At 71.2% G+C, this 112,210-nt stretch carries 108 protein-coding genes, 2 pseudogenes and 1 riboswitch (2 of these 111 only partly in view); of the genes and pseudogenes, 47 read left to right on the forward strand and 63 right to left on the reverse strand.

Annotated elements, in window-relative coordinates; all coding sequences use genetic code 11:
- The 3 genes in view from ALI22I_RS31170 to ALI22I_RS31180 are tightly spaced (each overlapping or abutting the next) and all read left to right on the forward strand, a layout consistent with a single transcriptional unit that may run on beyond the window.
- On the forward strand, positions 1-3,364 hold the end of the coding sequence (locus ALI22I_RS31170; RefSeq protein ID WP_077009084.1) for a non-ribosomal peptide synthetase. It extends 15,320 nt beyond the left edge of the window; the window shows 3,364 of its 18,684 coding nt (coding positions 15,321-18,684); the start codon falls outside the window, past its left edge; it ends in the stop codon at positions 3,362-3,364.
- Complete coding sequence (locus ALI22I_RS31175; RefSeq protein WP_077009085.1) at positions 3,361-4,590, forward strand: MFS transporter; 1,230 nt, start codon at positions 3,361-3,363, stop codon at positions 4,588-4,590. Before ALI22I_RS31170 ends, ALI22I_RS31175 begins: the two co-directional genes overlap by 4 nt.
- Positions 4,587-4,778, forward strand: coding sequence for an MbtH family protein (locus ALI22I_RS31180; protein WP_033442426.1), 192 nt, complete (start codon positions 4,587-4,589; stop codon positions 4,776-4,778). The genes ALI22I_RS31175 and ALI22I_RS31180 overlap by 4 nt, the downstream gene beginning before the upstream one ends.
- Before the next feature lie 50 nt (positions 4,779-4,828).
- Here the strand turns inward: ALI22I_RS31180 and chrA are convergent, their stop codons facing one another.
- A complete protein-coding gene (chrA, locus tag ALI22I_RS31185) occupies positions 4,829-5,944 on the reverse strand; it encodes a chromate efflux transporter (RefSeq protein WP_238598671.1) in 1,116 nt (371 codons plus the stop codon).
- Between the two features lie 219 nt (positions 5,945-6,163).
- Between chrA and ALI22I_RS49765 the strand changes: the two genes are divergently transcribed.
- Positions 6,164-6,364: a hypothetical protein gene (locus tag ALI22I_RS49765; RefSeq protein ID WP_143532522.1), complete on the forward strand. Its 201-nt coding sequence runs from the start codon at positions 6,164-6,166 to the stop codon at positions 6,362-6,364.
- On the opposite strand, the gene ALI22I_RS31190 is transcribed toward ALI22I_RS49765, so the two are convergent.
- Entirely contained in the window at positions 6,336-6,827 is a 492-nt protein-coding gene (locus ALI22I_RS31190) for a metallophosphoesterase family protein (protein ID WP_077009087.1), read from the reverse strand. The genes ALI22I_RS49765 and ALI22I_RS31190 overlap by 29 nt on opposite strands.
- A gap of 9 nt (positions 6,828-6,836) precedes the next feature.
- Positions 6,837-7,079, reverse strand: coding sequence for an acyl carrier protein (locus tag ALI22I_RS31195; protein ID WP_077009088.1), 243 nt, complete (start codon positions 7,077-7,079; stop codon positions 6,837-6,839).
- A gap of 182 nt (positions 7,080-7,261) precedes the next feature.
- Between ALI22I_RS31195 and ALI22I_RS31200 the strand changes: the two genes are divergently transcribed.
- Entirely contained in the window at positions 7,262-8,431 is a 1,170-nt protein-coding gene (locus ALI22I_RS31200) for a glycosyltransferase (RefSeq protein WP_077009089.1), read from the forward strand.
- 158 nt (positions 8,432-8,589) lie between these two features.
- Here ALI22I_RS31200 and ALI22I_RS31205 read toward each other — a convergent pair whose 3' ends face one another.
- The 3 genes from ALI22I_RS31205 to ALI22I_RS31215 all read right to left on the reverse strand — a co-directional run bounded on the left by ALI22I_RS31205 (position 8,590) and on the right by ALI22I_RS31215 (position 10,193).
- Positions 8,590-9,009 carry a DUF6292 family protein gene (locus ALI22I_RS31205; RefSeq protein ID WP_077009090.1) on the reverse strand — a complete coding sequence of 140 codons (420 nt, stop codon included), beginning with the start codon at positions 9,007-9,009 and terminating at the stop codon, positions 8,590-8,592.
- A 67-nt stretch (positions 9,010-9,076) separates the two neighbouring features.
- On the reverse strand, positions 9,077-9,535 hold the full coding sequence (locus tag ALI22I_RS31210) for a DUF4383 domain-containing protein (protein ID WP_077009091.1): 459 nt from the start codon (positions 9,533-9,535) through the stop codon (positions 9,077-9,079).
- A 160-nt stretch (positions 9,536-9,695) separates the two neighbouring features.
- Positions 9,696-10,193 carry a MarR family winged helix-turn-helix transcriptional regulator gene (locus tag ALI22I_RS31215; protein WP_077009092.1) on the reverse strand — a complete coding sequence of 166 codons (498 nt, stop codon included), beginning with the start codon at positions 10,191-10,193 and terminating at the stop codon, positions 9,696-9,698.
- A gap of 31 nt (positions 10,194-10,224) precedes the next feature.
- Between ALI22I_RS31215 and ALI22I_RS31220 the strand changes: the two genes are divergently transcribed.
- Positions 10,225-11,238 carry a DMT family transporter gene (locus ALI22I_RS31220; protein ID WP_083752152.1) on the forward strand — a complete coding sequence of 338 codons (1,014 nt, stop codon included), beginning with the start codon at positions 10,225-10,227 and terminating at the stop codon, positions 11,236-11,238.
- 17 nt (positions 11,239-11,255) lie between these two features.
- Here ALI22I_RS31220 and ALI22I_RS31225 read toward each other — a convergent pair whose 3' ends face one another.
- Positions 11,256-11,936, reverse strand: coding sequence for a cation transporter (locus ALI22I_RS31225; RefSeq protein ID WP_077009341.1), 681 nt, complete (start codon positions 11,934-11,936; stop codon positions 11,256-11,258).
- 29 nt (positions 11,937-11,965) lie between these two features.
- Entirely contained in the window at positions 11,966-12,325 is a 360-nt protein-coding gene (gene cmtR, locus ALI22I_RS31230) for a Cd(II)/Pb(II)-sensing metalloregulatory transcriptional regulator CmtR (protein WP_077009093.1), read from the reverse strand.
- A 111-nt stretch (positions 12,326-12,436) separates the two neighbouring features.
- Between cmtR and ALI22I_RS31235 the strand changes: the two genes are divergently transcribed.
- Positions 12,437-13,261 carry a dioxygenase family protein gene (locus tag ALI22I_RS31235; protein ID WP_077009094.1) on the forward strand — a complete coding sequence of 275 codons (825 nt, stop codon included), beginning with the start codon at positions 12,437-12,439 and terminating at the stop codon, positions 13,259-13,261.
- Positions 13,262-13,265: 4 nt separating this feature from the next.
- Here the strand turns inward: ALI22I_RS31235 and ALI22I_RS31240 are convergent, their stop codons facing one another.
- The 3 genes from ALI22I_RS31240 to ALI22I_RS31250 form a co-directional block, all read right to left on the reverse strand.
- A complete protein-coding gene (locus tag ALI22I_RS31240; protein WP_077009095.1) occupies positions 13,266-14,264 on the reverse strand; it encodes a YdcF family protein in 999 nt (332 codons plus the stop codon).
- A gap of 68 nt (positions 14,265-14,332) precedes the next feature.
- On the reverse strand, positions 14,333-15,550 hold the full coding sequence (locus ALI22I_RS31245; RefSeq protein WP_077009096.1) for a DUF4032 domain-containing protein: 1,218 nt from the start codon (positions 15,548-15,550) through the stop codon (positions 14,333-14,335).
- Positions 15,551-15,621: 71 nt separating this feature from the next.
- Positions 15,622-16,323, reverse strand: a complete 702-nt coding sequence (locus ALI22I_RS31250; RefSeq protein WP_077009097.1) for a Clp protease N-terminal domain-containing protein — start codon at positions 16,321-16,323, stop codon at positions 15,622-15,624.
- A gap of 159 nt (positions 16,324-16,482) precedes the next feature.
- Here ALI22I_RS31250 and ALI22I_RS31255 point away from each other — a divergent pair, with 159 nt between their 5' ends.
- Positions 16,483-16,989 (forward strand): SigE family RNA polymerase sigma factor, encoded by a 507-nt coding sequence (locus ALI22I_RS31255; protein WP_077009098.1) that lies wholly within the window; start codon positions 16,483-16,485, stop codon positions 16,987-16,989.
- Positions 16,986-18,038 (forward strand): LCP family protein, encoded by a 1,053-nt coding sequence (locus ALI22I_RS31260; protein WP_077009099.1) that lies wholly within the window; start codon positions 16,986-16,988, stop codon positions 18,036-18,038. The genes ALI22I_RS31255 and ALI22I_RS31260 overlap by 4 nt, the downstream gene beginning before the upstream one ends.
- A gap of 74 nt (positions 18,039-18,112) precedes the next feature.
- Here ALI22I_RS31260 and ALI22I_RS31265 read toward each other — a convergent pair whose 3' ends face one another.
- A complete protein-coding gene (locus ALI22I_RS31265; RefSeq protein ID WP_077009100.1) occupies positions 18,113-19,363 on the reverse strand; it encodes a cation:proton antiporter in 1,251 nt (416 codons plus the stop codon).
- A gap of 326 nt (positions 19,364-19,689) precedes the next feature.
- Between ALI22I_RS31265 and ALI22I_RS31270 the strand changes: the two genes are divergently transcribed.
- From ALI22I_RS31270 to ALI22I_RS31280, 3 genes are all read left to right on the forward strand, one after another.
- Positions 19,690-20,226: a hypothetical protein gene (locus tag ALI22I_RS31270; RefSeq protein WP_077009101.1), complete on the forward strand. Its 537-nt coding sequence runs from the start codon at positions 19,690-19,692 to the stop codon at positions 20,224-20,226.
- 222 nt (positions 20,227-20,448) lie between these two features.
- Entirely contained in the window at positions 20,449-22,137 is a 1,689-nt protein-coding gene (locus tag ALI22I_RS31275; RefSeq protein ID WP_077009102.1) for a DEAD/DEAH box helicase, read from the forward strand.
- A gap of 84 nt (positions 22,138-22,221) precedes the next feature.
- Entirely contained in the window at positions 22,222-22,527 is a 306-nt protein-coding gene (locus tag ALI22I_RS31280; RefSeq protein WP_179118427.1) for a hypothetical protein, read from the forward strand.
- Here the strand turns inward: ALI22I_RS31280 and ALI22I_RS31285 are convergent.
- Positions 22,502-22,966 (reverse strand): MarR family winged helix-turn-helix transcriptional regulator, encoded by a 465-nt coding sequence (locus ALI22I_RS31285; RefSeq protein WP_202971107.1) that lies wholly within the window; start codon positions 22,964-22,966, stop codon positions 22,502-22,504. The genes ALI22I_RS31280 and ALI22I_RS31285 overlap by 26 nt on opposite strands.
- Positions 22,967-23,025: 59 nt before the next feature.
- Between ALI22I_RS31285 and ALI22I_RS31290 the strand changes: the two genes are divergently transcribed.
- Together ALI22I_RS31290 and ALI22I_RS31295 are read left to right on the forward strand one after the other, a co-directional pair.
- The gene (locus tag ALI22I_RS31290) at positions 23,026-23,931 is read left to right on the forward strand and encodes an LLM class flavin-dependent oxidoreductase (protein WP_077009104.1); all 906 of its coding nucleotides are present in this window, start codon (positions 23,026-23,028) and stop codon (positions 23,929-23,931) included.
- 261 nt (positions 23,932-24,192) lie between these two features.
- Complete coding sequence (locus tag ALI22I_RS31295) at positions 24,193-25,626, forward strand: pyridoxal phosphate-dependent decarboxylase family protein (RefSeq protein ID WP_077009105.1); 1,434 nt, start codon at positions 24,193-24,195, stop codon at positions 25,624-25,626.
- Between the two features lie 4 nt (positions 25,627-25,630).
- Here the strand turns inward: ALI22I_RS31295 and ALI22I_RS31300 are convergent, their stop codons facing one another.
- Positions 25,631-26,269 (reverse strand): hypothetical protein, encoded by a 639-nt coding sequence (locus tag ALI22I_RS31300; RefSeq protein WP_077009106.1) that lies wholly within the window; start codon positions 26,267-26,269, stop codon positions 25,631-25,633.
- A gap of 119 nt (positions 26,270-26,388) precedes the next feature.
- Between ALI22I_RS31300 and ALI22I_RS31305 the strand changes: the two genes are divergently transcribed.
- Together ALI22I_RS31305 and ALI22I_RS31310 are read left to right on the forward strand one after the other, a co-directional pair.
- A complete protein-coding gene (locus ALI22I_RS31305) occupies positions 26,389-27,327 on the forward strand; it encodes a P1 family peptidase (protein ID WP_179118428.1) in 939 nt (312 codons plus the stop codon).
- 11 nt (positions 27,328-27,338) lie between these two features.
- Positions 27,339-27,905, forward strand: a complete 567-nt coding sequence (locus ALI22I_RS31310) for a DUF4865 family protein (RefSeq protein WP_238598673.1) — start codon at positions 27,339-27,341, stop codon at positions 27,903-27,905.
- On the opposite strand, the gene ALI22I_RS31315 is transcribed toward ALI22I_RS31310, so the two are convergent.
- From ALI22I_RS31315 to ALI22I_RS31330, 4 genes are all read right to left on the reverse strand, one after another.
- Positions 27,883-31,218 (reverse strand): tetratricopeptide repeat protein, encoded by a 3,336-nt coding sequence (locus ALI22I_RS31315; RefSeq protein ID WP_077009108.1) that lies wholly within the window; start codon positions 31,216-31,218, stop codon positions 27,883-27,885. The genes ALI22I_RS31310 and ALI22I_RS31315 overlap by 23 nt on opposite strands.
- A 107-nt stretch (positions 31,219-31,325) precedes the next feature.
- Positions 31,326-32,573 carry a GGDEF domain-containing protein gene (locus ALI22I_RS31320; protein ID WP_238598674.1) on the reverse strand — a complete coding sequence of 416 codons (1,248 nt, stop codon included), beginning with the start codon at positions 32,571-32,573 and terminating at the stop codon, positions 31,326-31,328.
- 444 nt (positions 32,574-33,017) lie between these two features.
- Positions 33,018-34,172 (reverse strand): MFS transporter, encoded by a 1,155-nt coding sequence (locus ALI22I_RS31325; RefSeq protein ID WP_179118429.1) that lies wholly within the window; start codon positions 34,170-34,172, stop codon positions 33,018-33,020.
- A 212-nt stretch (positions 34,173-34,384) separates the two neighbouring features.
- Positions 34,385-35,581 carry an MFS transporter gene (locus tag ALI22I_RS31330; protein ID WP_077009109.1) on the reverse strand — a complete coding sequence of 399 codons (1,197 nt, stop codon included), beginning with the start codon at positions 35,579-35,581 and terminating at the stop codon, positions 34,385-34,387.
- A gap of 53 nt (positions 35,582-35,634) precedes the next feature.
- Between ALI22I_RS31330 and ALI22I_RS31335 the strand changes: the two genes are divergently transcribed.
- Positions 35,635-36,630 (forward strand): RNA polymerase subunit sigma-70, encoded by a 996-nt coding sequence (locus ALI22I_RS31335; RefSeq protein ID WP_083752155.1) that lies wholly within the window; start codon positions 35,635-35,637, stop codon positions 36,628-36,630.
- Positions 36,631-36,848: 218 nt separating this feature from the next.
- Here ALI22I_RS31335 and ALI22I_RS31340 read toward each other — a convergent pair whose 3' ends face one another.
- Both ALI22I_RS31340 and ALI22I_RS31345 read right to left on the reverse strand, forming a co-directional pair.
- Positions 36,849-37,475: a DJ-1/PfpI family protein gene (locus tag ALI22I_RS31340; protein ID WP_077009346.1), complete on the reverse strand. Its 627-nt coding sequence runs from the start codon at positions 37,473-37,475 to the stop codon at positions 36,849-36,851.
- A gap of 15 nt (positions 37,476-37,490) precedes the next feature.
- The gene (locus ALI22I_RS31345; protein ID WP_077009111.1) at positions 37,491-38,447 is read right to left on the reverse strand and encodes a GlxA family transcriptional regulator; all 957 of its coding nucleotides are present in this window, start codon (positions 38,445-38,447) and stop codon (positions 37,491-37,493) included.
- A gap of 77 nt (positions 38,448-38,524) precedes the next feature.
- Here ALI22I_RS31345 and ALI22I_RS31350 point away from each other — a divergent pair, with 77 nt between their 5' ends.
- Positions 38,525-39,277 carry an aminotransferase class IV gene (locus tag ALI22I_RS31350; protein ID WP_077009112.1) on the forward strand — a complete coding sequence of 251 codons (753 nt, stop codon included), beginning with the start codon at positions 38,525-38,527 and terminating at the stop codon, positions 39,275-39,277.
- 56 nt (positions 39,278-39,333) lie between these two features.
- Positions 39,334-40,221, forward strand: coding sequence for a hypothetical protein (locus ALI22I_RS31355; RefSeq protein ID WP_143532523.1), 888 nt, complete (start codon positions 39,334-39,336; stop codon positions 40,219-40,221).
- Positions 40,222-40,261: 40 nt separating this feature from the next.
- Here ALI22I_RS31355 and ALI22I_RS31360 read toward each other — a convergent pair whose 3' ends face one another.
- Positions 40,262-40,711 (reverse strand): Lrp/AsnC family transcriptional regulator, encoded by a 450-nt coding sequence (locus tag ALI22I_RS31360; protein ID WP_179118430.1) that lies wholly within the window; start codon positions 40,709-40,711, stop codon positions 40,262-40,264.
- Entirely contained in the window at positions 40,708-41,835 is a 1,128-nt protein-coding gene (locus ALI22I_RS31365) for a M24 family metallopeptidase (RefSeq protein ID WP_077009114.1), read from the reverse strand. The genes ALI22I_RS31360 and ALI22I_RS31365 overlap by 4 nt, the downstream gene beginning before the upstream one ends.
- Before the next feature lie 113 nt (positions 41,836-41,948).
- Between ALI22I_RS31365 and ALI22I_RS31370 the strand changes: the two genes are divergently transcribed.
- Positions 41,949-42,890, forward strand: a complete 942-nt coding sequence (locus ALI22I_RS31370) for a 5'-3' exonuclease (RefSeq protein WP_077009348.1) — start codon at positions 41,949-41,951, stop codon at positions 42,888-42,890.
- Positions 42,891-43,371: 481 nt separating this feature from the next.
- Here ALI22I_RS31370 and ALI22I_RS31375 read toward each other — a convergent pair whose 3' ends face one another.
- The 3 genes from ALI22I_RS31375 to ALI22I_RS31385 all read right to left on the reverse strand — a co-directional run bounded on the left by ALI22I_RS31375 (position 43,372) and on the right by ALI22I_RS31385 (position 48,316).
- Positions 43,372-44,580 carry a GNAT family N-acetyltransferase gene (locus ALI22I_RS31375; RefSeq protein ID WP_077009115.1) on the reverse strand — a complete coding sequence of 403 codons (1,209 nt, stop codon included), beginning with the start codon at positions 44,578-44,580 and terminating at the stop codon, positions 43,372-43,374.
- Between the two features lie 144 nt (positions 44,581-44,724).
- Complete coding sequence (locus ALI22I_RS31380) at positions 44,725-45,420, reverse strand: DUF4333 domain-containing protein (RefSeq protein ID WP_077009116.1); 696 nt, start codon at positions 45,418-45,420, stop codon at positions 44,725-44,727.
- 130 nt (positions 45,421-45,550) lie between these two features.
- Complete coding sequence (locus tag ALI22I_RS31385) at positions 45,551-48,316, reverse strand: DEAD/DEAH box helicase (protein WP_077009117.1); 2,766 nt, start codon at positions 48,314-48,316, stop codon at positions 45,551-45,553.
- Between the two features lie 127 nt (positions 48,317-48,443).
- On the opposite strand from ALI22I_RS31385, the gene ALI22I_RS31390 reads away from it, so the two are divergent.
- On the forward strand, positions 48,444-48,929 hold the full coding sequence (locus tag ALI22I_RS31390) for a hypothetical protein (RefSeq protein ID WP_077009118.1): 486 nt from the start codon (positions 48,444-48,446) through the stop codon (positions 48,927-48,929).
- Here the strand turns inward: ALI22I_RS31390 and ALI22I_RS31395 are convergent.
- The 10 genes from ALI22I_RS31395 to pafA form a co-directional block, all read right to left on the reverse strand.
- The gene (locus ALI22I_RS31395; RefSeq protein WP_077009119.1) at positions 48,913-49,866 is read right to left on the reverse strand and encodes a diacylglycerol/lipid kinase family protein; all 954 of its coding nucleotides are present in this window, start codon (positions 49,864-49,866) and stop codon (positions 48,913-48,915) included. The two genes, ALI22I_RS31390 and ALI22I_RS31395, sit on opposite strands and share 17 nt — an antisense overlap.
- Positions 49,867-49,897: 31 nt before the next feature.
- Entirely contained in the window at positions 49,898-50,830 is a 933-nt protein-coding gene (tatC, locus tag ALI22I_RS31400; protein WP_083752156.1) for a twin-arginine translocase subunit TatC, read from the reverse strand.
- A 125-nt stretch (positions 50,831-50,955) separates the two neighbouring features.
- Positions 50,956-51,279, reverse strand: coding sequence for a Sec-independent protein translocase subunit TatA (gene tatA, locus ALI22I_RS31405; RefSeq protein ID WP_077009120.1), 324 nt, complete (start codon positions 51,277-51,279; stop codon positions 50,956-50,958).
- Positions 51,272-51,538 carry a bacteriophage holin gene (locus tag ALI22I_RS31410; protein ID WP_077009121.1) on the reverse strand — a complete coding sequence of 89 codons (267 nt, stop codon included), beginning with the start codon at positions 51,536-51,538 and terminating at the stop codon, positions 51,272-51,274. The genes tatA and ALI22I_RS31410 overlap by 8 nt, the downstream gene beginning before the upstream one ends.
- Positions 51,539-51,556: 18 nt before the next feature.
- Positions 51,557-52,528: a helix-turn-helix transcriptional regulator gene (locus tag ALI22I_RS31415; RefSeq protein WP_077009122.1), complete on the reverse strand. Its 972-nt coding sequence runs from the start codon at positions 52,526-52,528 to the stop codon at positions 51,557-51,559.
- Positions 52,525-53,511 carry a helix-turn-helix transcriptional regulator gene (locus ALI22I_RS31420; RefSeq protein WP_077009123.1) on the reverse strand — a complete coding sequence of 329 codons (987 nt, stop codon included), beginning with the start codon at positions 53,509-53,511 and terminating at the stop codon, positions 52,525-52,527. Before ALI22I_RS31420 ends, ALI22I_RS31415 begins: the two co-directional genes overlap by 4 nt.
- A 175-nt stretch (positions 53,512-53,686) precedes the next feature.
- Positions 53,687-54,532, reverse strand: a complete 846-nt coding sequence (locus tag ALI22I_RS31425; RefSeq protein ID WP_077009124.1) for an alpha/beta fold hydrolase — start codon at positions 54,530-54,532, stop codon at positions 53,687-53,689.
- 38 nt (positions 54,533-54,570) lie between these two features.
- Complete coding sequence (locus ALI22I_RS31430) at positions 54,571-55,458, reverse strand: SRPBCC domain-containing protein (protein WP_077009125.1); 888 nt, start codon at positions 55,456-55,458, stop codon at positions 54,571-54,573.
- Entirely contained in the window at positions 55,451-56,011 is a 561-nt protein-coding gene (locus ALI22I_RS31435) for an ArsR/SmtB family transcription factor (protein WP_077009126.1), read from the reverse strand. The genes ALI22I_RS31430 and ALI22I_RS31435 overlap by 8 nt, the downstream gene beginning before the upstream one ends.
- 108 nt (positions 56,012-56,119) lie before the next feature.
- Complete coding sequence (gene pafA / locus ALI22I_RS31440) at positions 56,120-57,478, reverse strand: Pup--protein ligase (RefSeq protein WP_077009127.1); 1,359 nt, start codon at positions 57,476-57,478, stop codon at positions 56,120-56,122.
- A gap of 116 nt (positions 57,479-57,594) precedes the next feature.
- Here pafA and ALI22I_RS31445 point away from each other — a divergent pair, with 116 nt between their 5' ends.
- On the forward strand, positions 57,595-58,992 hold the full coding sequence (locus tag ALI22I_RS31445; RefSeq protein WP_077009349.1) for a bifunctional phosphatase PAP2/diacylglycerol kinase family protein: 1,398 nt from the start codon (positions 57,595-57,597) through the stop codon (positions 58,990-58,992).
- 86 nt (positions 58,993-59,078) lie between these two features.
- Here ALI22I_RS31445 and ALI22I_RS31450 read toward each other — a convergent pair whose 3' ends face one another.
- The gene (locus ALI22I_RS31450) at positions 59,079-60,143 is read right to left on the reverse strand and encodes a ScyD/ScyE family protein (protein ID WP_077009128.1); all 1,065 of its coding nucleotides are present in this window, start codon (positions 60,141-60,143) and stop codon (positions 59,079-59,081) included.
- Positions 60,144-60,341: 198 nt separating this feature from the next.
- Positions 60,342-63,170 (reverse strand): FxSxx-COOH system tetratricopeptide repeat protein, encoded by a 2,829-nt coding sequence (gene fxsT, locus ALI22I_RS31455; RefSeq protein ID WP_077009129.1) that lies wholly within the window; start codon positions 63,168-63,170, stop codon positions 60,342-60,344.
- Between the two features lie 119 nt (positions 63,171-63,289).
- Here fxsT and ALI22I_RS31460 point away from each other — a divergent pair, with 119 nt between their 5' ends.
- From ALI22I_RS31460 to ALI22I_RS31480, 5 genes are all read left to right on the forward strand, one after another.
- Positions 63,290-64,051: an IclR family transcriptional regulator gene (locus tag ALI22I_RS31460; RefSeq protein ID WP_077009130.1), complete on the forward strand. Its 762-nt coding sequence runs from the start codon at positions 63,290-63,292 to the stop codon at positions 64,049-64,051.
- A gap of 66 nt (positions 64,052-64,117) precedes the next feature.
- On the forward strand, positions 64,118-64,864 hold the full coding sequence (locus ALI22I_RS31465) for an MIP/aquaporin family protein (RefSeq protein WP_338013519.1): 747 nt from the start codon (positions 64,118-64,120) through the stop codon (positions 64,862-64,864).
- Positions 64,865-64,883: 19 nt separating this feature from the next.
- Positions 64,884-66,374 carry a glycerol kinase GlpK gene (gene glpK / locus ALI22I_RS31470; RefSeq protein WP_202971108.1) on the forward strand — a complete coding sequence of 497 codons (1,491 nt, stop codon included), beginning with the start codon at positions 64,884-64,886 and terminating at the stop codon, positions 66,372-66,374.
- A 6-nt stretch (positions 66,375-66,380) separates the two neighbouring features.
- Positions 66,381-67,922, forward strand: a complete 1,542-nt coding sequence (locus ALI22I_RS31475; protein ID WP_077009133.1) for a glycerol-3-phosphate dehydrogenase/oxidase — start codon at positions 66,381-66,383, stop codon at positions 67,920-67,922.
- Positions 67,923-68,018: 96 nt separating this feature from the next.
- Complete coding sequence (locus ALI22I_RS31480; RefSeq protein WP_077009134.1) at positions 68,019-68,297, forward strand: acyl-CoA thioesterase; 279 nt, start codon at positions 68,019-68,021, stop codon at positions 68,295-68,297.
- 217 nt (positions 68,298-68,514) lie between these two features.
- On the opposite strand, the gene prcA is transcribed toward ALI22I_RS31480, so the two are convergent.
- From prcA to ALI22I_RS31505, 5 genes are all read right to left on the reverse strand, one after another.
- Positions 68,515-69,327 carry a proteasome subunit alpha gene (prcA, locus tag ALI22I_RS31485; RefSeq protein ID WP_077009135.1) on the reverse strand — a complete coding sequence of 271 codons (813 nt, stop codon included), beginning with the start codon at positions 69,325-69,327 and terminating at the stop codon, positions 68,515-68,517.
- A gap of 55 nt (positions 69,328-69,382) precedes the next feature.
- A complete protein-coding gene (prcB, locus tag ALI22I_RS31490) occupies positions 69,383-70,231 on the reverse strand; it encodes a proteasome subunit beta (protein WP_077009136.1) in 849 nt (282 codons plus the stop codon).
- A gap of 34 nt (positions 70,232-70,265) precedes the next feature.
- Complete coding sequence (locus ALI22I_RS31495; RefSeq protein WP_077009137.1) at positions 70,266-70,460, reverse strand: ubiquitin-like protein Pup; 195 nt, start codon at positions 70,458-70,460, stop codon at positions 70,266-70,268.
- An 84-nt stretch (positions 70,461-70,544) separates the two neighbouring features.
- Positions 70,545-72,038: a depupylase/deamidase Dop gene (gene dop / locus ALI22I_RS31500; protein ID WP_077009138.1), complete on the reverse strand. Its 1,494-nt coding sequence runs from the start codon at positions 72,036-72,038 to the stop codon at positions 70,545-70,547.
- A gap of 52 nt (positions 72,039-72,090) precedes the next feature.
- The gene (locus ALI22I_RS31505; protein ID WP_077009139.1) at positions 72,091-74,562 is read right to left on the reverse strand and encodes an FtsX-like permease family protein; all 2,472 of its coding nucleotides are present in this window, start codon (positions 74,560-74,562) and stop codon (positions 72,091-72,093) included.
- A gap of 104 nt (positions 74,563-74,666) precedes the next feature.
- Between ALI22I_RS31505 and ALI22I_RS31510 the strand changes: the two genes are divergently transcribed.
- Positions 74,667-75,161 (forward strand): NUDIX hydrolase, encoded by a 495-nt coding sequence (locus tag ALI22I_RS31510; RefSeq protein ID WP_077009140.1) that lies wholly within the window; start codon positions 74,667-74,669, stop codon positions 75,159-75,161.
- Entirely contained in the window at positions 75,152-75,448 is a 297-nt protein-coding gene (locus ALI22I_RS31515; RefSeq protein ID WP_077009141.1) for a DUF6191 domain-containing protein, read from the forward strand. The genes ALI22I_RS31510 and ALI22I_RS31515 overlap by 10 nt, the downstream gene beginning before the upstream one ends.
- Here the strand turns inward: ALI22I_RS31515 and ALI22I_RS31520 are convergent.
- The 4 genes from ALI22I_RS31520 to ALI22I_RS31535 form a co-directional block, all read right to left on the reverse strand.
- The gene (locus ALI22I_RS31520; protein ID WP_077009350.1) at positions 75,420-76,340 is read right to left on the reverse strand and encodes an aldo/keto reductase; all 921 of its coding nucleotides are present in this window, start codon (positions 76,338-76,340) and stop codon (positions 75,420-75,422) included. The two genes, ALI22I_RS31515 and ALI22I_RS31520, sit on opposite strands and share 29 nt — an antisense overlap.
- A gap of 93 nt (positions 76,341-76,433) precedes the next feature.
- A complete protein-coding gene (locus tag ALI22I_RS31525) occupies positions 76,434-77,498 on the reverse strand; it encodes a glycoside hydrolase family 5 protein (protein WP_083752158.1) in 1,065 nt (354 codons plus the stop codon).
- A gap of 106 nt (positions 77,499-77,604) precedes the next feature.
- Complete coding sequence (locus tag ALI22I_RS31530) at positions 77,605-78,372, reverse strand: ABC transporter permease (protein ID WP_077009142.1); 768 nt, start codon at positions 78,370-78,372, stop codon at positions 77,605-77,607.
- Entirely contained in the window at positions 78,369-79,277 is a 909-nt protein-coding gene (locus ALI22I_RS31535) for an ABC transporter ATP-binding protein (RefSeq protein ID WP_077009143.1), read from the reverse strand. Before ALI22I_RS31535 ends, ALI22I_RS31530 begins: the two co-directional genes overlap by 4 nt.
- 112 nt (positions 79,278-79,389) lie before the next feature.
- On the opposite strand from ALI22I_RS31535, the gene ALI22I_RS31540 reads away from it, so the two are divergent.
- Positions 79,390-80,499 (forward strand): sensor histidine kinase, encoded by a 1,110-nt coding sequence (locus ALI22I_RS31540; protein ID WP_077009352.1) that lies wholly within the window; start codon positions 79,390-79,392, stop codon positions 80,497-80,499.
- The gene (locus tag ALI22I_RS31545; protein WP_077009144.1) at positions 80,496-81,140 is read left to right on the forward strand and encodes a response regulator; all 645 of its coding nucleotides are present in this window, start codon (positions 80,496-80,498) and stop codon (positions 81,138-81,140) included. The genes ALI22I_RS31540 and ALI22I_RS31545 overlap by 4 nt, the downstream gene beginning before the upstream one ends.
- 78 nt (positions 81,141-81,218) lie before the next feature.
- On the opposite strand, the gene arc is transcribed toward ALI22I_RS31545, so the two are convergent.
- Positions 81,219-83,018 carry a proteasome ATPase gene (gene arc / locus ALI22I_RS31550; protein ID WP_077009145.1) on the reverse strand — a complete coding sequence of 600 codons (1,800 nt, stop codon included), beginning with the start codon at positions 83,016-83,018 and terminating at the stop codon, positions 81,219-81,221.
- A 239-nt stretch (positions 83,019-83,257) separates the two neighbouring features.
- Between arc and ALI22I_RS49775 the strand changes: the two genes are divergently transcribed.
- Positions 83,258-84,091 carry an Rv0361 family membrane protein gene (locus ALI22I_RS49775; protein WP_143532526.1) on the forward strand — a complete coding sequence of 278 codons (834 nt, stop codon included), beginning with the start codon at positions 83,258-83,260 and terminating at the stop codon, positions 84,089-84,091.
- Between the two features lie 69 nt (positions 84,092-84,160).
- On the opposite strand, the gene ALI22I_RS31565 is transcribed toward ALI22I_RS49775, so the two are convergent.
- Both ALI22I_RS31565 and ALI22I_RS31570 read right to left on the reverse strand, forming a co-directional pair.
- Positions 84,161-84,988: a tRNA (adenine-N1)-methyltransferase gene (locus ALI22I_RS31565; RefSeq protein ID WP_077009148.1), complete on the reverse strand. Its 828-nt coding sequence runs from the start codon at positions 84,986-84,988 to the stop codon at positions 84,161-84,163.
- 77 nt (positions 84,989-85,065) lie between these two features.
- A complete protein-coding gene (locus ALI22I_RS31570; RefSeq protein WP_077009149.1) occupies positions 85,066-85,626 on the reverse strand; it encodes a hypothetical protein in 561 nt (186 codons plus the stop codon).
- A 110-nt stretch (positions 85,627-85,736) separates the two neighbouring features.
- On the opposite strand from ALI22I_RS31570, the gene ALI22I_RS31575 reads away from it, so the two are divergent.
- Together ALI22I_RS31575 and ALI22I_RS31580 are read left to right on the forward strand one after the other, a co-directional pair.
- Complete coding sequence (locus ALI22I_RS31575; protein ID WP_179118431.1) at positions 85,737-86,867, forward strand: sensor histidine kinase; 1,131 nt, start codon at positions 85,737-85,739, stop codon at positions 86,865-86,867.
- Entirely contained in the window at positions 86,864-87,514 is a 651-nt protein-coding gene (locus ALI22I_RS31580; RefSeq protein ID WP_077009151.1) for a response regulator, read from the forward strand. The genes ALI22I_RS31575 and ALI22I_RS31580 overlap by 4 nt, the downstream gene beginning before the upstream one ends.
- Here ALI22I_RS31580 and ALI22I_RS31585 read toward each other — a convergent pair.
- Together ALI22I_RS31585 and ALI22I_RS31590 are read right to left on the reverse strand one after the other, a co-directional pair.
- On the reverse strand, positions 87,489-88,589 hold the full coding sequence (locus ALI22I_RS31585) for a site-2 protease family protein (protein WP_179118440.1): 1,101 nt from the start codon (positions 88,587-88,589) through the stop codon (positions 87,489-87,491). The two genes, ALI22I_RS31580 and ALI22I_RS31585, sit on opposite strands and share 26 nt — an antisense overlap.
- A gap of 243 nt (positions 88,590-88,832) precedes the next feature.
- A complete protein-coding gene (locus ALI22I_RS31590) occupies positions 88,833-89,549 on the reverse strand; it encodes a TetR/AcrR family transcriptional regulator (protein WP_077009153.1) in 717 nt (238 codons plus the stop codon).
- An 88-nt stretch (positions 89,550-89,637) separates the two neighbouring features.
- Between ALI22I_RS31590 and ALI22I_RS31595 the strand changes: the two genes are divergently transcribed.
- Genes ALI22I_RS31595 through ALI22I_RS31610 form a run of 4 tightly spaced genes read left to right on the forward strand, consistent with a single transcriptional unit; the run spans position 89,638 to position 93,179 of the window.
- Entirely contained in the window at positions 89,638-90,816 is a 1,179-nt protein-coding gene (locus ALI22I_RS31595; protein WP_077009353.1) for an FAD-dependent monooxygenase, read from the forward strand.
- 37 nt (positions 90,817-90,853) lie between these two features.
- Positions 90,854-91,720: a RecB family exonuclease gene (locus ALI22I_RS31600; protein WP_077009154.1), complete on the forward strand. Its 867-nt coding sequence runs from the start codon at positions 90,854-90,856 to the stop codon at positions 91,718-91,720.
- Between the two features lie 14 nt (positions 91,721-91,734).
- Positions 91,735-92,508, forward strand: coding sequence for a thioesterase family protein (locus ALI22I_RS31605; protein ID WP_077009354.1), 774 nt, complete (start codon positions 91,735-91,737; stop codon positions 92,506-92,508).
- A gap of 38 nt (positions 92,509-92,546) precedes the next feature.
- Positions 92,547-93,179: a phosphoribosyltransferase gene (locus ALI22I_RS31610; protein ID WP_238598676.1), complete on the forward strand. Its 633-nt coding sequence runs from the start codon at positions 92,547-92,549 to the stop codon at positions 93,177-93,179.
- A 6-nt stretch (positions 93,180-93,185) separates the two neighbouring features.
- Here ALI22I_RS31610 and ALI22I_RS31615 read toward each other — a convergent pair whose 3' ends face one another.
- From ALI22I_RS31615 to ALI22I_RS31625, 3 genes are all read right to left on the reverse strand, one after another.
- Positions 93,186-93,473 carry an antibiotic biosynthesis monooxygenase family protein gene (locus tag ALI22I_RS31615; protein ID WP_077009155.1) on the reverse strand — a complete coding sequence of 96 codons (288 nt, stop codon included), beginning with the start codon at positions 93,471-93,473 and terminating at the stop codon, positions 93,186-93,188.
- Positions 93,470-93,733, reverse strand: a complete 264-nt coding sequence (locus tag ALI22I_RS31620; protein ID WP_033434999.1) for a phosphoribosyl-ATP diphosphatase — start codon at positions 93,731-93,733, stop codon at positions 93,470-93,472. The genes ALI22I_RS31615 and ALI22I_RS31620 overlap by 4 nt, the downstream gene beginning before the upstream one ends.
- A gap of 125 nt (positions 93,734-93,858) precedes the next feature.
- The gene (locus tag ALI22I_RS31625; protein ID WP_077009156.1) at positions 93,859-94,296 is read right to left on the reverse strand and encodes a GNAT family N-acetyltransferase; all 438 of its coding nucleotides are present in this window, start codon (positions 94,294-94,296) and stop codon (positions 93,859-93,861) included.
- A gap of 83 nt (positions 94,297-94,379) precedes the next feature.
- On the opposite strand from ALI22I_RS31625, the gene ALI22I_RS31630 reads away from it, so the two are divergent.
- Positions 94,380-95,555: a GNAT family N-acetyltransferase gene (locus ALI22I_RS31630; RefSeq protein ID WP_077009157.1), complete on the forward strand. Its 1,176-nt coding sequence runs from the start codon at positions 94,380-94,382 to the stop codon at positions 95,553-95,555.
- Positions 95,556-95,866: 311 nt separating this feature from the next.
- Here ALI22I_RS31630 and ALI22I_RS31635 read toward each other — a convergent pair whose 3' ends face one another.
- A complete protein-coding gene (locus tag ALI22I_RS31635; RefSeq protein ID WP_077009158.1) occupies positions 95,867-96,574 on the reverse strand; it encodes a LysE family translocator in 708 nt (235 codons plus the stop codon).
- Positions 96,575-96,592: 18 nt separating this feature from the next.
- On the opposite strand from ALI22I_RS31635, the gene ALI22I_RS31640 reads away from it, so the two are divergent.
- The 3 genes from ALI22I_RS31640 (at position 96,593) to ALI22I_RS31650 (ending at position 98,482) form a co-directional block, all read left to right on the forward strand.
- Positions 96,593-97,249 (forward strand): (2Fe-2S)-binding protein, encoded by a 657-nt coding sequence (locus ALI22I_RS31640; protein WP_077009159.1) that lies wholly within the window; start codon positions 96,593-96,595, stop codon positions 97,247-97,249.
- 61 nt (positions 97,250-97,310) lie between these two features.
- Positions 97,311-97,486, forward strand: a riboswitch (cobalamin riboswitch).
- Positions 97,487-97,517: 31 nt separating this feature from the next.
- On the forward strand, positions 97,518-97,721 hold the full coding sequence (locus ALI22I_RS31645) for a CbtB-domain containing protein (protein WP_077009356.1): 204 nt from the start codon (positions 97,518-97,520) through the stop codon (positions 97,719-97,721).
- Positions 97,722-97,732: 11 nt separating this feature from the next.
- On the forward strand, positions 97,733-98,482 hold the full coding sequence (locus tag ALI22I_RS31650; protein ID WP_238598677.1) for a CbtA family protein: 750 nt from the start codon (positions 97,733-97,735) through the stop codon (positions 98,480-98,482).
- Here the strand turns inward: ALI22I_RS31650 and ALI22I_RS31655 are convergent.
- Both ALI22I_RS31655 and ALI22I_RS31660 read right to left on the reverse strand, forming a co-directional pair.
- The gene (locus ALI22I_RS31655) at positions 98,471-99,133 is read right to left on the reverse strand and encodes an HAD family hydrolase (RefSeq protein WP_077009161.1); all 663 of its coding nucleotides are present in this window, start codon (positions 99,131-99,133) and stop codon (positions 98,471-98,473) included. The genes ALI22I_RS31650 and ALI22I_RS31655 overlap by 12 nt on opposite strands.
- A gap of 19 nt (positions 99,134-99,152) precedes the next feature.
- A pseudogene (locus ALI22I_RS31660) lies at positions 99,153-101,545 on the reverse strand (dihydropteroate synthase).
- A gap of 119 nt (positions 101,546-101,664) precedes the next feature.
- Between ALI22I_RS31660 and ALI22I_RS31665 the strand changes: the two are divergent.
- Positions 101,665-102,561, forward strand: a complete 897-nt coding sequence (locus ALI22I_RS31665) for a PAC2 family protein (RefSeq protein WP_077009162.1) — start codon at positions 101,665-101,667, stop codon at positions 102,559-102,561.
- 99 nt (positions 102,562-102,660) lie between these two features.
- Positions 102,661-103,824: an MFS transporter gene (locus ALI22I_RS31670; protein WP_077009163.1), complete on the forward strand. Its 1,164-nt coding sequence runs from the start codon at positions 102,661-102,663 to the stop codon at positions 103,822-103,824.
- Between the two features lie 33 nt (positions 103,825-103,857).
- Here ALI22I_RS31670 and ALI22I_RS31675 read toward each other — a convergent pair whose 3' ends face one another.
- Positions 103,858-104,448, reverse strand: coding sequence for a TetR/AcrR family transcriptional regulator (locus ALI22I_RS31675; RefSeq protein WP_077009164.1), 591 nt, complete (start codon positions 104,446-104,448; stop codon positions 103,858-103,860).
- Between the two features lie 59 nt (positions 104,449-104,507).
- Here ALI22I_RS31675 and ALI22I_RS31680 point away from each other — a divergent pair, with 59 nt between their 5' ends.
- On the forward strand, positions 104,508-105,665 hold the full coding sequence (locus ALI22I_RS31680) for an MFS transporter (RefSeq protein ID WP_077009165.1): 1,158 nt from the start codon (positions 104,508-104,510) through the stop codon (positions 105,663-105,665).
- A 22-nt stretch (positions 105,666-105,687) separates the two neighbouring features.
- Here ALI22I_RS31680 and ALI22I_RS55720 read toward each other — a convergent pair whose 3' ends face one another.
- The 4 genes and pseudogenes from ALI22I_RS55720 to ALI22I_RS31700 all read right to left on the reverse strand — a co-directional run bounded on the left by ALI22I_RS55720 (position 105,688) and on the right by ALI22I_RS31700 (position 109,220).
- On the reverse strand, positions 105,688-106,302 hold the full coding sequence (locus ALI22I_RS55720) for an MFS transporter (RefSeq protein WP_083752161.1): 615 nt from the start codon (positions 106,300-106,302) through the stop codon (positions 105,688-105,690).
- Positions 106,245-106,706: pseudogene (locus ALI22I_RS31690) on the reverse strand (MFS transporter); the annotation flags it as partial. The pseudogene ALI22I_RS31690 and the gene ALI22I_RS55720, both read right to left, overlap by 58 nt.
- 7 nt (positions 106,707-106,713) lie before the next feature.
- Positions 106,714-108,306: an ABC transporter permease gene (locus ALI22I_RS31695; protein WP_077009168.1), complete on the reverse strand. Its 1,593-nt coding sequence runs from the start codon at positions 108,304-108,306 to the stop codon at positions 106,714-106,716.
- A complete protein-coding gene (locus ALI22I_RS31700; RefSeq protein ID WP_077009169.1) occupies positions 108,303-109,220 on the reverse strand; it encodes an ABC transporter ATP-binding protein in 918 nt (305 codons plus the stop codon). Before ALI22I_RS31700 ends, ALI22I_RS31695 begins: the two co-directional genes overlap by 4 nt.
- Positions 109,221-109,314: 94 nt before the next feature.
- Between ALI22I_RS31700 and ALI22I_RS31705 the strand changes: the two genes are divergently transcribed.
- Positions 109,315-109,842, forward strand: a complete 528-nt coding sequence (locus ALI22I_RS31705) for a GbsR/MarR family transcriptional regulator (RefSeq protein WP_077009170.1) — start codon at positions 109,315-109,317, stop codon at positions 109,840-109,842.
- Between the two features lie 185 nt (positions 109,843-110,027).
- Positions 110,028-111,833 carry a S8 family serine peptidase gene (locus tag ALI22I_RS31710; protein WP_077009171.1) on the forward strand — a complete coding sequence of 602 codons (1,806 nt, stop codon included), beginning with the start codon at positions 110,028-110,030 and terminating at the stop codon, positions 111,831-111,833.
- Positions 111,834-111,927: 94 nt separating this feature from the next.
- On the opposite strand, the gene mshC is transcribed toward ALI22I_RS31710, so the two are convergent.
- On the reverse strand, positions 111,928-112,210 hold the 3' end of the coding sequence (gene mshC / locus ALI22I_RS31715; protein ID WP_077009172.1) for a cysteine--1-D-myo-inosityl 2-amino-2-deoxy-alpha-D-glucopyranoside ligase. It continues 956 nt past the right edge of the window; only the last 283 of its 1,239 coding nucleotides appear in the window; its start codon lies beyond the right edge, outside the window — the gene reads right to left on this strand; the stop codon is at positions 111,928-111,930.

The following is a 112,210-nucleotide window of genomic DNA, read 5'->3' on the forward strand; positions in this document are numbered from 1 at the left end:
GTTCCCGGAGTTCCTGGCCCGGACGCGGGAGACCGTGCTGGACGCGTTCGCACACCAGGACGTGCCGTTCGAACGGGTGGTGGACGCGGTGCAGCCGGACCGCGACACCAGTCGCACACCGCTGTTCCAGGCGGTGGTGGCGTTGCAGAACGCGCCGCAGGCGCCCGGTTTCCCGGGGCTGGAGGCGGCGGACGTCGCGCAGCCGGTGGTGAGCACCGGGTTCGACGTGACGGTGGAGTTCACCGAGGAGGACGACGGCGGGCTGCACGGATCGGTCGAGTACAACACCGACCTGTTCGACGCGGGCACGGTCACGCGGCTGGTCGAGCACCTCGGCGTGCTGCTGTCCGGGATCGCGGCTGACGCCGACCGTCCACTGTGGGCGTTGCCGGTGTTGCCCGACGGTGAGCGGGAGTTGTTGGCGGCGTGGGGTTCGACCGGTCCGGCCGTCGATGGTCCGGGGTTTGTGGAGCTGGTCGAGGCGCAGGTGGCGCGGACGCCGGACGCGTTGGCGCTGACCGGTGCGGCCGATGTGACCTACGCCGAGCTGAACGCGCGGGCGAACCGGTTGGCGCACCACCTGATCGGGTTGGGCGCCGGGCCGGAGTCGTTGGTGGCGTTGAAGTTCCCGCGCTCGGTGGACCTGGTGGTGGCTGAGTTGGCGGTGTTGAAGACCGGCGCGGCGTTCCTGCCGGTCGATCCGGAGTACCCGGCCGAGCGGATCTCGTTCATGCTCGCCGACGCCCGGCCTTTGGTGGTGCTGGACGGGCCGGTCGACGTCTCCGGTCAGCCTTCCGTGAATCCGGGGGTGGTGGTGCGGGCCGAACACCCCGCGTATGTGATCTACACGTCCGGGTCGACCGGACGGCCGAAGGGTGTGGTGGTGTCGCACGCGGGTCTGGCGACGTTCTCGGCGGCGGAGATCGCGCACTTCGAGGTGTCGCCGGGTGATCGGGTGCTGGAGTTCTCCTCCCCCAGCTTCGACGCGTCGGTGCTGGAGCTGTGCATGGCGCTGCCGGCGGGCGCGGCGCTGGTCGTGCCGCCGCCCGGACCGCTGCTCGGCGACCAGTTGGCCGAGGTGATCGATGCGTTCGGGGTGACGCACGCGTTGATCCCGCCGATCGCGCTGGCGACGGTGCCGGAGGTGGCGCTGCCGACGTTCCGCACGCTGGTCGTGGGTGGTGACGCGTGTTCGGCGGACCTGGTGCGGCGGTGGGCTCCCGGGCGGCGGATGATCAACGCGTACGGGCCGACCGAGTCCACTGTGGTCACCTCGTGGAGCGGGCCGCTGGAACCCGGTGGGGTGCCGCCGATCGGACGGCCGATCCCGGGCACGCGGGTGCACGTGGTGGACGGCGAGTTGCAGCCCGTTCCGATCGGGGTGGCCGGTGAGCTGTACGTGTCCGGTGTCGGGTTGGCGCGCGGGTACCTGGACCGGCCGGGGCTGACCGCGTCACGGTTCGTGGCCGACCCGTTCGGGCCGCCGGGGTCCCGGATGTACCGCACGGGTGACGTGGTGCGGTGGAACGCCCACGGGGTGCTGGAGTTCGTCGGGCGGGCCGACGAGCAGGTGAAGATCCGGGGGTTCCGGATCGAGCTGGGTGAGGTCGAGACGGCTCTGCTGCGGCACCCGGACGTGCGTGAGGCGGTCGTGGTGGCCCGGGCCGACGCGCGTGGGCACAAGCGGCTCGTGGCGTACGTGGTGGGCGAGGTGGCCAAGGTCCGGGAGTTCCTGGGCGAGTCGCTGCCGGACTACCTGGTGCCGTCGGTGCTCGTGCCGGTGGACGCGTTGCCGATCAGCCCGAACGGGAAGGTGGACCGGTCGCGGCTGCCGGCGCCGGACTTCTCGGCGGTGGTCGACGCCCGGTATGTCGCGCCTGCCGGGCCGGTGGAGGAGGCGTTGGCGGCGGTGTGGGCCGACGTGTTGGGTGTGCCGCGTGTCGGGGCGGAGGACAACTTCTTCTCGCTCGGTGGCGACTCGATCCTGAGCATGCAGGTGGTGGCGCGGGCACGGCAGGCCGGGTACCGGTTCGCGACGCGGGATCTGTTCGTGCACCAGACCATCGCGTCGTTGGCGCCGCACGTGTCGGTGGAGGTGGTGTCGTCGGCCGACCGGGCGCCGGTGGTGGGTGACGTGCCGTTGACGCCGATCCAGCACTGGTTCCTGACGTCCGGGCGGCGCAACCCGCACCACTTCAACCAGTCGCACCTGGTGGAGCTGGATCCGGCGGTGGACGTCACGGCGCTGCGGCGGGCGTTGGGGGTGCTGGTGGAGCACCACGACGCGTTGCGGCTGCGGTTCACGTCGGTCGACGGGGTGTGGCGGCAGCACAACGACGACGTCGGTGAGGTGGACGTGCTGACCGTCGTGGACGGCGTGTCGGAGTCGTCGGAGTCGTCGGAGTTGGAGGCGGTCGCGGACGAGGTGCACGCGTCGTTCGACCTCGCGTCCGGGCCGCTGTTCCGGGCGGTGTTGTTCCGGGCCCCGCAGCCGCTGTTGTTGCTGGTGGCGCACCACTTGGTGGTGGACGGGGTGTCGTGGCGGATTCTGCTGGACGACCTGGAGACCGCGTACCGGGGTGACGACCTGGGCGCCAAGACGACCTCGTACCGGGAGTGGTCGCGGCGGTTGGAGGCCCACGTGCTCGGCGGTGGGTTGGACGACGAGGTCGAGCACTGGACCACGTCGTTCCCACCTGCGCCGACGCCTCGCGGTACTGCGGAAGCCGTGACGGTGGAGTTGTCGGCGGAGGACACGGAGGCGTTGTTGCGCGGCGCGCCCGTCGCCTACCGGACACGGATCAACGACGTGCTGCTGGCCGCGCTGGCGTGGTCGTTGTCCCGGTGGACCGGGTCGTCACGGGTCGCGGTGGATTTGGAGGGTCACGGGCGGGAGGACGTGCTGGACGTGGACCTCTCGCGGACCGTCGGCTGGTTCACCACGGTGTTCCCGGTGGCGTTGGACGTGCCGGAGGGGAGTTGGCGCGATCGGGTGAAGGCGGTGCGGCGGCAGTTGCGGGCCGTGCCGGGCAACGGTTTCGGCTACGGCGCCCTGCGCCGGCACGGTCTCGTGCCCGACGCCGGGCGGCCGGCCGTGTCGTTCAACTACCTGGGCCAGTTCGACGCCGGCTCAGCCGAGTCGACCGGCCTGTACCGCGCGGTGCTGCCGTCGATCGGCCACGAACACGACCCGTCGGACGTCGGCGACCACGTGCTCGACGTCGTCGGCGAGGCCGGCCGAACCCTCGGCTTCACCTGGTACTACTACCCGTCGGTGCACTCGGGCGCGGAGATCGAAGCGGTAGCCGCCGACTTCGCCACCGCCCTGCGCGCCATCGCCGCGGATTGCCGAGGTGCGCTGTGACGACATCCCTGGCGCGCAATCGGAACTACACGTTGCTGTGGAGCGGTCAGGCGTTGGCCGAGGTGGGGTTCAGTGCCTCGATGATCGCGTTTCCGCTGCTCGTGCTGGCGGTGACGGGGTCGCCGGCGGCGTCCGGGCTGGTGTTGGCGGCTGACGCCACCGCACAGCTGTTGGCCGGGTTGCCGGCCGGTGCGTTGGTCGATCGGTGGGATCGGCGGAGGATCATGCTGTGCTGCGAGGCGGCTCAGGCGTTCGCGCTGGGTGGTCTGGTGGTGGCGGTGTGGGCGGACGCGGTGTCGGTGGTGCACCTGGTCGGGGTGGCCGTTGTGCTCGGGGTGTGCCGGGCGTTGTTCGAGCCGGCGGAGGACGCCTGTCTGCCGCGGCTGGTGCCGGACTCGCAGTTGGCCACGGCGGTGGCGATGAACGCGGCCCGGTCGTCGTTGGGGCAGATGTCGGGGACTGCGTTGGGTGGCGTGTTGTTCGCCGTGACGCGGTGGTTGCCGTTCCTGGTGGACATGGTGACGCACGTGCTGGCGTTCGTGACGCTGCTGTTCCTGCGGGTGCCGCCGGTCGAGCGGGTGGCGTCCCGGCCGCACATCCTGCGTTCGATCGGGGAAGGGCTGCGGTGGGTGTGGGGGCGGCCGGAGATCCGGGTCACCGCGGTGTGCGCGGTGGTGCTGAACCTGTTCTTCACCGCGTTCTACCTGGTCGTCATCGTGCTGGTGCAGGGGCGGGGGGCGTCGTCCGCCGAGATCGGCGTGATGGCGGCGATGCTCGGGGTGGGCGGTGTGCTCGGTGCGCTGGTCGCGCCGTGGCTGCACCGCAAGCTCGGGCCGCACCTGTCCATCGCGTCGGTGTTCTGGGTGCTGAGCCTGTTGACGCCGCTGGCGCTGGTCGTGCAGTCGGCTTATCTGCTGGGCGGGTTGTTCGCGTTGATGACGTTCCTCGCGCCGACCGCCAACACCACCATCGGCACCTACCAGCTGCTGCTCACCCCGGACTCGCTGCGGGGACGTCTGAGCGGCGTGATGGGGGTGGTCGTGGGGCTGGCCGGGGCGTTGGGCCCCCTGGCCGGCGGTGTGCTGACCGAACTCCTGTCCGCCCGCACCGCAGTCGTGGTGTGCGCGGTAGGGATTGCCCTGATCACGGTATTCGTCACCGTCAGCCCGACGCTGCGCGGGTATGCGGCGGTTCCGGTCGAAGTCGAAGAGGAGGAGAAGGCATGAGGGACGACATCGCCTACCAGGTGCTGGTGAACGACGAGGGCCAGTACTCGCTGTGGCCGGCGCACCACGACGTGCCCGCCGGGTGGCGGTTCGAGGGCACCAAGGGCACGAAGGACGAGTGCTCGGCGCACGTCGACGAGGTGTGGACGGATATGCGGCCGGCCTCGTTGCGTGCCGCGATGGACTGAGGCCGGTCGGCGGCCCACGGGCGTGGCGAAGCCCGTGGGCCGTTCCGGCGTCAGAACAGGCCGATCAGTGCCCCGATGACACCGCACGCCACCAGTGCGGTCACCACGCCCCGGCGCAGGACCAGCAGCCACAGCGCGGCGACGCCGAGCAGGACGAACTGCCACGGCTCGTGCAGCGACCAGGCCAGCGGCACGGTGGAGCCGGCGATCGCGCCGATGGCCGCCGCGCCCGCGCCGGTGAGGAACGCCTGCGCCTTGTCGTTGTCCCGCAGTCGTTCCAGCCTCGGGCCGCCCGCGATGACGAACACGAACGAGGGCGCGAACGCGACGAACGCGGCCAGCAGCCCGCCACCCAGCCCGGCGGCGGCGTAGCCGACCACCGCGACGGTCTGCACCACCGGTCCCGGCGTGATCTGGCCGAGCGCGACCGCGTTGAGGAACTGGGCGTCGGACATCCACCCGTACGTGTGCACGGCGTCCTGCCGCATCAGCGGGATGATGACGAACCCGCCGCCGTAGGACAGCGCGCCGACCTTGGCCGCCACCCACGCCAGCGCGCCGAGGCCTCCCCCGGCGGCGGGCAGCGCGAGCACGACGGGCCACGCCGCACGGCGGCCGGACGGCGTCCGCACCGCGATCTCCACCAGACCGGCCGCGATGAGCACGAACACCAGCCACGGCCCCGTCACCGCCGCCGCGACCCCACCGACCACCAGGTACAGCACCCAGCGCACCCGAGCCGCCCACTCCGTGCCGATGCGCTTGCGGCTGCCGGGAACCAACCCCCACGCCGCGTGCACCGCCACCGCCGGCACAGCCGCCCCCGCTCCGGCCGCCGCCCCGGTCACCCACGCCGGGGCGTTGTCGGCCAGGAACAGCACCGCCAGCGCAAGGATCAGCAACAGCCCGGGCACGATGAAGCACACGCCGCCGACCAGGGCACCAGCCGTGCCGCGCAGCCGCCACGCGCACAGGATCGCGAGCTGCGTCGAGGCCGGCCCCGGCAGCAGGTTCGTCACCGCGATGCCGTCCTCGAACTCCCGGTCGGTCAACCAGCCACGGCGGGTGACGCACAGGTCCCGCAACAGCGCGATGTGCGCGGGCGGCCCACCGAACCCGATGCAGCCGATCCGCCCCCACTCCCGGGCGATGGTCCCCAACCCCACCCGGTTCACGGTGCACTCGCGATCGCCACGAGCCGGTCACCGGGGCCTAGTTCTTCGTAGTCGATTTTCATCGAGGCAACCGTCGCCGAGGTGCTCCCCCCTGGTCAAGCTGACCAACTGTCGTCCGCACCTCCAACCCGCAGGAGGCACCCGGGACGGCCTGAGCCGGTGGTCGCCGAGCGCTGGAGCGGTACATGCGCGACCCGGTCCACCTGAGGGGTGACGACACGATCCTCCCCCCGCCTGAGCAGGTTCGCCGCCGTGCGGTTCTCCGACGACGGCGACCCGGACGTCTCCGCGAAGGTCCTCGCGCTGCACTTGGCCAAGGTCGCGAAGTACCCGGAGTGGGGTCGGCAGCTCGACTCGCTCCCCCGCCTGACCCCTCGCACGCCTACGTCACCGGCACGATCCGGGCCGTGACCAGGTCGCCGTCCTCGATGTCGAGCAGGCCGACGGTGCCGCGGGGCTGGCGGCGGCGGTCGGTGGGCGAGCCGGGGTTGAACACGCGCACGCCGTCGCCGGTGACGTCCATCGGGATGTGGGAGTGGCCGAACACCACCAGATCGGCCTCGGGGAAACGGCGGCGCATCCGCGCGGTGCGGCCGGTGGCCTGGCCGCTGTCGTGGATCATCGCCACGCGCAGGCCCGCGAGGTCCAGTTCGACGGTCTCCGGCGCGCCCCACTCGGCCACGTCCGGGCCGTCGTTGTTACCGCACACCGCGGTCACCGGCGCGTACTGCGCCAGTTCGTCGAGCACCGGCGCCACGCAGACGTCACCGGCGTGCAGGATGACGTCCGCGTGGCGCAGGTGCTTCGCCACTTCCGGGGGACACGACTTCCACCGCCGAGGCGCGTGGGTGTCGGCCAGCACGACTACCCGCACTGCTCGGGCTCAGGTCACGGCCGGGCCGGCGTCGCCGCTGGTGGCCAGCTCCTTGAGGAACTCGTGGCACTGCTTGGCGCGCGCGGAGTCCTCCTTCATCACCTGGCGGAAGAAGTCGGCGATCTCGGTGCGGCCGGCGTTCTCGGCGTCGCGGACGTACTGCCCGTAGTCGTGGCCCGCCTTGAGCGCGTGGTACTGCACGGAGATGAGGTCGTAGCTGACGTCGTCGAACCCGGTCTCGCCGGTGGCCATGGTCCCTCCTCGGTGTCGAGTGTGGTCGTCCAGTGCCATACCCGGCAGTCGCCCGATCAACCACCGGGCGCTCGAAGTGGCAGGGGGCCGGGATTGCTTGTACGGTGCGAAATTGGGTTGAGACGACAGCCTGGTCAGGCGTGACGCGGCGACATCATCCGCATCCGTGGCTGGAGGAACCCATGAAGATCGCGGCCGTTTCGGCGCACGCGAGCCCATTGCCCGTCCTCAGCGAGGCCGAGGAGGGCGGCCAGGACGTACACGTGGCCGACTTGGCGGCGGCTTTGGTCGCATCCGGACACGACGTCGTCGTGCACACCCGGCGCGACTCCGTGCGGATTCCCGACGTGGTGCGCACCCGGCACGGTTACGACGTGGTCCACGTGCCGGCCGGGCCACCGACTCCGGTTCGCCCGAACGAGCTCCTACCTCACCTGGACGAGTTCACCCGGTTCCTGCGCGGGCAGTGGCGGGCCGAACCACCGGACGTGGTGCACGCGCACTACTGGACGTCCGGGGTGGCGTCGGTGTTGGCCGCCAACGGTCTCGACGTGCCGGTGGTGCAGACCTTCCACTCGTTGGGTGTGGTGGAGCAGGCCGGCGGCGAGGACGTGCCGGAGACGCGGTTGTCCACCGAGCGGCTGATCGGGCGTGAGGCGAGCCGGGTGGTGGCCGGCTGCACGGACGAGAAGGCGCAGCTGGTGCGGCTGGGCGTGCCGCGGACGCGGATCGCCGTCGTGCCCGCGGGCGTGGACGTCCAGCGGTTCAAGCCGGACGGCCCGCGACTCAACCGCCCGCTGCCGCACCGGCTGGTCACGCCCGCGGCCGGCGCCGAGGACGTGATCACCGCGTTGCGATCGGTGTGGGACACCGAGCTGGTGGTCGTCGGCGACCGGCCCGGCGACGTGCGCAGGTTGCGCGAGCACGCCCGCGCCCAGGAGGTCGGCGACCGAGTGCGCCTGGTCGGCCGGGTGCCAAGGGTGGCGATGCCCGCGCTGTTGAGGTCCGCCGACGTGGTCGTGTGCGCCGCTCCGGACGAGTCGGGCGTCGTGCCGCTGGAGGCCATGGCGTGCGGCGTGCCGGTGGTCGCGGCGACTGTCGGCGCATCGACCGACACGGTCGTGGACGGCGTCACCGGCCTGCTCGTCCCGCCCAACGACCCTCGGACACTCGCCCGCGTACTGCGCCCGCTGTTGGCCGACGACGCCCGCCGCGACGCGTACGGCATCGCCGGCACCGATCGGGTGGAAGCGCGCTACAGCACGGTCCGCATCGCCGCCGAAACGATCCGGGTCTACCGGCAGGCAACCGGTCAACCGGAGACCATGGAGGCGTCAGCCCAAGACGCGTAGCCACCGCGAGCGGCCACGACGAACCGTCACCGAGACGGGCAGGCACCGCGAGCGGTCACGACGGATCGCCACCGAAACGGTTCGAGGCCAACCGGCAGACGGGCCGGTATCCCAGCCCGTCCAGGCGTCGACGCAGGGCGGGTGGCCGCCGGGCGCGGTCACGGCGGGTAGGTGCTGAGGCGGTCCACGAAGTCGTCGGCGGCGCCGTACGCGCGCAGCCGGATCGGGCGGGGGTCGCCGGGGTGCGCGTCGTGCAGCAATGCGGCTAGGAACGCGGCCACGGCCGCGGGCGTGGACAGGACGTCGCCACCCAGGTAGCTGATGACGATCGGCGGTTCGCCCGAGCGGGTTTCCACGGCGGCGGCCCAGCCGTACTCCTCGTCCCACTGCAACGCGAGGTCGCGGTCGGGGAAGGAGGGCAGGTTGCCGTCCACGGCGAGGTAGGCGGTCGCGGGCGGGCCGGGGTCGGCGTACGTGCACTCGCCCGCCAAGCCCAACTCCACCGCGACCGCCTTGACGTACCGCTGGAGGCCGCGGGTGGGCGCGTCGTCGAAGTCGAGGTCCGGGTCCGGATCCACCGCCTCCACCCCCCGTTGTCGCCGACGGCGGCGGCCGGACGCAGGTCCCGTCGCCGCCGTCGTCCCGTCATCGGGTTCGTGGCACGTCGCCGGGTCGGATCGAGCGGCCCAGCGCGAAGCCGAGCGCGAGCATGCCGAGGCCGAGCACCAGGTGCAGCCAGTTGTCGGCGGTGTTGACCGGCACGAAGTTCGCCCCGCTCTCATGGTCGATGACGAGGCCGTACAACCACAACACCAGGTAGACCACGCCGCCGCCGATGAGGAAGAAGTACGCGCCCCGCGCCGTCCTGGCCAGAGCCAGACCGACCACACCGAACGCCAGGTGCACGATGTTGTGCAGCATGGAAACGGCGAACACGCCCAAGAGCATCGCCCGGGACTCGTGGCCCGCGAATTCCAGCATGTCGTAGTCCGTGGTCAGCCCGGGGATGAACCCGGCTATACCGACCACCAGGAACACCGCGCCCACGGCCGTGGCGGCCAGTTGGACCGGTGTGCGCGTCGTTGCTGTACCCGGTCTGGACATGTCGACTCCCGTCGCTTCACGGAACTCACTTCGGTTGTCGTCCCGACTACCCGGCGTCCGTGACGGCAAACGACGAAATGCGAAGTTCGTCCGCGTGTGAGTGGTTCGTGCCGATTTTTCGGTTCGGCGACCCGACCAGGGGTTACGCGTCCCGGCAGCGTCAGTGCGGCGGCTCGAACCGGGCCAGCCACGTGGTGAGGATGCGCTCCAGCCGTTGGGCGTCGTCGGCGTCGAGCGCGTCGAGCAGTTGGCGCTCGTTGGCCATGTGCTCGGTGAACGCCTGGTCGATGACGCGTTTGCCCGCGTCGGTCAGCGCGACCACGCGCCGCCTGCCGTCGTCCTGGCCGGGTCGGCGGGTCACCAGGCCGTCGCGCTCCAACCGGTCGATGCGCTTGCTGATCGCACCCGTGGTGACCATCGTGTGCTGCGCCAACTCGCCCGGCGCACGCTCGTACGGCTCCCCCGCGCGGCGCAGTGCGGCCAGCACGTCGAACTCGCCCTCCCCCAGGCCGTGCCGCCGGTAGACGACGGCCAACTGCTCGGTCAGCACGGCCGCGAGGCGGTGCAGCCTGCCGATGACGCCCTGGGGCGTGACGTCGAGGTCCGGCCGTTCCCTGGCCCACTCGGCCTGGATCCGGGCCACGCGGTCGAGGTCCATGGCACAGAGTGTAGCTTCCACGGAAGCTACAATGTCTTCCGTGGAAAATATCCGGTGGGTGCTGGTCACCGCGATCGCGCCGATCGCCTGGGGTTCGACCTACTACGTCACCCACCACTTCCTGCCCGCCGACCACCCGCTGTGGGGCTCGGTGCTGCGCGCCCTGCCGGCCGGGGTGCTGCTGCTCCTGCTGCGGCGCAAACGTCCGCGTGGCCGGTGGTGGTGGCGGTCGCTGGTGCTCGGCACGCTGAACATGGGCGCGTTCTTCGCCCTCGTCTACCTCGCCGCGCAGCTGCTGCCGACCAGCCTGGCCTCGACGATCATGGCCACGTCACCGGTCGCGATGATCGCGTTGGCGTGGCCGATGCTCGGTGAACGCCCGCGCGGTCGGGCGGTGGTGGGCGCGGTCACCGGCATCCTCGGCGTGGTGCTCATGCTCGCTTCGGGCGTGGATTCCGTGGACCCGGTCGGGGTCGTGGTGTCCGTCGCGGCGATGGCCATGTCGGCGTTCGGCCACATCCTCACCAAGCGGTGGGGCGCGGGCACGGACGTGCTGTCCGTGACGTCGTGGCAGCTCATCGCGGGTGGAGCGGTCCTCGTGGTGCCGGCACTCGTGGTCGAGGGCGCTCCGCCACCGCTCACCGGCAGCAGCCTGCTCGGTTTCGCGTTCGTGTCGGTGGTGGCCACCGCGATCGCGTTCGCCGCGTGGTTCACCGGCCTGCGTCACCTGCCGGCCGGAACGGTGGGGCTGATCGGCCTGCTCAACCCGGTCACCGGGGTCATGCTGGGCCTGCTGCTGGCCGGCGAACCGCTCACCGGCCAGCAGGTGCTGGGACTCGTGCTGGTGCTGTCCGGCGTGCTGCTCGGGCAGACCACCCGGTCACCGATGTCGAGGACCTGCGCGTGTCCAACGTTCAGAACACGCGAGTTGAACACTCAGAACGCGAGAGTCGAACGCTCAGGTCCCGAGAGTCGAACGTTCAGGACCCCTGAGTTCAACGCTCAGGCATGCGGCCGGCCACCAGGGACAGACACACGTAACTGAGGGCCTCACCGTCGGACTCAGCAGCAGTGTTCGCCGCGCCAGGCTTCGCGGCCTTCCTTGACCGCGACGCCGGCGATGACCAGGGCGACGATCGGGTCGGCCCAGGACCAGCCGAACAGGGAGTTGAGCAGCAGGCCGACCAGCAGCACGCCGGACAGGTAGGTGCACAGCAACGTCTGCTTGGAGTCGGCCACGGCACTGGCCGAACCCAGCTCCCGACCGGCACGGCGCTGCGCGACCGAGAGGAACGGCATGACCAGCAGCGACACCGCCGCCAACACGATGCCGACCGTGGAGTGGTCGGCGGCCTCGGCGCCCAGCAGCGAGCGCACCGACTCGACGGTGACGTAGGCGGCCAGCGCGAAGAACGACACCGCGATGACCTTCAACGCCGCCTGCTCGCGCGCCTCCGGGTCCTTGCCGGAGAACTGCCAGGCCACCGCGGCGGCCGAGGCGACCTCGATCACCGAGTCCAAGCCGAACCCGATCAACGCCGTCGACGACGCGATCGTCCCTGCCGTGATCGCCACGATCGCCTCGATCACGTTGTAGGTGATCGTCGCGGCGACCAACAGCCGGACCCGGCGCGTGAGCACCGCCTGCCGCCGCGGCTCCAGCTTCGGGGTGTCGGCAGGCGCGCAGCAGCCGTCCGCGCACCCGTCCCCGGCCGATGCCGAGACGGCGGGCGACGGCGTCAGTGACAGGTCGATCCGACCCTGATCGGTGCTCACCTGCTCGCCTCCGCTCCGGTCACGGCAACCGCCGGCTGCTCGTCGTCGAGGCACGGCTCGGCGGTGTCGACGGCGAGCACGACCTCGACCAACTCGCTCAACGCCCGCGCCAGGTGGGCGTCGGCCAGGGCGTAGCGGACCTGGCGACCCTCGTAGGCGGCGACCACCAGGCCGCACCCCCGCAGGCAGGACAGGTGGTTGGACACGTTGGAGCGGGTCAGCCCCAGGTGGTCGGCGAGCTGGGCGGGATAGCTGATCCCGTCCAGCAGACCCACGAGGATGCGGCAACGGGTCGGATCGGCCAGCGCCTTGCCCAGCCGGGCCAGCGCGTCCTCGCGCGTCTCACACTTCAGCATGGCCAGAACAATACAGTGAGTGCTGTACTACAGTCACGGCTGAATCACCTGCTAAGGACCGCATAGGAACTCCACAGGCAACGCACAGGAACGGCAGTCAAGGTTGCCCCCATGACGCCCATCCACGACCGCGGACTCGCCTTCGACCTGGCCACGCTCACCCGCAGGCGGGCCCTCACGCTGTTCGGCGGCGTGGGCATCGCCTCGCTGACCGCGTGTGGCACCGGAGGCGGTCAGTCGACATCCACCACCACATCCACGACCACCAGCACCGCCACCACTGCCGCGAGCACCGCCGCGGCGGCCGAGTGCGGTGACGTGATCCCGCAGGAGACGGCCGGGCCGTACCCCGGTGACGGGTCCAACGGCCCGAACGTGCTCACCCAGTCCGGCATCGTGCGCGGCGACATCCGCACCAGCTTCGGCACCGGTTCCCGCACCGCCGAGGGCGTGCCGCTGCGCATCGAACTGACCGTGCAGAACACCGGGTCGGGCTGTGCGCCGTACGCGGGCGCGGCGGTGTACCTGTGGCACTGCGATATCGACGGCAAGTACTCGCTGTACTCGTCCGGTGTGACGAGCGAGAACTACCTGCGCGGCGTGCAGGAGGCCGACTCGTCCGGCAAACTCGCGTTCACCAGCATCTTCCCCGGCGCGTACCAGGGGCGTTGGCCGCACATCCACTTCGAGGTCTACCCGAGCCTGGCCGAGGCGACCAAGGCCGGCACGATGATCACCACGTCCCAGCTCGCACTGCCCGAGCAGATCTGCAAGACCGTCTACGGCACCACCGGGTACGTGCAGAGCGTGCGCAACATGGCACGGACGCCACTGTCCAGCGACATGGTGTTCAGCGACGGGCACGACGAGCAGATGGCCGACGTCACGGGCGACGTGAACGCCGGCTACACCGCCTCGCTCACCGTGCGGGTGTAGCCCGTCACGCCAGGTTCAGCACCAGGTGCACCGCCACCAGCAGACCGCAGGTGACGGTGTGCGCGATCGGGTTGTGCGTGAGCAGCGCGGCGAACTCGCGCAGGAACGCGCTGGGCAGGAAGTACCACGCCGTCGGCGCGCCGATGATCTGCATGCGCAACCGGAGCCTGCGGGCCAGGACGGCGGCGCGGAACACGTGGAAGTTGTTGGTCACCGCCACCGCCCGGCCGGTCCAGCCGCGTTCGGCGAGCAGGTTCGCGCTGTAGCGCAGGTTCTCCTCGGTGGTGGTGGCCCGGTCCTCCAGCACGATCACCTCGTCGGGCACCTCGCGGCGGAGCAGGTAGTCGCGCATGGCCGCCGCTTCGGAGACCTTCTCGTCCGGTCCCTGCCCGCCCGAGACGACCATCAACGGCGCACGGCCGGCGCCGACCTCGCGGCGGTACAGGTGCAGGCCCCGGTCCAGCCGGCCGGCCAGCAGCGGCGGGACGCGGTCGCCGATCAGGCCCGCGCCGAGCACGACCACCGCGTCGAAACCCGTGCGACGGCCGATGCTGCCGTAGACGATCGAGTAGAGCAGGAGGCTGACGAACAGGAACGCGACGTAGGCCGCGACGATCAGCAGGGACCCGATCGCGGCGTCGACCACCGGGCCGGTGTGCGCGGTGGCGAACCCGAACGCGAAGACGACACCGAAGATCGCGAGGCCGGCGAGCAGCGAGAGCAGGTTCGCCGGCCGGAAGCCTTCCCGGCGCAGCATCAGCACGCCGTTGGCGATCAACGCGATCGGCAGCACGAACCCCAACCCGAGCAGCACGGCCACGAACGCGTACTCGACCACGACCGCGAGCGCGCCCTCGCTCATCGAGGCGCGGAAGAGCAGCCCCAGCAAGAGGAACACCAGCGTCACGCCGAGCCACACCGCGTTGCCGATCCGCCGGCGGTCGCGGATCACGCCGATCGTGAAGAACAGGGCGGGGACGATGGCCGCGATCCCGAAGATCATGCGGGCAATGTAGGCGGACGGCCACCGCGATGCCTAGCCGCAATCCGTTGAGGACGTCACCTCCCGCGTCAGTCGATCTCGGAGACCTCCGCCTCGGCGTCCCGATCCGGCAGCACGGTGGCGAGGTAGGACCGCAGGGCGGCGGTCGTGCCGACGTCGCGGCCCGCGTGCTCGGACAGGAACCAGCGGTGCACCAGGACCTCGTGGAACAGTTCCGCCGGCGCCAGCACGCCGAGCAGGTCGGGCGGGACGGCCGCGACCACGGGGTCGTAGACCTCGTTGCGCCACAGGTGACCGGCGGTGGTCTCCGGGACCGGTGCGCCGTCGCGCTGTTCGAGGTACGCGCGGAACGAGCGGAGGTCGTTGAGCAGGCGGCGGGCCTGGCCCTCCTGCACTTCCAGGCCGGTGAGCTTGAACAGCTCACGGCGGCTCTGGCCGATCTCGGCGACCCGGATGTCCACCCGCAGCCGGGCGCCGCTCTCCGAGGTGACCAGTTCGACCTCGCCGACGTCGAAGCCCAGGTCGTTGAGCCTGCGCAGGCGTTCGGCGACGCGGTAGCGCTGTTCGTCCAGCCGGAAGAACTCCTCGCGGGTCACCTCGTCCCACAGGGCGGCGTAACGCCGGGGCACGCTGTCGGCCACCTCGACCGGGTCGATGTCGGCCGGCAGCAGGCCGCCGGCTTCGAGGTCCATGAGTTCGCCGCCGATGCGCTCCCGCGCCAGGTCCACGTCGTAGGTGCGCTGGCCCGTGGACAGGATCGGGTGGCGTTCGACGGTCTCGGCGTCGACCAGGTACGCGGCCAGGTTGCCCGCGTCGAGGCGGAACAGCGTGTTCGACAGCGAGCAGTCGCCCCAGAACGTGCCCGACAGGTGGAGCCTCACCAGGAGCCCCACCAGCGTGTCCACGAGACGATCCGCCGAGTGCTCGCCGCGCGGGCTGGAGAACAGGTAGCGGTAGGACATGGAGTATTCGAGGTAGCGGGTGACCAGGATGGCCTGCTGGTCGTCCGGGCGGTCGACGCACAGCCCGAGCACCGATACCGAGGGCATGCCCTCGTTCTCCATCTCGCCGAGCACGGCGTACTCGTGCCGGGCGAGCGATTCGGCGATCTCCTTGAGCGCGTACACCTGGCCTTCGCTGGCGACGAACCGCACGACGTGCCGCGAGATGCCCCGCTGGGGGACGGTCAGCAACAGCCGATCGTCCCACTCCTCCAGCGGTTGGGCCCAAGGCAGTGTGAGCAGCCCACCGGCCTCGGTGACGGGTGGGCGGAACAGGAATCGCATGGGCTCCCCGGGGCTGGTGCACGGACGACGGGAAGCTACCCGTTCCCAGGTCGGCTATCCAGGCGGCCGTCTCACGCCTGACGTTCCAGGCGTTCGACCCGCTCGACGATCGGCTGGAGTTCCTTGCGGACCACCGCCGCGATCGTGGCGGTCGGGTCGGCCGGCGCGGAGGCGGCTTGGAAGTGCGCGAAGCCGCTCAACGCCGCCACCACGGCCTGACGGGCGGAACGGGCGTCGACGCCCAGGTCCCGCAGCACGGTGCCGGCCGTGCCGTCGGGTTCGGCGGCCAGGCCGATCAGCAGGTGCTCGCAGCCGACGTAGTTGTGGCCCAGCGTGATCGCCTCGGTGACGCTCAGCTCCAACGCGACGGCCGCCGCCGGGCTGAACGCCGTGGGTGCGACGTCGCCCGCGGTCCGCTCGGGCAGGGTGACGCGGTCGGGGTCGACCTCCATCGCCCGCAGCACCCGCAACGCCAGGTTGGCGCCTTCCTCCAGGACGCCGGCCAGCAGGTGTTCCGTGCCGACAGTCGCCGAACCGTCCGCGCGGGCCCGGTCGGTGGCCAGCCGCAGCACGGTGCGCACCCGGTCGGTGAACCTCGACTGGCGCGCCGCCGCGTCCTGCGACGCCGGGTCGTCCAGCCTGATCGCCCGGATCGACCCGATCCGCCGCACGGCCTGCTCCAGCGCACGCTGGCACACGGCCGACACCGGCACGCCCGTCTCCTTGACCTGCTCGGCCAGCTCGTCCGGCAGGTACACGTTGATCTTCGGCATTGCGTTCCCCCTTCGGCAAATCCGTCTAACCCCATGTATACCCCCATATAGGGTTAGAAGCGAGGAGTGTCGCAGGTCACACCCGCTTGGTTCAACGTGGCGCGTCCTCCAAGGGGTTTCCCGACCGCAATCGAACCGACAGCGGCAGAAGGGGGCGACGTGCCGGACGACGACTACGACCAGTTCGTCACCGATCGTCTTGATCGACTCTTGCGCTACGCCACGGCGTTGACGTGCGACAAGTACCTGGCCCAGGACATCGTCCAAGACGTGCTGCTGCGCGCACGGCAACGGTGGGCGCGGATCGGGGCGGTGGACGTGCCGTACCTCTACGTGAAGCGGATGGTGACCAACGAGTACCTGTCGTGGCGTCGCCGCCGGGCGGCCCGGGACGTCTCCTCGACGCACACCACGCTCGACGAACTGGCGCCGGTGGTCGCCGACCCGGCGGTCCGGCACGCGGAACGGGACGCGATGCGCGCCCGGATCGCCGTGCTGCCGCGCAAGCAGCGTGCGGCACTCGTGCTGCGCTACTACGAGGACAGCACCGACGCCGAGATCGCCCAGATCCTGGGCTGCACGGAAGGCACCGTGCGCAGTCACATCTCCCGCGCGCTCCAGAAGCTGCGGATCAACGAGAACACCCCGTCGGAGGTGCTGCGATGACCGAACAGGAAGCCCTCATCCGCGAGGCGATCGCGGCCGAGGCGGACCAGGCGGTCGACTACCGGTCCGTGCTGGCGAACCTGCACGGCAAGCGGTCCCGACGTCGGCCGATCGCGTTGATCGCCGCCACGACGCTGACCGCCGTGGCGGCGGCCGTCGCGGTGATCGTGCCGCTGAGCGTGGACCGGAGCGCGGCGCCGCCACCGCCGATCGAGCAGGCCGCGCCGCCGACCGGGCAGACCGTGCTGTTGATCGGCTTGGACGACAGCGCGAACACCGACTCGGTCGTCCTGGCGCGGTTCAGCCCGGACGGCTCGATCGCCGCGGCATCGCTGCCGCGCGACTCGTGGGTCGACATCCCGGGCGTGGGCATGGGGAAGCTGAACTCGGCCTACGTCCAGGCGCACACGGCCGCGCAGGCCGAGGGGCGGGACGGGGACGCGGCGGGCGCGGAGGCGCTGGTCCGGACGGTCGAGGCGCTGGCGGGCGTGGAGATCGACCACTACGCGGCCGTCGACATGGCGGGCTTCGCCGCGTTGGGCGACGCGGTCGGCGGTGTGGAGGTCTGCCTCAAGGCCGCGACGCGCGACGAGTACTCCGGTGTCGACCTGCCCGCCGGGCGGCAGACGCTGTCCGAGGACCAGGCGTTGGCGTTCCTGCGGCAGCGCCACGGGTTGATGCAGGGCGACCTCGACCGGGTCGTGCGGCATCAGGCGTTCCTGCGCGGGCTGGTCGCGAAGGTGACCGGCGAGGTCAAGAACGATCCGGCGAAGCTGGCGCGACTGGTCGGGGCGGCACACGCGCAGGTGCGCACCGATCCGGGCTGGGACCTGCTGGAGTTCGCCGGAAGGCTGACCCGGAACATCTCGGTCCGGACCGCGACCATCCCGGTCGGCGAGCCGATCGAAGTGGCTTCGGGGTGGGGTTTTCCGGTCTCCCCGGACCTGGTCCGGTCCTTCGCTGCGGGCTTCCTGGCCGACTGGCCCGGCAGCACGATGGCACCACCCGCCACCGGCGAGCCCAGCTCCGACGAGGGCTGCGTGAACTGAGGTGAGCCAGCACGGCAACGGTTCGATGATCCGCAGGCCGGCGTCCACGCAGGAGTGCGTGGACGCCGGCTGGGTCATGACCTGTTCTCCGGCGACTCGGGAACCGACGCCCGCTTAGAGGCGCCCAGGCGTTCGATGAGGGAGAGCAGCGGTCCGGTCATGGCAGTGGTCACCAACGCCATCACCACCAAAGCCAGGAACAGCCGCACGGAGAGCAGGCCGGCGGTGTACCCGGCTTGCAGCACCACGATCTCGGTCAGGCCGCGGGTGTTCACCAGCACGCCGATCGTCACCGCCGTGCGGCGGTCCCGGCCCGCCAGCCGCCCGCCGAGGTAGCCACCGCCGATCTTGCCGACGATGGCCAGCACCAGCGCGATGGCGATGGCGCTCCACGGCACCGAGCCGCGCGGCGCGTTCGCCACCCCCATGCCCGCCACCACGAAGAACACCGGCACCAGCAGTCGTCCGAACGACATCACCGGGCGCACGGCCCCGGCCCACGCCCCGCCGGGGATGGCCAGGCCGACCACGAACGCGCCGAACACGGTGGTCAGGCCCCAGTGCTCGAACTGGAACGCCACCAGCAACGCCAACGCGGAGATCGCCGCGGCGGTGGCGCGGGGGAAGCGTTCGGCCCACGACATCGGCACCCGGCCGCGCAACAGGATGCGGCCGACGACCGTCACCGTGACACCGAGGACGAGCAGCACCAGGGACACCACGAGCCCACCGGAGATGCCGACGGCCACCACGAGCAGCACCCACGCCGCCGAGTCGGTGACCACGGCGGCGGCCATGGCGAGCTTCCCCGCCGGGCTCTCCACCATGTCCCGGTCTTCCAGCACCCGGGCCAGCACGGGCACGGCCGTGACGCTCAACGCGACCGCGATCATCAGCACCAACGCCGGCGTGGGCGCGTCGCCGCGCAGTTCCGGATCGGCCACCCAGACCACCCACGCGGCCATCACCAGGCCGGTGAACAGCGCGGGCAGGAACGAGCCGGCGGTCACCCAACCGACCGCCCGGGCACCCAGACCGGTGCCGCCGTGCCGGAGTTCGTGCGCCACGCCGACCAGGAACAGCACCAGACCGACCTGGCCGATCACCCTCAACGGGCTCACCACGTCGGTGGGCAGCACCACCGCGAGGGCCGGCGCGCCGCCGACCGCGAGCACCACGGGCACCACCAGGATGCCCGCCAGGATCTCGCCGATGACCTCGGGCTGCCGCAACGCGCGCGCCGCGAGCCGCCCCGCGTACGCGGCGACCAGCACGACCGCCAGGACGGCGACGATGTGCCCCGCGCGTAACAAGACGTCGGTCATGTCCGGGCCCCCGATGATCCGGGGACGTGGTGCGTGGTCGTGCGGCTTCTCGCGGAGTTCGGGATGCGCATGCGCACGGCCGATTCCCCCTCACCGTTCGGTCGGGCGTCCGACGAGGTCGAAGGACACGTCGTCGATGCTGGCAGCCCGCGTCGACCGGCCGTTGACAGATTTGTGTTGGGGTACGGACTTCCGCCAAATCGGTCCGGACTTCGCCTGGTCCCGGATACTCGTGGTGTGAGATCGGCGCGACGTCGAATCGGATGGCGGTAGAGCATGACGAGCTGGTAAGCCTCTGCGGTTCGATCACCTCGGGAGGCTGCCGCATGGACCCACGTCGCATCGTCATCCTCGGGGTCAGCGGTGTCGGGAAATCGACGTTGGCGCGCGCGTTGGCCCCGCTGGTCGACGGCGTGCACGTCGAGTTGGACGCCATCGACCACGGCCCGGACTGGACGTCGCCGCCGGTGGAGGAGTTCCGGGCGCGGGTCGTGGCGGCGACCGAGGGGCCGGCGTGGGTGACCGACGGCAACTACATCAACCAGACCGCGGAAGTCCTGTGGCACCGCGCGGACCTGATCGTCTGGCTCGACCTGCCGTTGTGGGTGACCGTGCTGCGGTTGGTGCGCCGCAGCACGGGCCGGATCGTGCGCCGGACCGAGCTGTGGAACGGCAACCGGGAAACGCTCGGCATGCTGTTCGGGTCGAATTCGGTGGTGGCGTGGGCGTTGCGCGCGTGGCGCAGGCAGCAGGCCGAGTACCCGGACCGGTTGCCGCGGATCGGCGTGCCGTGGGTGCGGCTGCGGTCGTCCGCCGAGGTGGAGCGGTGGCTCGCGGAGTTCAGCGCGGCGAGCCGACGGTGAACAGGCCACGCGTGGTTGGCCTACCTGGTGGCCACGGTCAAACCGGTCCGCCGTGGCGTGCTGCCGCGTGACCTGGCGTCTTTCTGGGCGACGCGCACCGGCTGGGTCTGTTGCGCGCGGTGGGGCCTGTTCACCGGTTTCGGCATGCCGAACTTCAGGATCACCTGGCCGGCGGTACCCCCTCGCCAAGCGGTTCAGGGGCGATCAGCGAGACTTGAGGGTATGAACGACGAGCCCGACGACCGGACCAGCTTCGCCGACCTCGGGTTGCGCCCCGAACTCCTCCGGGCGCTCACCGGCCTCGGCTACGAGGAGCCCACCCCCATCCAGCGCGAGGCCATCCCGCCGTTGACCGAAGGCCGCGACCTGCTCGGACAGGCCGCCACCGGCACCGGCAAGACCGCCGCGTTCGCGCTACCCGTGTTGGAACGCCTGGCAGGCGGCGGTGAGCGGAGCTCACGGGCGCCGTTCGCGCTGGTGCTCGTGCCGACCCGGGAACTGGCGGTGCAGGTCTCCGAAGCGGTGCACCGGTACGGCCGGGAGTTGGGCGCGCGGGTGCTGCCGATCTACGGCGGCCAGCCCATCGGGCGGCAGTTGCGGGTGCTGGAGCAGGGCGTCGACGTCGTGGTGGCGACCCCGGGTCGCGCGGTGGACCACCTCAGCCGGGGCACGCTGAAGCTGGAGAACCTGAAAGTCGTCGTGCTCGACGAGGCCGACGAGATGCTGGACATGGGCTTCGCCGAGGACCTGGACACGATCCTCAACGAGACGCCCGAGACGCGGCAGACCGTGCTGTTCTCCGCCACCATGCCGGGGCGCATCGACCGGCTGGCCCGCCAACACCTCAAGGACCCGGTGCGCATCGCCATCGGTCGCGAGGAGGCCGAGCCGGGCGAGGCGCCGCGCGTGCGGCAGAGCGCGTACGTCGTGCCGCGCGCCCACAAGCCGGCCGCGCTGGGCCGGGTGCTGGACGTGGAGGCGCCGACCGCGGCGATCGTGTTCTGCCGGACCCGTGACGAGGTCGACCAGCTCACCGAGACGCTGAACGGGCGCGGCTACCGGGCGGAGTCGCTGCACGGCGGCATCAGCCAGGAGCAGCGCGACCGGGTGATGACGCGACTGCGCAACGGCACCGCCGACCTGCTGGTGGCCACGGACGTGGCGGCGCGCGGCCTGGACATCGAACAGCTGACGCACGTCGTCAACTACAACGTGCCGTCCGCGCCGGAGTCGTACGTGCACCGCATCGGCCGGATCGGTCGGGCGGGCCGCGAGGGCGTGGCGATCACCCTGGCCGAGCCGCGTGAGCACGGCATGCTCAAGACCATCGAGCGCGTCACCAAGCAGCGCATCCACATGGAGAAGGTCCCGACCATCGCCGACCTGCGGGCTCGCAAGTTGGAGCTGACCAGGGCCGCGCTGCACGAGAGCCTGCTGGAGGACGACCTGGAGCACTTCCGGGTCGTGGTGGAGACGCTGACCGACGAGTTCGACGTCATGGAGGTGGCACTCGCGGCGGTCAAACTCGCGCACGAAGCCAGTGGCGCGGCGTCCGATGAAGAAGAGATCCCCGAGTACGTGCCGCGGGCCGGGGCCGGTGAACGCCGTGGCCGCGAGGCCGGCGGCGACCGCCGTGAGCCGCGCAAGCCCCGCAAGCCGTCCGCGGGCATGACGAGGCTGTTCGTCGGCGCGGGCCGCAGCTCGGGCATCCGGCCGCAGGACCTGGTCGGCGCGATCGCGGGCGAGGCGCGGCTGAACGGCCGAGAGATCGGCGCGATCGAGATCGCGGACCGGTTCTCGCTGGTGGAGGTGCCGGAGGCGTCGGCGCAGCAGGTCATCGCGTCACTGCGGGGCGCCACCATCAAGGGCCGCAAGGTGACCGTGCGCCGGGAGCGCGACGACCCGCGCTGACTTTCCCACTGAATTTGACAAGTTCGTCCTACGAACTAGTATGGTTCGTAGGGCGAACTTGGCAACCACTGGGGAGTGTGCGCAATGGGCCGTGCTGTCGTGGTAGTCGGCGGAGGGTACGGGGGCGCCGCCATGCGGCACGCCGAGGTGGTGGCGGAGAACATCGTGGCGCAGGTGCGCGGCGAGCAGCCGACGGCCACCTACCGACCCTCCCCCGCGCCGTCGATCCTGCTGCCGCCGGGTCCGGAAGGCGGCGTCGGCCAGGTGCCGGCCCCGGACGGCGCAACCGTGCCGCCGGCCGCGGCGGTCGTGCGGTACGAGGGCGCGGACCTGTTCACCGGGCGGTTCGTGGAGTTGCCCGGGCTCAGCCCTGCTCGTTCAACACCATGAAGACCGGCGGCACCTCGTTGTCCCGCACGACGCGGGCGAGCAGGTCCGCGAGGGTGCCGCGCTCGGTGTCGTCGAGTCCCGAGGGCAGCTGCTCGATCCGCCGGCAGGTCTCGGCGTAGAACCCGTCCGCGAGCCGACTGCCTTCGGCGGTGAGCTCGACCCGGACCGCCCGGTTGTCCGACGGGTCCGACTCGCGGCGGACCAGGCCACGCCGGGCGGTCCGGTCCACCAGACCGCTGAGGCTGGATTTCGCCAGGCCCAGCACCTCGCCCAACTCGCCCATGCCGTACGGCTGCGCCATCAGCACGCAGAGCAGCTGCCCCTGCTGCTGGGTCAGCCCGTATTCCCGGGCCGTGTCGGCGTACACCGCGTTCACCAGGAATGTGGACCGGACCAGCGCGGTGACGACACCCATCTGTTCACCAGCGGCCTTGGCCATGTGGTCACGATACGCCACCTGATTCGGACCACGAACTAATCCCTTTGAGAGGAACACCGATGTCGACACGGAAGCCGCTGTTCGGAGTCGGCGTGAGCACCGCGGTCGGCGAGGCGCGGGAAACCCTGCGGCTCGCCGTCGAGGCGGATCGCGCCGGCCTGGACCTGTTCACGGTGTCCGACCACCCCTACTTCGGTGCCCGACTCGACGCCTACTCGATCGTGGGTGTCGCGCTCGGCCGGACCACGGACATCTCGGGGCTGGTGAGCGTGACGAACCTGCCGAGCCGTCCCGCGCCCATGCTGGCCCGCACCGTCACCTCGCTGTCCGCCCTGTCCGGAGGCCGGGTCGTGCTGGGCATGGGCGCGGGCGGGCTGTGGGACGACATCGTCCGGCTGGGTGTTCCCCAGCTGACGCCCGGAGCCGCCATCCGCGCGTTGGCGGAGGCGATCACGCTGGTGCGGGCGCTGTCCGGCGGTGGTGAGCCGGTGACGTTCGACGGCGAGTTCTACCAGGTCACCGCCCTGGAACCGGCTCCGGTGCCGGCCCCGCCGGTGTGGACGGGCTCGGTCGGGCCGAAGTCGTTGGCCGTCACCGGCAGGCTCGCCGACGGGTGGATTCCGGGGCACGCCGCGGACTGGCTCAGCGAGCGGTACCGGACCTCCCGCCCGGTCATCGACGAGGCGGCGACGGCCGCGGGCCGGGACCCGCGCGACATCGCCACGATCTACAACCTGCCCGGTGTCATCTCGCCGACCCCGCTCACCGCCACCCGTGACGCGCGGGGCCGGTGGGTCGGCGGCTCGGTCGGGCAGTGGGTGGAGGAACTGACCGGCGCGGTGCTGGAGCACGACGCGTCCGGTTTCGTGCTCTTCCCCGTCCGCGAGCCGTTGACGGACGTCGCGCTCGGCACGTGGGCGCGGGAGATCGTCCCGGCGGTCCGCGAGGCCGTCGCGGCGGGGTGACCGGATGTCAGCGCGGGCGCCCGTTCTTGCCGGCGTCGATCAACTCCCGCAACCGCACCCCGACCAGGCCACCCAGCACCGGACGGCGGTACTTCGGGCACCACACCACGCGCAAGCCCAAGTCGTACGCGGCATCGCGTACTGCCGAACCTTCCGGACCACGGCCACATGATCGCTATACAGGCTGCACACTTATAGCGAAGCTCCACGCGATTCCCATCGACCCGGGCCGATGGGCCCCGCCCCGGTTACCTTTCACTGATGGGCGATCCGCTGAACGCTAGGGACGACGCCGCCGAGGCGTTGGGGATGGTCGCGCGGGCCGCTGGGCCCTACCTCGACGCGCTGCCGCACCTGCCGGTGCGCGACGCCACGCACGCTCACCTGCTCAAGGACATGGACGGGCCGTTGCCGCGGTCCGGTGACGGGACGATCGCCGCGATCGCGGACCTGCTGCGCATCGGCACGCGGGCGGCGACGCACTCGTCCGGGCCGCGGTTCTTCCACTTCGTGGTCGGCGGCGCGACACCGGCCGCGCAGGCGGCGGACTGGGTGACGTCGCTGTTGGACCAGATGAGCGGGTTGTGGGTGTGCTCGCCGTTCGCCGCGCAGGCGGAGACGGTGGTGCTGCGGTGGCTGAAGGAGATGGTCGGCCTGCCCACGTCGTTCGGCGGGGTGCTCACGCCGAGTGCGACGTTCGCGAACCTGACCGGGTTGGCGTGCGCGCGGTACTGGTGGGCGGAACGGCACGGGGTGGACGTGACCGCGGACGGCCTGGCCGGCCTGCCGCGGATGCCGGTGTTCTCCAGCGGGTACGTGCACCCGAGCAGTCGCAAGGCGCTGCAACTGCTGGGTCTGGGCCGTGACTCGGTGCGGACGCTGACCCGTGACGACGCGGGCAGGCTCGACCTGGACGCCCTCGACGGCGCGCTGGCGTCGTCCGGTCCGGCGGTGGTGATCGCCAACGCGGGCGAGGTCAACGGCGGCGACTACGACCCGATCGACGAGATGGCCGACCTGGCGGAACGGCACGGTGCGTGGCTGCACGTGGACGGCGCGTTCGGCCTGTTCGCCGCCCTGTCCCCGCGCACGGCGGGGCTGGTGCGCGGGGTGGAGCGGGCCGACTCGGTGGCGGCGGACTGCCACAAGTGGCTCAACGTGCCGTACGAGAGCGGTGTCGCGTTCGTGCGGGAGCGGTCGTTGCAGGGCCGTGCGTTCGGCAGCTGGAACGCCCCGTACCTGCCCGATCCGAACGAGGAGTTCGTCAACTACAGCAACCTGGGCCCTGAGTCCTCGCGCCGGGCGCGGGCCATCCCGATCTGGGCGACGCTGCGCGCCTACGGCCTGGACGGGCACCGGGCCATGGTCGAACGGCACCAGGACCTGGCCCTGCGCCTGGGCCGCCGGATCGCCGAGGCACCGGACCTCGAACTGCTCGCCCCGATCAACCTGTTCATCGTCTGCTTCCGCTACCGGCCCCCGGGCGTGCCGCCCGAAGCCCTCGACAACCTCAACCGCAGGTTGGGCGAGGAACTGATCGAGGACGGCCGGGTCTACGCCGGCACCACGGTGTACCGGGGCATGGTCGCGCTGCGTCCGGCGATCGTGAACTGGCGGACCACCGAGGAGGACGTCGATCTGCTGGCCTCGGTCGTCCGCGAGATCGGCGCACGCCTGCTCACCTCCGGTGAGTGACGTCCTAGGCGAACAGCGCGGCCACCTCAGGGTTGCGCAGGTAGGCGGTCGCGGTGTGGAAGTCCCACTCGCCGATCACCACCGTGATGTCCCGTTCCACGCCGTCGAAGTGCTCCCGCAGCCCCGTCCGGGGAATGGCCAGTGGGCTGCCGATGGTGATGAGCAGGTCGACGTCGTGGTCCTGGTGCGCCCACAGGGTCTCGTAGGTGACGACGCTGCCCAGCGAGTGCGCGACGATCACGTTCGGGCGGCGCTGGGTGATGGCGTCTGCGACGGTCCGGCGCACGGCGGCCCGACGTGGCGAGTCCGGCGTGGACAGATAGGTGTGCACTTCGCGGCAGAACGCGATGGCGAACACCCGTGCGGCGGCGCCGAAGTTGCGCGTGATCCAGTCCACCGCCTGGCGGGCACGGGCGGTACGCGGCCCTTGCGGGATGCTCAGGCCGGGCCGCAGCAACTCGGTCCAGTCGACCAGCAACTCCTGCGCGCCCGGCTCCAATGACGACGGATCGTCCTGAGCACCCTGAGCGGTGCCCCGGTGCAGGTGGTGGGCGTAGAAGGCCACGTCGACGTCTGCTCCGAGGGCCTCACTCCACTCCCCCGCCAACAACCAGTCCTCCGCCCTGATCCCTTGACCGGCCATCGCCCGCGTCGCAACGTGCGTTGCGCGACGATGCACCACCGCCGTTCCGCCCGACCTGCCGGATACCGATGATCACCCGGACGGTGTAGCGGGGCCGTCTGTTCCGTAGCATCGACGGCGTGCGGAACTCGATCACCGACGTGCCCGGTGTGCTGGTCGGGCACGTCACGCGGATCGGGGACGGCGCGTTGACCGGCACCACGGCCGTGCTGTTCCCGCCCGGCACGCTGTCCACTGTGGACGTTCGCGGTGGGGCTCCGGCCACTCGGGACACGGCCGCGCTCGACCCCCGCTACGGCGGCCGGGAAGTGCGCGGCATCGTGTTGACCGGTGGCAGCGCGTACGGGCTCTCGGCGGCCGACGGGGCGGCGCGCGAACTGGGGACGTTCGTGCCCGCCGCCGCGCTGTTCGACCTCGGCCGGGGCGGTGACTTCCACACCCATCCCGGACCGGACGACGGCGCGCAGGCCGTGCGCAACGCAGGCATCGAGGTCGCGCAGGGCAACGTCGGCGCGGGCACGGGCGCCCTCAACGCCACCCTGAAAGGCGGTCTGGGCACCGCGAGCGTCGAACTGCCCGGCGGTGTGATCGTCGGCGCCATCGCGGCCCTCAACGCGGTCGGCCCGTCGGTCGACGTCGGCACCGGCCTGCCGTTCGCCACGCACCTGGGCCTGCCGGACGAGTTCCCCGCGTACCAGGGCGATGACCTCGACATCGCGAACACCGGCCACGCGCGGCCGTTCAACACGGTCATCGGTGTCATCGCCACCAACGCCCGCCTGCCGCACCTGTTCGGTCTGGCCAACGCCGCCCAGGACGGCCTCGCCATAGCCGTCCGCCCGGCACACGGCCTCACCGACGGCGACACCGTCTTCGCCGCCACCACCGGCACCCACGACGCCGACCCGGAACAGGTACTCACCGCGGCACGGGAAGTCTTCGCCCGGGCACTCGTGCACGGTCTGCTCCGAGCCGAGTCCGTCACCACACCCTGGGGCCACCTCGCGGCCTACCGCGAGCTGTACCCGCGCACCGCAGCCACGTACCGGGGGAACTGACCATGCACGCCATGCACTACGAGATCACCCTGCCCGCCGACTACGACATGGGGATCATCCGCACCCGCGTCGCCACGCGCGGTTCCGCGCTGGACGACTTCCCGGGCCTGGGCTTGAAGGCGTTCTGCATGCGGGAACGCGGTGTCGACGGCTCGCCGGTCAACCAGTACGCCCCGTTCTACCTGTGGCGCACCGCCGAGGGCATGAACAGCTTCCTGTGGGGTCCGGGTTTCCGGGGGCTGAGCGCCGACTTCGGCCGCCCGACCGTGCAGCACTGGGTCGGTCTCGCCTTCGAGCGGGGCACCGCGACGACGCCCACCGCCGCCACCAAGCGCACCGAGCACATCCCCGCCGACACGGACCCGACCGAGGCCGTGGACCAGGCCCTGGAGGAGCTCAAGCAGCGCAAGGACCACCCCGAGGTGTACGCCACCGCGTTGGCGATCGACCCGAGGCACTGGGAACTGGTGCACTTCACCCTGTGGAACACGGCGCCCCACGACGCGGACGTCCGCTACCAGGTGCTGCACCTCTCCCGCCCCGAACTGGACGACCTCAGCGCGGGCCGCCACTGGTAGGCCGCGACCGGCCCACGCCGGGGTTGCGGGCGCGTTCGGCGTACGGCACGGAGACGTACCCGATGAGGTCGAGCACGCCGCCGCTGGTGCGGTCCAGTTCGCGGGCGAACCCGAGGATGCCGGGGTCGGTGCGGTCCATCAGCCACGCCAGCAGCACGACCACCACGTCCGCGAGCAGACCCACCTGGAACGGCATGTCCTCGCGGTTGCCGGCGGTCACCGCGCTGGCGAAGTCGGTCATGCCGCGTTCGGTCAGCTCCAGCGGCCCGGTCTCGATCGCCCGCTTCATCGAGTCGACCACCAGCGGCACGATCGACGCCCACACCTCGCGCGGCGCGACCTCGCAGATCAGGCCGCCGCACAGGGCCGCGGTCCACAGCGCCTCCGGGTCGTCGGCCCGGACCGCGCCGACGGCCAGGTGCGGCAGCAGTTCGGCGCCGCGCTCCCACGCGCCGGTCGCGACCAGCTTCTCCACCGCGTGCCGGTAGTGCTCCAACGCCTTGCCGTGCTGGCCGCGTGCGGTCAGCACGCCGCCCAGGTCGTCGTGGAACGACGCCACCTCGGCCGCCGCGCCCACCTGTTCGGCGCGGGCGAGGCCGACCACGGCGTAGTGCTGCGCGGTCTCCAGGTCACCCCGGTCGTGGTGGCACGCGCCGAGCCGGCGCAACGCGGCCAGCTCCTGCCGGTCGTCGCCCTCGGCCCGGAACAGCTCCACGGCCCGCGACCCGGCGTCGATCGCTTCGGCGAGGTCGCCGTTCTCGCGGTGCCGGTCGCACTCGGCGAGTTTGAACGCGGCCTGCCGGGCGCGGTCGCCCAGTGCCTCGGCCAGGTCGTGGCCCTCGACGGCGTACCGGAGCGCGGTCTCGGGGTCCGCGTCACCGAGGCCGTCGAGCACGGTGATCGACTCCAGCAGCCCTGATCTGTTCCCGTTCGCCCGGTGCTCGTCGTGCGCCAACCGCGCCGCCTGTCCGGCCTCGTCGGTCCTGCCTTCGTGCATCAGCAGCCTCGCCATCCGCAGCAGGACGCCCGCCCGGTCGCGGCACGCGTCGCCCAAGCCCACACACCGTTCGAAGTCCACCAACGCGGCCGCGTATTCCCCGCGCCGCTCGGACCGTGTCCCGGTCAGCTCGAACCTGGTCGCCCACAGGATCTCGACCTCGTCGTCGGGCAGGTCGAGATCGGGCAGCAGGGCGTCGATCCGCTCGACCAGGTCGGCGGCCCGTTCGTCGTCGTCCTCCAGCCGGAGTTCGGCCAGCAGCACGTCGGCGTACGACGGGGTGTCGGTCGCGTCGCCCTTCTCGGCGACCTTGCGCAGCGCGGAGATCTCCCGGCGCAGCACCGGCGACAGCGACCCGGCGCAGTCGCGGGAGGCGGCGGCCAGCAGCTCGCACCCGGTCAGCGCCGCCTCTGCGTCGGTGGTGGACCGGTCGCGCCACTCGTCCAGCCTGCCGTTGACGGTGCCCACGTACAGGTAGGACCGCTCGATGCCGCCGGGGGTGCCGGTGTTGACGATGGCGCGCGCGGCGGGCGTCTCCTCGGCGGTGAGCCGCCGCACGACGGTGCGTGCGAACCCCGCCGCCAGGTTCGCCGGGATGGTCCACAGCGTGCCGATGTAGCCGCGCGCGCCGGCCCGGACGAACTCGCGGCCCAGGTCCGTCCACGACCGGCAGGAGTTGTTGAACACGATCGGCCGGTGCCGCAGGGCCACCGGGATGTCGGCGTCCGGCAGCCCGTGGCCGCCGAGCAGGATCGCGTCCTCGGCGTCGTGGATGTTGAAGAACACCAGCTCGACGGGCAGGTCCTCGACCAGGTCGCGCAGCGCGTCCGGTGACGCGTCCTGGTCGGACAACACGATCGGGTGGGTGTGGTGTCCCAGGGACCAGTGCCCGGGCAACTCAGTCTCGGGCACCTGTGTCCGATTGTCGGCTCCGCCGACGGCTAGGAACGCCCCGGAGTCGAACACCAGGCTGAACGCGCCCGGTTCCCGCGCCACGCCGGCGCGGTGCAGCTCGGTGAGCACCACCAGCGCCGGGTCTGCCACCACGTGACCGATCGGCTTGCGCGCCCAGTTCACCGTCTCGGTGTGCACGAACGAGTAGGGCAGGCCGGTGGTGAACGCGGTCAGCCCGCGGTCGCCGACCTCCGCGATCACCTCGGCGGGCACCTGCGCGGTGACCACGGCCTCGACCGCCGCGTACGGGTCGTGCCCGCCGGTGGACAGGTACCGCCACAGCGCCTCGACGAACCCGATGCCCTTGACCGCGTCGCCGATCGCGCCGGCCGCCGCGGTGACCCGGTCCTGCTCCTCGGCCACCACGGTGCCCACCTCGGCCAGGTCCGGCTTCGGCGTGATCACCAGACGGGCGCCGCGGTGGTGCGCGTAGAGGGCGCCGGTCAGGTCGTCGACCTCGCCGGTGTGCTCGACCAGCACGGCCTCGTCACCGTCGTCCGGGTTGTGCTCGGCGAACGGCACCGACGGCGCGCCCTCGTCCACGCGCAGCGCCGAACCGGTGCGCAGGGCGGTGAACAGGGCGGCGACGAAATCGGCGTCGGGCGCGACGTCGAGCGTGCGCTCCGGCTCACCGTCGCCGCGCAGCAGCTCCCACGCCTTGCCGGTCAGGCCGACCGGGTCCTCGCACGGCAGGTGCAGGCGTTCGGGCAGGTCGGGGAACAGCGCGGCGGCCAGGCCCGTCCCGTCCGGCTCGGTGTCGCCCGGTTCGGCGAGGAACACGGCGCGCCGCACGCCCATGGCGGTGAGCATGTCGGTCATCAGCTCGTCGTGCCGGTGGGACGACACGCCTCGAGGTCTCAGCGCGACGACGGGGGTGAGGCGGTCGGCGGGCAGGCAGGACACCACGACGGCGGCCTCCCGCACCTGGTCCGGGCGGCACACCACGACCGTGTCGCCGACCTCGAACACCGGCTCGCTGGTCACCGTGACGCTCAGCTCGGACTCGCCGGCGGGCAGCTCCACGGCCACGCCGCCGTCCTCGACCAGGCACGGCGACGAGCCGGAGACCAGCAGCGACACCGAGTCCGGCAGGGCGAACGCCACCCCGTCGTCGGTCTGGGTGGCCGGCGCGTCGACGGCGAGCCGCCAGCGGGCCGGCGCGGGCAGGTCGAAGCGCTGCCGCAGCACCGCGCGCACGTGGCCGTCACGGGTCTCGTCGACCAGCAGGTCACGGGCGCCCGCCTCGGCGGTCAGCTGCTCACCCGCCTCGACCGGCGATTTGCGGTGCACGTCGAGCAGGACGGCACGCAGCAGCCCCGCTTCGAAGCGGAAGCGGATTCCGTGCGGAGCACCGAGGTCCACTGGCTCACGACCCTTGCAAGCGAATGATCCACCGTGTGGTGGTGGCGGGCAGAAACTACGCCACCCGGGGCCGGACCTGTAGGAGATCCGGCGGTTGGCCGCGGTTGTTATACGCCGGGGCGTTCCGATCTGGCCGCCGGCGTCCACCGCGAACGGCGCACCCGGCCCGCCGCCTGCACCTGGTCCCGACCGAGCCGCTTCGCCTCGTACAGCGCGGAATCGGCCGCCGCGAGCAGTCCCTCCACGGTGTCCTCGGCGACGTCCGGCCACACCGCGATGCCGATGCTGACCGTGAGCCCTGCCACCACCGCGCCGTTGCCGTCGTCCACGAACACCCGGTGCACCTCCGAGCGCATCCGCTCGGCGATCGCGACCGCCTCCTCGTGCTCCACGCCGGGCAGCAGCACGGCGAACTCCTCGCCGCCGAAGCGGCCCACCGCGTCACCGCGCCGCACCGTGCACTCCAGCGCCGCCGCGATGCGCCGCAGCACCAGGTCACCGGTCTGGTGGCCGTGCGTGTCGTTGATGTCCTTGAAGTGGTCGACGTCGATCATGAACAGGCCGACACTAGCGCCGGGCGGCTGCTGGCGGGTGCGCTGCAGCTCCAGGGTGGCCTGCAGGTGCCAGGCCTCGGCGTTGAGCAGGCCGGTCTTGGTGTCGGTGCGGGCGGCCAGCTCCAGCTGGTGGATGAGCACGGTGCGGTGCAGGGCGACGGCCGCGACGACCATCGGCACCGCGAACCCGGGCCACCACGCCACGCCGAGGGCGACGAACCCGCCCATGGCCAGCTGACCGGCTTCGAGCAGGTTGTCCGCGCCGCTGCCGATGGAGTCCTTCACCGAGCGCGGCCGGACCGTCAGCAGGATCACCGCGGCCACCAGGGCGGTGTTGACCAGCCACTGCGCGGTGCCCGCGCCCACGAGTCCGACGAGGTCGAGCGCGCCTCCGGGCTGCCCGGCCTGGAGGTGGTCACGCAGGCCGGTGAAGCCCGCCACGGTACTCGCGGCGAGCGCGGCCAGCACCATCATCGCCGTGGTGAACACGCACCGGTGCGGTGGGCGTGACGCGTCCCAGCGGCCGACGACCCACCAGCGGTGCGCGTACATGAGCACGACGAGCGCGACGGCGAGCGTCGGCGGCAGCACCAGCGCGCCGGCCACGATCCAGATGCTGCACAGGTCGACGTGCGGCAGGTGGCTGTGGTCGCGGCGGATGCGCTCGATCCAGCGCGAGCAGTGCAGGTGCAGCGCGGCACAGCCGGCCAGGACGGCGAACGCGATCCACGAGTCGGCGGGCACCGGCCAGGCGGTGGTGGCCGCGATCGCGACGACGGCGAGCAGATCCACCGACAGCACGTACACCAGGGCCTGTCGCGGCAGGGACCATAGTGACCAGCGTCGAGCGCCCCACGACCTCGAACGCGCTGTGCCCATGGTTCCTCACGACTGTCTATCCCGGACTGTCATGGTATCCGAACGGAGGGTCACGGTAATGGTGACCTGCCCGGATGTCAGCCGCTACCGGGGTGAGGCAAACCGCTGGAGGTGATCGCGGTGCGCGACAAGATCTGGTGAAACCGCTGATCAACAGCCCTGTCGAGACGGACGGAGGTGCGGTTGTGCGCGACAAGATCTGGTGAATCCCCTGGTGACCGAGTCCGAACCGCAAGCCATGCCCAGGGGGGTGCGCCGCCATGCGCGACAAGATCTGGTGATGCCGAGTGCCACAAGCGACCGTGAACGACTTCCGAGGCCAGGCGCGGGCCGCGGCGAGCTCTCCGACTCCCGCGGCCGGCGCGGTCAGCCGACCCGTGTCCGGACCAGCCACAGGCACGCCGTCGCGGCGCCGACGCCGCTGAGCACGAGCGTCGCCCGCAGGCCGACGACATCGCCGAGCAGCCCGCCCACCAGCGCGCCCGCGGGCGCCGTGCCCCAGACCACTGTGCGGATGGTCGCGTTGACGCGCCCGTGCAGCTCGGTCGGAGTGGTCTCGTAGCGCACCGGCACCTGGTGGACGTTGTAGATCTGGAGGGCGAACCACATCACCGCCACCGCGCCGATCAGCAGCTGGTCCACCGCGACCAGCGCCTGCCCGCTCCCGGTGACCAGGATGGCGGCGACCATGGTCCGGCGACGCCCCCACCGTTCGCCCAGTCGCGCGGCGGCGAGTGCGCCGAACAGCCCACCGACCGCTCCGACGGACAGCGTCAGGCCCAACTGCGCGGCCGACATGTTGAGGTCGGTGACGAGGTGCAACAGGACCACGACGGTGAAGGCGTTGAACCAGAAGATGTGCGTCGCGGTGCACAACGTGACCCGCCGCAGCGCCCGGTGACCGAAGACGGCCCGCACACCCGCCGACATCCCCGCGCTCGCCTGCGGCCGTTCCACCACCCGCACCCCGACCAGGGTGGCCGCCGCGACGAGAAAACTGACCGCGTCGGCCAGCAACGCGCCCGCGGCCGTGATCGCCCCGACCAGCCAACCGCCCAGCGCGGGCCCGGCAACCTGCGCCGTCGCCTGCCCGACCTCGACCGCCCCCTGAGCCCGCGTCAACTGCTCACGCGGCACCACCATCGGCACCAACGCCAACCCCGCGATGTCCCCGAACACCGCGAACGCCCCCGCCACCGCCGCCACCACGGCCAACAACCCCACCGACAACACCCCGACCGCCGCGGCCGCCGGCACCACCCCCAGGCTCACCGCCTGCCCAACCGCACACACCCCCGCCACCACCCGCCGAGGCAACCGGTCCACCCACACCCCCGCCGGCAACCCGAACACCAGGTACGGCAACCGCCCACAAGCCGCCACCACCCCGATCTCCCACGCCCCTGCACCCAACGTCAGCGCCGCCACCAACGGCACCGCCACCACCGTCACCTGCGACCCGATGAGGGATACGGACTGCCCGGACCACAACAACAGAAACGACCGGTTGCGCCACAGCACCCCACCATGATCCCGACGACGGCCGCAGCAACCACGGCCGGCCGACGGCACCGAGTGCGCGGACGCGCTCTCCATGGCATGAACAGCGCCGTTCGGACCCGACCAGGGTGCACATCGGTCCGTTCCAAGCCGCGTTGGACGGCCGCCTCTCGCCACGCTTGGCCGGTGACATGCCCAGGCCGGCGTGCGGCGGCGACCGGAGCCGGGCGGGTTCAGCTCACTGCGGCGGGTGCGATGCGGGACCAGGCGGTGGTGGCGGTGAGGGCCAGGACGGTGCCGATGATGCCCGCGACGGCGATGGCGGTGGTCGGGGAGCCGGTGGCACTGGCCAGCAGGCCGCCCGCGGCCACGCCGATGCCTTGTGCGGCTACCAGGCCGCTGCGGGCGAAGCCCAGCGCCTGGCCGCGTTGCTCGTCCGGCACGAGGCGGACGAACGTGGCGCCCGCCGTCACCTGGTACGCGCTGAACACGCCGCTCACCGCGAGCAGCGCCACCGCGCCGACGAGGTTCGGCGCGAGCAGGTAGCCGACCAGGGGCAGCGCCGTGGCGACGGCCAGCAGTCCGAGCAACCGCACGCGCAGCGACGTGGGCAGGAAGCGCAGCAGGATCGTCCCCAGCACCATCCCGGCCGGGTCGGCGGCCAGCAGCAGACCGACACCCGCCGCACCGGCACCGACCTCCGCCGAGAACGGCGCGGCCAACCCCTCCGGCACCACGGTGAACAGCGCCAGCCACCCCAACCCGACCAACAGCCGCAGCCGCCGATCCCGCCACACCAACGCCGCACCGGCCCGGATCCGCACGTGCACGGCGGGCACGAAAGCCGGAGCGGGACGTAGGCGCAGCCCGAACCGCAGCAGCAGAGCCGACAACGCGAACGTCACCGCGTCCGCCAACAACGCCCCCGACGTCCCCAGCCACGCCACCACCAGACCGCCGCCGATGAACCCCAGCAGCAGCCCCGCCTGGTGGGTGATCAGGTGCACCGACTGCCCGGCCTCGTACCGGTCCCCCAGCACGGACGGCAGCAGCGCGCCCTGCGCGGCGGCGAACGGCGGCTCCGCGAGCTGCGCGACCACCAACAACGCCGCCACCAACGGCAGCGGCACGCCCGGCACCGCCATCACGGCCAGCAGCACGGCCCGCACCACGTCCGCGACCACCATCACGGTCCGCCGCGGGTACCGGTCGGCCAACCCGCTCAACAGCACCCCGGACACCAGCGCGGGCAGCATCGTCAACGCGTAGGTCAACGCCGTCCACGCCGCGGACCCGGTGCGCTGGAACACCAGCACGGACAACGCCACCCGGGCCAGCTGGTCGCCGACGGTCGACAGCACCGCCGCCGACCACAGCACCCGGAACTCCGGCACCGCGAACACCGCGCGGAAACCCGTGCCCTCGCCCAAACTGCCACCCCGATCCGACGTGACCGATGAGTTTCGCGGGCCGGTGGCGTCACATGACATGTTGTGCGGCGTGCGACCGGCACGTCACCGTACAAGCCCGGAGGGTGACCATGAGCGAGGTTGCGGCGATGACGGTTGACTTCACGCAGGAGGCCGAGCGGTACCGGCACGAGCTGCGGGTGCACTGCTACCGGCTGCTCGGCTCGTTCGACGAGGCCGAGGACCTGGTGCAGGAGACGTTCCTCAAGGCGTGGCGTGCCAGGGACACGTTCGAGGGACGTTCGTCCTACCGCGCCTGGCTGTACCGGATCGCCACGAACGCGTGCCTCGACGTGATCAACCGCCGTCCCGAGCTCGCCACGACCGACGAGATGCCCGCGGCCGACGTGCCGTGGCTCCAGCCGTTCCCGGACGCCCTGCTCGACGCCGAACCGGACGCGGAGGTGGTGGCGCGGGAGACGATCGAGCTGGCGTTCCTGGCCGCGGTGCAGCACCTGCCGGCCAAGCAGCGCGCGGTGCTGGTGCTGCGGGACGTGCTGGGGTGGCCTGCGAGCGAGACGGCGGCGCTGCTGGGGGACACCGTGCCCGCGGTGAACAGCGCGCTGCAACGCGCCCGCGTCACCATGCGCAAGCACCTGCCGGAACGGCGTGCCGACTGGTCGGGCGAGCCGAATCCCAGGGAGAAGGCGGTGGTGCGGAAGTTCATCGAGGCCACCGAGCGCTGTGACATGGAGATGCTGGCCGCGGCGCTGCGCGAGGACGCCACGTGGACCATGCCGCCGCAGCCGGAGTGGTACCGCGGCCGGGACGTGCTGGTCGGCTTCTGGGCGCCGGTCATGGTGGGTCCGGAGGCGTTCGGCGAGTGGAAGGTGCTGGAGACCAGGGCGAACCGGCAGCCGGCCCTCGCCAACTACGCCCGCAAGCCCGGTGAGGAGTTCTTCAAGCCGGTGGCGCTGGACGTGCTGCGCGTCGAGGACGGCGAGATCACCGAGGTCATCACGTTCCCGCCGGACCGGTTCCCGCTCTTCGGCCTGCCCGCGACGCTGTGAGCTTCGACGTCCGCGTGGTCACCGTCGCGGGCTCCCGCCCCTACGACGCGCGGGAGTGGCGGGACGCGCTGGTGGTCGTGCTCAGCGGCGGGCTCGACCTGGACGGCGAGGTGTTCCCGGAGGGGTCGGTGCTGGCGTTGGCCGGGCTGCCGCTGGAAGTGCTGCGCCAGCACGGCGGGCAGCCCGCCGTGCTGGTCGCGGTGACCAGGTCGACCAGGTCAGCTCCCCCGGACCACGCCGCGGGCGAAGGCGACGAACTCGGCGGGCGCCGTCTCGGGGGACCCGGCGTCGTAGGGCGGCCGGGGGTCGTACTCGATGACGAGTTGGGTGAACTCGGCCCGCTCGTCACCCCAGATCCGGCCGACCAGGGTGAGCGCCATGTCGATCCCCGCGGACACCCCGGCCCCGGTGACCAGATTCCCGTCGATCACCACCCGGTCGGTGCTGACCACCGCGCCGCGCGCGGCCAACTCGTCGCGCAACGCCCAGTGCGTGGTCGCGGGACGTCCGTCGAGGATGCCCGCCTGCGCCAGCAGCGTCGACCCGGTGCACACCGACGTGGTCCAGGTCGCGGTCGGGTGCACCTTGCGCAACCACGCCGCGACCACGCCCTCCTCCAGCACCGCCGCCCAACCGCCGGCGCCGGGCACCACGATCACGTCGGCGCGGTCCAGCGCGTCGAACGTGGTCGTGGGCACGATCGTCAGCCCGGCGTCGGTGCGCACCGGGTCGAGTGACGCGGCCACGAAGTGGGCCGTCACCTCCGGCTGGTGCGCCAGCACCTCGTACGGCCCGATCAGGTCCAGCGCCGTCATGTCCGGGTAGAGCACGAAAGCCACATCCATCACTTGTCCCCCTGTTCACGCCGCACCGGAAGTGCGGAACCTGTGGCGGTAACCGCCCGGCGTCACGCCGAGCACCCGCAGGAAGGCCCGGCGCATCGTCTCCGCCGTGCCGAAACCACTGCGTCGAGCCACGACGTCCAGCCCCTCGTCACCCGACTCCAACACTCCCGCCGCCGCCTCGACCCGGACCCGTTCCACGTACCGGGCGGGCGGCGCGCCGACCCGGAGCGGGAACACGCGGGCGAAGTGCCGGGGGCTCATCGCGGCGCGGCGGGCCATCTCCTCGACCGTCCAGCCGGCCGCCGGGTTGTCGGCGACGGCGTCGAGCACCGCCCGCAGACCCGGTTCGCGGACCGGCGGCACGCGGGCCCGCACGCTGAACTGCGACTGCCCGCCGGGCCGTTGCAGGAACACCACCATCCAGCGGGCGACCAGCCGGGCCACCGCGGCGTCGTGGTCGCGTTCCACCAGCGCCAACGCCAGGTCGATGCCCGCGGTGACGCCGGCGGACGTGGCCAGCCGCCCGTCCTGCACGTAGATCGCGTCCGGCACCACCTCCACCGACGGGTGATCGGCGGCGAGCCGGTCGCAGAACGCCCAGTGCGTGGTGGCACGGGCGCCGTCCAGCAACCCGGCCGCCGCCAGCAGGAACGCACCCGTGCACACGCTCGCCACCCGCCGTGCGTCGGCCGCGACCCGCCGCAGGTGGTGCAGCAGTTCCGCGTCACGTGCCGCCTCGCCGAACCCGAAGCCGCCGACCACCACGACCGTGTCCACCGCTCCGGACAGCTCCCGCAGGTCCTCGGCCTCCATCCGCAGCCCGCCCGACACCGCGAACGCGCCGCCGACCGCCGCCAGCCGCACCCGGTAGCCGCCGCGGACCCGGTTGGCGCCGTCGAAGACGTCCACCGGGCCCGCGATATCGGTCAGCGTCGCCCCCTCGTGCCCGACGACCAGCACCTCGCGTTCCACACCATCACCCTCTCCACCAGCCGGCACGGCGGCAACGACCTACAACCCTCGATTCCTGCCACGCTACGGTTGCGTCCGTGCTGAGGATCGAGATCGACGGCGGGCCACCGACCATCGAGCGGCTCGCGGCCGGTTCCCTGGCCAACTACGGGCACTTCACCGCCATGCAGGTCCGGGACCGCCGCACCAAGGGCCTCGACCTGCACCTGCGCCGGCTCGACCAGAGCACCCGAGAGCTGTACGGCACGGGCCTGTCCGGCGACCGCGTCCGCGGCCTGGTCTCGCACGCGCTGGGCGACGACGTCCTCGACGCGGCCGTGCGGGTCGTCGTGTTCGGTGTCGGCGTGCCATCGGTCATGGTGGTGGTGCGGCCGCCGTCCACTCCCCCGGCGAGGCCGCAGCGCCTGATGTCGGTCGACTACACCCGCCCGCTGCCGCACGTGAAGCACCTCGGCGGGTTCGGCCAGATCCACCACGGCAACCGTGCCGAGCAGGCCGGTTACGACGACGCGCTGCTCACCGCCGACGGCGTGGTGGTGGAGGGCGCGATCGCGAACATCGCGTTCCTGGACGACGGCGACGAGCTGGTGTGGGCGCAGGCCGACTGGTTGCACGGGATCACCATGCAGTTGCTGGAACGGGAGTTGCCGTCACGCCGGGAGGTGGTGCGGCTGGCGGACGTCGGCCGCTACCGCGGCGCGTTCCTGACCAACTCGGTCGGGGTGGTCGCGGTGTCGCGGATCGACGACGTCGAGTTCGAGGTGGACGCTGCGGCCATGGCCCGCGTGCAGGCCGCCTACGACGCGATCCCCGCCGACCCGTTCGAGTAGCTGTTGAGTAGATCCACCGATGCCCGGTGGCCGCGCCTCACGGGACCGTGTGCGGTGTGATCGACTTCCGGGTGCCCGTGCAGATCGCCGTGGTGTGGCTCGTCATGGGGTTGTCGGCGGTCGTCGTCGGCTGGTTGGTGGTGTTCGGGTTCTTCATCGGGAGCGCCGGGCTGGTCGCGGTCGGCATGATCGGGCCGTTCGCGATGGTCTTCCTGATCGGCACGTTCACCGCCAAGGCGAGCCCGTTGACGGCGACCGTGTTGCCCCGCCTCGGGTGGGCGGCGCTGGTGAGCGTGTTCGGTCTGGTCGGCGCGGTGTTCTACTCGTCGGTGCTGGAGGCGAGCGAACCGGTGGACCTGCCGTCGTGGCTGGCCATCCCGGGTATCGGGGTATCGTTCGCGCTCGTCGCGGCCATGCTCGCGCACGGCCTGGTGGTGCGGCTGGTCGCGGTGGGTGTGACCGTCGCGGCGGTGGCCTTCGGCATCTGGCTGCCCACCACGATGCCGGCCGACGACGCCGCGTCCCGGATCGCGCACGCCAAGCTGCCCGGCGGGGTGCTGCTGATCGCGACGCCCGAGGGGTACGACTTCCCGCGGCTGATCATCGCCGAGGGCCACGCCGAACTCGCCTACGTCTCGAACAGCGACAGCCGGGAGTTGGACGCGTTCCCGCGCCTGGTCGTGCGGCCGGCGACGGTGGAGACCACCGAGTTGGTGTACCGACCGGACTCCACCGACCACGTGTTCGTGCGGCGGATGGGCGACGTCGAGGCGGTGGCCGTGGTCTCCGATTGGGCGGACGTGGAGGCGGTGCGCGAGTTCGTGCTCTCGGTGCGGCCCGCGACCGACGACGAGGTCAGGCGATTGCTCCCGCAGGCGCCCGATCGACGTGACCGCGACGTGCTCGCCCGCTTCGCGAACACGTGGAACCGCTTGTTCACCTGACTTCACTCGACTCCACGTGACTTCACGTGACGCCTGCGGGTCAGACCGCCGGCGGCCGGTCCTCGTACGGCGTGGACAGCACCACCGTGGTGCGGGTGGACACGTTCGCCACCTCGCGGATCTGCCTGAGCAGCTCCTCCAACGCCGTCGGCGAGGCCACCCGGACCCTCAGCACGTACGAGGCGTCACCGGCGACGGAGTAGCACGCCTCGATCTGCGGCAGGTGCTCCAGCCGCTTCGGGTAGTCGTCCGGAGCCGCCGGGTCGATCGGGGTCAGCGAGATGAACGCGGTCAACGGCAGGCCGACCTCGTCGCCGTCCAGCCGCGCCGCGTAACCGCGGACCACGCCGCGCTGCTCCAGCCGCCGCACCCGCTGGTGCACGGCCGACACGCTCAACCCGACCCGTTCGGCGAGATCGGTGAAGCTGCACCGGCCGTCCGCGGCGAGTTCGCGCAGGATCGCCCGGTCGATCTGCTCCAGGTTCGTCACGTCGGCAACACCACCAGCTCGTGCGGTTGGTTGTTGACGCTCTCCACGCCGTCCGCGGTCACCACCACGATGTCCTCGATCCGCGCGCCCCACCGGCCGGGCAGGTAGACGCCGGGTTCGACGCTGAACGCCATGCCCGGCTCCAGCGGCAGGTCGTTGCCGCCGACGATGTAGGGCTCCTCGTGCACGTCCAGCCCGATGCCGTGGCCGGTGCGGTGCACGAAGTACTCGCCGAAACCCGCGTCGGCGATGATCCGGCGGGCGGCGGCGTCGACCGCCTCACACGTGACGCCGGGCCGTACCGCCTCGACGGCCGCCTGCTGTGCTCTCTGCAGGACGGAGTAGGTCTCCCACACGTCGGCGTCACGCGGCTCGCCCAGCACGTAGGTGCGGGTGGAGTCGGAGTTGTAGCCCTCGGCCACCGGGCCGCCGATGTCGATCACCACCACGTCACCGGCCTGGATCACCCGGTCGGACACGTCGTGGTGCGGCGAGGCGCTGTTCGGGCCGGAGCCGACGATGACGAAGTCGGCCACGGTGTGGCCCTCGGCGACGATCGCGGCGGCGATGTCCGCGCCCACCTCGGCCTCCGTGCGGCCGGGACGCAGCCACTCCGCCATGCGCGCGTGGACCCGGTCGATCGCCGCACCCGCCGTGCGCAACGCGGCCACCTCGGCGGCGTCCTTGCGCATCCGCAGCTCCCGCAGCACAGGGCCGGCCAACACCTGATCCGCACCGACCACGTCCCGCAACCGCAGGGTGTGCAGGGCGGGCATCATGTCCGAGACCGCGGTCCGCGTGCCCTTCAACGCCCGCTTGACCAGCGCGTACGGGTCCTCGCCGTCGACCCAGGTGGCGACCTCGACACCGAGTTCGCCGGTGGGGACGGCGGCGTAACCGGGCTGCTCCAACTTCGGCACCACCAGCACGGGCGAACCACCGACCGGCAGCACCAGACACGTCAACCGCTCGAACGACGACCCGCCCGCGCCGATGAGGTAGCGGAGGTCGGAGCCGGGCGCGATGAGCAACGCGTCCACGCCCGCGATGGAGGCCGCAGCAGTGGCCCGGTCGAGGCGCGCGCGCAGGGCGTCCACGTCGACGGGCCCAACTTGGGTCGACATGACCGGCAGCCTAGTGGTGCACGGCCCGCCGCACGCGAACGAGCTTCGCCCCCACCCCCGTGCCGATGGTCTAGTCGGTGGTCTTGTCGGTGGTTTCTGGCAAGCTGTCCGAGGTGAGCAAACCGCTGGTCCTGATGGACGCCGCCAGCCTGTACTTCCGGGCGTTCTACGCGCTCCCCGAGTCGATGACCGCGCCGGACGGCACACCGGTGAACGCGGTGCGCGGGTTCGTCGACACGATCGCCAGAGTCATCACCGAGCGGAAGGCCGGACGGCTGGTGGCGTGCCTGGACGCGGACTGGCGCCCGGAGTTCCGCGTAGCCGCGCTCCCGTCGTACAAGGCGCACCGCGTAGCCGAAGGCGCGATGGACGGCGCAGAGGAAGTCCCCGACACCCTCACCCCACAGGTGCCGATCATCCTGGATGTCCTGGACGCAGTAGGAATCGCGACCGCCGAGGCCACCGGCTACGAGGCCGACGACGTGATCGGCACACTAGCCGCCCGCGAAACCACCGACCCGGTCGAAGTGATCACCGGCGACCGCGACCTGTTCCAGGTAGTGCGCGAGGAACCAACCCCCGTACGCGTGCTGTACCTAGGGCGTGGCTGGGCAAAAGCCGAACTACTAGGCCCGCAAGAGCTAGCCGCCAAATACGCCCTACCAGTCCACGACGCCGGACGCGCCTACGCCGGCATGGCCGTCCTACGCGGCGACCCATCGGACGGCCTGCCCGGCGTAGCAGGCATCGGCGAAAAAACCGCGGCAAAACTGATCACCGAATTCGGCTCCCTACAAGCCGTCCTGGACGCAGTCCACGACGGCCGAGACCGCAAACTGACCACCCGCGCCCGCACCGCCCTGCTCAACGCCCAGGCCTACCTCGCCGTAGCACCAACCGTCGTCAACGTGGCAACCGACGCCAAGATCATCATGGACCGCCCCGACCCAGTCCCCACCACCCCAGCCGACCCCGACCGCGTCGCCGAACTAACCCGACGCTGGGGCCTCGGCAGCTCCCTGCCCAGGCTCCTAACCGCACTAGAACGCCGCTAGTCAACCAGCCGTCCACCCCGCCACCCCGCCACCGCCCCTCACCCGGCCACCGCCAGCCCACCCAACCCGGCAACCGAACGCGACTCGACAGCGCAGGCGGAACCGGGCGCAGATCGGCGCGCGGCCGGTAGCCACACGCGGCTCGGCAGGCGCCTGGCAGAACCGGGCGCGAATCAGCACGCGCGCCGGCGGCCGGGCGAGGATTGGCACGCAGGCTGGCAGCCAGGCGTGGACCGGCAGGCAGCTGACGCAGATCGGCAGGCGGCTGGTGGCTGGCGGAGCCGGGCGTGGATCGGCGAGTGGGGCGGCAGTCGGGCCAGGTCGGTAGCTGGAGGCGGGGTGGCGTTGTATGGCGGTCGGTGGGTGGTCGGGGTGGGTGGTCGGGGGGTGGTCGCGGGCCTCGTTGTTTCAACCGACGTTTCAAGTTGAGGATAACGGCGTTTCTGTATGTCGTTGGGGCATGATCACCCGATCGTGTGGGCTAGAAGAACGAACCGCTCCACGGGACCTCGTTCACCGCGAACAGCACATCGGCACGCGCTAGCGCCTCAGCCTGCACCACGTCCAGCCGACGGGTGGCGGCTAGCGTCGAGAACGACACGTCACCCAGGTAAACCGACGCTAGCGCGTCCACGTCCAGCACCAGCTCGGGCGCGTCCTCCACCCGCGTCACGCCGTCCGCCGACACCCGGTACGACCCCGAGTTCTCCGGCAGGTACGCGTCGCGCACGCCGATCACCACCGGTTCGCCCTCGCGGTACGTGCGGGCGGTCAATGCGGCAGGGACATCCAGTAGCCGCAGCCACGTCTCGTCGGACTCGTCCGTGATCCGGCACGCCCGTCGATCGCCCAGCAGCCACTGCACCGGCTCGTCGACCGGCCGTCCGAACGCCGTCACCTCGACCACCAGGTCGATGCCCAGCACGAACAACCACAGGTCGGCCCACGCCTCCGCGTCCCGCGCCCACAAATCCATCACGGTCAACGTGGTCGGCTTGTCGGCACCCGGATCGTGCTCACCCAGCTCCACCTTGTACACCACGTAGCCGTCATCACCCGAAGAACCCGACCGCACCGCGATCTTCATGTTCTCCTCGGCGAACACCCGCCGGAGGTTCAACGCCCACCACGCGGGCCACCGCGAGATCGTGCCCGTGCGCCCCGGCGACAGCTCGTCGAACAGCTCCCGCGCGATCCGCTCCCCCGCCTCGCCCTCGACCAGCCGCACCCGACCGACTGGGCGCATCCGAAGCGCGGCACGGTGCCGGTCGATCCGCAGGTACCGGTACCGGGACGCCACGCCGTACCCGTACCGCCCGTAGATCACCGTCTCCGACGCCCGCAGCGACGCCACCACGTCACCCGCCGACCGCATGGCCCGCAGCTGCTCCCGCTGCAACGCGCTCAACACACCCCGCCGCGTCCAGTCCGCCCGCACACCGACCCGGCTCACCGCCGCGTGCGGCACGACCGCACCACCCGGCACGGCGAGCCGAGACGAGAACGAATGGGCCGTCCCGATCATCTCCCCGTCGGCGAACGCACCCAGCGCGCGACCCGGCTCGTACGACTCCTGCGCGAACTTCCACTGATCGTCCGGCGCGGGCGAGTAGTGCAGGGTGCCGCGGAACAACGTGTGCGCGGCCCGGTACTGGGAATCGTCCAGGACGCGGATGTCGTGGTCGGTCACCCCGGCATAGTGCCGGCGAGATCGCTAGAACCGCTAACGAGTTTCGCGCACGGCGCACGGCGCACGGCGCACAGAACAACCACAGACGAACCGAGGCCACCCCGGCACAACACGGCGGGGGTGGCCTCGGGAACGGAACGCGGATCAGCCGGCGGGCTGGCCGACCTCGTACTCGCCGTCCTCGGTCTTGACCGTGATCTTGACCGTCTTGTCCTTGCCGCCGACCTTCACCTTGCACTCGAAGGTCGTGTTCGGCTTGACCTCCTGGTCGGCCGGACAGGTCGCGCTCTCCACGTCGGAGATCTTGTAGTCGTCCTTCAGGACGCCCACGACACCCTGCTGCACGGACGCGTTGTCGAAGACCTTCGTGGTGAACCAACCCGGCGTCACGAACCCGAGGATGCCGACCGCACCGACCAACAGCACGACCAGCGCCACGATGACCCACACCACGGCGCTGGACTTCTTCGGCGGCGGCTGCTGGCCGTACTGGCCCGGCTGCCCGTACTGACCGGGCTGCTGCCCGTACTGGCCCGGCTGCCCGTACTGACCAGGCTGGCCGGGCTGCCCGAACTGACCCTGCTGCGGCTGCCCGTACGGGTTCGACTGCGGGTTGTTCGGGTCGTACCCGGCGGGGTACTGCTGCGTGTACGGCTGCTGCTGGGGCTGCTGACCCCATTGCTGCTGCTGTGACGGATCCGGCTGCCCGTAGGGGTTGGGCTGCTGAGCGGGGAAACCACCCGACGGCGTGCCGGGGTACCCACCACCGTAGGGCTGTTGTTGCTGGCCCCACTGCGGCTGCGGGTCGTTCCCTCCGGACGGTCCGTACGGACTGGTCATGCTCGGCCTCCGACGGTCGGTCTGGAAAACGGTTCGAAACTGTGCTGATGTGCAAAGCCTTGTTCAAGCCTTGCGGGCGCGATCAAACCACAGCTGCGCAGGCGATACCCACCCACCCCGCAAAGCTTTGTCAAACGGTGGCCATCGCCACCACCCCACGGCGCAACGCGTCCACCGCCTTTCGGGCGGCCGCACCCACCGGGTCACCGCCGCCGACCACGTCCCGGATCTGGTCCAGGAAGTCGATCACCTGCCGGCACCACCGGACGAAGTCGCCCGCGCCCAGCTCCGCGCCGTTCTCCTCGGCCGCCGACAACACCTTCTCCAACGACTCGCCGCGTGCCCACCGGTACACCGCCCACGCGAAACCAGGGTCGGGCTGCCGGGTCCGGCCGAGCCGGTGCCGGCGCTCGTCGTCCTCCAACTCCGCCCACAGCCGCGCGGTCGCGGTCAACGCGTCCGACACCTTCCCCGGTGGCAACCGCGCCTCCAGCGGACCGTCCCGACGCGCCTCGTACACCAGCGCCGACACCACCGCGGCCAGCTCGGCCGGATCGAGGTCGCGCCACACGCCGTGCCGCAGGCACTCCGCGGCCAACAGGTCCGACTCGCTGTAGAGCCTGGTCAGCCGCTTGCCGTGCTCGGTGACCTCCTCGCCCGGCCCGTTCTCCTCCGCGTGCAGGTAACCGCGTTCCCGCAGCAGGCCCCGGATCCGGTCGAACTCGCGCGCCAACGAGTGCGTGGTGGCCGCGACCTTGCGCTCCACCTGCTCGGTCTCGGCCAGCAGCCGGTGGTACCGCTCGCCCCACCGGGCGTGATCCTCGCGCTTCTCGCAGCCGTGGCACGGGTGCGCCCGCAACGCCCGCCGCAACGTCGCCAGCTCCGCGTCGTCGTCCGCGGTGGACCGCCGCTTGCGCATCGCGGGCGCCACGATCCCGGTGGCGCGCAACGACGCCGCCAGGTCGCGCCGCGACTTCGGCGACCGCGTGTCCACCTGCTTCGGCAACCGCATCTTGCCCAGCACCTCGACCGGCATCGGGAAGTCCGCCGACGACAGCCGACCCGCCCACCGGTCCTCGGTGACCACGAACGGACGCGCCTCGCCCAGCGGCTCCAGACCGGGGTCGATCACCACGGCCAGCCCGGTCCGGCGCCCGGACGGCACCGCGATCACGTCACCCTTGCGCAGCCGCTCCAACGACTGCGCCGCCTCGGCCCGCTTCGCCGAGGTGTTCTGCCGCGCCAACGCCTTCTCCCGCTCGGTGACCCGACGGCGCAGCGACGCGTACTCGGTGAAATCACCGAGGTGGCACGTCATCGCCTCGGCATAACCGCCGAGGGCCTCCCGGTTGCGCTCGATGCGCCGCGCCAGACCGACCACCGAACGGTCCGCCTGGAACTGCGCGAACGACTGCTCCAGGATCTCCCGCGCCGCCGCCGCGCCCAGCTGGTTCACCAGGTTGACGGCCATGTTGTAGCCCGGCCGGAACGACGACCGCAGCGGGTACGTGCGGGTGGACGCCAGGCCACCCACCGCCTTCGGGTCCACGCCCGGCTGCCACACCACCACCGCGTGGCCCTCGACGTCGATACCGCGCCGCCCCGCCCGGCCGGTGAGCTGCGTGTACTCGCCGGGCGTCAGGTCGACGTGCGCCTCGCCGTTGTACTTGACCAGCTTCTCCAGCACGACCGTGCGCGCGGGCATGTTGATGCCCAGCGCCAACGTCTCGGTGGCGAACACGACCTTCACCAGACCGCGGACGAACAGCTCCTCCACGGTCTCCTTGAACGCGGGCAGCAGACCGGCGTGGTGGCTGGCGATACCGCGCTCCAGCGCCTCGCGCCACTCCCAGTAGCCCAGCACCATCAGGTCACCCTGCGGCAGGTCCTTGGTCTTCTGCTCGATGACCTCGCGGATCTCCTCGACCTCGTCGTTGGAGTTGAGCCGCAGCCCGGCCCGCACGCACTGCGTCACCGCCGCGTCGCACCCCGCCCGGCTGAACACGAAGTCGATCGCGGGCAGCAGGCCCGCGCCGTCCAGCCGCTGCACGATGTCCACCCGTGACGGCGGCTTGAACCCCGACCCGCGCGGCGGCCTGCCGCGTTGGTCCTTGTTGTTGCGATTACGGCTCCACGGCACGTGAAAGCGGGACAGGTCCTCGGTGTGCCGCAGCAGCTGCGGGTTGATCCGGGCGTGCCCGTCGGGCGCGTCGCCCGCGAACAGGTCCATCATCCGGCCGCCCGCCATCATGTGCTGCCACAGCGGAACGGGCCGGTGCTCGTCCACCACGACCGTGGTGTCGCCGCGCACCTCGACCAGCCACTCGCCGAACTCCTCGGCGTTGCTGACCGTGGCGGACAGGCCGACCAGCCGCACCGACTCGGGCAGGTGCAGGATCACTTCCTCCCACACCGGGCCGCGGAACCGGTCGGCCAGGTAGTGGATCTCGTCCATCACCACGTAGGCGAGGGTGTTGAGCGTCGAGGAGCCCGCGTACAGCATGTTGCGCAGCACCTCGGTGGTCATCACCACGATCGGCGCGTCGCCGTTGACCGACGTGTCGCCGGTGAGCAGGCCGACCTTGCGCGGGCCGTAGCGGGCCACCAGGTCGGCGTACTTCTGGTTCGACAGCGCCTTGATCGGCGTCGTGTAGAAGCACTTGCGGCCCTCGGACAGGGCCAGGTGCACGGCGAACTCGCCGACGACGGTCTTGCCCGCGCCCGTGGGCGCGCAGACCAGCACGCCGTGCCCGTCCTCCAGCGCCTCGCACGCGCGTTGCTGGAACGGGTCGAGTTCGAACGAGATGACCCCGAGGAAATCGGTCAGCTTGGGCCAGGTGGAACGACGGCGGGAATCCGCGTACGCCTCGGCCGGGGACCGCGAAGTGCTTGACACCTGTCCAGGCTGTCATACGACACCGACAAAATCGCTTCAGATCCGCGTCGGACCGCGGAACCTCACTTTTAAGCAACACTGAAGCTATAAAGACCACCGGGGTCGACCATGCGGCACACTCTCAGGCGTGGAGGCGATTCCGCTGTCGGAGGGCGACCTGCGGTGGGTGTTCCCCCACCTGGTCGACGTCGATCCGGTCTTGGACGTGCTGCGGCTGGCCGCGGTGCGGGTCGAACGGCTGGCCGACAACCTGGGCAGACCCGGCACGGGCCTGGTCTTCGACCACCTGCCCGGCGCACCCTACGCGGGTCTCTCCGGCCTCGCCGAGATCGAGGAGGTGACCTTCCACGTCCACGTGGCACTGCCCCGCGACCCGCACCGCCACGTGGTCACCCCGCCACCGCCGTGGCAGGTGGCGGGCGAGATCTCGGTCCGCTGCGACGCCATCCGGGACTGCGGCAGGCACGAGATCGAGAGCGTCGAGTCGGAGCACGACACGCCGTTGGACGCGGCGAACGGGGTGCTGACCGTCGCGGGGTGGCTGTTGGACCGCGGCCTGACCGAGCCGCACGCCTCCTGGCGCAAGCGCGACGTGCTCAGCCGACACCGCTGACAGGCGCGGGAGCATCGCCGACGGGCCCGTCGGCACTGGGCTCGGCGGCGGCGGTGACGGCGCCTGTGACGGCGGTGAGCGCGCCGGGCACGCACGTGACGGTCAACGGCACGCCGCTCAGCCGCTCACCGTCGGCGTAGGCCACCCACGACGGCCCGGACAGCCGCACGGACCGCGCCTGGAACGTGCGCACCGCCGGGTGGTCCACGTGCCGTCCGGTGCGCAGTGTGGGCAGCATCCGCAGCAGGGTGCGCCGGGGCGCCGCCCGCACCACGGTCAGGTCGAACAGGCCGTCGGCCGGTGAGGCGTCCGGGCACACCGGGATGCCGCCGCCGTAGCTGGTGGTGTTGCCGACCGCGACCAGCAGCGCGTCCAGTTCCAGCACGTCGTCGTCGGTCTCGACGACCAGCCGTTCGGGCCGCAGCGCCGCCAGTTCGGCCAGGATCGCCAGGTCGTAGCGCCGCGGGCCGGCGGGCCGGCGCATCGCGTTCGCCCGCTCGTTGACCGCCGAGTCGAACCCCGCGCACAGCACGGTGGCGAACCACGGTCCGTCCTCGACCCGTCCCAGGTCGAGTGTGCGGCGGGTGCCGTTGCGCAACGCGGCCACCACGTCGTCCACCGAGGTGGTGCCGAGCGCGGTGGCCAGGTCGTTGCCGGTGCCCGCGGGCACCACGGCCAGCGCGGTCGAGGACTGGGCGCAGGCCTGCACGGCCAGGTGCGCGCCGCCGTCACCGCCGAGGACGACCAGCACGTCGACCCCGTCGGCCACCGCCCGGCACGCCACCTCGGCCGTGCCCGCCGCCGAGGACGCCACGTGCAGGTCGAGGTGGTCGACCACGCCGCGCAGCCGTTCCGCGACGGTGCCCGCCACGCGCGCCGCCCTGCCCTTGCCCGAAGCGGGGCACACCAGCAGAGCCGCCCGCGTTGACGTCGCCATGGTCGGGGAGCCTACAAACTCCCCGACCCGATCAGGTCACGTCGTCGTAGCCGGCGCGCCCCGGCGGCTGCTCCGGTGCGGGCACCGGCTGCGGCCTGGCCTGAACCTTGGGCTCCGGCTCAGGCTCGGGGTCGTCGATCGAGGACGGCGTGTACTCGAACGGCGCGGCCTCGTCGTCGGACAGCTCCTCCAGGCCCTCGGCCTTGCGCCTGCGCTCGGCCCGCCGGTCGTGGATGCGGGCGATCTGGATCGCCAGCTCGAACAGCAGCGACAGCGCCACCGCCAGCGCGATCATCGAGATCGGGTCGGTGCCCGGCGTCGCGATCGCGGCGAAGATGAACAGGCCGAACGTGATGCCGCGACGCCATCGCCGCAGCTTGTCGTAGGTGAGGATGCCGACCTGGTTGAGCATCACCACGATCAGCGGCAGTTCGAAGCTCACGCCGAAGATCAGCAGCAACGCCAGCACGAAGCTGATGTACTCCCCCGCCGTCAGCGCGGTGATGAACTTCTCGTCACCGAAGCTGACCAGCACGGACAGGCCCTGCGGCACGACGTAGAACGCGAGCGTCGCACCCGCCACGAACAGCACCGACGCGAAGGCCACGAAGACGACCGCGAACCGGCGTTCCTTGGCGTACAGGCCGGGCGCGATGAACCGCCACACCTGGAACAGCCACAGCGGCGCGGTGAGGGCCATGCCCGCGCCCGCGCCGACCTTCAGGCGGATCATGAAGATCTCGAACGGCTGGGTCTGGAGCAGCTGGCACCCCACACCGCCCTGGGTGAGCCGCTGGTTCACCGGGATGCCGCAGTAGGGCGCGATCACGATGTCGCCGAGGCTGGGCAGGCCGAAGATCCGCCAACCCCACCAGAACCAGCCGAAGATCGCACCCAACGCGATGAACAGCATCGCCAGCCCGAGGCGGTGCCGGAGGTCGTAGAGGTGATCCTTCAACGACATGGTGCCGTCGGGGTTGCCCCGACGGCTCGTGACCTTGCGGCGCTCCCGGCGCTGGGACCACCACCGGACCGGACTTGCCCCCACCGTGCGGACCGTCCTTCGGCTCTAGTTGGTGCGCTGGCTCGTCAGTTGCTGTTCTTGTTCTGGAGGTTCTGCGCCGACTGCTCGATGGGCTGGGCCACCTGCGGCTGCGGCTGCGCGACCGGCTGCTGCACGACCTGCGGCTGGGCGGGCGGCAGCTGCTGCGGCGCCTGCACCTGCGGCGGGGGCGTGTCCTGCGCCTTCGGCTGCGACGGGTCGTCCTCGTCGCGCAGGCCCTTGGTCTCGGCCTTCAGGATCTTGGCCGAGCGGCCGAGCGAACGCGCCATGTCGGGCAGCTTCTTCGCCCCGAACAGCAAGATGATCACCACGGCGATGATGATCAGCTCAGTAGCTCCGAGGTTACCCACGGTGATCCTCCTGTCTGCCCCGGTCCACCGATGGTACGCGGGGTTCGCCCTGGCGGGCCTGGTCCGGACGCCGTTCGGCGAAGGCCACCCCGAGCGCGGCGAACCGCGCCCGCAGCAGACCGACGCCGTCGCCGACCCTGTCACCCACCAGAGTGCTGGCGGCGCGGAATCGACGCAACGATCCGATGACTCGGACTCCGGTCGCGACGAGCACGACCACTCCGAACAGGATCAGCGCCAGGATCGGCAAGTACGGCACGGCACCACGGTACTTGGCCTAGGTTGACGGGAGGTGATCCGCCCGGCGCAACGCCGCCTCCGCCTGCCGGGCGACCTCGGCCACCAGGTCCGGCGGTTGCTCGACGTGCACTTCACCGCCCAATCCGAGCAGCAACCGCACCATCCACGGTGTGTCGGCGTATCGCATGAGCACGCGGGCCCGGCCCTCGGGCAGCTCGACCAGCCCGTCGGTCGGGTAGTACTCGGCCACCCAGCGCGCGTCCGGTTCGAGCACCAGCACGGCCGTCCGCTGCGACGGGTCCGGCTGGAACAACCCCTCCGATGTGTCGGTGGGCGTGGCGTGCGGCGGCGGGGCCGCGGGCTCGTCCAGCACCCGCACGGCGTCGATCCGGTCGAGCCGGAACAGCCGCACGCCGTCCGCCGCGCGACACCACGCCTCCAGATAACTTCGGCCTTCCACGAGCAGCATCCGCATCGGGTCGACCACGCGATCGGTGATCTCGTCCCGCGACGGGGTGTAGTAGCGCAGGTGCAGCGCGCGACCCCTCAGCACGCCGTCCGACACCGCGTCACGCACGCGTGCCGTCTCCGGCGCCTCCCGCACGGCCAGGCCCACGGCCACCCCGGCGGGCTGCGCCTGTCCTACCGCAGCCTCGATCTTCGCCACCGCCCGCTGCACGGCGGCCTGGTCGGCGACGCCGGGCGTCTCGGCCAGCGCGCGCAGCGCCACCAGCAGCGACGTGGCCTCCGCGGCGGTCAGCCGCAGCGGCCGGCTCATGCCCGCGTCGAACGTGACGGTGACCGTGTCGCCCTCGAACGACAGGTCGATCAGGTCACCGGGCCCGTAGCCGGGCAGGCCGCACATCCACAGCAGTTCGAGGTCCTTGCGCACCTGCTTGGGCGTCACCTCGAAATCGGCCGCGACCTCGTCGATCGGGATGCCCGGCCGGGCGAGCAGGTACGGCACCAGGGCGAGCAGCCGGGGCAGCCGGTCGGTGGCGGCGTTCACGCGCGCACCCCCGCACCGCGCAGCGCGCCCAGCAGCTTCTCCCGCACCGTCTTGGCCAGCACTTCGGGCTCCAACACCACCACGTCCGGGCCGAACCCGGCGATCCACGTCGCCGCCGAGTCGGGGAACCGGAGCTCGATCTCCAGCAGGTCGCCCGGCTCGCCGTCGAACTCCCGCGTGCCGACGACCGTGGCCCGCCTGCGCACGCCCAGCGCCCGTCCGCTCGCCACCCACAGCTTGGCGGTGGCCACGGTCTGGTCGGTGGCGGGCTGGGTGCGTGCGACGAACGACAGCAGGTCGATCTGGTCCGGCCGCTGCACCTCGCCGGGCTTGCCGACGACGCGGACGTCGCCGACGATCCGGGACAGCCGGAAGCAGCGCGGCGCGTTCCGGTCCCGGTCGTGGCCGACGAGGTACCACCGGCCGCGCCAGGCGACCACCCCCCACGGCTCCACGGTCCGGGTGCGCACCTCGACCGGCACCGGGCGGCGGTAGTCGAACTCGACCACGCGCCCCTCCTGGACGGCCGCGAGCAGCGGCGGGAACGCGGGTTCGCTGGTGCGGACCTTGGGCTCGACCGGCACGTGGACGTCCTGGTCGACGTCCACGCCCGCGGCGCGGAGCTTGATCAGGGCGCCGTGCGCGGCGCCGGTGAACTGCGGCGAGTCCCACAGCCGGGCGGCCAGCGCCACGGCGGCGGCCTCGTCCGGCTCCAGGTCGATATCGCCGAGTTCGTAGTCACGGCGGGCGATGCGGTACCCGTCGATCGCGTCGAAGCCCGCGCTGCGGCCTGTCTCCAAGGGCACGCCGAGGTCGCGCAACTCGGTCTTGTCGCGTTCGAACATGCGGAAGAACGCCTCGTCCGTCGCGGCGTCGGAATAGCCGGGGACGATGGCGCGGATGCGCTCGGCGGTCAGGTACTGGCGGGTGGAGAGCAGGCACAGCACCAGGTTGACGAGCCGTTCGGCACGTGCGATGGCCACACCGGAACCCTAGCCCCGGACGAACGCCCGGTGACGCCATCCCCGCCCGCAACGCGGCTGAATGGTCCATTCAGCCGATTGCAGACCGGGACAACCGCAGTTCTGCGGCCGGCTCCCGGGCACTCTTCCCCCGCCGGACGCCGCCCGCACCGCACGCCACGCCAACGCAGACCACTCACCCGGCGACCCGCAGAAACTCCCGCAACTCCGCCGCCAACTCCCCGGGCACGTCCTCCGCCAGGTGGTGCCCGGACCGCATGCCGTGCCCCCGCAGGTCGTCCGCCCAGTCCCGCCAGACGCCCAGCACGTCGCCGTAGAGGGTCGGCAGGTCGCCCTCCGCCCACAGCACCAGCACCGGGCACCGGACGCGCCGGCCCGCAGCGAGGTCCGCGTCGTCGTGCGCGCGGTCGACACCGAGGCCGGCGCGGTAGTCCTCGACCATGGCGTGCACGGTCGCCGGGTCGTGCATGGCCCGCAGGGTGTCGTCGTCCACCGGCTTGCGGTCGGTGCGGTACCAGGCGTCGGGGTCCGCGCAGATGACCCGCTCCGGCACCTCGGGTTGGGCCAGGAAGAACCAGTGCCACCAGCTCCGGGCGAACTCCGCACCGCAGCGGGCCAGCGCCGACCCGATCGGCACCACGTCCAGCGCGACGAGGTGCGTGACCAGGTCCGGGTGGTCCAGCGCGAGCCTGGTGGCGACGTACCCGCCGCGGTCGTGCCCGACCACCGCGAACCGCTCGTGCCCCAACTCGCGCATGAGGACGACGAGGTCGCGTGCCATCGCCCGCTTCGAGTACGGCGCGTGGTCGGGCGTGGTCTCCGGCTTGGACGATTCGCCGTACCCGCGCAGGTCCGGGCACACGACGGTGTGGTCCGCGGCGAGCAGCGGCGCCACGTGCCGCCAGGTGGTGTGCGTGCGCGGGTGCCCGTGCAGCAGGAGCACCGGCGGCCCGGAACCGCCGACGCTCACCCGCAGTTCCGCCTCGCCCGTGTCGATTCTCGTCAGCGTGAAGTCGGCCACCCGTCCCACCTACCCGGGACGGCGGACGATCAACCGCCTCAGTCGCCGGTGAGCATGCCCTCGGGCAGCCCCGGCACGTCCGGCTGGAGCCAGATCGGCCGCCAGTCGGGCAGTTCGTGGTACCGGCGCAGTTCCGCCACGCCCGACAGCCAGCCCGCCCACGCGCCGTACGGCGGCTGACCGGTGTCGAACCCGCTCTGCACGAACGTCAGCCGGGTGCCGCCGCCGGACTCGGCCAGTTCCCAGGTCGACACCATGCCGCCCCAGTCGACGCCCATCCGCCGGCCCGGCTCGAACTCGACCACCTTCGCGGGCTCGGGGTTCATCTCGAAGCCGCCCATGGCGACCCGGCCGCCCTCCCACGCCTCGATGTCGATCTTGGCGCCGAACCACCGCGAGTACTCCTCGGCGTCGACCAACGACCGCGCCACCACGTCGACCGGCGCGCCGATCAGCACCTCGCCACGCATCTCCGTGCTGCTGAAGTCGACCTTCGGGGTGAGCGGGCGGCCTTCGAGGTGGTCCACCAGGTTGGCCAGCGACAACGCCCAGTACGTGTAGAGCTGCCCCAGCACGCTGCTCTCCGCCACGGCCGCCTCCCAGCCCGGGAAGTGGCTCTGCGACACCGTCACGACCGTGTCGGCACCGTCGGTGTCACCCTCGGCCGCCCAACCGATCTCGACGGTGGTCCGCTCGCCGCCGACCAGCCAGCCGAACCGCAGCGACCGCTCGTCGAGGTGCTCCAGGGTCTGGTGCGGCTCGGCGCCCTCCGGGGTGTAGCGGCCCCAGAACTCGAACCGGTCGGGTGGATCGACGGCCGCGTGCTCGGCCAGCCACGTGCTCAGCTCGCCCGCGTCGGTCAGCGCCTGCCGCACCCGGTCGACGGGCGCGGTGGTGCGGACGCGAAGGACCACGGTCTCACTCATCGGTCTTCTCCTCCTTCGGGTAGCACGCCACGGCCAGGCGGAAGGCGTCGCCCTCGGCTCCGCCGTAGCGGCCGAACAGGTCCTGCAAAGTCGTCTTCAGGTCGTCGAAGAACTGCTGCCGCTGGTCGGGCGGCACCCGGATCTCCCCGGACACGCCCAACGACGGCAGCTCGGGCCGGGTCCGGTCCAGGCCCGCGATGTCCGACTGGACCTGCTCCACGAGGTCCAGCAGGTATCCCAGACTCAACTCGTCCTGCGCCCGGCGCAGTCCGAGGCGGCCGACCAGGCCGGGCGACAGCCAGTACGAACGCGCACTGGCCTGGTACACGCCTTCGTTGATGCCACGCACCCGCCGTTCGCTCACCTGGGTCACCAGACCGGCTTCGACCAGGCGTTTCACGTGGTAGTAGACCCGCTGCGGGGTCTGGTCGAGCGCCGTCGCCACCTCGGTGCACGACCGCGGCTCGGCCAGTTGCCGCAGCACCTCGATGCGCTGCGGCTTGAGCAGTGCCTCGGCCTGCTCGATCTGCTCCAGGTACAGGACGTCTCTCATCGCAAAAATCATCTTGTACGTAAAAATCCATTTTGTCAATCGGGCCGGAGAAGACCCCGAGCCACCAGGGCCCGGGGTCTTCCGATCAGCTATAACGCCTGGTCAGCACTAGAGGGACGAGATCAACCGTTCCACGCGCTCGTCCACCGCGCGGAACGGGTCCTTGCACAGCACGGTCCGCTGCGCCTGGTCGTTCAGCTTCAGGTGCACCCAGTCCACGGTGAAGTCACGACCCGCGGCCTGCGCGGCGGCGATGAAGTCACCGCGCAGCTTGGCCCGCGTGGTCTGCGGCGGGGTGTCCTTGGCGGCCTCGATCTCACCGTCGTCGGTGACCCGTTCCACCTGGTCCTTGCGCTGCAGCAGGTCGAAGATGCCTCGGCCGCGGCGGATGTCGTGGTAGGCGAGGTCGAGCTGGGCGATGCGCGGGTTGGACAGGTCCATGTCGTGCTTGGCCTGGTAGCGCTCCATCAGCCGGTACTTGATGGCCCAGTCGATCTCGCGGTCGATCTTGGACAGGTCCTCGGCCTCGACCGCGTCCAGCGTGCGGCCCCACAGCTCCAGCACCCGCTCCGCCATCGGGTCCGGCGCGCGCTTGGCCACGTGCTCCACCGCGCGCTCGTAGTACTCGCGCTGGATGTCCAGCGCCGAGGCCTCCTTGCCGCCCGCCAGCCGCACGGTGCGCCTGCCGGTCAGGTCGTGGCTGATCTCGCGGATGGCGCGGATCGGGTTGTCCAGGCTGAAGTCCCGGAACTGCACGCCCTGCTCGATCATCTCCAGGACCAGGTTCGCGCTGCCCACCTTGAGCAGCGTGGTCACCTCGGACATGTTCGAGTCGCCGACGATGACGTGCAGCCTGCGGTAGCGCTCGGCGTCGGCGTGCGGCTCGTCGCGGGTGTTGATGATCGGCCTGGACCGGGTGGTGGCGCTGGACACGCCCTCCCAGATGTGCTCGGCCCGCTGCGACAGGCAGTAGACCGCCCCGCGCGGCGTCTGGAGCACCTTGCCCGCGCCGCAGATGAGCTGCCTGGTCACCAGGAACGGCAGCAGGACGTCGGCGATGCGGGAGAACTCCCCCGCCCGCGCGACCAGGTAGTTCTCGTGGCAACCGTAGGAGTTGCCCGCGGAGTCGGTGTTGTTCTTGAACAGGAAGATGTCTCCCCCGATGCCCTCGTCGGCGAGCCTGCGCTCGGCGTCGACGAGCAGGTCTTCGAGGATCCGCTCACCAGCCTTGTCATGCGTGACGAGCTGGGCGAGGTCGTCGCATTCCGCCGTCGCGTACTCGGGGTGCGAGCCCACGTCCAGGTAGAGCCGAGAGCCGTTGCGCAGGAAGACGTTCGACGAGCGTCCCCACGAGACGACCCGGCGGAACAGATAACGCGCGACCTCATCCGGGGACAGCCTGCGCTGCCCGTGGAAGGTGCAGGTCACCCCGAACTCAGTCTCAATGCCGAAGATCCGCCGCTGCATCCCTTAACAGTAGGCGCATTCGGGCTTTTCTTCAGTGATCCAATCGGGCGTCGCGCCGTTTTCGCGGATAACGTTCTTGTGTGCTCCGACGAGTGAACCGCCTGGACCTGGCCCTGATGAGGCGTTCCGGCGCCCTGCGGGCGTCGCATGTCGATCACGGGATGAAGAGATTGTCACGAGCCGCTAACCACAGCGTCTTGTGGCTTGCCGTGGCCGGCGTGCTGGCCATGCGCAAGGGCGTGACCAGGCGTGCCGCGTTGCGCGGGGTGGCCGCGATCGCGGGTGCGAGCTTCAGTTCGAGCCTGGTGGCGAAACGGCTGTTCCCGCGCCGCAGGCCGGCCGCCGACCTGCTGCTGGTGCCGCGCCGGCTGACCAGGCGGCCGAAGTCGTCGTCGTTCCCGTCCGGGCACGCGGCGTCGGCGGCGGCGTTCACCACGGCGTTGGCGATGGAGTCGCCCGCGCTGGCGGCGGTGGTCGCGCCGGTCGCGGCGGCGGTGGCCTATTCGCGGGTGCACACGGGCGTGCACTGGCCGTCGGACGTGGCCGCGGGCACCGCGATCGGGATCGGCGCGGGCCTGCTGACCAGGCGTTGGTGGCCGCTGGGGCGGACCGACGCGGCGTCGGCGCGCGAGCACCAGGAGCTGGAGCCGCTGATCGACGGCGAGGGTCTGGTCGTCGTGGTGAACCCGAGCGCCGGCCTGGGCGGGGTGGACCCGACCGAAGCCCTGGCGCAGGAGTGGCCGAAAGCCACGATCGTGGGAATCGAGGATCTCGACACCGTGATCGCCGATCACGCTCCGCGCGCGTTGGGCGTGGCGGGCGGTGACGGCTCGGTGGCCGCGGTCGCGGCGTTGGCGGCGGCGAACCGGCTGCCGTTGGCGCTGGTCCCGGCCGGGACGTTGAACCACTTCGCCCGGGACGTCGGCGTGCGTGGGCTGGACGACACCGCACGGGCGGTCGCGGACGGTGAGGGCGTGCTGGTGGACCTGGCCGCTGTGTCCGTGGACGGCGCCCCGCCGCGCTGGTTCGTCAACACCGCGAGCCTCGGCGGCTACCCCGACATGGTGCGGCTGCGGGAAAAGTTGCAGGACCGGTGGGGCAAGTGGCCGGCGGCGGCCATCGCGCTGGCCCGCGTGCTGCGCACGTCGCGACCGTTGCGGGTGGAGCTGAACGGCGAGCCGCAGTTGGTGTGGATGCTGTTCGTCGGCAACGGCCCGTACCGGCCGAAGGGCTTCGCGCCGACCATGCGGCCCGCCCTGGACGCGGGCCTGATGGACGTGCGGTACATCCGCGCCGACACCCGGTTCTCGCGGGCGCGGTTCTTCATCGGCGCCCTGCTCGGCTCCCTGCACCGCAGCCGCACGTACCGGCACCTGGAGACGCGGTGGCTGGACGTCCGGCTGCTCGACGACGCGGTGGCGATCGCGACGGACGGCGAGGTCGGCCCCACGGGCTCCACGTTCGAGTTCCGCGCCCGCCCCGCGGCCTTGGCCGTGTACCGGTCCCCGCTGTGAGCCGCCGCCTTCCGGTGGTCCGCGAAGCCGCACTCCCTGAGACCCGATTGGCCGCGTCGCGTCGTCACGCGGCCAACCGAGGCCGGTCAACCGAGCGGGATGCTGACGACAGTGCCGCCTCCCGGGCACACGCCGCAGTTGGAGACGTACGCCTCGTGGTCCCGGATCGTCAGGCCACCGGGCATGGTCAGCCCTTCCTGCGCGATGATCGTGCGCGAGCCGTCGTGGTTCACCCGGATCAGCGCGCCGGTCGGGTCACCCGAGAGCAGCCCGTTGTGCGAGATCTCCAGCACGTAGAGCCGGTTCTTGTGGTCGAAGGCGATGTCGACGATGTTGGTGAAGCCGTCGGCGATCACCCTGGGCCCCTGCCCCGGCACGACGCGGTGCACGCGTGCCTTACCTGGCGGGAACGGGAAGCCGGTGAGCTCACCGACGTAGAAGGCGCCGTCCCGCTCCACGACCGAAGTGGGCACCGACTGCACCGGTTGGCCGTCGATGGTCCGGGTGTCGAAGACGGCGAGGGTGCGGATCGCGTGGCGGCCGAAGACCCGCAGCAGGGAGTTGCCGCCCGCGTCGACGACCACCTGACCGGCCGACGTGGCGACCACCGAGTTCGGGTTGGTGTCCGGCAGGCCGCCGTCGGGGTTCTGCTCCGCCTCGAACGCGCCGATGTCGGCCACTTGCTTCCAGCCGCCGTGGCCGTGCCGGCGCAGGAGCCAGCCGGACGCGTTCCGGCCCAGCGGCGGGAGGTCGTTGCGCACGGCGGGATCGGCGCCCAGGCCGACGGTGAAGTACAGCCCGCCGTGACCTTGCGGGTCCACGTCGCTCGGGCCGAGCGCGGCGGAGCCGTCCCGCCCGGCGATCGAGGGCAGGCCGGTGATCACCCGGCTCTGCTCGCCCTTGGCGACTCTGGTGATGGCGCCGGTGGCGCCGAAGCACACCTCGTCGCCTTCAGGGCCGGGGATGCACGGCCCTTCCCCGCCCCGGCCGGACTCGGCGACGTAGAGCGCACCGTCATGGGCGAACGCCAGGCCGCGGGGGTTGTTCAACCCCTCGGCCACCACTGTCCACGGTTCTTCGGCAGTCGCGGTCGCGGGTGTCAGCACAGCTGCGACGATCGCGCCCACGGCGGCGAGTATTCGGGTTCTCATCCGTCGACTCCTCTCGTAGTGACACCCCCCGAGGGAGTCTGCGCCGAACGGCCTAATCCGGCCATCGATCCACCCGGTCGGGCGACACCCACGCCTGGGCTCCACCCGACCAGAGAGTTGAGGTTTGACGCCGGACAACAGCGCGCCGGAACGCCTGTTCGGCCGTGACGTGGAAGCCCGGACCTGGTCACTCGATCTCTAGCCGGTCTCCCGGATCGACAGCAGGTGCTCGACGCCGCCGAGGAAGTTGTCCAGCCCTTCGCCGTACACCGCCTCGGCGATCGCCATCCCACGCTCATGCGCGGCGCGTGCCTCTTCGGTCAGGTCGAGGTCGAGCAGCACGCGGGCGAGGTAAAGCGAGATGGCGGCGACGCGGGGATCGTCAGGTCCGCCGACGACCTCCAGCGCGCGTTCCAAGTGCGTCCGAGCCTCGACCGACCGCCCCTCCGCACGCAGGGTGAGCGCCAGGAACTGCCGGATCGAGACCACCTCCGGGTGTTCCGGCCCGAAAGCGCCCTCGTAGATGGCGACCGCACGTTCGTAGGCCGGTCGGGCTTCGGACAGCTTGCCGAGCATGAAGGAGATGTTGGCCGACTGTGCCAGGAGACCGGCCACGTGGGGGTGCCCGGCACCCAGCGCGGCCTGCTTGATCTCCAGTGCGCGGGCGTACGTCCGCCGGGCCTGCTCGAAGCGACCCTGCCGGAACAGGTTCGAGCCGACGACGCCGAGCACGTCGGCGACCGCCGGGTGCTCCGGCCCGTGTACGGCCTCGGCGATGCGCAAGGCGCGTTCCAGGACCGGCAACGCCTCCGCGGGTCGCCCCAATCCGTCGAGAGCCGCGCCGAGGTTGGCCAGCGGTACGGCCAATTCGGCGTGGTCGGGCCCGTGGGCGGCCTCGACGCACGCGACCGCGCGTTCGAACAGCGGTAGCGCCTCCGCGAACCGCTCCAGATCGCACAGCGCGACGCCGAGGTTGCCGATGCGGTCGGCCACGACCGGGTGATCAGGCCCGTACGTCTCCTCCGCCATGGCCGCCGCACGCTGGTGCAGCGAAATCGCCTTGGCCGGGTGTCCCGCGACCCGCCACGCGTTGGCCTGGCTGTTGAGGGTCGCCCCGAACTGCGGGTGAGTGGACCCGTAGACCGCTTCGGTGATCTCCAGCACTCGTCGGAGGTATGGCTGGGCGCCGATCGAGTCACCCACGGCGATCAGCACATCGCCGACGGCGCTCAACGCCGCGACGACGCCGGAGTGCTCGGGCCCGTAGGCGCTCTCCACGATGGCCAGGGCGCGTTCGAGCAACGGCCGGGCCGAGGTGGGTCTGCCGAGCAAGCGGTGCGCTTGGGCGAGGAGTTGGAGGACGCCTGCGGTCTCCAGGTGATCCGGCCCGCGTGCCACCTCGGTGGCGGCGACACCGCGTTCCAGCAGCGGCACGGCTTCGGCATACCTGCCCTGTGCGAGCAGGATTCCGCCGTAGTGGGTCATGTGGGAAGGGCCGAGGTCGAGGTTCTTCCCGGCGATCCGAAGCGCCCGGTCGAACAGCGATCTCGCTTCCTGGGGACGTCCGGCCGACTGCAGTGACGCGCTGAGTTGGATCAGCGCCATGGTGAGGTGGTCCGCGTGGACGTCGGGAGTGGCGTTGCAGAGCGCCAGCGCCCGCTGGGCGAGGCCGAGCGCGTCCGTGTGCCTCCCGAGCGCGTGTAGCGCGCTCCAAAGCTTGTTCATCACGACGATGGGGCGCGGGCCATCGGGATCCAGCGCCGCCAGCGCCCGTTCGAGCAAGGTGTGGGCGTCCGCCACCCTGCCGTGTTCCAGCAGGTAGGTGCCCGCGCGCTCCAGCAACATGGCGTCCACCGACGAGTCCTCGCACACGGCCAGCACGTGCGGGAGGAGTGCACGCCACCGAGGCCAGTTCTCCGGGGTGCCGACGACCTTCTCGGGCAGATCGGCCAGCAGCAGCTCCTGGCAGGTTGACCGGTCGCCCGGCGAGCGGGCGACCAGTGCCTGTTGGAGCAGCCGGTGGACGATCGTCACCTCGCGACCGGCCCGCCGCACGAGGAACCGGTCCACCAGGACGCCGACGGTGTTCGCCCAGGCCAGCGGGTCGGTCACCACCTCCGCCAACGGCGCGGGCAGCACCTCGGAGTGCTTGGTGAACAGGTCCAGCGGCACGGGTTCGGGCGCGAGTCGGGCCAGCAGGTCGAGCAGCGGCACGGCGGCCGGCGCCTGCTCCGCCACGGCGGCCAGCGACAGGTCCCACAGCGTCGCCAGGGTGTCCTGCCGGTCGGCGATCCGGCCGTGCCCGATCATCTCCGCGGTGCGGGTGCGCAGCAGGTCGAGGTAGTCCTCGACCGGCAGTCCGGACGCGTCCAGGTAGGCGGAGGCCTGCTCGATCGCCAACGGGAGGTCGCCGAAGAACTCCGCCAGCCCGGCGGCCGACGGTTCGGCGATCTCGGGCACGCGCCGCCGCAGCAGTGCCACGCTCTCCGACCGGCTCAGCACGTCCACGTCCAGCACCGCACCCAGGGCCGTGAAGCCCGCCCGACGGGTCGTGATCAGCACCCGCCCGCCCGAGGGCAGGAACTCGCGGACGGCGGCCGGGTCGTCGGCGTTGTCGAAGACCAGCAGCGAACGCCGCCCGTGCAGCGCGGCCAGCACGACGGCGGTCATCGCGACCGGGTCGTCCTCACTCGGCAGCCCGAGCGCCCGCCCGAGGTCGGCCAGGTGGTCCGGGATGAGAGTGGATTGTTCGGCAGGCACCCACCACACCACGTCGAAGGTGGCGGCGACGCGGTGTGCGTACGCCAGGGCCAGCTGCGTCTTGCCCACGCCGCCCATGCCCCTCAGCGTGAGCACCGACGGAACGTCGTCCAAGGCGGCCAGCAGCTCGGTGCGGCCGGTGAAGTTCGGGTTGGGTGGCGGGAGGTGCCGTGCGACCCCGTTGCGCCTCGGGTGGACGTGGACGTGGATGTCCCGGCCGGCCTGGTAGACGGTGGCGCCGTCGGAGGCCGTCGCCTGTTGGGACACCCGGCCATCCGCTCCTCGCACCGCCCCATCCAACCCGACAACCCACCTTCGCCGCCCGCAACTCTGCGGACACGCGCACCATTCGACATAGTCGAACAGATTCGCGCTAGAGTGACCGCGTGCCCGGTCCCATTCAGTCCATCGAACGGGCAGCCGCGGTGTTGCGGCTGCTGGCCAGTGGTGCGCGGCAGATGGGGGTCGCGGAGTTGGCGCGGGCCCTCGAACTGCCCAAACCGACCGTCCACGGCATCCTGCGGACACTCCAGCTCGTCGGGTTCGTGGAGCAGTCGCCGGACACGGGCAAGTACCAGCTCGGCGCGGCCCTGTTCCACATCGGCAGCAGCTACCTCGACGGCAACGAGCTGCGCACACGTGCGCTGAACTGGTCGGACTCGCTGGCCTCGCGCAGCATGGAGAGCGTCCGCATCGGCACCCTGCACGAGAACCAGGTCCTGGTCGTGCACCACGTGTTCCGCCCGGACAACTCCCGCCAGGTCCTCGAAGTCGGCGCCCTGCTCCCCTCGCACGCCAGCGCGTTGGGCAAGGTCCTGCTCGCCGACGACCCCGTCGGCCTCACCGACGACGAGCCGCTCAAGGCCTACACGCCCGCCACGATCACCGATCCCGATCGGCTCGGCGACGCGTTGGAGCAGGTGAGACAACGTGGCTGGGCTTCGGATGTCGAGGAGCTGGTGGAGGGCGAGGTGTCGCTGGCCGCGCCCATCCGGGACCGGCGGGCGGTGACGGTCGGCGCGGTCGGGATTTCGGGACCGGTCGAGCGGCTGTGCGACGAGAACAAGCAGCCGCGCACCGAACTGGTGTCCTACGTCCGCGAGGCCGCGCGGTCCATCTCGCGTGAGCTCGGCGCCATCCCCTGGTAAAGCGGGTGTTTCCGAGGGTTGACAACTTGTGAGCGTCGGCACAGGATTCACGCGCACCGTACGACATTGTCGAACGGCATTCAGGCCAGAGAGGGCGCGTGGATGACCAACCAGTCGATCTTCATCGGTGAGTTCCTGGGCACCGCACTGCTGTTGCTGATGGGCAACGGCGTCGTGGCGGGCGTCGTGTTGGCGAAGTCGAAGTCGAACGGCGCCGGCTGGGCGGTGATCACGTTCGGCTGGGGCTTCGCGGTACTCGCGGGCGCCTACGCCGTCGCACCGCTGTCCGGCGCACACCTCAACCCGGCGGTCACCCTCGGCCTGGCCATCCACAACGGCGACTGGAGCACCGTCCCGCTGTACCTGGCCGCCCAGTTCCTCGGCGCGTTCACCGGTGCCGTGCTGTGCTACCTCGCCTACCTCGGCCAGTTCCGCGCCAACACCGGCGAGGTGCTCGGCATCTTCGCCACCGGCCCCGAGATCCGCCACCGGGTGCAGAACCTGACCACCGAGGTCATCGCCACGTTCGTGCTGGTGTTCGTCATCCTGGCGACCGGCCAGACCAAGGGCCTGGAGACCTCCGGCACCGGCGTGCTGATCGTCGCCCTGCTGGTCGTCGGCATCGGCATGTCCCTCGGCGGGCCCACCGGCTACGCCATCAACCCCGCGCGCGACCTCGGTCCCCGCATCGCGCACGCCGTCCTGCCGATCCCCGGGAAGGGTGCGTCGGACTGGGGATACGCCTGGATCCCCGTCGTTGGTCCGCTGATCGGTGGAGCACTTGCCGGTCTGGTCGACATCGCCGTCTTCTGAGCCAATGAGGAGCAAGCCCGTGAACACTTACATCGCCGCCATCGACCAGGGCACCACCTCGTCGAGGTGCATCGTCTTCGACCACGGGGGCGCGATCGTGTCCGTGTCCCAGAAGGAGCACCGGCAGATCTTCCCCAAGCCCGGCTGGGTCGAGCACGACGCCGAGGAGATCTGGGCCAACGTGCTGGACGTCGTGCACGGCGCGCTGCAGAAGGCGTCGCTGACCGTGCACGACCTCGCCGCCGTCGGCATCACCAACCAGCGCGAGACCACGCTGGTCTGGGACAAGGCCACCGGCAAGCCCGTGCACAACGCGATCGTCTGGCAGGACACCCGCACCGACCAGCTCGTCAAGGAACTCGGCGAGCAGAACCGGTTCCGGGACAAGTGCGGCCTGCCGCTGGCCACCTACTTCTCCGGCCCCAAGGTCCGCTGGCTGCTCGACCACGTCGACGGCCTGCGTGAGCGCGGCGAACGCGGCGAGGTGCTGTTCGGCACCATGGACACCTGGCTGATCTGGAAGCTCACCGGCCGCCACGTCACCGACGTCACCAACGCCAGCCGCACCATGCTGATGAACCTGGAGACGCTGGACTGGGACGACGAGCTGGTCGACGCGATCGGTGTGCCCAAGGCGATGCTGCCGGAGATCCGCTCGTCCGCCGAGGTCTACGGCACCGCGACCGGCACGCTGGAGGGCGTCCCGGTGGCGTCCGCGCTCGGCGACCAGCAGGCGGCGCTGTTCGGCCAGACCTGCTACTCCCCCGGCGAGGGCAAGTGCACCTACGGCACCGGCAGCTTCCTGCTGGTCAACACCGGTGACAAGCCGGTCGTCTCGGAGAACGGCCTGCTCACCACGGTCGGCTACAAGATCGGCGACCAGCCGGCGGCGTACGCGCTGGAAGGCGCGATCGCCGTCACCGGCGCGTTGGTGCAGTGGTTCCGGGACAAGATGGGGCTGATCTCCAGCGCTCCCGAGATCGAGACGCTGGCCCGGTCGGTGGAGGACAACGGCGGCGCGTACTTCGTGCCCGCGTTCTCCGGTCTGTTCGCGCCGCACTGGCGGTCCGACGCACGCGGCATCATCGCGGGCCTGACCGGCTACATCGACAAGGGCCACATCGCCCGCGCGGTGCTGGAGGCAACGGCCTGGCAGACCCGCGAGGTCGTGGACGCGATGAACGCCGACTCGGGCGTCGAGCTGGTCGCGTTGAAGGTCGACGGCGGCATGACGGCGAACAACCTGCTCATGGGCTTCCTGTCGGACGTGCTGGACGTGCCGGTGGTGCGGCCGATCGTCGCCGAGACCACGTGTCTGGGCGCGGCCTACGCGGCGGGCCTCGCGGTCGGCTACTGGTCGGACACCGAGAGCCTGCGCGAGAACTGGCACAAGGCGGCCGAGTGGCTGCCGACCATGGACGCGCGGACCCGCGACAAGGGCTACCGCAAGTGGAAGAAGGCGGTCGAGCGGACCGTCGGCTGGATTGACGAGGACGACAACGATGAGTGAGCAGCGATGAGCGAGCAACGGGCCAGGGCGCGCGAGGCGCTGGGACACGGCGCCTTCGACCTGGTCGTGATCGGTGGCGGTGCGCTGGGCATCGCCACCACGTGGGCGGCGGCCCGGTCGGGCCTGCGGGTGGCGCTGGTGGAGGCGGGTGATTTCGCCGGCGCCACCTCCAGCGCGTCGTCCAAGCTGGTGCACGGCGGGCTGCGATACCTGGCGATGGGTCCGAGCGCGGTGCCGATGGTGCGGGAGAACCACGCCGAGCGGCGCGCGTTGGGCGACCACCTGGCGCCGCACCTGGTCCGGCCGCTGCCGTTCCTGGTGCCGGTGTACCGGGGCGGGCCGCACTCGCGGTCGGTGCTCGGCGCGGGCGTGGTGCTGTACTCGGCGCTGTCCGGGTTCGGCGACGGCATGGGCAAGGTGCTGTCGGCGCGGCGGGCCGTCGAGTACGTGCCGCACCTGCGCACCGACGGGCTGCGCGGAGCAGCGCTCTACTACGACCACCAGATGAACGACTCCCGCGTGGCCATCACGGCGGCGCGGGCGGCGGCCGAGGCCGGTGCCGTGCTGCTCAACCACGTCGAGGTGGTGGCGCTGCGCAAGCGCGGTGCTCTGGTGACCGGTGTCGAGCTGCGGGACCGCGTGGACGGCTCGACGTTCGGCCTGGACGCCTCGGTGGTGGTCAACGCGACCGGGCCGTGGCTGGACGCGCTGCGGCGGATGGAGGACCGGTCGGCCGCGCCGAGCATCCGGCTGTCCAAGGGCTCGCACCTGGTGCTTCGGACGGACACGCCGTGGCGTGCGGCGATGACCATCCCGGTGGACGACGTGCGGGTGTCGTTCGCCATCCCGTGGGAAGGGCAGTTGCTGCTCGGCACGACCGACGAGGCGTACGAGGGCGACCCGGCCGACGTGCGGTGCTCGCCGGCCGACATCGACCAGATCCTGGGCGAGGCGTCGGTCGGCATCTCCGCCGAAGCCCTGGACCGCTCGCGGTTGGCTTACACGTTCGCCGGGCTGCGGGTGCTGCCCGGCGGGTCCGGCGACACCAGCCACGCCAAGCGCGAGACGGTGATCAGCAGCGGGCGCGGCGGGATGATCAGCGTGGCGGGCGGCAAGTGGACCACGTTCCGGCGCATCGGCGCTTCGGTGCTGGCCCGGGTCGGCGAGGCGTTGGGGCGCGATCTGTCGCACGCGTTCGACGGCGTGCCGGCGGCGTTGCCGGGTGCGGCTCTTCCCGAACGGGTGAGCGCGCAGCTGGGTCGTGAGCTGCCGTCGTTGCCGGACGACGTGCTCAGGCACTTGGCCACGCACTACGGCACGGTGAGCCACGAGGTGCTGGCGTTGGCGTTGGACGACCCGTCGCTGCTCGACCGGGTACACCCCGACGGGCCGGACATCTGGGCCCAGGTGGCGCACGCGCAGCGGTACGAGTGGGCGACCGAGGTGGACGACGTGCTGCGGCGGCGGACCACGGTCGTGGTGCGCGGGCTGGACACGCCTTCGGTCCGTGAGCGCACGGGCCGGTTCTTGGCCAAGGCCATCGCGTAGCGGGCGGGCGAACGGGTGATGTCCACGCGGGCTCGCGCAGCCGGAGTCCCAGCCGTGCGGACCGCCGACATCACCCAACGCCCGCATACTCGACAGATGCCCTTCACGACCACCACCCACGTGCGCTGGCCGGACGTGGACCAGAACGGCCACATGCGCACCACCGCGTACCTGGACGCCGCCGAGGACAACCGGATGCGGTACTTCGCCTCGGCGGGCTTCCCGATCGCGGAATTCGCCGCCCGCCGCATCGGACCGGTCTCCCACGGTGACGACCTGCGCTACCGCGCCGAACTGCGGCTGCTCGCCGTCCTCACCGCCCTGGACCACACCGAGGACTTCGTCGAACTCCCCTCACCCCTGGCCCGCACCTGAGCCGGTCCACTCTTCCGCTGACGGCAGGTCCTCCAGCCGCGTGACACGCGGGATGGGGCACTCCCCGAGTGCCCCGTCCGCTCCTCTTCACCTGCGGCGCGATCCCAGGGGCGCGATCAGCTGGTCAAGATCTTCCTGTAGGACACGAGGAAGGCCCCCGGCATCAGCCGAGGGCCTTCCTCGTCGTGCGAGTGCGGGGTCGTGCGAGTGCGGGAACCTACGCCTTGTCGTCGTTCGGGGGCAGGTTCACGTCCGTCACCGGCTTCTTGCCGCCCTTGGCGGGCGGGGTCGGCTCTTCGGTTTCGGCTGCCTCGGGGGCGGGCTCGTCGCCGGGGAGCAGGGCGGCCAGGGCGGCGCCCGTGATGCGGCGGAACGCGCGGCGCGGGCGGTCGCGTTGCAGGACCGCCACTTCCAGCTTGCCGCGGTCCAGGAGGTCCGGCTTGCCGTTGCCGGTGGTGGTGCTGCCGGCGCTGAGGGCCTTCACCGCGACGCGGACGGCGTCGGCCAGGGGCTCGCCTTCGGTGTACGCGTCCTTCAACGCGGTACTCGTCGCCTCGGCCTGGCCGCCCATCACGACGTACTGCGGCTCCTCCACGATCGAACCGTCGTAGGTCAGCCGGTACAGCGTGTCCTGCTCGGGCGCGGTGCCGACCTCGGCCACGCAGATCTCCACCTCAAGGGGCTTGATCTGCTCGGCGAAGATCGAGCCCAGGGTCTGGGCGTACACGTTCGCCAGTGACCTGCCGGTCACGTCGCGCGGGTCGTTCTGGTACCCGCGGATGTCGGCGAACCGGATGCCCGCCTGCCGCAGGTTCTCGAACTCGCTGTACCGACCGACCGCGGCGAACGCGATGCGGTCGTAGATCTCGGACACCTTGTGCAGGGTGGCGGACGGGTTCTCCGCCACGAACAGCACCCCGTCGGCGTACCGGAGCACGACCACGCTCCGGCCGCGGGCGATGCCCTTCCGGGCGTACTCCGCGCGATCGCGGAGGATCTGCTCGGGTGAGGCGTACAACGGCATCGTCACTGCTGCGGCTCCCGGGCTCGGCGGATGCGGGTGGGGATGGGGATCGGCACGGCGCTCAGCCCGCCGGCTTGCTGCGGCGGCCCTCGACGACCGACTCGGCCAGCGTGGCGGTGTCCGCGTCGGACAGGTGGGTCGCGCCATCGGCGGTGATGGTCACGACGACGGGGTAGATCTTGCGGATCACGTCCGGACCGCCGGTGCCCGAGTCGTCGTCCGCGGCGTCGTACAACGCCTCGATCGCGGTCCGGGTCGCCAGCTCGGCGTCCGCGTCCGGGTCGTAGAGCTTCTTCATCGCCGACTTCGCGAACAGCGAGCCCGAGCCGACGGCCTGGTAGCCCTGCGACTCCTCGTAGCGCCCGCCGGTCACGTCGTAGGAGACGATGCGGCCTGCCCGTTCCGGGTCGGCCGCGTCGATGTCGAAGCCCGCGAACAGCGGCACGACCGCGAGACCCGCCAGTGCGGCGTCAAGGTTGCCCTTGATCATCGCCGAGAGCCGGTTCGCCTTGCCGTCCAACGACAGCGAGACGCCCTCGATCTTCTCGTAGTGGCGGAGCTCGACCGCGTAGAGCCGGACGATCTCGACCGCGATGCCCGCCGTGCCCGCGATGCCCACCGCCGAGTAGTCGTCGGTGATGAACACCTTCTTCATGTCACGCTGGGCGATCACGTTGCCCATCGTGGCGCGCCGGTCGCCCGCGATCACCACGCCGCCCTTGAACGTGAGCGCGACGATGGTGGTGCCGTGCGGAGCCTGCACCGCGCTGCCCTCCGGCAGTTTGCGGCCCGACGGCAGTAGTTCGGGGGCCTGGGCGCGGAGGAAATCGGTGAACGACGACGACCCCGGCCTGAGGTAGGCCGGGGGCAGCGACGCGGCCGGGTAATGCCCGGTCGAGCTGTGGTCCATGTGTGCGTTCTTCTCCTGTCCCGCCGGCGGCTTCTTACTCGCCGCCCTTTTGCACGTACGCGCGGACGAAGTCCTCGGCATTCTCTTCGAGCACGTCGTCGATCTCGTCGAGAATGGCGTCGACGTCCTCGCCGAGCTTCTCCCGGCGCTCCTGGCCGGCCGCCGCCGCGCCGTCGCCGCTCTCGTCGCCGTCACCGCCGCCTTGGCGCTGAACCTGTTCCTGGGCCATGTCGACCTCCCGGTCTTCGGGTCCTGCGAGTTAAACACTACCCACCAGGTACGACATTTTGCGCCTGCCACTCGGGTCTGATGATCAGCCCCTGGTCAGCGCCTCCACCAGTTGCTCGGCCGTGTCCGAAGCCTCCAGGAGGGCCCCGACGTGCGCTTTTGTGCCACGCAGGGGCTCCAGGGTGGGAATGCGGACAAGTGATTCGCGACCCAGGTCGAAGATCACCGAATCCCAGGACGCGGCGGCCACCGAGGTCGGGTAGCGCTCCAGGCAGCGGCCGCGGAAGTAGGCGCGGGTGTCCTCCGGTGGCGCGAGGATGGCCGCACGGACCTCCTCCTCGCTGACCAGGCGCTTCATCGAGCCGCGCGCCACCAGCCGGTTGTACAGGCCCTTGTCCAGCCGCACGTCGGAGTACTGCAGGTCGACCAGCGACAGCCGGGGCGAGCCCCAGGCCAGGCCGTCCCGGGCGCGGTAGCCCTCCAGCAGCCGCAGCTTGGCCACCCAGTCGAGCCGGTTGGCGCACTCCTGCGGGTCGCGGGCCAGCGCGTCCAGCACCTCGCCCCACACGCGGAGCACGTCGCGGTCGCCGTAGCCCTCCTGCTCCACGAACGCGGCGGCGCGCTCGTAGTAGGCGAACTGGAGGTCCAATCCGGTGAACTTGCGCCCGCCGGCCAGGTCGACCTTGGTCTTGAGGGTCGGGTCGTGGCTGATCTGGTGCACCGCGCGGACCGGGTCCTGCAACCGCAGGTCGTCGAACCGGCGGCCGGCCTCGATCATGTCCAGCACCAGGGACGTGGAGCCGCACTTGATGTAGGTGGAGTACTCGGCGAGGTTCGCGTCACCGATGATGACGTGCAGCCGGCGGTACTTGTCCGCGTCGGCGTGCGGCTCGTCGCGGGTGTTGATGATGCCGCGCTTGAGCGTGGTCTCCAGGCCGACCTCGACCTCGATGTAGTCCGAGCGCTGGGACAGCTGGTAGCCGGCCTCCTCGCCCGCCGCGCCGATGCCGACCCGGCCGGAGCCGGTGATGACCTGGCGGGACACGAAGAACGGCGTGAGCCCGGCGATCACCGCGGTGAACGGCGTGCTGCGCTGCATCAGGTAGTTCTCGTGGGTGCCGTAGCTGGCGCCCTTGCCGTCCACGTTGTTCTTGTAGAGCTGGAGCCGGGGCTGGCCGGGGACGGTGGCCGCGCGCATCGCGGCCTCCTCCATCACCCGCTCCCCCGCCTTGTCCCAGATCACCGCGTCGCGCGCGTTGGTGACCTCGGGCGCGGAGTACTCCGGGTGCGCGTGGTCCACGTACAGGCGCGCGCCGTTGGTGAGGATGACGTTGGCCGCGCCCAGGTCCTCGACATCGCTGTCGCCGGGGTGGCCGCCGGGCGTGCCGAGGTCGAAACCGCGCGCGTCGCGCAGCGGCGATTCGACCTCGTAGTCCCAGCGCGCCCGGCGCGCCCGCGGTATGTCGGCGGCGGCCGCGTAGGCCAGCACCACCTGTGTCGAGGTGAGCACCGGGTTCGCCGTCGCGTCACCCGGCACCGAGATGCCGTACTCCACTTCGGTTCCCATGATCCGCCGCATACACGCAGCCTACGACCTACCACCGACACACCGCCGGGACCCAGGTCACGTTTCAGCCGGCCGCGAGTCCGGCGGCGGGTCGGATCCGGGACGCCCCGCGGGCCGGTCCGAACGCCGCGACGACCGCCAGCACGACCACGCCGGCCCCGCCGACCAGCAGCGGGAGCACCGCCGCGGTGGGCCACGCGAACACGCCGATCGCGGCCAGCGTCAGCTCCGCGTAGACCAGGCCGAAGACACCGCCGCCCAGCACTCCGACCAGCGCCAACAGCACCGCTTCGGCCACCACGCCGCCTTGCAGCCCGCCCTTGGTCACGCCCAGCGCCCGCCGTAGTGCCAGCTCCTTGCGGCGCTCCTGCACGGAGATCGTCAACGCGGTCCCGATACCGGTCACGGCGACCGCGACGGACAGGCCCAGCAGCACCATCAGCATCACGATGCCCAGGTCGAGGTAGCGCTGACTCTGTGCGCTCTCGTCGGCCTTCGTTTTCACCAGAACGGTGGGTGAACCGGTCAGGGACGCCCGCACGCCCTCCTGGTACGCCGCCGGGTCCGCGCCCGGCCGGAACGACACCAGCACCTTCGACGGGGGCGCCAGGCCCGGGTCGGGGAGCACCACGTCGGCGTCGTCGAGCAGCGAGCCGGTGAACGTGCCGACGACCGTGGCCGTGCGCGGCCCGCCGGGCAGGCCTTCGACGGTGAACGGCCGGCCGAGCTGCGCACCGAACCGCTCGGCGTACCACTCGTTGAGCAGCACCGTCCCCGTCTTGAAGTCGGCGTTCACGTTCTGCCTGGTCAGCCACTCACGCATGCGGTCGGGATCCGCGCCGACGACCTGGGTCGGGAACCCGAAGCCGTCCACGTCACGCTGCTGCACGTCGATGCCGTGCACGACGACGGTGCTCGCCGCCTCCGGCCGGTCGGCCGCCGCGCCGACACCACCGTCGAGAGCGCGCCCACCGGAGTCCACCACTACGGCATCGGGCTTCGGCTCGTTGCTGAACTCGTCCTCCATCCGCTGCGCGGAACCGACCGTGACGGCGAAGAACGTGACCATCGCGGCGGCCAGCAGCAGCGGCATCGCCACGGACGCGGACCGCTGCGGCACCCGCCGCACCTCGGCGGCGGCCAGCTTCCACTGCGCGCCGCCGAACCGACTCGCGACCGAGCCGAAGATCCGGCCCAGCGCGGGCACGATGACCGGCCCGAGCACGCCGAACAGGCCGAACACGGCGGTGATGCCGGAGAACAGGACCAGGAAGATGGCCGGCAGCGAGCCGTTGAAGAGCACCGCCAGCGCCGCCATGGCCGCCGCGGCGGCCACCAGCGTGATGCCGAAGACCCGTCGGCGGCGCACCACGGCCTGGTCCGACGTCTGGCCTTCGGACGTCCGCAGCGCCGCGAGCGGCGAGATGCGGGCGGCGGCCAGCGCGGGCCGGACCGCGGCGAACGCGCTGAGGGCGGAGGCCGTGACGACCCCGATCACGAGCTGGCCGACGGTGGGCAGCAGCGGCGGGCTCAGCTCCACCGCGCCGAGCAGCGCGGACAGGCCGGTGGTGTCGAACAGCCTGGCCAGCAGCCACGCCACCGACCCGCCGAGCACCGCGCCGACCGCACCGGCGACGGCGCCCGTGAGCAGCGCTTCGAAGAGGTTCGCCCAGACGAGCGGGCCGCGGTGCGCGCCGAGGCACCGCAGGAGCGCGGTGTGCCGCTGGCGTTGCGCGTAGACGGCGCGGTAGGTGGCCGAGGCGACGAACACCGAGGTGGCCAGCGCCAGGATGCTGAACGGCAGCAGCATGACCGCCAGGTCGTTGTTCGGCGGCTCGGCGACGACCGAGGCCCTGGTGTCCACCCGGAACCCCGCTCCCGCGGCCTGCGCGACGGCGTCCAGGTCGCCGCCGACCACGTGCAGCGACTGGAACCGGGGCGTGCCGTCGAGCTTGGCGGCCAGCCCCTCCCCGACCACGATCCGCGGTTCCTCGCCGAGCGAACCGCGCTTGGTGATGCCCCGGACCACCACGTCCAACGGCTTGCCGGCCGCGTCCGCGAGCTTGACCGCGCCACCCGGCTTGAGCCCGTGCTCGTAGGCGGTGACCCGGTCGATGGCGATCTCGCCGTCCGAGCCGGGCGAGCGGCCCTCCAGGATCGGCACCCGGCGCAGGCCGTCCCGGTCCAGCTCGACGTCAGCGGTGGCCCGGCGGTCGTTGGCCCGGCCGCCGTCCAGCAGCAGATCGGTGCGGACCTCGCGGACCGGGTGCACCTGTGTCACCCCGGCGGCGTGAGCGACCCGGTCGGCGGTCGTCTGGTCGAGCACGGCGTCGGAGTCGTAGACCGGGCGGACGACGAGGTCCACGCTCTCGGGGACGACGGGCGTACCGTCGTCCGTCGCGCGGACCATCGCGTCGCTGAGCATCAGGGCGGCCAGCAGGCAGGCGACGCCGACGACCAGGGCGACACCGGGCAGCACGGCGCGACCGGGCCGATTGCGGAACTCGGCGACCGCGAGCCGCAGGGATGTGGGCACAACTCCTCCTCGTGACGCGAACGCCACGACGGTAGGAAGCGAGGCCGTCGGCAGTCGTCGGCCCGAGGTAGCACTCGCCGGTAGTACCTGGGGAGGATCTTGGTGTGGAACACGTGGTGGTGGTCGACCCGGACGGCACGCCCATAGGCACGGCGACGCGCGCTCAGATGCGGGCGGAAGGGCTGTGGCACGTGTGCGCCGCGATCGTGGTGCGCTCTCTCGACGGGACGCGGGTGTACGTGCACCGGCGCACCGACACCAAGGACGTCTACCCCGGTCTGTACGACCCGACGTGCGGCGGTGTCGTCGCGGCGGGTGAGACGCCGGACGAGTGCGCGGTGCGTGAGCTGGCCGAGGAGTTGGGCATCTCGGCCGTGCCGGAGTTCCGGTTCAAGACGCCGTTCGTGGACGGAACCATCCGCTACATCGCGCACGTTTACGACGTGCGCAGCGACGGACCGTTCACCCATCAGCCGGAGGAAGTGGCCTGGGGCGGCTGGATGGGTCTGGACGAGGTGCGGGCGAAGGCGGAAGACCCCGGGTGGCCGGTCGTGCCGGATGGTCGGGCCCTGATCCGAAGGTGGTTCCGATGGGCATGATGTTCGCGATGTCGATCCCCGGCCTCGCCGTGCTGTTACTCGTCCTGGCGGCGGGTGAGCGGCTGTGGAAGGCGATCCGCCGCCGCAAGGGCCACCCGGTGATCTCCGCGACCGCGCTGGACGAGTTCACCACCCTGTTCAGCGGCGGCAAGCACATCGAGCTGGAACAGCGCCAGATCACGCTGATGCTGGGCGAGGACGAGGAGTCCGGCGCCCCGCCGCGCGGCCCGGTCGACCTCGACTCCGGGACCGTCCGCCTCATTCCCAAGCCAGCGACGCCCGAGTAGCCCAGTACTGGTCGGTGGGCTCGGCGCAGTCGGCCAGCTCGTCCGGCTCCAGGTCGATGTCACGGGCCTTCAGGTTGGCGTGCAGCTGTTCGGGGCTCGCCGCCCCGGACAGGACCACATCGGCCCACCACTGGGCGCGTACGGCGGCCAACGCGATCGCGTCCGGCCCCACGCCGTGCTCGGCGGCCAACTCGCGCACGCGCGGCGGCGGGTCCACGGCCAGCCTGCCGTTCGCCATGCCCTCCTTGACGAACACCTCCGCGCCGGACTCCTTCGCGTACGCCAGTGCCGGCCCCACGGACGTCTCCAGGACGTTCCAGGTGGACTGGACGCTGTCGAACAGCCGCCGTCCCTCGACCATCAGCTCCAAGGCGCGGCGCACCGTCTCGGCCTGGTGCGGGCCGGACGTGGAAAATCCCAGGCGGACGCCCGAGTCGCGCAGCCCGCCCAAGGCGAGGAGCAGGTCCGGGTCGCCGAACAGCGGGCTGTCGGGCGTCAGCGAGTGCACCTTGTAGAGCCCGACGTGCACGCCGAGCAGGTCCTGGGTCTCCTGCCACTGCTGGGTGAACCGGTCGACCGAGTGCTCCTTCACCTCGTGCGTGGCCACGTCCCGCCGCCAGTCCGCGACGTAGGCGTACCCCCACTTGCTGGACACCCGCACGTCCTCGTGGCCGCGCGAGGCCAGCCACTGGGCCAGGAACTCCTCCGCCCGACCGTACGAACGGGCGGCGTCCACCCGGCGCACACCCGCCTCGTAGGCGGCGTCCAGGACGGCGTGGCACTGCGCGCGCATGGCGTCCACGTCCCGGTCGTCGGGCAGCGCGTGTTCGCGGCCGAGGTTGATGTACGCGGGGCGGCCGAGGGCGGCCAGGCCTAGGGCGAAATCGGGCACGTACGACACGGTAACCGGCGGCCCGGAAGGCCGCCGGTCACCGTGATCAGCACGACTAGCTGCTCGGACGGTGATCCACTGGTGGGACGGTGGTCAACTGGTCGGGAAGTTGTCGGCGGTGCGGATGCGGTCGCGCACCCACACACCGGCCGGCTTCAGCACGCCCGTCCCGGAGAACGAGCTGCCCGAGCACGTGCCTTCCTTGAACACGGCGCCCGACCGGTGGTCATCGGAGAAGTTCCAGTTCACCCAGCTGATTTTCTTCTGGTTCATCAGATCGATGTACTGCTGGGACCTGGTGAAGTTGTTCGACCCGTCACCCGACGAGGTCTGCGTGCCGAACTCGGTGACGAACACCGGCACCTGGTCGGCGACCTTGGACAACGTGTTGAGGTACGAGGTGCCGTGCGAGGCCGCGTAGAAGTGGAAGGTGTACATCACGTTCGACGCGTTGACCTTGTTGTTCACCACTTCCTGCGGGTCACGGCCGTCCGACAGCCCGAACGTCGACCAGCCGTGCGTGCCGACCAGCACCAGGCTGTCCGAGTCCTCCGCCCGGATCACCGGGATGACCTGCTCGGCGTAGGACTTGACCCGCGACCACGTCACGCCGTTCGGCTCGTTGGCGATGTCGTAGATGATGTTGGTCTTGTCCTTGTGCCGGTTGGCGATCTCCTTGAAGAACGTCTTGGCGCGCGAGGTGTTGTGGTTGGGGTCGCCCGGCGAGAGCTGGTGCCAGTCGACCAGCGCGTACAGGCCGCGCTTGGTGGCCTCCTCGATGTAGCCGTGCACCAGGTCGGTGAACTTGCGCGGGTTCGTCTCGTACCCGTCCTCCTGGATGTACATCGAGATGCGCAGGACGTCGGCCTTCCAGTCGTTCGCCAGCGCGTCCAGCGACGCGGTCTTGACGCACTGGGCGTACCACTGGATGCCGTGCGTGCTCATGCCCCTGAGCTGGATCGGCTTGCCGTACCGGTTGCACAGCTTCACGCCGCACACCCGCAGTTGGCCGTTGATCGCGGCCGGCGATCCGGCGGGCAGGGCCGCCGCCACGACATCGGTGGACGGCGCGACCGGCGCCGCCTGCGCCGCGCCGACGAGCGTGACGGGCAGCGCGAACGCGGCCAGCAGCGCTAACAGGGTCTTGAGCCTTGCCATGCGGCTCGCTCCTCTCGGTTTGGGCGGCGGCATCCCTGAATTAGTTAAGGAAGTTTCCTTACCATTGCAGCGAAAGTAACGGCCACGCTGCGCACACGTCAAGACCTCAAGCGTCACGACGCAGCAGCGCGGTCGCGCCGGCACCCAGCGCGAGCACCAGGTACGCGAGCATCACCAGACCGGCGCCCAGCGGCGATAGCGGAGCGTCCGGCAGCTCACCGGACAGCTGTGGCGCGAGGGTCGGGAGCATCACCGAGTACGCCCGGTCGTTCCACGGGTGCGGCAGTAACAGCGTGAGCGCGGGCAGTACGAACAGCAGGCCGCACAGGGTCACCAGCGCGCCCGCCGTGGACCGGAGCAGGAAGCCCAGACCCAGCCCGACCAGGGCGAGCAGCACCAGCGACGCCGTGTTCGCCGATAACGTCGGCACGGCGTCGCCGAGCGAGTCGTACGCCGAGATCGGCCGCGGCCGGTCCCCCGTGATCAGTTCGCCCGCCTGGTAGGCCAGAAAGGACGTCACGAGGGCGACGACCAGGGACACACCGGCCACCACGAGCGTCTTGGCCAACAGGTAGGCCTTGCGGCGCGGAACGGAGACCAGGGCGGTGCGGATCATGCCGCTGCCGTACTCCGAGGTGATCGCCAACGCGCCCAGCACGCCGAGGCAGAACTGGCCGAACGGGACCACCATCACGCCCGGGTCGGCCGCGCCGAACTTCTGCCGGAGGTCCGGCGGCGAGGTGTCCCAGTCGGCCGTCATCAGGTACGAGATCAGCGCGCCGGCCAGCAGGGAGGCGGCGATCGCCAGCAGGACGTAGGTGGTCGAGCGGACGGACCGGAGCTTCAGCAACTCCGAGTTCAGCACGTCGGTCATCGGACGGTCTCCTTGGTGCGGTACTCCACGCTCTCCTCGGTGAGTTCGAGGTAGGCGTCCTCCAGGGACGCGCTGCGCGGTGTGAGTTCGTGGATGGGGATGCGGTGGTGCGACGCGAGGTCGGCGATGCCGGGGGCGTCGAGCCCCTGCACTGACAGTGCGCCGTCCTCGGAGCGGGCCGTCGCGCCCGCCGCGCCCAGCACGGCGAGGAGTGCGTCCGGCGAGGGCGAACGCACCAGCACGTCCTTCTTGAACTTCTCCTGGAGGTCCCGCATGGACGCCTCCAGGATCAACTTGCCCCGGCCGATCACGATCACGCGGTCGGCGGTCAGGGCCATCTCGCTCATCAGGTGGCTGGACACGAGGACCGTGCGGCCTTCCCGGGCCAGGTCGCGCATCAGGTGGCGGATCCAGCGGATGCCCTCCGGGTCCAGGCCGTTCACCGGCTCGTCGAACAGCAGCACGCCGGGATCGCCGAGCAGTGCCGCCGCCACGCCGAGGCGTTGCTTCATGCCCAGGGACAGCGATCCGACGCGTCTGCTCGCCACCCCGGCCAGGCCCACCTGTTCGAGGGTCGCGACGACCCGGGCGTCCTTGATGCCGTTGCTGCGGGCCAGCACGCGGAGGTGGTCGTAGGCCGACCGGCCGCCGTGCACCGCGCCCGCGTCCAACAGCGCGCCGACGTGGTGCATGGGACGCCGGATGTCGGCGTAACGACGGCCGTCCACCAAGGCTTCGCCGCTGGTCGGGCGGTCCAGCCCGAGGATCGCCCGCATGGTGGTGGACTTGCCCGCGCCGTTGGGGCCCAGGAAGCCGGCCACGTAGCCGGGTTCGACCTCGAACGAGAGGCCGTCCACCGCCCTGGTGGTCCGGTAGCGCTTGGTCAACTGCCGCACTTGGATCATGGGGACGAGCGTGCCCCGTCGGCGCGCTCCGCGGATCGGACCGGGGTCTGTGATTGGAGGTCGGACCGTGGTCCGACGCGAACCCGCCGGGACACCGAATACCGTGCCGATCGTGACGTCGCGAGTCCTGCGGTTCCTGCCGACCGCCTACCTGTACGCGCTGGACCTGGCGGTCGCGGTGGTCGTCGTCATGGTGTACCTGGCGTTCGCCGAGATCAGCACCGGCCCCGCGCCGTTGTGGCTGGGCTACCTGCTGGCGCTGCTGGTGGGGGCGCCGCTGGCGGGGCGGCGGAGCAAGCCCCTGCTGACGCTCGGGATCGTGCTGATGGCGCAGAACGTCGCCACGGTCGCCCACATCACGCTGGAGCCCTACACCGCCACCGCCTTCGCGATGTACGTGGTTGCGTCGACCTGTTCACGCCGGGTGGCCGTGGGTGCGCTGGCCGGTTCGCTGGGGTCGGCCTGGCTCGCGGTGTTCATCGCCGAGCCGTGGCCGGACGACGCCGGGCTGGCCCTGTTCGTGGCGTTGGTGGTCGGGGCGGCGTGGGCGCTGGGCCGCACGACCCGGATCCGCCGGTCCTACGAGGCTCGCCAGGCCGCCGAGGCGGCGGCCAAGGCGATCGCCGACGAGCGGATGCGGATCGCCCGCGAGTTGCACGACGTGGTGGCGCACAGCCTGAGCCTGATCACGGTCAAGGCCGGTGTGGCGGCCCACGTGGCGTCGTCGCAGCCCGAGCAGGCACAGGAGGCGCTGCGGGTGATCGAGAGCGCCTCCCGTGGCACCCTGGTCGAGATGCGGCGGTTGCTGGGCGTGCTGCGGTCGGAGGACGCGGCGGCCGAACTGGCGCCCATGCCCGGTATGGACGATCTGCCCGAGCTGGTGTCGCGGGCGTCGCTGGCCGGGGTGCCGGTGTCGCTGTCGGTTTCCGGATCGCTGCCCGAGGGGTTGGGGACGACCGTGTACCGGATCGTGCAGGAGTCGGTCACGAACGTGGTCAAGCACGCAGCCCCGGCCTCCTGCACGGTGTCGATCGTCGTGGAGGATGCTTCCGTCATGATCTCGGTGATCGACGACGGTCCCGGGGAGCGGGTGTTGGCCGGCGGTGGAGGGCACGGGTTGATCGGGATGCGGGAGCGGGTGGCGGTGTACGGCGGGACGTTCTGGGCCGGCCCGCTGGCCGGGGGCGGGTTCGCGGTGCGCGCCGAGGTGCCCCTGACGTGATCGACGTGGTGGTCGTGGACGACCAGGCGCTGCTGCGCGGCAGCTTCCGGGTGCTCGTGGACTCGGCGCCCGACCTGCGGGTGGTCGGTGAGGCCGGTGACGGCACCGAGGCCGTGTCCGTGGTGCGCTCGACCTCGCCGGACGTGGTGCTGATGGACGTCCGGATGCCCGGCGTGGACGGCATCGCGGCCACCCGGGAGATCAGCTCGTTCGCCACCGCCAGGGTGCTGATCCTGACCACGTTCGACCTCGACGAGTACGTCTACTCGGCACTGCGCGCGGGCGCGAGCGGGTTCCTGCTGAAGGACACTCCCCCGACCGACCTGCTGGCCGCGATCCGCGTGGTGGCCGCCGGCGACGCCCTGCTGTCGCCCTCGGTGACCCGCCGCCTGGTGGCCGAGTTCTCCCGAACCCCCACACCACGCGTGGTCCAGCTGGACGGAATCACCGAACGTGAGCAGGAAGTACTGGTGTTGATCGCACGCGGGTTCTCCAACACTGAGATCATGCGCGAGTTGCACCTGTCGGCCGGCACGGTGAAGACCCACATCGGCCGCCTGCTGCACAAGCTCCAGGCGCGCGACCGGGCCCAACTGGTGATCGCCGCCTACGAGTCCGGGCTGGTCACAGCCCGGTCCTGAACTCCGGGGACCTGAGGCCCCGGGACGCGGAAAGCCCGCCCAGCCGACTGGCTGGGCGGGCTTTCCTGACAGGTGCCGTTACAGGTACTGACCGGTGTTCGTGGCCGTGTCGATGGCCCGACCCGACTCCTGGTTCTTGCCGGTCACCAGCGTGCGGATGTACACGATCCGCTCGCCCTTCTTGCCCGAGATCCTGGCCCAGTCGTCCGGGTTCGTGGTGTTGGGCAGGTCCTCGTTCTCGGCGAACTCGTCCACGATCGCGTCCAGCAGGTGGCGCACCGACAAACCCGGCTGCTTGGTGTCCAGCAGGCTCTTGATGGCCGCCTTCTTCGCGCGGTCGACGATGTTCTGGATCATGGCGCCCGAGTTGAAGTCCCGGAAGTACAGGACCTCCTTGTCACCGTTGGCGTAGGTGACCTCGAGGAACCGGTTCTCCTCGGACTCCTCGTACATCCGCTCGACCGTGTGCTGCACCATGCCGTCGATGCAGGCCACCGGGTCGCCGCCGAACTCGGCCAGGTCGTCGGCGTGCAACGGCAGGTCGGGCGTGAGGTACTTGTTGAAGATGTCCTTCGCGCCTTCGGCGTCCGGACGCTCGATCTTGATCTTCACGTCGAGCCGGCCGGGACGCAGGATGGCCGGGTCGATCATGTCCTCGCGGTTGGAGGCACCGATCACGATCACGTTCTCCAGGCCCTCGACGCCGTCGATCTCGCTGAGGAGCTGGGGCACGATCGTGGTCTCGACGTCCGACGACACACCACTGCCGCGGGTCCGGAAGATCGAGTCCATCTCGTCGAAGAACACGATCACCGGGGTGCCCTCGGAGGCCTTCTCACGGGCCCGCTGGAAGATCAGCCGGATGTGCCGCTCGGTCTCGCCCACGAACTTGTTGAGCAGTTCGGGACCCTTGATGTTGAGGAAGTAGCTCTTGGCTTCGCGGTGGTTCTCGCCACGGGCGGCGTGAACCTGCTTGGCCAGGGAGTTCGCCACCGCTTTCGCGATGAGCGTCTTCCCGCAGCCGGGAGGGCCGTACAGCAGCACACCCTTCGGTGGGCGGAGCTTGTACTCGCGGAACAGATCGGCGTGCAGGAACGGCATCTCCACGGCATCGCGGATCTGCTCGATCTGCCGGAACAGGCCACCGATGTCCTCGTACTTGACATCGGGCACCTCCTCCAGCACCAGGTCCTCGACCTCGGCCTTCGGCACGCGTTCGTACGCGAAGCCCGCCTTCGAGTCGACCAGCAGGGAGTCGCCGGCCTTCATCGGCGAGTCCATGAGCGGCTGCGCGAGCCAGACGACCCGCTCTTCGTCGGCATGACCGACGACCAGGGCGCGGCCGATCGAGCCGTCCTCGGTTTCGGAGTGCAACACCTCACGCAGTGTGCAGACCTCGCCGGTGCGCTCGAAGTCGCCGCCCTCGACCACGGTCAACGCCTCGTTCAGGCGCACCGACTGGCCCAGGACCAACGACGGCGTCTCGACCGCGGGCGAAACCGACACACGCATGCGCCGGCCGGAGGTGAACACGTCCACCGTGCCGTCGTCGAACCGCGCCAGGAACACGCCGTAACCGCTGGGCGGTTGGGCGAGTCGGTCCACTTCCTCGCGCAGCGCGAGGAGCTGGCTCCGTGCTTCTCGAAGGGTGTCGATGAGCTTCGTGTTGCGCTCGGTCAGTTGGCTGACACGTTCCGTCGCCTCAGCCAACCGCTGCTCCAGCAGCCGGACGTGTCGTGGGGATTCCGTCAACTTGCGGCGCAGCAACGCGATCTCGTCCTCGAGGAACCGGATCTGCGCAGTCAGCTCACCAGAGTTATTGCCCTTGTTCAGCTCGCCACCCTCATCGGGCTGGCTGCCGGGATGACCGTGCTGCATGTCGGCACCCTCCTCCCGTGTTCGTCCCACAACGGTACCGGCGATCACCGACAAAAGCCGCCACCCAGCGAGTTCCCGGGCGTCGTGTGATCACACATTCCGCCCGCTCGGCCGGATCAACTGCTCCAACCGGTGTCAACCTGGACCTCCAACCCGCTACCGTGCGTCCAGTACGAGTTCCCACGTGAGTGGTCCGGGCAGTGTCCACTGCCACCAGCGGAAAGTTCTAGGAGAACGTGATGTCCGTCCCGCCGCAGCAGCCGGGTCCCTACGGTCAGCAGCCGGGTCAATTTGGCCAGCAACCAGGCCAATTCGGCCAGCAGCCGGGGTACGGCCAGCAGCCCGGCGGGTACCCGCCGCCGCCCCAGGGCTTCCCACAGGGTGGGCAGCAACCGGGGTATGGCACGCCTCCTGGCGGCTACCCGCAGCAGCCCGGCCAACCCGGTCAGCCCGGTCAGCCCGGCCAACCCGGTTACGGCCAGCAGCCCCAAGGCCAGCCCGGCCAGTTCAACCAGCCCGGTTACGGCCAACCGGGTGGTTTCGGCGCCCCTTACGGCGCGCCCCGCAAGAAGAGCCCCCTCCCGTGGATTCTGGGTGGTGTCGGCGCCCTCGTCGTGATCGGCGTCGTGGTCGCCCTCATCGTGACGATGGGTGGCGGCAGCAACAGCACCGCCAAGGACGCCGCGGACGGCTACGTCGCCGCCGTCAACTCCCGGGACTTCGACAAGCTCAACGCCCTGACCTGCGCCGAGAAGCGGGCCACGATCGAGGACATCAAGAAGGCCACCGACCCGGGCGCCTTCGCCGCGGAGCTGGAGAAGGAGCTGGAGAGCCAGGACCTGCCCCCGGAGTTCAAGGAGCAGATCGAGCAGGCTCAGGAAGCGGCGAAGAACATCAAGGTCAACCTCACCCTCGACGGCGTCCAGGAGAAGAGCGACACGGAGGCCACGGCCACCGTCTCGCTCAAGTTCACCGGGGTGCCGGACAGCATGAAGGAATACGTGAAGGACCAGACCGACGAGCTTCCCCTCAAGAAGACCGACGACGGCTGGGTCGCCTGCCCGAAGAACTGATCCACCAGAAGCGCGAACGGCCCCGCACACCTTGGTGTGCGGGGCCGTTTCAGCTGGTCAGCGCCCTGATCAGCCCTTGGACGGTCGGCGCTGCGGCCGGGGCGGGGTGACACCGTCGGCCAGCCTGCGGGTGGTCAGCAGGAACGCGGTGTGCCCGATCATCCGGTGCTCGGGCCGCACCGCAAGGCCCACCACGTGCCACGGCCGGACGAGGGTTTCCCACGCCTGCGGCTCGGTCCAGTGCTGCTGCTCCCGGATCGCCTCGGTGACCTTCGACAGCTGGGTCGTGGTCGCCACGTACACCACGAGCACGCCGCCGGGGATGAGGCTGCGGGACACCGCGGGCAGCACGTCCCACGGCGCGAGCATGTCGAGGATGACCCGGTCGACCTCGCCCTCGTGCTCGTTCACGTCGCTCACGGTCAGTGACCAGTTGCCCGGCCGTTCGCCGAAGAACTGCTCGACGTTGCGGATGGCGTGGTCGGCGTGGTCCTGGCGGACCTCGTACGACGTCACGCTGCCCTTCTCGCCGACCGCCCGCAGCAACGAGCAGGTCAGCGCACCCGACCCGGCGCCCGCCTCCAGCACCCGCGCGCCGGGGAACACATCGCCGTACATCACGATCTGGGCGGCGTCCTTGGGGTAGATCACCTGCGCGCCGCGCGGCATCGACAGCACGTAGTCGGCCAGCAGGGGCCGCAGCGCCAGGAACGACGTGCCGCCCATCGAGACGACGACGGACCCCTCGGGCTGCCCGATCAGCTTGTCGTGCGACAACGCGCCGCGGTGGGTGTGGTACTCCTTGCCCGGTTCGAGCACGATCGTGTAGTGCCGTCCCTTCGGATCGGTCAACTGCACCCGGTCTCCCGGCTGGAACGGACCACTGGCGGTGCTCACCGCGGCGAACCTCCTGCTTAAACGCGTGTCAACAGCGCACGATGGTCGCACGGTGGCCGCACGCGTCCCGGGGCGGCCTACCTGCGGGACTTCTCCGGGTTGACCAGTTCGCCGACCGAGTGCCACACCGGCCAGCCGAGCAGCCAGACCACGCCGACGACCGTCATCCACCGCATCTGCCCCCACAGCACCTGCGTGCGCTCGGGCGTGCTGACGACGTACATCAGCAGCAGCATCACCCCGCACGCGATCGCCCAGGCCACGAGGAACTTGCCCCACTCGCGCCACTCGTAGCGGACCTTCGCCGGTCCGCGCTTGGGCGGCTTGGTGGGCGGCGGCCCGCCCGCGAACCGGTGGGCGAACCGCTGGTCGGCCCACCGGAGCATGGTGTGCCCGAACGCCACGCTCACCCCCAGGTAGATCGCGGCGATCCCGTGCACGGTCTTCGCCTCACCCCCCGACCGCAGGTCGAAGACGGTCGCGACGAGCAGCACCACGTCCACCAACGGGGTGCAGACCAGCAGGATCGCGCCGAGCCTGCGCATCCGCAGCGCGTACCGGGCCAGCAGCCCCGCGCCCAGCACGACCCAGAACCCGATCTCGCACGCCACGATGAGGACGACCAACGGTTCAACCACGGCTCAAGCCTGCGGGTCGCGTGCCCTCACGCGCGTCGTCGGACCGACCCACCTCGCGTCATCAGTTCGTAGGACGCCCGGTCCGCCGGTCGTGTGCTGTGATGGCCGGTGTGACCGCCCCGAGACGCCGTGACGTGCTGCTCGCGGCGGCCTTCTTCACCGCCGGCGTGCTCGCCTACCTGCTGGACCTGGACTTGGTGCTGGGCGACCGGGACCGCAGGACACCGATGGACCTGCGGCTGGTGGTCCTGGGGCTGGCGTGCGCCGGGCAGCTGTTCCGGCGCGGCGCGCCCGTCGTGTCGCTGGTCGTGGTGGTCGCGGCGGCCGCGGTCGACTTCTACCTGGGCCTGAGCCTGCCGGTGCTGATGGTGTTCATCGACGTGCTGTTCGTGACGTCGCTGCACGGACCGCGCGCGCTGCACCGGGCGATCGTCGGGGTGGTGGCGACGACGACGGTCGGCGTCACGGCGGCGGCCGCGGTGGCGGGCGACTGGCGGCTGTCGTTCTACGCCGGGTTGCAGGCGTTCTCGCTGCTGGCGGTGCCGGTGTGGTGGGCGACGGACGTGCGGCAGCACCGGGAGAGCGTCGAGCAGCTCACCCGGATCGCGGAGCTGGACCGGCGGGCCGCGGTGAACGCAGAGCGCAACCGGATGGCCCGCGACCTGCACGACGTCGTCGCCGGGCACTTGTCGGCGATCGCGATCCAGTCCGAGGCGGTGCTGTCCATGCGCGAGGGCGATCCGGAGACCGTGCGCACGGTGTTGAAGTCGGTACGCGAGAACAGCGTGCGGTCGCTGGCCGAGATGCGGATGATGATCGACGTGCTGGGGGCCGACGAGCCGGTGGACGAGCCGGTGACGGTGCGGCTGGCGGACGTGGACCGGCTGGTCGAGTCGGCCGCCGCGGGCGGGCTGGTGGTGGAGTTCCGCGGCGCGGACGTGGACGGGCTGCCGGTGGGTGTGGACGTCGCGGCGTACCGGATCGTGCAGGAGGCGTTGACCAACGCGTTGAAGCACGCGCCCGGATCGCGCACGTCCGTGGTGCTGGAACGGCTGGTCAGGCGGTTTGCCGTGGAGGTTCGCAACACCGTGGTCGTTCGTAGTAAGGCACGAGGTGGACCGGAGGGTTCGGGGACGGGGTTGGTGAGCATGGCGGAACGCGCCCAAGTGGTCGGCGGGACGTTCTCGGCGGGTCCGGACGGCGCCGGCGAGTGGGTCGTGCGGGCGGAGTTGCCGCTGTGATCCGGGTGCTGGTGGCCGACGACCACGCGGCGATCCGCGCGGGCCTGGTGATGATCCTCGGCGGCGCGGACGACGTCGAAGTGGTCGGCGAGGCGGCGGATGGCGAGGCGGCGGTGCGGCTGGCGACGCGGCTGAAGCCGGACGTGGTGCTGATGGACATCCGGATGCCCGGTGTGGACGGCATCGAGGCGACCAGGCAGCTCAGCGGCGTGTGCGAGGTGCTGGTGCTGACCACGTTCGACCTGGACGAGTACGTGCACGGCGCGCTGCGGGCCGGCGCGGCGGGGTTCCTGCTGAAGTCGGTGGAGGCGCCCGCGCTGGTGGACGCGGTGCGGCAGGTCGCGGCCGGTGACGGTGTGCTGGCGCCGAGCGTGACGCGGCGGGTGATGCGGGAGTTCGCCTCGTCCGCGCCCCGGTCTCGCCCGGTCGGGTTGGACTCGTTGACCGAGCGTGAGGTGGAGGTGCTGCGCTGCCTCGGTGAGGGGCTGTCCAATCACCAGATCGGGCGAAAGCTGCACATCGGTGAGACGACGGTGAAGACGCACGTGTCGCGGGTGCTGACGAAGCTGGACCTGCGGTCGCGGGTGCAGGCGGCGATCCTGGCGCAGGAAGCCGGGTTGCTCAGCGGCGGTCCAGCGCGGCCTTGAGGTCTTCGCGGCGCAGCACGCCCGCAGGCCGTCCTTCGAGGTCGACCACCAAGTACTCCCAGGCGGCGGTGCCGTGCACGCGTTCCACCACCTCCGCGCCGGTCTCGTTCTCCAGCAGCACGGTCTCCGGCCGGATCGGCACGGCCGCCTGCTCGGCGGGCGCGTGCGGCGAGGTGCTGGCCAGCCGGCGCGCCATCTCCCGGTCGAGCAGACCGGCCGCGACACCGTCCGCGCGGACCAGGACCACGCCCCGGCCGGCGGACGCGGTGAGCGCACCCGACACCGGGCTCTCGGCGGGCAGCTGGAGCACGGGGCGGACCAGTTCGCCCAGCGTGAGGCCCTCCGGCCAGGTGCTGCGGCGTTCGGCGGTGGACTCGCCGCGCGCGCCGGCCAGCACGAACCACGCGGTCAGCAGGCACACGCCGAACCGGATCCAGCGGTCTTCGGCGCCCTCCATCACACCCCAGACGGCCCACACCACGAGCAGCGCCGCCACCACGCCACCGCCGATCACGGCGGCCTTCGTGCCCGCCGCGCGGCGGCCCGTGACGGCCCACACGCCCGCGCGCAGGATGCGGCCACCGTCCAACGGCAGGCCGGGGAGCAGGTTGAACACCGCGACGGCGGCGTTGGCGAAGGCGGTCTGGGCGATCAGCAGCCAGAGCGCGTCCGGCTCCGGGATGGCCGAGGCGGCCAGGGCGAACAGCCCGGCCAGGATGATCGAGACGATCGGTCCGGCGGCGGCGATCGCGCCCTCGTGACCGGGACGGGTCGGGGTGCGCATCACCTCGGACACGCCGCCGAGCAGGAACAGGCGCAGCCGGCGCACCGGCAACCCGAGGCGCAGGGCGACCAGGCTGTGGCCGAGTTCGTGCGCCAGCACCGAGAGACCGAGGAAGACCGCGAAGGTGGCGGCGAGGGCCACACCGGTGAGGCCGCCCGTGCCGGGCGCGATCTGGCCGACCAGCGGCGCGTAGAGGACCACGATGGCCGCCGAGCCCAGCCACCACGAGGGCGCGAGCAGCACCGGTATGCCGGCCGCGCGGAACAGCGGTAGCCCACCCTCCCGGCCCACCTGCCGCCGCCAACTCCCCGTCGTCGCCACGCGCAGAGCCTAGGGGTCGGCATGTATTAGTGCTGTGTTGAATTGCGCCGCCTCCGGCGTCGCGGGCTCGGTCGCCTGGAAGTCGACCTCGCGGCGAGGGTGCGGAGGGGGCGAAGGGGTTCGGCGGGGAGCGGAGGGGGTTCGGTGGGGAGCGGAGGGGGTTCGGCGGGGAGCGGAGGGGGTTCGGTGGGGAGGGGAGGGGGCAGAAGGGGGTTACGGGTACCTGGGCTTGTCGGGGGTGTGGGAGGCGATTCGGGTGCGTAGACCGGCGAGGATGAGGTCCAGGCCGAAGTCGAAGGCCTCGTCCTCGCCGCCCTCGGCCATCGACTCCGTCAACGCCGCCTGCACGGCGGGGTACCGGTCTCCTCGTTCGCGCACCACCTCGAACAGCATCGCGCCGAACTGCGCTCCTGGATCGCTGCCCGCTGTTGCCTGCTGGGCGATGCTGCGGACGTGCCCGGCGAGCACGGCCAGCACGTCCATCCGTTCGCTGCCGCCCAGGCCGGTGCCGTCGAGCACGGCGAGCGCGGCTTCCATCCACGCCAGCTCGTTGGGGCCGACGACGCGCGGACCTGTGGTGGCCTCCGGTACCCAGGGGTGGCGCAGGAAGCCTGGGAGCAGCGCCAGCGTCCACGCGCGGAGTCCGTCGTGCCAGTCGCCGTCGCGCAGATCGGTGGGCGGTGTGCCCATCGCCAGGTCGGCCATGAGTGCGACCAGCTCGGCCTTTCCGGGCACGTAGCGGTAGAGGGACATCTTCGTGAAGCCGAGTTCCGCCGCCACGCGTTGCATCGACACGGCGGCAAGCCCTTCGGCGTCGGCGATCCCGATGCCGGTCTGTGCGATGAGTTCGTGGCTGAGCGCCGGTTTGGGACCGCGGCGAGGTCCCGGGCGGTCACCCCACAGCAGTTCGAGGCTGCCGGCCAGGTCCATCGCCACCTCCGGGTGTTGCCCACACGAAGAACTGCGTCTACCGTACACAAAAAGAATTGCTTCCAGTGGACACAGTTTAGGGGTGGCGATGTCGAACAAGCAGGTCCTGGTCTCCGGCGCGAGCGTCGCGGGACCGGCGTTGGCGTACTGGCTGGCGCGCTACGGCTTCGAGCCGACCGTCGTGGAGATCGCTCCCGCGCTGCGCGGCGGCGGGGCGGCGGTGGACTTCCGCGGCGAGACCCACCTGACGGTGCTGGAACGCATGGGCGTCCTGGACCGGTTGCGCGAGATCCAGACCGGCGGCAGCCCGATGACGTTCGTCGACGAGCACGGGCGCACCCTGCTGCACCTGCCGGCGGACTTCGCGGGAGGCGAGTTGGAGGTGCTGCGTTCGGACCTCTCGCGGGTGCTCTACGAGCACAGCAAAGGTCTGGCGAACTACGTCTTCGGTGACTCCATCGCCGGGATGACCGAGACGCCGGACGGGGTGGACGTGACGTTCGCCAGCGGGGCGCAGCGCACGTTCGACCTGGTCATCGGTGCCGACGGCATCCACTCGGGCGTCCGCGGCCTCGCCTTCGGTCCCGAAGAGCGGTTCGTCAGCCACCTCGGTTACTACGTCGCGAGTTGGGACCTGCCCAACCACCTCGGCGTCCCGTTCGAGTCGTTGAGCCACAACGTGCCCGGACGGCTGGTCTCCACCGGCGGTGATCAGGACGGGGCGAGCGCGTTCGTGGCCTTCAAGTCGCCTCGCCTGCACTACGACCGGCGTGACGTGGCCCAGCAGCACAAGCTGATCAGCGACGCGTTCGGCGGGTTGGGTTGGGAGACGCCCCGGCTGCTGGCGTCCTTGGAGGACACGACGGAGCTGTACTTCGACTCGATCAGTCGGGTGGACGTCCGGCCGTGGTCACGGGGTCGGGTCGCGCTGGTCGGGGATGCCGCGTGCGGCGCCACCATCGGCGGGATGGGCGCGGGCACCGCCATCGTCGGCGCCTACGTGCTTGCGGGCGAACTGGCCGCTGCTGATGGAGATCACGAGGTGGCGTACCGGCGTTATGAGGACGTCATGCGGGGTTACGCGGAGGGGTGCCAGCGAGGCGGTGACCGCGCCGGGAAGTTCCTGGCGCCTCCGAGCGCGTTCGCCCTGCGCATGCGCAACGGCTTGCTGAGCAACCGATTCCTCCTCAACCTGATGCTCAAGGCAGGCAAGGATGTGAGCAGCAAGATCGATCTGCACGACTACACGCACGCCGACACCGTTTGAAACGATCTTGTCGGGGTGGTGGCCTATCGTTTCGGCCATGGCAGTGCCGACGATCACCGAGCGCCCTGTTCGCAGGCCCGCGCTGTCGCCCTCGCGCGCGGGCGACTTCAAGCAGTGCCCGCTGCTCTACCGCTTCCGCGCCGTCGACCGGCTGCCCGAGAAGCCGACCAGAGCGCAGGTGCGCGGCACGGTGGTGCACGCGGTGCTGGAGGACCTGTTCGGGCTGCCCGCCGCCGAGCGGGTGCCGGAGACGGCGCGGGCGCTGGTGGGTCCGGCGTGGGAGCGGGTGCGGGCGGAGCGGCCGGAGTTCGCGGAGCTGTTCGCCGAGGGCGACCCGGAGCAGGAGGAGTGGCTGGCCTCGGCGGAGGGCCTGCTGGACGGCTACTTCGGCTTGGAGGACCCGCGCCGGTTCGACGCGGACGCCCGCGAGCTGCTGGTGGAGTGGGAGCTGCCGTCGGGTGTGCTGCTGCGCGGGTACATCGACCGCGTGGACGTGGCGCCGACCGGCGAGATCCGGGTGGTCGACTACAAGACGGGTGCCGCGCCGCGCGAGGTCGGCGAGGCCAAGGCGTTGTTCCAGATGAAGTTCTACGCGCTGGTGCTGTGGCGGCTGCGCGGCGAGGTGCCGCGCCAGCTGCGGCTGATGTACCTGGCCGACCGGCAGGCGTTGGCCTACCAGCCGGACGAGGCGGAGCTGACCCGGTTCGAGCGCACGCTGGAGGCGATCTGGGACGCCATCCTGCGCGCGGCGAAGTCCGGCGACTTCCGGCCCAGCCCGAGCAGGCTGTGCGACTACTGCGACCACAAGGCGCTGTGCCCGGCGTTCGACGGCACGCCGCCGCCGTACCCGGGCTGGCCGGAGCCGGACGCGGGGGTGGAGACCGTGTTGGACCGAGCCGATTGATGGAGCGCCGACCGATGGATGCGTTCTACGAGCGGCTCGACGAGGACCGGTTCGCCTCCACCGGGCACACCTCCGGGCCGTGGAACAGCGAGAGCCAGCACCTGGGGCCGCCGTCGGCGCTGCTGGTGCGGGCGTTGGAGCGGTGCGCGCCGCGGCCGGAGATGCTGCTGTCGCGGGTGGTGTTCGAGGTGCTGGGTCCGGTGCCGGTGGCGGAGCTGACCGTGACGGCGTCGGTGGAGCGACCGGGGCGTTCAGTGGAGCTGCTGACGGCGGAGTTGGCGCACGACGGCCGTCCGGTGCTGCGGGCCCGTGCATGGCGGATCGTCGTCGGTGACACGGCGGCGGTGGCGTCCGGCACGGGTGAGCCACCGGCGTCGCCGCTGGGTTGTGCGCCGATGGTCATCCCTGAGCACTGGCAGGGCGGCTACCTGAACGCGATGGAGTGGCGGTCGGTCAGCGGCAGCATCTTCACGCCCGGTGACGCCGTGGTGTGGGCTCGGGCGGCGGTGCGCGTGGTGGCGGGTGAGGAGCCGAGCGCGACGCAGCGCCTGTTCACCGTGGCGGACTCGGCGAGCGGCGTGTCCAGCCGGTTGGACATCCGCACGTGGTACTCGATCAACACCGACCTTACCGTGCACCTGCACCGCGAGCCGGTCGGCGAGTGGTTCGCGCTGGAGGCTCAGACCGTGATCGGGCCGTCCGGCGTCGGCATGGCGACCAGCGTGCTGCACGACGAGCGCGGGCCGGTGGGGCGGAGCGCGCAGTCGCTGTTCGTGCGGGAGCGCTGAGCCCTGCCATCCGCGCATTAAGCGCGCACCATGGAGGCGTGAGGTTCGCGGACCGCTACGACGCCGGTCGGGTGCTCGCCCGAGCGCTGGTCGGCGAGTCGTGGACCGCTCCCCTGGTGCTCGGCCTCGCCCGCGGCGGGGTGCCGGTGGCGTCCGAGGTGGCCTCGGCGTTGCACGGTGAGCTGGGCGTGGCCGTCGCGCGCAAGATCGGCGCACCCGGCCACCCGGAGTTCGGCATCGGCGCGGTCACCGCCGAAGGCGACCCGATCTTCGACGAAGAGGCCCTGCTCACCCTCGGCCTCACCCGCGCCGACCTCGCCGAACGGTGCGAAACCGAACGGCGCGAGGCCCGGCGGCGGCTGGAGCTGTACCGCAACGGCCCGGTGCTGCTCGCGGGCCGTGACGTGCTGGTCGTGGACGACGGCCTGGCCACCGGCGTCACCGCCCGGGCCGCGCTGCGTGAAGCCCGCGGCCACGACCCGCGCCGCCTGGTGCTGGCGGTGCCGGTGGGCGCGGCGGAATCGGTGCGAGCACTGACCGCCGACGCCGACCTGGTGGTGTGCCCGCACCCGCGAACCGATTTCCGCGCGGTCGGCCGGTTCTACCGGCACTTCGACCAGACCACGGACGACGAGGTCATCAAGCTGCTGCACCAACACCGCGACCACTGACGACACTCAGACCGCGCGGTAGTGCTCGACGGTCGGGAACGGGTCGTAGAAGTGGTGCAGCAGCGCCTTCCAGCGCGGGTACAGCGGTCCCTGTCGGAAGCCGACCGTGTGGTCCTCCAGCCGTTCCCAACCGACCAGCAGCAGGTACCGGGACGGCCGCTCGACCGAACGCCGCAGGTCCAGCGAGACGAACCCGGGTGACTGCGCGATGACCTCGCGTGCCTCCTCGAACGCCCGCTCGAAGTCCGCCTCCAGACCGGGGCGGACGTCGAGTGTGGCGGCTTCCAGGATCACAGGTGCTTGTACACGTCTTCCAAGGTCAGCCCGCGTCCGAGCATCAGCACCTGCACGCGGTACAGCAGCTGGGAGACCTCTTCGGCCAGGCGCTCGTCGGACTCGTGCTCCGCGGCGATCCAGACCTCGCCCGCCTCCTCCAGCACCTTCTTGCCCTGCGCATGCACCCCGGCCTCCAGAGCCGCGGCGGTGGCAGAGCCCTCAGGGCGGGTGCGTGCGCGTTCGCTCAGCTCGGCGAACAGCTCGTCGAAGGTCTTCACGGGATCTGATCCTCCCATCCCCCGAACGGCCGCAGGCAAGCAGACCCCCGGTCAGCCCGACACCGCTCGCGCGACGCGAACCCGCGCACGCAGACCGACCGCCTGCACCACCACGGACGCGAACACTAGATCCCGTACTGCGGGCTGGTGAAGGGCCACGCCTCGGCGATCCACTTCGGCACGAACGCGTCCAGCGCGCGCTCCAGGTCCGTGTCCACGTACTCGTCCACGACCCACCACGAGATCCGCGCGTCGTCGGCAGGGTCGATGTAGACGCACCCCAACAGTTCGGTCTCGTCCGCGTTGAACAGGGCGTAGTTGAACGACTTGTGCGCATCCTGCTCGCGCTCGTGCCGGGCCAGGTCGACGCGGTCGTCCTCGTGGGTCATGTCGGCGGGCGGCCAACCCCACTTCTCGCCGTACTGCGCCCACAGCCGCTCCCGTGAACCCATCACGGCCGGGTAGTCGATGTCCACATCGGACTCGCGGATGGGCCGCAGGTGGTGGTCGGCGTCGAGCGGGACGTGCGTCGGGTGGGCGAAGTCAGCGGGGAGCCACAGCATGCGCGGGATTCTGCGGTGGCGCGGGCCGGACCGCCACCGAAAATCCGATGGCGCGACGTGGGACGCATCGGGACACTGCCCCGATGACCGATGGGCTGGTGCTGCGGACAGCGCGCCCGGAAGACCTGGACCAGATCGGCGCGCTGCTGGCCGACCGCGGTGAGCCGGAGGACGCGATCGGCCACCGCCTGGTGGTCGAGGACCCGGACGCGGGCTGGGAGGCGTGCGCGGTCGTCGTGGACGGCGACAAGGTCGTGTCCACCGCAACGCTGCTGGACGAGACGCTGGTGCTGAACGGGCTGGAGATCCCGGCGAGCCAGGTCGAACTGGTCGCGACCGACCGTGCTCATGAGGGACGCGGGCTGGTGCGCGCTTTGATGGACTGGGCGCACGAACGCTCCGCCGCACGCGGTCAGCTGGTGAACGTGATGCTCGGCATCCCGTACTTCTACCGCCAGTTCGGCTACACGTACGCGATCCCGATCTCCGCCACCCGGCCGGTCACGAGCCGGCCCGACAGCGCAGGTCACACCCTGCGTGAGGCCACCGTGGACGACATCCCGACGATGGCCCGCCTCCAGGACGCCGAGCAGGCGCACGCCGACCTGCGGATGCCGCACTCCCCCGGCCTGTGGCGGTGGCTGGTGGCGCGGGACGGCAGCACGGAATGGCTGGTGGAGCGCGACGGCGTGCCGGTAGCCACCGGTCGCACCACCCCGCCGGACGAGGGCGTGCGGCTGTGCGAGGTGGCGGCGGTGGACGAGGCCGCGGCGCACGCGCTGCTGGCGTTGACCGAGGCCACCGAGATGAACGAACGGCCGGGCACGGTCGCGGGTGAGGCGTTGGAGCCGTTCCTGGGGCCCGCGCCGGAGGAGGCCAACTCGTACTACGTGCGGATCGGCGACCCGATCGCGCTGCTGGAGCACCTGCGGCCGGTGTTCGGCCGGCGCTTGGCGGACGGTGGTTTCGCCGACCAGGAGGGCGAGGCGGTGGTCTCGTTCTACCGCTCGCACGTGCGGCTGCCGTTCAAGGCGGGCGAGGTCGGCCCGATCGTGCCGGGCGGCACCATGCAGGCGCCGGGCGCGGCGGGCGGCGCGGGCGTGGCGCCGGACATGCTGGCATCACTGCTGTTCGGCCCTCACGGCCTCAAAGGCCTGACCGCCCGGTTCCCGGACGTCTACCCCGGCCCGAACGCCGAACTGATGCAGACCCTGTTCCCGCCGGTGCGCGGTGACCTGATGACGTTCTACATGCCTTGAGCCTGTACTCGGGACTACCGGCCCGCCGCTCGCACATCCTGTCGAATCGGTCAGATAAAGACAAAGACCTAGTCATGGGGATGGTTTCGAACCAAAGCGCGGACATCAGATCAAAACCTCGCGAAGAAAGATTCTCCCGATGGACGCCCCTCGGCGTGCAGCATGGCGTCTCGAACCCGCTCCTACCGCTCGGGCGAACTCGCGTCGAGTTCATGGACGGACAGCCCCGGCATTGAAGAGGTGTGGCTGGAGTTTCTTGCGGAGTTGCACTGCGTCGACTAATCCGTGTTTCATCAGATCATCTACATCCTTTAGGGCGCGAATTCGACGCCCATCACAACGCCGACGAGCACGAGCAGCACGCCGGCGGCGGTGAGGGCGCGGCGGTAGCCGGTGTCTCCGAGGTGGCGGCGGCCGCGTGCGACGAGCAGGGCGATCACGACCTTGCCGCCGACCAGGGTCAGGTAGAACCCGATCAGGAACGCCGTGCCCGCGACGGCCGACGCACGCCACGCGGTGATGGTCAGCGGGCCCAGGGCTGTCGCCCACGCGATCCACGGGTGGGGGCTGAGCAGGTTCACCAGGACTGCTCGGCGCAGCGCGAGGGCGAGGGCACCGGAATTGTCGGACCCCGTCGGTAGAATTGAATTCAGGGTTCCCCTGGGCGGCGACCCCTGCGAAGCACGGCCTTCGGCCTGTTCGTGCGGCGAGTGCCGGCCGTCGGCACTGCCACCGCTCAGCGACGCCGACCGCGCCTCCCGGACGGTCTGCACGCCGCTCCACACCACGAACGCCCCGCCCACGACGCCGAGCACACCCAGCGCCCGCACGGGCAGGCGGTCCAGCAGGAGCAGGGTCGCCGCGACCACCACGGCGTCGGACAGCAGCGGTGCGCAGGCGGTCAGGGCGCCGGCTCTCCAGCCCGAGCGCAACGCCGACGTCACCACCAGCACCAACAGCGGGCCGGGGCTGATGCTGGCGGCCAGGCCGAGGGCCAGTCCCAACCCCAGTGCGTCCACGGCGGCAGACTAGGCCACGTGTCCGAGTTCGCCCGAGTCCTGGCCACCCTGCGGCAGATCCGCGGCCTCAGCCCGTTCTTCGCCCTGGACGTCGGCCGGCCCGACGGCAGCTGGCACGACGGCGAGGAGCTGCTGGACGGCCCCGCCCTGCCCGACGCGCTCGACCGGATCGCCGCCCGGTACCGCACGTCCGAACGACGTGTCGCCGCGTCGCTGTTCTTCCTGAGCTACACCGCGCGCCTGCTCAGCCCGGTCGTCGCCGCACGTGCGGTCGACGGGGTCGCGCCGGACGTGCGGCCGGGCAACCTGTGGTGGCGGTACGTCCCGGAAGGCCTCCAGGTCCGTCTCAAGGACCCGCTCCAAGGCGTGGACATCGCCGAGTCGCTGGAGCCGGTGGTGGAGGCGGTGCACGCGATCACGCCGGTGGCGCGCGGCCTGCTGTGGGGGAACGCGGCGTCGTCCATGGCGGGCGCGCTGCGCACGATCAGCCGCAGCGGGATGGCGACGGACTGCGTCGCGCTGGGTGAGGAGCTGTTCGCCGGCCCGCCGCTGAAGGGCACCGGCGAGTTCATCCCGTTCCCCGGCGAGGTCGTGTTCCGGCGGCGCAGCTGCTGCCTGTACTACCGCCTCGACGGCGGCGGCACCTGCGGCGACTGCCCACTGCCGGCCCGCTGACCCCGTGGCGTGACGAAGACGACAACTCGTCTGGTCGGTTGTGCCGGCCCACGATCCACATCTACGGTTCGGGCGCCGCAGTGGACGGGAAGCCGGTGTGAATCCGGCGCGGTCCTCGCCACTGTGACCGGGGAGCCAACCCGCCGAGAACGTCACTGGTCGCGTGGAGCGGCTGGGAAGACGCGGGGACGGTGTCGATCCGGGAGTCAGGAGACCGGCTGCGGCGCGATGTTTTGTTGACCTTCCACGAGGTATGGAGGAGGCCGTCATGACGAGCCCCGCGCACTCCCCTGCAGTTTCCGACAACTGGGTCATTCCCATCCCCAAATGGGCCTATGCCGTCGCACTGGTCGCGTTGACCGTGACGTGGCTGGTGCTCCAGGAGAACGGCATCGCGCTCGGCCACGCCGCCGAGACCGTGCACGAGTTCTTCCACGACGGGCGCCACGCGCTCGGCGTCCCGTGCCACTAGGCGCAGCCAGGATGCCAACCAACACCGACATGCCCACCTACAAGGGGCTACTGCTGCGCGGTGTCGGCGCGGGCGCGGTGTCCGGGCTGTTCGCGGGCCTGGTCGGCGTGCTCGTGGTCGAGGCGCCGATCCGGGCGGCGCTGGCCGTCGAAGCCGCACGGCCGACCGAAGCCGCTGGTCACGAGCACGGCGAGTTGTTCAGCCGCGGCACGCAGGTGGTCGGCGGTGTGCTCGCCGCGGTGGTGGTGGGCATCGCCGTCGGCGCGTTGTTCGCCACCGCTTACGCCGGGTCGCGGCGCTGGTTCACGTCCAAGGCGCCGTTCGTCCGGGCGGTGACGCTGTCGGCCGCGGTGTTCGGCGCGGCGGCGCTGCTGCCCGCGGTGAAGTACCCGGCCAACCCGCCGGCGGTGGGTGATCCGGACACGGTGGAGTACCGGACGGTGCTCTACCTGGGGTTGATCGCGGCCGGGTTGCTGGTCGCGTTCGGCGCGAGTTACCTGGCCTCCCGGTTGGGCCACCTGTCCCAACCGGTCCGCTCCACCGCCGTGGCGTTGGCCGTGGTGGCGGCGGTGGTCGTGCTGCTGGTGGCGTTCCCGGCCACCCCGGACGCGGTCCCGGCGGACATGCCGGGCAGTGTGCTGTGGGACTTCCGGTTGGCCTCACTCGCCGAGACGGCCACCCTGTGGCTCGGCCTCGGCGTGGGGTTCGGCCTCCTGGTGGATCCAGCCGTGCGCAAGGTTCGGCAGGTGTCAGCGGTCTAGCAGTTGGGCGAGTGTCGCGCGGTCTACACCCACAAGGGACTCGCGGAACACGCGGCGCTCGCCCTCGCCGACCGGCACGTCGCACGGAACCACTAGAACCGTGCACCCGGCGGCCACGGCGGAGGCTGTGCCGGTCGACGAGTCCTCTACCGCGACGCAGCGGGTCGGGTCGACGCCGAGGAGCCGGGCGGCTTTCAGGTACGGCTCGGGCAGTGGCTTGTTGAGGCCGTCGACCTCGTCACCGCACACCGTGACGTCGAACAGGTCCCGTCCGATGGTGTCCAGCGCGACCTCGGTCAGCCGCCGCTCGGTCGAGGTGACCAGGGCCATCGGCACGCCGGAGTCCCGCACCGCGCGCAGCGCCTCGGCCGCGCCCGGCCGCCACGGCAGTCCCGCGCGGAACAGCTCCTCGGTGCGCCTGCTGATCCACGCCGCGCCGTCCACGAGGTCCTCGTCGGTCGGCTCGACGCCCGCCTCGGCGAACAGCAGCCCCATGGTGCGGGCCGTGCTGGAGCCCACCAGTGCCTGCCTGGTCTCGTGCGACAGCGTGCCGCCCAGTTTCTCCACGAACTCGTTGAGCGGGATGTCCCACAGCTTCTCCGAGTCCAGCAGCGTGCCGTCCATGTCCCACAGCACAGCCTCGACCGTCATCTACTACGTCCCCCAGTGATCACGCGTTGAAGTACTTCGCTTCCGGGTGGTGCGCCACGAACGCGTCCGTCGACTGCTCGGGGTGCAGCTGCAACTCCTCGGACAGCTCCACCACGTCCACCTCGCCCGCCTCGCGGGGCCGCCAGAAGTCGGCCAGGCACAGCCGCCGGTCGCGCTTCTGCCTCGGGAACGTGAACCTGGTCCGTTCCGGCGCGTCCACCTGCGGCTCGCTGAGGATCACCAGGTCGTCACCCTCGGACACGCACGGGAAGTAGCCGTAGACGACGGCCGCGTGCGCCAGCACGCCCTCGGTGGCGAGCCGGTCCAGCCAGTAGCGCAGCCGGGGCCTGCCCTCGGTCTCCACCAGCTCTTCGTAGGTGGGTCCGTTGCCGCGTGAGCCCTTCAGACCCCACTGGCCCATGAACGTGGCGCGCTCGTCGAGCATCGCCGAGTACTCGGCCACCGGCACGCCCTTGACCACCCTGGTGCCCCAGAACGGCGGCGTCGGGATCGGCACGTCCACCGCCACGTCCGAACGGCCGGCGGCGGGTTCCTCCGCGCGTGCAGCGTTGCGTTCGGCGGCGATGCGCAACGACCGCTCGCGGCGCGTCTTGCGTTCGGCGGCCTTCCGTTCGGCCTCCGGGTCGATCGCCGGCGTCTCGCCGCGTTTGGCGGCCATGATCGCGTCCATCAGCCGCAGGCCTTCGAACGCGTCACGGGCGTACCGGACCTCGCCCAGGTACAGCTCGCTGAGGTCGTTTTCGACGTATGCCCTGGTCAGCGCCGCGCCGCCGAGGAGGACCGGCCACCGTGCGGCGACGCCGCGCGCGTTCATCTCCTCCAGGTTCTCTTTCATGATCACCATGGATTTGACCAGCAGGCCGGACATGCCGATGGCAGCGCCGCGTCCAGGTCGGCTTCCAGGCCGTTGCGCTCACCGTCCACGATCCGCCGCTCCAGCCGTGCGAACAGCGGCAGCGCGGCCAACTCCTCGGCGCGGGAAGCCCTGCTGGACGACGTGCTGACGCCCTCGAACAGCTCCATCAGCCGCTGGAGCGGGTCATACCCGTCACGGCGGCGGTCGTAGACCAGGTCCAGCGCCACGGCGCGCTGCTCGTCCGGGATGCGGGCCATCGGGACGATCTCGGAGGCGTGCACGATCGCGGTGTCCAGCCCGGCCTGCACGCACTCGTGCAGGAACACCGAGTTGAGCACCTGGCGTGCGGCCGGGTTGAGGCCGAACGAGACGTTGGAGATGCCCAGCGTCGCCTGCACGTCCGGGTAGCGGCGCTTGAGCTCGCGGATCGCCTCGATGGTCTCGACGGCGTCGCGGCGCACCTCCTCCTGGCCCGTGGAGATGGGGAAGGTGAGCGTGTCGATGATGATGTCGCTGGTCCGGACGCCCCAGTTGGCGGTCAGGTCCTCGACCAGGCGGGTCGCCACGCGGACCTTCCACTCGGCGGTGCGGGCCTGGCCCTCCTCGTCGATGCACAGGCCGACGACCGCCGCGCCGTGCTCGCGGACCAGCCGCATGATCCGCTGGAACCGGGAGTCCGGGCCGTCGCCGTCCTCGTAGTTCACCGAGTTCACCGCGCAGCGCCCGCCCAGGCACTCCAGCCCGGCCCGCAGCACGTCCGGCTCGGTCGAGTCGAGCATGATCGGCAACGTCGAGGCGGTGGCCAGCCGGCCTGCGAGCGCGCGCATGTCCGCCACGCCGTCACGGCCGACGTAGTCGACGTTGAGGTCGAGCAGGTGCGCGCCGTCGCGGGTCTGGTCGCGGGCGATCTCGACGCAGTCCTGGTAGCGGCCGGCCAGCATGGCCTCGCGGAACGCCTTCGAGCCGTCGGCGTTGGTGCGTTCGCCGACCATCAGCACCGACGCGTCCTGCCGGAACGGAACGGCCTGGTAGAGCGACGACACGCCGGGCTCGGGACGCGGGCGGCGGGGCGTGGGCCCCCGCTTGGCGCCGGTGATGGCGGCCTTGGTCTGGAGCAGGTCCTGGGACGTCTCCACGATCACCGCGTCCACGCCGCCGTCGAGCAGGCCCTTCACCTGTTCGACGTAAGCGTCACGGAGAGTGGCGAACGGGACGTGGCCGAGGGTGGGCAGTTTGGTGCCGGGTCCGACCGAGCCGAGCACGAACCTGCCGCCGAACTCGTCGGCCGTTTCGCGCGCGAGTTCGGCACCCCGACGTGACAGCTCGAAGATCTTGTCCTCGATGCCGTACTCCGCGAGGTTGGCCAGGTTCGCCCCGAACGTGTTGGTCTCCACGGCGTCCGCGCCGGCTTCGAGGTAGCCGCGGTGCACCTGCCGGACGACATCGGGCCTGGTCACGTTCAGGATCTCGTTGCACCCCTCGTGACCTGCGAAGTCGTCGAGAGTCAGGTCGGCGGACTGGAGCATGGTGCCCATCGCGCCGTCCGCGACGACCACGCGGTCGGCGAGCGCGCCCAGGAAAGGGGGCGTGACACGATCCGACATGCGCCAAGCCTACGGCGTCGGGTGTGCGGCGGTGGTCGTAGTCTGACGCCGTGACCGATCCGGACGAGGCCGCCCAGACCCCTTTCGACCCCAGCAAACCGCTCACCAATCCGATCATGGTGGCGGCGTTCGAGGGGTGGAACGATGCTGGCGACGCCGCCAGCACGGCGATCGAGCACCTGCAACTCACGTGGGATGCGACGCCGCTGGTGGAGATCGATCCGGACGATTATTACGACTTCCAGGTGACCCGCCCCACAGTCCGCATGGTGGACGGCGTCACCCGACGGGTTGAATTTCCGACCACCCGGCTGTCGGTCTGCCGCCCGCCGGGGTCGTCCACCGACGTGGTGCTGGTGCACGGCATCGAGCCGAACATGCGCTGGCGGAAGTTCGCCGCCGAACTGCTGGGCCACATTGAGGACCTGGGCGTGACCACCGTGGTCACGCTGGGTGCGCTGCTGATGGACACCCCCCACACCCGGCCGGTGCCGGTGACCGGTACGGCGTACGACGAGGCGGCGGCGGCGAAGTACGGGCTGGAGCGGTCCCGCTACGAGGGGCCTACCGGCATCGTCGGCGTGTTCCAGGACCTGTGCGTGCAGGCCGGGGTGCCGGCCATCTCGTTCTGGGCCGCCGTGCCGCACTACGTGTCGCAACCGCCCTCGCCGAAGGCGACCCTGGCCCTGCTGCACCGGGTGGAAGAGGTGCTGGACGTCGAGGTGCCGCTGGGCGCGCTGCCCGAGCAGGCCGAGGAGTGGGAGCGCACGGTCAGCGAGATGGCCGATGAGGACGAGGACGTGCGCAACTACGTGCGTGCGCTGGAGGAGCGCGGCGACGCGGAGATCCAGATCACCGAAGCCAGCGGTGACGCCATCGCCGCCGAGTTCGAGCGATACCTGCGGCGACGCGGCCGCGGACCGGGGCGCGGACCGACCGGCATGTGACCCGCCCCGACCGGCCGGCGGGACGCAACGGCTACGCAGGGGTCCTCGCCAAGGGGACCCCTGCTTTTACCCTGCCGGAGAGGGCCGACAATTTCGCTGGTGAGGCCGGCGCCTGTGGACGAGTCCCGCTCCCGAGTTCGGTTGGCCGCGCTGTACGCGGGCGGGTTTCTGGGGCCGTTTGGCGGCGCGATGACATCGTCCGTGTTGCCTGAGGTCGGTGCCGGGTTCGGGGTTTCGGCGGGGGTGGCGGCGGGGACGTTGACCGGGTACATGGTGCCGTTTGCGCTGCTCATGGTGGTGTCGGGCACGTTCGGTGAGCGGTGGGGGGCGCGGCGAACGGTTCGGGTCGCGTATGGCGTTTATGTCGTGGCGTCGGTGTTGTGTGCGGTGGCGTGGTCGTTTCCGGTGTTGATGGGTGGGCGGGCGCTTCAGGGGGCGGCGAATGCGTTCACCAGCCCCCTGCTGTTGGCGGCGATTGCGGCGGTGACGCCGAAGGCTCGATTGGGGCGGGCGTTGGGGGTGTTCGCGTCGATGCAGTCGGCCGGGCACACGTCGGCGCCGCTGCTGGCGGGGTTGGCGGCGGAGGCGTCGTGGCGGTGGGCGTTTGTCGGCGCGGCGGTGGTGGCCGGGGCGTTGGCGGTGGTGGGGTTGCCTGCCGACCCGCCGCGCGGCGGTGAACGGCCGCGGCTGCGCAGCGCGTGGGAGCGCCGGACGTTGCGGGTGGCGGCGGTCGGGTTTGTGGCCTGGGGGTGTCTGGGCGGGTTGTCGTTCCTGGTGGCGCTGAGGTTGGGCGACTCGTTCGGGCTCGGAGCCGGGCAGCGGGGGCTGGTGTTGACCGGGTTCGGGCTGGTCGGGATCTTCACCGCGCGGCTCACCGGGTGGGCGATCGACCGGTTCGGGGCACAGCGGTCGGTGTTGTCCGGTGCGGTGGTCGGCGGGGTGTTGCTCGTCGGCGTCGGGCTGCTGCCGTCGGTGGTGGCGGTGGCGGCGCTGTGGGCGGCGGCCGGTGCGTTCAGCCAGGCGGTGATCGTGGGGCTGAACGCCCTGGTGCTGTCCGCGGAGGGCGGTAACCGGGGTGGGTCGGTGTCGGTGGTGCAGTCGTTGCGGTTCCTGGGCGCCGCGGTGTCGCCGGTGGCGTTCGTGCCGCTGTACCACCTGGACCCGGTGAGCGCGTTCCTCGTGCCGGCCGGGTTGGTGCTGGTCGTGCCGCCCGTCCTGCTGTTCCACCGCGACCGGTCACGCACGGTCGGCACGCACCGCTGAACGTGCCCGCATCAGGCCTCCCAGCCGGACCGGTCAAATCCCGGCACTGGTGAGGGAGCCGATGATCAGGCGTGCGGTGTTGCGAGCCAGTGGCAGGGGATCGGCGGGAGCGCCTCGGAGAAGGCTGCTGAGCGCCCCGTTGTAGAGCAGCAACAGCATCGACGCCACGGTGGCCGGGTCGGTGCACCGGGCTTCCTGGGCCAGCTGGGCGAGCCGTTCGGTCACCAGCCGTGTGTCCTGGCGGATCAGCTCGAACACCGGGTCGGCGCGATCGTCTTCCGGGGTGGGCCGTTCGGAGGCGGTGGCCAGGAAGCAGCACCACTGGGTCGGGCCGGCCTCGGCGCGGAAGGTCTCGACGGCGTCGAAGATCGCCAGCAGGCGTTCGTCCGGGGAGTCCGCGCCGGCGATCGCCGCGTCCCAGTGCGCGGTCCACGCCTCCAGTCGGCGGGACAGCACCTCGCGCAGGAGGTTGTCCTTACCGCCGAAGTGCTTGTAGAGCGTCACGACCGCCACTCCGGCTGAGGCGGCGACCTGGTCCACACCGGTGACCGCGATGCCTTCCTGGAAGAACAGCGCCTCGGCGGCGTCCAGGATGCGCTTCCTGGTGTGTTGGGGAGAGGCCACACCTGGAGTGTAACGTTCGTTATGCCAAAACGATCGTTATGCCGAATCGAGGTGGTGGGATGGTGGCGACGACCGCGGACCAGCGGCGCGGGTCCGGCTTGGGGGCGGCGGTGGCGGGGATGCTGCTGACCGCCGCCACTTACGGGATGGCCCGGTTCGGGGTCGGCCTGTTCGCTCCGCGGCTGGGTGCGCAGCGCCCGGACCTGACCGACGTCCTCGGCTGGGCCGCGGCTGCGCAGTTCACCTCCTACGCCCTGGCCGGCGCGGTGGCCGCCAGGTTGGTCGACCGGCGCCCTCGCACCGGACTGGTCCTCGCCGGCGCCACCTCGACCGCGGGGTGTCTGGGGGTGGCGGTGGCCTCGGATCCGGTGGTGTTCGTGGTCGCGGTCTTCATCGGCGGGATGGGGGGCGGATTCGCTTCTCCTGCGCTGGTTCCGGTCATCGATGCGGTGGTGGCGCGCCGCGCGACCGCGACGGCTCAGTCCGTGGTGAACTCGGGAACGGCCGTGGGCGTGATCGGTGCCGGCGTGGTGGCCTCGGTCGCCGCTTCGACCGGCCCGGCATGGGCGTTCATGGCACTGGTGTGCGCGGTGACCGCGGTGGCGGCTTGGTATCCCGTGCGAGCACGCACCGATCTGGCTGCCCCCACGACGGAGCCGTCGTCGGGGTCGTGGCGTCTTCTCGTCGTGCCGGGTGTGGCAGCGGTGGTCGCCGGCGCCGGGTCGGCCCTGATCTGGACGTTCGGGCCCTTGTTGGCCACCGAGTCCGGTTCCGTGAGCGCCGACCGGGTGGGGTGGCTGTGGATCGCCCTGGGTGTGGGAGGAATGCTCGGAGCGCTCACGGGAGTGGTGGTCGAGCGGTGGGGACGACGAGGTGGATGGGTGCTTTGTGCCGGTGTCCTGGCGCTGGCCGGCGCCGGGCTGGCCTGGTCCGTGGTCGCGGTCAGCGCCTGGGCGGCCTACGCCGGCATGGCGTTCTTCGGTGCCGGGTACATGGGCCTGTCCGGTGTGCTCGTCCTGTGGGCCCGGCAGGTCTGGCCCGACGCCACGGGAGCGGGCACCTCGGTGCTGTTCATCGCGCTGGCCATCGGACAAGCTCTCGGCTCCGCCGGTTTCGGGATCATCCGGGACGCCGTGAGCCCGGGACCCCTGGCACTGCTGGCCGCTGGCTTGTGCGTCCTGGGCGGTCTCGTCGCGTTGATCAGAACATCGCGTTGATCAGAGGTGACCCGGCTCGACCTCACCGTGCTCGACGGCTGAGCAGCGGCCTCGCGTCGACGGTCGCCAACACCAGCACGCCGGCCGCGAGGTAGAGCGCGGCCTGGGCGTTGAGCAGCACGGACAGGCCGAGAACGGGCGTGAGGACGCCGGCCAGCACCATGCCGAGCGCCTGACCGCCGTCGGAGAGGCTGACGAACGTCGCGATCACCCGGCCGCGCACCTCGTCGGCCGTGTGCAGCTGGAGCACCGACATCATCCCGGCACCCGCGATCACGCCCGGCACGCCCACCACCACGAACGCGGCCACGTAGAACACCATCGCGGTGGTCACGTACGGGCCGTTCCAGCCGAGCGCGGCGACCACGCCGAAGCTCAGCACCGCCACGCCCAGGAGCCTGCCGGGCGCGAGTTTGCGGGCCAGCACGCCGACCAGCAGACCGCCGAGCAACCCGCCGACCGCCTGGACACCGCGCAGCAGCCCGACCTCGGCCGCACCACCGCCGAGCCGTTCGGCCACGAACACCACGAACAGCACCACGAACAGGCCTGGCTCATCGCCATCAGCCCGACCGCGGCCACCATCGGCCGCAGCGGACCCCGGATCTCGCGCAGGCCGTCCAGCCAGGCCCGCCACGCGGGTTTGCCCGCCTCACGCGCCGAATCCCTGGTGCCGAGCGTGGCCAGCAGGGCCGCCGCCAGCAGGAACGACACCACGTCGGCCAGCACCACGCCCGGCAGCCCGGCGTAGCCGAGGATCAGCCCGCCCAGCGACGCGCCGACCAGCCGGGCCAGGTTGCTGCTCAACCCGACCAGACCGTTGGCCGCCGGCACCTGCTCACGCGGCACGAGCGTCGGCAGCAACGCGTTCTTGGCGGGCTCGAACAACGCGGCCAACCCCACCTGCACCGCCGCCACCACGTTCAGCAGCACGAGGTCGCCGGTCAGCAGCGGCAGCAGGGTGACCGCCTGCGCGAGGCTGACCAGCAGCATCAGCTTCCGCCGGTCCCACCGGTCGGCCAGCACCCCGGCCAGCGGGATCTGGAGGTCAGCCGACGTCCCGCCGGCGGAGCCCGGCGAACCCGACCGCCACCAACCCCGCCGCGACCAGCGTCAACCACAGCAATGGAGCCGCGGTGACGTCCGCGCCCGGAACCTTCGGGATGTGCGTGAACGGCGACAGATCCATCGCCCACTGGTCGAGCTGGAGCAGCGGCCCGAGCTGGCCGAGCACCAGGAACACCACGATCACCGCCCAGCTCGCCGACGACAGCTTCGGCACCAGCGCGAACAGCACCAGCGCGAGGCCCGCGACCACCCACACCGCCGGCACGTGCGTCAACGCCGCGCCCACCAGCCGGACGACCTGCCCGCCGACGTCGCCGACCCGCACGCCGTGCACCACGCCCGCGCCCACACCGGCCGCGGCCAGCACGACCGCCGTGCCGACGGTGGCGAACAGCAGGTGGCTGCCGACCCACGCGAACCGGCTGACCGGCGTGGCCAGCACCGGCTCGGCGCGGAACTCGGTCTCCTCGGTGCGCAGCCGCAACGTCGCCTGCACCACGTAGATGGCGCTGAACAGGGCGATGATGCCGACGATCGACGCCAGGTAGACGTCCACGATCGCGCCCGCGCCGCCCATCTGCGAGATGATCTTCTCCAGCGCCGGGTTGCCGTTCAGCATCTCCTCGACGCCGCCCGCGACCGACCCGTAGACGACGCCGAGCACCAGCAGGCTGAGCGTCCAGCCGATCAACATCCCCCGCTGCAACCGCCAGGCCAGGCCGAACGCGCTGCTCAACGAGCCGGGCGCGCGGGCCGGGCCGAGCCGGGTCGGCAGCAGCCCACCGCCGATGTCCCGCTTGGTCACCAGCGTCGAGGCGGCCACCAGCAGCACCGCGAACAACGCCACCGGCAGCAGCAGCACCCAGTACCGGTCGCCCGCGAACGCCCTGGCCTGCTGGAACCACCCCAGCGGCGACAGCCAGCCCAGCCAGGTCGGACCCTCGTCACCCGCCGCGTCGCCGACGGCGCGCAGCAGGTAGGCGACGCCGAGCACGGCGCCGGAGATCGAGTTCGCGGTGCGAGCGCTCTCGGACAGCTGGGCGCTCACCGCGCCGACGCCGGTGAACACCCAGCCGACAGACGCGAACGCGAGGCCGAACGCGAACGACCCTGCCGCCGACTGACCCATGCCCGTCAGGCCCAGCGCGACGAGCAGGCCGATCACCGTGCTGGCCAACAGCGCCACCACCACGGCCGCGGCCAGCGGCGCGTGCCGGGAGACGACGGCCGAGCCGATCAGCTCCAGCCGGCCGCTCTCCTCCTCCGCCCTGGTGTGCCGGGTGACCAGGAACATGCTCATCAGGCCGACCAGCAGCGAGCCGAACACACCCCACCGCCAGGCCAGCACGCCGCCGATGGTCGACGCGTCGTACAACGGGCCGAGCATCGCCAGGAACGCCGGGTTGGCGCCCGCCGTCGCGGTCAACTGCTGCCGTGCCTCGGCCCCGCCGTACAGCTGTTCCATGGACGACGCGGTGGACAGGGTGATGCCGACCAGGCCGATGATCCAGACCGCGAGCAGCAGCCGGTCGCGCCGCAGGGCCAGGCGCACCAACGAGCCGAGCCCGGTCACGACGACATCGCCTCCTTGGCCCCTCCGGCCGGCACCTCGTCCTCGTAGTGGCGCAGGAACAGCTCCTCCAGCGTGGGCGGCTGGCTGGTCAACGTGCGGACACCGCTGCCGACCAACGCGCGCAGCGCGGTGTCCAGGTGGTCGGTGTCCACCTCGAACTTCACCCGCCGTCCCGCCACTTCCAGGTCGTGCACCCCGGGCAGGCCGGCCAGGCCGTTGGGCGCGCCGACCAGCTCGGCGGAGACGCTGGTGCGGGTGAGGTGGCGCAGGTCGCCCAGCGTGCCGGTCTCGACCGTGCGGCCGTTGCGGATGATGCTGACCCGGTCGCACAGCGCCTCGACCTCGGCCAGGATGTGGCTGGACAGCAGCACCGTCCGCTTGCCGCGCAACTCGTTGACCGCCTCCTGGAACACCGCCTCCATCAGCGGGTCCAGCCCGGAGGTCGGCTCGTCCAGGATCAGCAGTTCCACGTCCGAGGCGAGCGCCGCGACCAGGGCCACCTTCTGCCGGTTGCCCTTGGAGTAGGCGCGGCCCTTCTTGCGCGGGTCCAGCTCGAAGCGCTCCAGCAGCTCGGCCCGACGCTGCTCGTTCAGGCCGCCGCGCAGCCTGCCCAGCAGGTCGATCACCTCGCCGCCGGTCAGGTTCGGCCACAGGCTCACGTCCCCCGGCACGTAGGCCAGCCTGCGGTGCAGTGCGGCGGTGTCGCGCCACGGATCGCCGCCCAGCAGCGACGCGGAGCCCGCGTCGGCGCGCAGCAGACCCAGCAGGACGCGGATGGTGGTCGACTTGCCCGACCCGTTGGGGCCGAGGAAGCCGTGCACCTCCCCCTCGCGGACGGTCAGCTCCAGACCGTCCAGTGCGCGCGTCGGGCCGAACGTCTTGACCAGGCCCGACACAGATATCGCAGCAGTCATGAGCGGTAAGCTACAGTCATTTCAGAAATTCGTGAAGTTAAGGAAGCGTATAAACTGCCCGCCGTTCGGTGGACTACGAAGGGATGATCCGGCGGTGACACAAGTGGGCGAGCGTGACGATCAGGCGGTGCTGCGCTTCATCGAGCGCTTCTCCTCGGTGTTCGCCCAGTCCGGTATGCCGAGGATGCCGTCCCGGGTGTTCGTCGCCCTGCTGGCCAGCGACTCCGGCGAGATGACCGCCGCCGAGCTGGCCGACCTGCTCCAGGTCTCCCCCGCCGCGATCTCCGGCGCGGTCCGGTACCTCACCCAGGTGAGCCTGGTCAGCCGGGAACGGGAGACCGGCTCCCGCCGTGACCTCTACCGCGTGCTCGACGACCTCTGGTACGAGGCGCTGTTCCGCCGTGACGAGATGCTCCGCCGCATGACGGGCCCCCTCAAGGAGGGCGTCACCGCGCTCGGCGCCGAGACGCCCGCGGGCAAGCGCATCGCCGAGACGTTGATGTTCTTCGAGTTCTTCCACGCCGAGTTGCCGAACCTGCTCAAGCAGTGGCGGGTGTACCGGGACGAGCACCTGGGCTCGGATCGGTCCTGGATCCACCCGATCGGACCCGATTCACCGTAGTGATCGGGTGCGATTCGACGTAGTTACGACTAACGGGGCTACTCGGGAGTCGGTTTTGTCCCGACCATGCATATGACCAGGTCGCTCCACCCGTTCGCGCGAACGTCCCCAACCCTGCACGCCCGGCCGACCGCCGCACCCGCCGCGCTCGGCCGCGCAGCCCTGCCCTGAGGGAGAACCCTGACATGGGAGACGCCCGCACAACCAGACGATTGGCCGTCCTCGGCTTGGCCGCTGTGTCGGCCGCCGCGTTGGCCTTCGCGAACACCGGAGTGGCGGCGGCCGAGGGCACCGTGCTCGGCGCCGAACGCGCCGACGCCGTCCCCGGTTCCTACATCGTGGCCCTGAACGAGGCCGTGTCGCCGCGGTCGGCGTCCGCGTCGGCCGCGTCCTCGCTGGTCGACAAGTACGGCGGCCAGGTCCGCGTGGCCTGGCAGCACGCGATCAACGGCTTCCACGCCACCCTGTCCGCCACCCAGGCCAGGCGGCTCGCCGCCGACCCGCGGGTGGCGTTCGTGCAGGCCGACCTGCCGGTGTCGCTGGACGCGACCCAGCCGAACCCGCCGTCGTGGGGCATCGACCGGATCGACCAGCGCGACCTGCCGCTGGACGCGTCCTACACCTACTCGACGCCCGCGAGCAACGTGCGGGCGTACATCATCGACACCGGTATCCGGACCACGCACCAGGACTTCGGCGGCCGCGCCACCTGGGGCTTCAACTCCGTTGACACCAACAACACCGACTGCAACGGCCACGGCACCCACGTCGCCGGCACCGTCGGTGGCACCGCGCACGGCGTGGCCAAGGGCGTGCAGCTCATCGCGGTCAAGGTGCTCAACTGCGCCGGCTCCGGCACCACGGCGGGCGTGGTGAACGGCGTCAACTGGGTCACCCAGAACGCCGTGAAGCCGGCGGTCGCGAACATGTCGCTGGGCGGCGGCGTGGACACCGCGCTGGACACCGCGGTGCGCAACTCCATCGCCTCGGGCGTCACGTACGCGGTGGCGTCGGGCAATTCGAACGCCAACGCGTGCAACTACTCCCCGGCGCGTGTCGCCGAGGCGCTGAGCGTGAACGCCTCGACCCGCACCGACGCGCGTGCGTCGTTCTCGAACTTCGGCACCTGCACCGACATCTTCGCGCCCGGCGAGGGCATCACGTCGGCGTGGATGACCAACGACACCTCCACCAACACCATCAGCGGCACGTCGATGGCGTCGCCGCACGTCGCCGGCGCGGCCGCGCTGTACCTGGCGGCCAACCCGACGGCGACCCCGCCGACGGTGAACGCGGCCGTCGTCGCCGCCGCGACCTCGGACAAGATCACCAGCCCGGGCACCGGCTCGCCGAACAAGCTGCTCTACACCGGCACCGGCGCCCCCGGCGCCCCGTCGGTGGTCAACCCGGGTAACCAGACGACCACCGTCGGCACCGCGGTCAACCTGCAGCTGACCGCCGCCGGCGGCACCGCGCCGTACACGTTCTCGGCCACCGGGCTGCCCGCCGGCCTGTCGATCAGCGCGGCCGGCGTCATCTCCGGCACGCCGACGACCGTCGGCTCCTCCTCGGTGACCGCGACCGTGACCGACTCGGCGTCCGCCACCGGCAGCGCCACCTTCACGTGGACGGTCGCGGCGGTCGGCACCGGGTGCGACCCGGTGACCAACGGCACCGACGTGGCCATCGGCGACAACTCCGACGTCAGCAGCACGATCACGCTGAGCTGCGGCGGCACCGCGTCGGCCACCACGACCGTGGCGGTCGACATCCGGCACACCTACAAGGGTGACCTGATCGTGGATCTGGTCGCGCCCGACGGCACCGTCTACAACCTGCACAACCGCACTGGTGGCGGCACCGACAACATCATCCAGACCTTCACCGTGAACGCCTCGTCCGAGGCCGCCGCGGGCGCCTGGAAGCTGCGCGTCCGTGACCAGGCACTCCTGGACACCGGCACGCTCACCAGCTGGACGCTCGACGTCTGAACCGACTGACAGGTGGGGCCGCCTCTTCGGGGGCGGCTCCATTCTCGTGCGGCGGAATCCTCGTGCGGCGGAATCCTCGTGCGGCGGACGTCCGCTACAGCTCGACACCCAGCAGCGAGTCGACGGCCGCGCGGAACAGCGTCGGTCCCGTGGCGTCCGAACCGCCGGTGGACAGCGCCTGCGCCGCCCACGCGTCCAACGCCGCCAGCGCCCGAGGCGTGTCGAGGTCGTCGCTCAGGTGGTCGCGGAGGCGGGCGACGGTGTCCACCGCGCTCGGGCCCGACGGCAGCGCCGCCGCACGACGCCACGTCGCCAGTCTGGCCTCGGCCGAGGCCAGCAGCTCGGCGCTCCACGGCCGGTCGGCGCGGTAGTGGCCG

It is taken from the genome of Saccharothrix sp. ALI-22-I (assembly GCF_001984175.1).
In the GTDB taxonomy this organism is placed as follows: Bacteria; Actinomycetota; Actinomycetes; order Mycobacteriales; family Pseudonocardiaceae; genus Actinosynnema.

What these genes read in the sequence shown, in the direction of transcription:
- ALI22I_RS31180 (WP_033442426.1), top strand. Translation starts at nt 4,587, where the DNA reads ATGAGGGACGACATCGCCTACCAGGTGCTGGTGAACGACGAGGGCCAG.
- ALI22I_RS31195 (WP_077009088.1), bottom strand. Translation starts at nt 7,079, where the DNA reads ATGGCCACCGGCGAGACCGGGTTCGACGACGTCAGCTACGACCTCATC.
- ALI22I_RS31200 (WP_077009089.1), top strand. Translation starts at nt 7,262, where the DNA reads ATGAAGATCGCGGCCGTTTCGGCGCACGCGAGCCCATTGCCCGTCCTC.
- ALI22I_RS31210 (WP_077009091.1), bottom strand. Translation starts at nt 9,535, where the DNA reads ATGTCCAGACCGGGTACAGCAACGACGCGCACACCGGTCCAACTGGCC.
- ALI22I_RS31215 (WP_077009092.1), bottom strand. Translation starts at nt 10,193, where the DNA reads ATGGACCTCGACCGCGTGGCCCGGATCCAGGCCGAGTGGGCCAGGGAA.
- ALI22I_RS31220 (WP_083752152.1), top strand. Translation starts at nt 10,225, where the DNA reads ATGTCTTCCGTGGAAAATATCCGGTGGGTGCTGGTCACCGCGATCGCG.
- cmtR (WP_077009093.1), bottom strand. Translation starts at nt 12,325, where the DNA reads ATGCTGAAGTGTGAGACGCGCGAGGACGCGCTGGCCCGGCTGGGCAAG.
- ALI22I_RS31235 (WP_077009094.1), top strand. Translation starts at nt 12,437, where the DNA reads ATGACGCCCATCCACGACCGCGGACTCGCCTTCGACCTGGCCACGCTC.
- ALI22I_RS31240 (WP_077009095.1), bottom strand. Translation starts at nt 14,264, where the DNA reads ATGATCTTCGGGATCGCGGCCATCGTCCCCGCCCTGTTCTTCACGATC.
- ALI22I_RS31245 (WP_077009096.1), bottom strand. Translation starts at nt 15,550, where the DNA reads ATGCGATTCCTGTTCCGCCCACCCGTCACCGAGGCCGGTGGGCTGCTC.
- ALI22I_RS31250 (WP_077009097.1), bottom strand. Translation starts at nt 16,323, where the DNA reads ATGCCGAAGATCAACGTGTACCTGCCGGACGAGCTGGCCGAGCAGGTC.
- ALI22I_RS31260 (WP_077009099.1), top strand. Translation starts at nt 16,986, where the DNA reads ATGACCGAACAGGAAGCCCTCATCCGCGAGGCGATCGCGGCCGAGGCG.
- ALI22I_RS31265 (WP_077009100.1), bottom strand. Translation starts at nt 19,363, where the DNA reads ATGACCGACGTCTTGTTACGCGCGGGGCACATCGTCGCCGTCCTGGCG.
- ALI22I_RS31270 (WP_077009101.1), top strand. Translation starts at nt 19,690, where the DNA reads ATGGACCCACGTCGCATCGTCATCCTCGGGGTCAGCGGTGTCGGGAAA.
- ALI22I_RS31275 (WP_077009102.1), top strand. Translation starts at nt 20,449, where the DNA reads ATGAACGACGAGCCCGACGACCGGACCAGCTTCGCCGACCTCGGGTTG.
- ALI22I_RS31280 (WP_179118427.1), top strand. Translation starts at nt 22,222, where the DNA reads ATGGGCCGTGCTGTCGTGGTAGTCGGCGGAGGGTACGGGGGCGCCGCC.
- ALI22I_RS31285 (WP_202971107.1), bottom strand. Translation starts at nt 22,966, where the DNA reads ATGGCCAAGGCCGCTGGTGAACAGATGGGTGTCGTCACCGCGCTGGTC.
- ALI22I_RS31290 (WP_077009104.1), top strand. Translation starts at nt 23,026, where the DNA reads ATGTCGACACGGAAGCCGCTGTTCGGAGTCGGCGTGAGCACCGCGGTC.
- ALI22I_RS31295 (WP_077009105.1), top strand. Translation starts at nt 24,193, where the DNA reads ATGGGCGATCCGCTGAACGCTAGGGACGACGCCGCCGAGGCGTTGGGG.
- ALI22I_RS31300 (WP_077009106.1), bottom strand. Translation starts at nt 26,269, where the DNA reads ATGGCCGGTCAAGGGATCAGGGCGGAGGACTGGTTGTTGGCGGGGGAG.
- ALI22I_RS31310 (WP_238598673.1), top strand. Translation starts at nt 27,339, where the DNA reads ATGCACTACGAGATCACCCTGCCCGCCGACTACGACATGGGGATCATC.
- ALI22I_RS31335 (WP_083752155.1), top strand. Translation starts at nt 35,635, where the DNA reads ATGACATGTTGTGCGGCGTGCGACCGGCACGTCACCGTACAAGCCCGG.
- ALI22I_RS31340 (WP_077009346.1), bottom strand. Translation starts at nt 37,475, where the DNA reads ATGGATGTGGCTTTCGTGCTCTACCCGGACATGACGGCGCTGGACCTG.
- ALI22I_RS31365 (WP_077009114.1), bottom strand. Translation starts at nt 41,835, where the DNA reads ATGTCGACCCAAGTTGGGCCCGTCGACGTGGACGCCCTGCGCGCGCGC.
- ALI22I_RS31380 (WP_077009116.1), bottom strand. Translation starts at nt 45,420, where the DNA reads ATGACCAGTCCGTACGGACCGTCCGGAGGGAACGACCCGCAGCCGCAG.
- ALI22I_RS31395 (WP_077009119.1), bottom strand. Translation starts at nt 49,866, where the DNA reads ATGGCGACGTCAACGCGGGCGGCTCTGCTGGTGTGCCCCGCTTCGGGC.
- tatC (WP_083752156.1), bottom strand. Translation starts at nt 50,830, where the DNA reads ATGTCGTTGAAGGATCACCTCTACGACCTCCGGCACCGCCTCGGGCTG.
- ALI22I_RS31430 (WP_077009125.1), bottom strand. Translation starts at nt 55,458, where the DNA reads ATGAGTGAGACCGTGGTCCTTCGCGTCCGCACCACCGCGCCCGTCGAC.
- ALI22I_RS31435 (WP_077009126.1), bottom strand. Translation starts at nt 56,011, where the DNA reads ATGAGAGACGTCCTGTACCTGGAGCAGATCGAGCAGGCCGAGGCACTG.
- pafA (WP_077009127.1), bottom strand. Translation starts at nt 57,478, where the DNA reads ATGCAGCGGCGGATCTTCGGCATTGAGACTGAGTTCGGGGTGACCTGC.
- ALI22I_RS31445 (WP_077009349.1), top strand. Translation starts at nt 57,595, where the DNA reads ATGAGGCGTTCCGGCGCCCTGCGGGCGTCGCATGTCGATCACGGGATG.
- ALI22I_RS31450 (WP_077009128.1), bottom strand. Translation starts at nt 60,143, where the DNA reads ATGAGAACCCGAATACTCGCCGCCGTGGGCGCGATCGTCGCAGCTGTG.
- ALI22I_RS31475 (WP_077009133.1), top strand. Translation starts at nt 66,381, where the DNA reads ATGAGCGAGCAACGGGCCAGGGCGCGCGAGGCGCTGGGACACGGCGCC.
- ALI22I_RS31480 (WP_077009134.1), top strand. Translation starts at nt 68,019, where the DNA reads ATGCCCTTCACGACCACCACCCACGTGCGCTGGCCGGACGTGGACCAG.
- prcB (WP_077009136.1), bottom strand. Translation starts at nt 70,231, where the DNA reads ATGGACCACAGCTCGACCGGGCATTACCCGGCCGCGTCGCTGCCCCCG.
- ALI22I_RS31495 (WP_077009137.1), bottom strand. Translation starts at nt 70,460, where the DNA reads ATGGCCCAGGAACAGGTTCAGCGCCAAGGCGGCGGTGACGGCGACGAG.
- dop (WP_077009138.1), bottom strand. Translation starts at nt 72,038, where the DNA reads ATGCGGCGGATCATGGGAACCGAAGTGGAGTACGGCATCTCGGTGCCG.
- ALI22I_RS31515 (WP_077009141.1), top strand. Translation starts at nt 75,152, where the DNA reads ATGGGCATGATGTTCGCGATGTCGATCCCCGGCCTCGCCGTGCTGTTA.
- ALI22I_RS31525 (WP_083752158.1), bottom strand. Translation starts at nt 77,498, where the DNA reads ATGGCAAGGCTCAAGACCCTGTTAGCGCTGCTGGCCGCGTTCGCGCTG.
- ALI22I_RS31530 (WP_077009142.1), bottom strand. Translation starts at nt 78,372, where the DNA reads ATGACCGACGTGCTGAACTCGGAGTTGCTGAAGCTCCGGTCCGTCCGC.
- ALI22I_RS31535 (WP_077009143.1), bottom strand. Translation starts at nt 79,277, where the DNA reads ATGATCCAAGTGCGGCAGTTGACCAAGCGCTACCGGACCACCAGGGCG.
- arc (WP_077009145.1), bottom strand. Translation starts at nt 83,018, where the DNA reads ATGCAGCACGGTCATCCCGGCAGCCAGCCCGATGAGGGTGGCGAGCTG.
- ALI22I_RS49775 (WP_143532526.1), top strand. Translation starts at nt 83,258, where the DNA reads ATGTCCGTCCCGCCGCAGCAGCCGGGTCCCTACGGTCAGCAGCCGGGT.
- ALI22I_RS31590 (WP_077009153.1), bottom strand. Translation starts at nt 89,549, where the DNA reads ATGGACCTGGCCGGCAGCCTCGAACTGCTGTGGGGTGACCGCCCGGGA.
- ALI22I_RS31595 (WP_077009353.1), top strand. Translation starts at nt 89,638, where the DNA reads ATGTCGAACAAGCAGGTCCTGGTCTCCGGCGCGAGCGTCGCGGGACCG.
- ALI22I_RS31600 (WP_077009154.1), top strand. Translation starts at nt 90,854, where the DNA reads ATGGCAGTGCCGACGATCACCGAGCGCCCTGTTCGCAGGCCCGCGCTG.
- ALI22I_RS31605 (WP_077009354.1), top strand. Translation starts at nt 91,735, where the DNA reads ATGGATGCGTTCTACGAGCGGCTCGACGAGGACCGGTTCGCCTCCACC.
- ALI22I_RS31625 (WP_077009156.1), bottom strand. Translation starts at nt 94,296, where the DNA reads ATGCTGTGGCTCCCCGCTGACTTCGCCCACCCGACGCACGTCCCGCTC.
- ALI22I_RS31630 (WP_077009157.1), top strand. Translation starts at nt 94,380, where the DNA reads ATGACCGATGGGCTGGTGCTGCGGACAGCGCGCCCGGAAGACCTGGAC.
- ALI22I_RS31645 (WP_077009356.1), top strand. Translation starts at nt 97,518, where the DNA reads ATGACGAGCCCCGCGCACTCCCCTGCAGTTTCCGACAACTGGGTCATT.
- ALI22I_RS31650 (WP_238598677.1), top strand. Translation starts at nt 97,733, where the DNA reads ATGCCAACCAACACCGACATGCCCACCTACAAGGGGCTACTGCTGCGC.
- ALI22I_RS31655 (WP_077009161.1), bottom strand. Translation starts at nt 99,133, where the DNA reads ATGACGGTCGAGGCTGTGCTGTGGGACATGGACGGCACGCTGCTGGAC.
- ALI22I_RS31680 (WP_077009165.1), top strand. Translation starts at nt 104,508, where the DNA reads ATGGTGGCGACGACCGCGGACCAGCGGCGCGGGTCCGGCTTGGGGGCG.
- ALI22I_RS31700 (WP_077009169.1), bottom strand. Translation starts at nt 109,220, where the DNA reads ATGACTGCTGCGATATCTGTGTCGGGCCTGGTCAAGACGTTCGGCCCG.
- ALI22I_RS31710 (WP_077009171.1), top strand. Translation starts at nt 110,028, where the DNA reads ATGGGAGACGCCCGCACAACCAGACGATTGGCCGTCCTCGGCTTGGCC.